The following is a 115343-nucleotide window of genomic DNA, read 5'->3' as shown; positions in this document are numbered from 1 at the left end:
ACATGATGAGAGTGTGGACTATGTCACTGCTGGCACATTAGCTGCCAAGAACGTTAAGTTTGATAATGTCACCACCCAATCGGTAGGAAAAAATACTGAAGGTAAGACAGTGGATGTATCTGGGGTGTATAGCATAAATGAAAATGCTACAGGAGCAGGTAATGGCAGTGCCAAACCTACTTGGGCAAATGGCTGGACCGTAGGCCTCTAATAAAAATGTAAATTAAAATTTGAGTTAGTCTTCAAGTTTCAACAGACCTTTTCAATATTATGAAAGGGTCTTTTTTTATTAATAGATAATTCAGTACAAGTAGATTTGCAATTTCTGAAATTAAAAAAGTATAAAAAAACCGCCGCAATTTAATAATTGAAGCGGTTTTAGTATTTTAATTTGATTCTCTATTTAGTCCACTAAAATCTTTTTGGTAACGTTCCTTAATCCGTCTGAAATATTCATTAAATACATCCCCGATTGTGCATTATCCAATCGGATGACTTCTCTAAAGTTGGCGGTATTTTTAAATCGATTTTCATATACTTTTCGTCCTCTAATATCATAAACAGCTACTTTGATGTCCTGTCCTGAATGCGATTGTAGCTTTACAGTAAAGTCACCATGACTCGGATTTGGAAAAATGGTAAACGCTTCAAAACTACTTTCGGCAACCGATAATGGTTGCGCCAGGCAAAGTTCTAAAGTAAATTCATTTAAGATTCCGCCATCGCCGCTAAAAAGGTCTTTAACTTCCAAAGTCCAGTTTCCTTGTGACATTTCACCATTAATTACGGAAAGATCCTCTTCAGGTCTAAAAGAACCCGTAAAAGGTGCAATCCCATTAATGATAGACGTTGTGGCTTGTTGATCAAAAACGGTATTGGTGTAATCTTTATCAGAATCTTCTCCATTGTTGCTAGACAAAAGAATTCGCGTACCTGCAGGACTGATCAAAACCATCTCTACATCTCTTACCCAATTATGAACAATATTAACTTTGACATTCACGTCGGTTACAGGTAAGTTTTCTGTTATGGGGATAATTGAGTTATACGTATTTGAACCCACGGCTGATATGGTTATTGGCGTATCAGTTGCAGAAATGGCGTCACCACATGTAGAAACTCCTGTAGCAAAAGTATTGACTGCGGACATTGTACCGGCAGAACATCTATTGGAACCTGTAACTCTCCAATAATAAACCGTGCCTAACGCTAAGGTTGTGGCATATGAATTGGATGTTAGCGTCTGAGAATCCACGATATCGCCAAAATTGTTTTGTGTTGAAATCTCTATTAAATAATTCTCCACATTAAAATCGTCTTCCCAGGTAAAATTCACATCACTGTAAAGTCCTTGACCACCATTTGGAGCAATTAACGTTGGAGCTGCAATGATACTGCTGAAAACAGTAAGTGCCACTTGAGAACTAATGGTTTGGCTACCCGACGTTCCCACTGCCGTAATATCATAATCCCCAAGTGGAGCATTACCAACACCAGAAAGCGTCATTGTTACTGCAGTACCATTAACACTTGCAGAAGAAGGACTAAATGTGGCTGTAGTTCCTGCTGGCAAATTCACTGCAGAAAAGCTTGTATTCTGAGTGTATCCACCAAAGGTATTATAGGTAAAACTATAGATTGCACTATCGCCAGGTTGACACACCGTAGCTGAAGTGGTTGTAAAGTTTAAAAGATACGCAACACTTATGATTTCGAAATTGGAAGCATTCACGCTGTAAAATATATTTCCAACACTTTCAACCATAATTCTTGCTTGAGTGGTATTAGTCCCTGCTGGAACCAGAACATCATAGTTCCCATTATTAGGCACGTTTGAAGCCAAGGTATAAGGAAATGTTAAACCACCATTTATAGATAATTTGATGTTGACATTTGTAGTATTTACTGGAGCTACATTGGTGTTGGCAACATCCCAGGTAACAGTTTTTGTCGATCCAATCTCCCAGGTCACATTTGAGGCTTGAGAGGTTAATTTGAACGGTCCTGCAGTACCAACCGTAGTGACCGACATATCATCAACAGCGGTTTGCCCGCCTCGTGCATCATTGTCTCTAACGGTTAAAACATAATTATGAACTCTCCCTACAGAAGCCAATTTTTCCCAGGTTGTGGAATTGCCACCATTGGCAAGGACATCTCGAAATCTAGGGATGTATCTCACAGGATTTGTTGTGCCCTTATAAGAACGCACCATTGGTCCAGTTTCTGTAGTTTCTGTTGGCAAACCGGCAGCTCCCAAATCAAATTGCTCCCAAGTATAGGTATGGGTCAAAGTGCCATTAGGATCTGTAGAGGATGCTGTTAATTTATAGGGTGTAGAAATTGGAATATTATATGATGCCCCAGCCTCCGCCGTAGGAGCTGCATTTCCAGTAACTGATAAAACCCCACAAGTGCTACTGCCAGTGGTAATGTTGGTCCAGATTTGTCGCAAACTAGCTTGATGGAAATAGTCACTACTATTACTTTCAACATTTTGAGACCCACAAATACCAGCATAACTTAAAATGGTAGAACCACTTCCAGGTTCATAAGCCGTCGCGGATGTTCTATTATTTCCTGCACAATTTCCTGCAGAACCGTTAAACGTGTGTGTAGCGCCAAACTGATGTCCAATTTCATGGGACACATAATCAATGGCAAATGGATCTCCTGACGGATTTGGTAAACCCGTTGTTCCCGCGCCTTTATTCGTACCACATACACTTCGTAAATAGGCAGACCCGCCAGAAGCTGTCGTAAAAGAATGTCCGATATCATAATTTTCGGCTCCAATGAGACCATTGATAAGACCCGTAATTGTCGAAACGCTTTCAGTATTGGGGAAAATGCTGTTTCCTGAAGTGGAAATCAAAAGGTCATTATTGGCTACCAAAGTCATCCTGATGGACAGTTCCCGATCATAAATAGCATTGACCCTTGTCATCGTTGTATTAATTGCAGCTAATGCAGATGCTACCGTCCCTCCATGAAAATCAGTATATTCAGTACTTGTACCTACTGCTAATCTATACGTACGTCTTGTACCATCATTGGCATTTCTTGCAGACACAAGGTCCATTTCGATTGGATTTGAAAGACCGTCTTCAATAACACCGCATTCAAAAAAGTTTTGTGCTAGAGGAATGTCGCTTCTTGAAAACACTTCATAAGCCCCATCAGTTGCGTAAGGATTTATGAACTCAGTTCCTTTATCAATTGACATGGTCATGGTATGTAAATTGGATGGAGAGACACTAAAATATATGACTTCAGATGCGTTTTTTAAACTGTAGCCAACATAGGAACGAATATCAGGGTATTTTGCCTGTAATTCTGGATGCATCGCTGAATAAGCCATAATTCTGAAGGTTTCCAAGGCACCATCTGAGTTAGGAAAATCAATGAGTATATTGGATTGAATTCCCGAATCTCTTGCTGGGACATTCTGTAATCTAGATTTCAAACCGTCCATGTCTAACTGATAGTATAACGCTTTTACAGGAGTAGATTTCTGAGGCAGCACGCGCTCCTGAGAAATACTGTTTTTGGTTGTTTTTGTCCAAAGAGATTCTCTTTTTTGCCCATAGGTCATGGAAAAAGTAAAAATCATAATAAAAAACAAACCAGTCTTTAAGTAGCTCTTTCTCATATAATTTAAAGAAATTTAATAATAATTTAGTCGTGTGAAAGTTACATTCAAATTAAAGAAATCACAAAACAAACTGTTAATGTTTTCAAGAGTCCACGTGGAATGTATCATTATAAAACCTTTATTCTAATACATTCCTACAAAAACCAGCATCATGATCAGTCAAATCAAAATGAATCCATATAAAACAGTCTAAGTTATTCTGAAAAATTAAAACACAATATTTTACAAATTAGAACCTTGCATGCTATCCCTAAAACAAATAGGAAATAAGAGCCAACATCTCCAACTGAATTTTAAAACTTTTGCATGAACAGTCCTTTACTGAAAATGGACGAAACACTCACCAAAAATCAATACTATCACCAAACCACTGTCAAAATGCAACACTCAAGATTCAATTCGCAAATAGTAATTTTTTTTAAACCTTGAAATAGCTATTTTTACAAAAAAATCAATTGAAGGTACTTACAGCAACAGACAGTTCCATTCCGCAAACACCATCGGTAGTTACTATTGGCACCTTTGATGGCGTCCATATTGGACATCAAAAAATCATCAAAAAACTCACAAAAAGAGCATCCGAAGAAAATTTGATTTCTGTTGTGCTCACTTTTTTTCCGCATCCTCGAATGGTTCTGCAGCAAAATCCAAACATTGAACTTCTGAACACCATTTCTGAACGCAAAGAAATCTTATCTGCATTGGGCTTGGACTTTATTTACGTAAAAGAGTTCACTAAGGTTTTTGCAGAACTTTCTGCACGCGATTTTGTCAAAACTATTCTAGTTGACACACTTCATGTCAAACACGTGATCATCGGGTATGACCATCAATTTGGAAAAGACCGAAGTGCCAATATTGACGACTTAAAACGATTTGGAGCAGAATTCGGATTTCAAGTTGAAGAAATTTCTGCTCAAGATGTAGAAGATGTTGCCGTGAGTTCTACAAAAATCAGAAGCGCCCTCAAGTCTGGCGATATCAAAACCGCTAATTCCTTTTTGGGATATCAATATTATATCAATGGCACTGTGGTCAGAGGAAAAGGCTTTGGTAAAAAAATGGAATTTCCTACGGCAAATATAAACGTCCCTGATGCCTATAAACTCATTCCTAAAAACGGCGTTTATGTGGTTTCATCAATGCATGACGGGAAAATAATCTATGGGATGATGAACATAGGCGTCAACCCAACCTTTGACGCCAATAAAAAAACGATTGAAGCCCATTTTTTTGATTTTGACCAAAATCTTTACGATCAAAATTTAAAGATCATTTTCTTGGATCGATTAAGGGATGAACATAAATTTGAATCGGTGGAAGCGCTTATCGCACAATTAAGACAAGATCAAAAAAACGCCCAACAGATTATTGCCGCGCTTAATGCATAAGTTTCTTTTTAGACATATAGACAATAGCCCCCTTATTGTATTCCGGATTATTTTCGGGTTTCTCATTTTTATGGAAAGCATTGGCTCCATCTACACAGGATGGATCCGGCGCACACTTATTGAGCCACAACAAACATTTTCATTTATTGGGTTTGAATGGCTTCAACCCTTGCCAGGAAATGGCATGTATGTTTATTATGCCGTCATGGGACTATGCGGACTTTTGGTCATGGTAGGTTACAAGTATAGATGGAGCATGTTGCTCTTTACCCTACTTTGGACCGGCAGCTATTTGATGCAGAAATCATCGTACAACAACCATTACTACCTCTTGATTTTGTTGAGTGCCATCATGGTTTTTCAACCCGCTCATAAGTATTTATCTATTGACGCACGACTGAATCCAAAAATCAAAATGATTTCAATGCCACGTTGGTGTGCCTTGGTATTTATTTTACAGATGTTTATAGTGTACACCTACGGTGCGGTTGCCAAAATCTATCCAGATTGGTTGGATGCAACAGTGGCTGAAGTTTTGATGAAAGGCAAAAAAGACCTTTTTCTAGTGGGAGAAATACTGCAACAAAAATGGACACATTATGTTATTGCCTATGTTGGTATTTTATTTGACGGATTGATCATTCCATTACTGTTGTGGAAACGTACACGTAAAACTGCGTTTTTTGCGTCTATTTTCTTTCATTTGTTCAATTCTTTTGTGTTTCAGATTGGTATTTTCCCGTACTTATCCCTTGCTTTGGTGCTCTTTTTTTTCCCGACCAAAACCATTCATCGTATTTTTTTAAAACGGAAACCCTTTTACGATCAAGAAGAAGTCATCGTTCCAAAATACCACAAACCTTTTGTCGTCCTATTCGTTATCTACTTTATTATTCAAATTGGATTACCGCTTCGCCATTGGTTTTTTAAGGATGATGTGCTTTGGACAGAAGAAGGCCATCGTTTATCATGGCGAATGATGCTTCGTGCCAAAAGCGGTCGCACGACGTTTAGGGTCATTGATGCTGAAACGAATTTGGAGATCCCGATACAGATTGAAGATTATCTCACCAATAAACAACAACGGACCGTCAGCACCAAACCTGATATTATTTGGCAATTTGCGCAACGTTTAAAAAAGACCTTTGCAGATAAAGGCCGTGACGTAAAAATTTACGCCAATACTTCCGTTCGTGTGAATGGTGGCGAACTAAGACAGCTCATTGATCCTGATGTAGACTTGGGCAGCGTGAAATGGCATCCGTTCAAACACAGCGAATGGCTAAGACCTTCCAAACCGGAAAACGCACCAAAAGAATCAGAAGACAACAATTATTTTGATTGAAGTTCAAACACATCAAACTGACGCTTAAAATTTCCTTATTTTTGACATCAAATTAAAAATTATGTTACAAGTACCATTTATTAGAGATCACCGAGAAAAAGTGATTGAAGGTTTGAAAAAAAGAAACCTTGATGCTGCGCAAATGATTGATGAAGTCATTGCCCTTGATGAAACCCGACGACGCCTACAAACGGAATTGGATAACACCTTGGCAGAGTCCAACAGCTTATCTAAAGAAATAGGAAACCTGTACAAATCTGGGCAAGCGGATAAAGCCAATGCTTTAAAAGAAAAAACTGGAGAGCTTAAAGAAACTTCAAAAACACTTGGAGACGACCTTAATGCGACGGTAGAAGCCTTGAATCAATTGCTCTATAAACTTCCAAACGTACCCAATGACCTTGTCCCAGCTGGCAGTACAGAAGAGGACAATGAAGAGGTGTTCAGAAAAGGAGACATCCCAACATTACACGACAACGCCATCCCGCATTGGGAATTGGCCAAGAAATATGATATTATCGATTTTGAGTTGGGCAATAAAATTACTGGGGCAGGATTTCCAGTTTATAAAGGAAAAGGTGCCAAATTACAACGTGCCTTGATCACTTATTTTTTGGATAAAAACATCGCCGCTGGTTACACAGAATATCAATTGCCGCTTTTGGTCAATGCTGCTTCTGGCTTTGGCACAGGTCAATTACCAGATAAAGAAGGCCAGATGTACCATGTTACGGAAGATGATCTTTATTTGATTCCGACAGCAGAAGTACCGGGAACCAATATTTTTAGAGATGAATTACTCAATGCATCCGATTTGCCAATTGCCATTACAGGTTACACCCCGTGTTTTAGACGTGAAGCCGGAAGTTATGGCGCACATGTAAGAGGCCTAAACCGTTTGCATCAGTTTGATAAAGTAGAAATTTTACGTGTGGAGCACCCTGACAACTCCTATAAAGCTTTGGATGGCATGGTAGAACATGTAAAAGAAATCTTGGATGAACTCAAATTGCCTTACCGTATTTTGCGTTTGTGTGGTGGCGATATCGGATTTACCTCAGCACTCACCTATGATTTTGAAGTATTTTCTACAGCACAGGACCGCTGGTTGGAAATTTCATCAGTTTCAAATTTTGAAACCTTTCAGGCCAATCGTTTGAAATTGAGATTTAGAAATTCTGAAGGAAAAAACGAATTGGCACATACACTTAATGGAAGTTCTTTGGCATTACCAAGAGTTTTGGCTGGGATTTTAGAAAATTATCAGACTGAAGATGGGATCAATATCCCTGAAATTTTGATCCCCTATACAGGATTTGACAAAATATAATCTGTAGGATTTTTCTTATTAAATTACGATGAAATGCTAAATATTAACGTTGTTCAACGAATATTTAGCATTTCCTTTTGTTATTGGCTAAAATTAATTCAAGTTAGTATTCCCAAATCGAAATTGAATCGTCATGAAAAATTTTGTACGCATTTTAATAGTGATATCCTTAGTGGTATTGTTAATTAAAGTTTTGTTTTAAAATATAGAGAATCGCTCATAAATACTTTACAATACCAAAGCAGGATATTTGAATCATTTTATAAGTAATGGTTAATAGCACATTTATTTTGATGGTAATGCCTAAACTCACGTTTAGGCATTTTTTTTTATAAAAACATTCACAATACCTACGCCTTTAAGTAGTTATATTTACATAAATTAGTTTCATGAAACAGCTTCTTTATCTCCTCTTTCTCCTTTTAGGATATGTGTCCTTTTCGCAAAGCGATGAAGAACAATTGGCTGCCGAATATTATAAACGCGGCGAATTTGAGAAAGCACTCATCTCTTATCAAAAGTTGTATGATTCGCAACCAAATAATTACAACTACATTTTCCATTTGATCAAAACCCATCAGGAACTGGAACAGTTTGCTCTTGCAGAGTCGCTTATCGAATCAAAAATAGCCATGTATCGCAATCCGTCATTAATGATCGAATTGGGATACAATTATCAGTTACAGGATAATATGATTAAGGCCAACGCATGTTATGAGGAAGCACTTTTAAAACTTGAAGAACGGCCAGATTACGCCCCCTTAATTGGTAGGCAATTTGAGCAACATTCTTTATTGGATTATGCCATCAAAACCTACAAAAAAGCGATGGCACTTGATCCAAAATTAAACTATAACAGAGAATTGGCAACTGTGTATGGCGAACAAGGCAATATTGAAATGCTCTTTACCAACTACATCGCCTATATAGAAGCCAAACCAGAGTTTCTGAACAGCGCAAAAAGGGAGTTCAGCGATTTTATTTCAGAAAACAGGGACAACGAGAACAATATGCTTTTAAGAAAGCTCTTGCTCAAAAAAATCCAAATCCAGCCGGATACCTATTGGTATGAAATGCTAAGTTGGTTATTTATTCAGGAGAAAGCTTATGACAAGGCTTTCACTCAAGAAAAAGCCTTGTACATGCGTGAACGCGAAAGCTTAAATCGCATAATTGAATTGGCTTTAACGGCACTCAGCGAAAAAGAAAATGATGTGGCTAAGGAGATTTTCAATTATGTTTTGGAAAACACACAAAACATTGGCACCATCCTGACCGCCAACCAATACCTTTTGGATATTGAAACCAGCACTGCCACAGCAAAAGATTTTCCTAAAATTGAAGAAAAATACAAACAGCTTTTTGCTACTTATGGTATCTCTGAACAAACCCTAAATCTTCAAATAGCTTATGGTAATTTTCTCGCTTTTTATTTAAACAGATCTGACGACGCCAGTAACTTTTTAAAGGAAAGTTTAAAACTCAATATTTCAGCCTTTCAACAAGCCACGGTCAAAATGAAGTTGGCCGATATTTTAGTATTTCAGGAAAAATTCAATGAAGGCCTTATTTATTATACCCAAATCCAAGCCAATGTAAAAAATAGTGTTCTTGCCCAGGAAGCCCGATTTAAAGTGGCGAAAACAAGTTATTATAAAGGCGATTTTGAATGGGCCGAATCCCAATTGAAAATATTGAAAGCGTCCACCTCACAACTTATCGCCAATGACGCCTTAGATCTAAAACTGCTGATTTCTGATAATAAATACGAAGACTCACTTCATGTGGCCTTAAAACTTTATGCCAAATCAGATTTGATGGCCTTCCAAAACAAAACGGATGAAGCCATATCGCTTCTAGATAAGGTTTTGACTGAACATAAAGGTGAAAGCATTGAAGACCAAACACTTTATAAACAAGCAGAACTCTTTGTGCAGAAGAAAGAATATGATAAGGCCGTGAGTAATTACCAAGCTATTATAACCCATTACAGCGATGGTATTTTAGCAGATGACGCCTATTACTATCTCGCCGAATTATACAACAACGTCCTTTCAGAACCTGAAAAAGCAAAAGCATTATATGAAAAAATCATCTTTAACCATCAAGACAGTATCTATTTTGTAGAAGCACGCAAGAAGTTTAGAATGTTGCGTGGGGATGCGATAAATTAACTTGGGACAATAAAATTTCTATTAGTACATTACCTTAGCAGAATTCCAAAATAAAATAATTGTATTTTTGATATATGAGTCTAATTGAAAAAAATATTGATAAAATAGTAGCACTGTGTAAAAAATATAAAGTGTCTCAATTATTTGTGTTCGGATCTATACTGAATGATAATTTCAAAAGTACAAGCGATATTGATTTATTAGTTGATTTCTCTGACGTTGAGCTCTACAACTATGCCGACAACTATTTCGATTTTAAAATTTCTTTGGAAAAATTACTTAAAAGAAAAATAGACCTTCTCGAAAATAAATCCATTAACAATCCTTATTTAAGGAAATCCATCGATTCCTCTAAACAAATGATTTATGGATAACACTATCAAAACTTGGCTTTTTGACATTTTAAAAGCGATTGAAGAGATTGAAATTCACCCATCTGTCGGGAAACATGTTGCTTAAAACTTTAAATTTTATTTAATTATGATCATATACAACGTCACCTCAAATATAGATGCCAGCATCCACGACCAGTGGCTTGCTTGGATCCAGGAACACATTCCCCACGTTTTGGCCACAGGCCATTTTACGGAAGCAAAACTCACCAAAGTTTTAGTAGAAGATCAGGCAGGAAGTTTCACTTACTCCGTTCAGTACCGAGCGAAATCCCGTGAAGCCCTTGTCAACTACTATAATAACAACGCCGATAAACTACGTCAAGAAGGTTTAAAAATGTTTGGCGACAAAGTTTTGGCATTCCGGACGGAATTGGAAGTCATTGATGAGTACAGCATAAAGTTTAGCTGATTTAAGAGAAAAAGCGTAGGCAGCCTGCGCCGTTAAAAGTTTTTCTGCAAGGTGGCAACATAGTTCTATGCCTCAGAGAATCTCTGCGCGAGGGAAGAAAAATAGTTCAATCGTCCCATCTCCAAAAATATTCTCACTAACTTCGCAGCTCAAGTGCCATAAGCTTCTAACCTTTCAAAACATCCATAAATCTGTGTCAAAAGAGCATCAAGTCAGAGCCAAAAAACATCTCGGTCAGCATTTTCTAACCGATGAAAGCATTGCTGAGAAAATTGCGAATTCCCTTTCCTATAAAGGGTACAAGCACCTGTTGGAAATTGGTCCAGGCATGGGGGTTTTGACCAAATATTTGTTAAAAAAAGACATTATCACGCATGTTATCGAAATCGATAGGGAGTCAGTAGAATATCTCAAGAATAATTATCTAAATCTTGCCGATCGGATCATTGAAAAAGATTTTTTAAAATATAATCTCACCGAAGTTTTTGAAGAGCAGCCTTTTGCCATCATCGGGAATTTCCCTTATAATATTTCATCCCAAATCCTATTCAAGACTTTAGAGATGCGCCATCAAATTCCAGAATTTTCCGGGATGTTCCAAAAGGAAGTGGCACTTCGGATCTGTTCTAAGGAAGGCAGTAAAGTATATGGCATCCTTTCGGTATTGACGCAGGCTTTTTATGACGCTGAATACTTATTTACCGTGCCGCCTTCGGTATTTAATCCACCACCAAAAGTAGATTCTGGGGTGCTATTGTTGACCCGAAAGGAAAACTTCAAACTTCCATGCGATGAAAAACTTTTTTTTAGAGTGGTCAAAACAGGTTTTCAACAACGTCGAAAAACACTTCGGAACAGTTTAAACTCGTTCGATTTATCTGATAATTTAAAATCAAATCTTATCTTTGACAAACGCCCAGAACAATTAAGCGTACAACAGTTTATAGCACTTACTCAGCTGATAGAAAAAGATCACTAATTCTTAAAAACACACCATTTGCAAGACAAAAGAGAGAACATACAATTTGAGCTAACCGACGAACTTATTGAACAAGTCCAGCAACTTATCAAAACCAAAAATGATGAGGAACTTAGCCGACTTTTAAATGAATTCCATTACGCTGATATTGCTGAAATTCTGGATGAAGTTAATCTGGAAGAGGCCATGTATGTGATCAAACTTTTGGATTCTGAGACCACATCAGAGGTCTTGATGGAGCTGGATGAAGACAATCGTCAGAAAGTGTTGCGCAATCTATCATCCAAGGAAATTGCCGAAGAAGTTGAAGAGCTAGACACCGATGATGCGGCAGACATTATTTCCGAACTTTCTGCAGAACGCCAGCGCGAAGTCATCCATCATATTGAGGACGCAGCTCACAAAGCTGAAATCACCGAATTATTAACCTACGGCGAGGATACTGCTGGAGGACTCATGGCCAAAGAGTTGGTCAAAGTTTATGAAACATGGACCGTTGCCGGATGTTTGCGCCGTATTAGAGGACAAGCTAAAGATGTCACCAGGGTTCATTCCATTTATGTAGTCAACAAACAAAATAAGCTTATTGGCCGTTTATCTTTAAAAGATTTAATTATTGCCAAAAGTGATGAGAAAATTGCCGACATCTACATCAAAAACGTCGATTATGTCAAAGTGGACGAAGATCCGGAGGAAGTGGCAAAGATCATGGCCAAATATGACTTGGAGGCCATTCCGGTAGTTGATGACAATATGGTTTTATTGGGACGTATTACGATTGACGATATTGTAGACGTCTTGATTGAAGAAGCCGATAAGGATTACCAATTGGCGGCAGGTATCACCACCGATGTTGAAGCCGATGATAGCATCTGGCAATTGACCAGAGCGCGTCTCCCTTGGCTGCTTATTGGTATGTTTGGTGGTATTGGTGCGGCAAGTATTATTAATGGCTTTAGCGATGCTATGTTACAGTTTCCAGCGTTATTACTGTTCATTCCATTGGTTCAGGCAACTGCAGGAAATGTTGGCGTACAATCTTCGGCCATTGTGGTAAAAGGTCTCGCAAATAATACCATTGATGGCAATATTGTAGGAAGACTTTTTAAAGAAATGCTGTTAGGTTTGGTAAACGGACTTGCTATTGCATTTGTAGTATTAATTATCAGTCATTTCGGATTTCATACCACCTATTTAGAATCGTTGACCATTTGTGTGGCTTTAGTGACCGTTATTATTATGGCCGCATTAATTGGAACCTTTATTCCAATCTTCTTGGACAGACGCGGCATTGATGCAGCGGTAGCTACAGGTCCATTTATAACCACAAGCAATGATATTTTTGGAATTTTAACTTACTTTTTAGTGGCTAAATTTATTTTAGGATTTTAAATCATTTTGTAGTATAATTTACCTCAGATAAACTAAAGGAATTCCTTCCATTGGTCAATGAGCTTGTCGAAATAAAGAGAAGGTGGATTTAAACCCAGAAAAGAGTTTAAAGACGGAAGGGTTTTAAATTAGAAATGATTCTTTTCACCTATATGTTTAAGTCAATTTCCTTAATTTTGATACTATAAACTTTTAAAATAAGATTAACCACATTTAACCAAAAAGATTCCTGCCTGCGCAGGAATATGGCCATGAAGATCCTCCACCTCGATACCAACCATCCCCTACTCATCAAGCAACTCAATGCTTTGGGTTTTGAAAACGATGAAGATTATACCTCATCAAAAGAAGCCATCGAAGCTAAAATCAAAGACTATGATGGTCTGATTATAAGAAGCCGATTCAGTATTGACAAAGCCTTTTTGGATGCTGCCAAAAAACTCAAATTTATAGGTCGCGTAGGTGCCGGATTGGAAAATATTGATGGCGATTATGCAGAGCAAAAAAACGTCCATCTCATCGCAGCACCGGAAGGTAATAGGAATGCCGTGGGCGAACAAACTTTAGGGATGTTGCTCTCTTTATTCAATAAACTCAATAAAGCCGATAGAGAGGTCCGTTCTGGACAATGGCTTCGTGAAGCCAATAGAGGGATTGAATTGGACGGAAAAACCGTTGGTCTTATTGGTTATGGCAATATGGGGAAAGCCTTTGCTAAAAAACTACGCGGATTTGAAGTGGAAGTCCTTTGTTATGACATCAAACCTAAGGTTGGAGATGACAACGCACGTCAAGTGTTGCTCAAAGAGTTTCAAGAGAAAGTGGATGTGGTTAGTTTACATACCCCACAAACCCCACTGACTTTAGGAATGTTCAATGCCGATTTTATCAACGCCTTCTCAAAACCGTTCTGGTTTATTAACACCGCTCGAGGCAAAAGTGTAGTCACCAAAGATTTGGTAGCTGCTTTAAAATCGGGCAAGATTCTTGGCGCTGGCTTAGACGTCTTGGAATATGAAAAATCGTCTTTTGAAGCCCTATTTACCTCTGAAATTCCAGAAGCCTTTCAATACCTCATTAATGCCGAAAATATACTTCTAACGCCACATATTGCCGGCTGGACAGTTGAAAGTAAAGAGAAATTGGCACAAACTATTGTTGATAAAATAAAGACCTTCTCAAGGTCTAATCACAAATAAGAGCAATAAATCAACAAGTTAAAATTCAAATTTGGTGGCGAATCAGTCCTATTGACGTAAGATTTTTACTTCACAACGATGAACATGTCTTTTTCGTAAAACCAAAGTTTTTTTTATTACCTTTAAAGCTCTAACCTTAAAAACATTACAACAAAATGGCTGATAATCAAAATTTAGGCGACGACCTTAACGACATGCTAGACGATACACAAAAGAACACGACGGATTTTACCGACAGCACACAACGAAAGGCTGATGCATTTTCTGAAGACGCAAAAAGAGCTGCCAATTCATTTGAAAACGACGTGAATGCCGCATCAAAAGATGGTAAGAACATTGCGCTCATCGCACACCTTACCTTAATTGGTTGGGTCATTGCCCTTGTGATGAACAATAATACAAAAAGTGAATTTGGTTCATTTTACATTCGACAAGTATTGGGATTAGGTCTTTGTGGCCTTGTTTTAAGCTTTATCCCTGTTTTGGGATGGATCGTAAGCTTAGGAATTCTTGTACTTTGGATCATGAGTTTGATTGGTGCTACAAGCGGTGAGAAAAAACTAACTCCTGTCTTGGGAGAGTATTTTCAGGATTGGTTTAAATCGTTATAACATTATACATTAGAACATTCTAAAAGAGCCAAATCGATGACGATTTGGCTTTTTTTTTATCCCAATCTTCAAGATTCGGGATTTTCACCATTCTCCGCAAACTTCCGTTCCATCTCTGCTTGGAATTCTTCCATTACAGGTTTCACGGTGCTTTCGGGTAAGTCGGCTATTCTAATATACATCAAGCCATCCACAGCGTTGTTGAACAGTGGATCGACGTTAAAGGCAACGACCTTCGCATTTTGTTTGATGTATTTTTTAATAAGGATTGGAAGACGCAACGTACCAGGTTCCAATTCATCAATAATTCGGTCAAATTTCACCAAATCGGCTTCTGTTTCGTCAAAAACAAAATCCTTATCGGCATCTTTTAACTTGACCTTGAATTCCTTCTTAGGATGGACGTATTGCGCAATGTAAGGATCGTAATAATTGGATTTCATAAACTCAATCATCAGCGACTTTGAAAAGTTGGTAAATTTATCGCTAATGGTCACCCCACCAATTAAATACTTATGTTCTGGATAACGCAAGGTGGTGTGTACAATGCCTTTCCATAAAAGAAACAAAGGCATCGGTTTGAGTTGATATTCCTTGATGATAAAAGCGCGGCCCATTTCAATGGATTCGCTCATCATTTTATAAAGCTCAGGTTCAAATCGGAACAAATCTTGAAGATAGAACCCATCAATCCCATAAGCGGCAAATATTTTGGAGCCCAAGCCCATTCTGTAAGCCCCAGCAACCATATTGGTGCTGTTGTCCCACAAAAACATGTGGTGATAATAATTGTCAAACTGATCTAAATCTATGGCTTCATTGGTGCCTTCGCCAACTTCCCTAAAGGTAATTTCACGCAGGCGCCCAATTTCGCGTAGGATGTTGGGAATGCTCGGTGCATCTGAAAAAAACACTTCGTAATTTTTACTTTCCAAAAGTCGGCCGTCATTCTCGCGAAGGTATTCGACTTCCTTCTTCATACTTTCCAGATTAACTGGAGTGACAATATTCTTTATGGATTTACGGACTTTTAAAGTCGATGAAATATTGCTGAGGATGTTTCCCTTCTGATCAAAAGAGTTAGACAGCATATAGGTTTTCTTTCTTAAAAACTCTGAAAACTCTGGAAGTGTAGGATATTCTTTCTGGTCGGCGACAGAAATTGGTCGCCCAATCCGCACCTTAATGACACGACGTTTTTGGGTCAACAATTCTGACGGTAATTTGGCGGTTCGAAAGACATCGCTGATTTTAGAAAGCCTATAAAATAGTTTACTGTTTTTTGCATGAAAATAAATGGGTACTACAGGAACCTCAGCTTTCTGAACAAGCTTCATAGCGGCTTCTTCCCAAGGGCGATCAATCACCAATTTTCCATCTTTATACGTCGACACTTCACCTGCAGGAAAAATCCCCAAGGGATGGCCATCACGCAAATGAGAAATTGCATTCTTAAACCCTGCAATACTTGATTTGGCATCCTTTCGATCTTCAAACGGATTGACGGGCATGATGAAAGGTTTCATCGGTTCAATACGTTGCAAAAGGAAATTAGCAATAATCTTAAAATCCTCACGTTGCTCCAACATCAGTTTTAGCAATAGAATTCCATCAATACCACCTAGCGGATGGTTGGACAAGGTAATATAGGCCCCATCTTTTGGTAAACGTTTCAGATCGTCTTCTGGAATTTCGAATCGAATTTGAAAATCTTCCAAAATAGCATCCAAAAATTCAACATTTTCTAAATGCTTATTTCGATCGTAAACTTTGTTAATCGTAGATATCTTTAGCAACTTCATTAGCAACCAACCACTAAATGTACCCAAAACGCCGTACTTGTCCATACGTATGGCTTTGGCGACTTCTTTTGCATTTACTAATCCTGAATCTTGCTGTTTGGTCATGGCTACAAACCTAATCATTTTTTTTAATAAATTGTCTTTGTGCTTCCTTGCAGAACCACAATTGACGAACAATTATGCCGTAAATGCTATTGTGTGACCAATTGAACAGTTTCCTGTGTTAACTGCTTCAAAAGTATAGTTTTATCCAGCTCCAATTGTGCTATGGAATCGAAATTGTAATGTCGTATTGTATATAAGGATACATTTTCATGACAAGTGATCTTGAATTTCGCCTTTAAATGCTGCATTAAATTTGGCAGATTGTTATACATATTATCCACACATACAGAGAAACTGATGGCCGAGTTTTGAATCACATCAACCTTCATTTTATACAAATGCAAGAGTTTAAAGATCTCACTGATATTTTCTTCTACAATGTATGAAAAATCCAAGGACGACAAGGAAATCAATACCTGATTTTTCTTAACGATAAAACACGGAATCATCGGATCAATCCCAGGGTCTTTTCCAACCATCGTTCCTGGTTGTTCTGGATGCATGAAAGATTTCACAAAAAGAGGAATTTCTTTTTGCTGTAAGGGCTGCAGGGTTTTAGGATGGATTACCGAGGCACCATAGAACGCCAATTCTATCGCTTCACGATAGGAGATTTTATTGAGTAATTGTGAGTTTTCAAAATAACGCGGATCCGCATTTAATACCCCTGGAACATCTTTCCAAATGGTCACGTTCTCAGCATTTAGGCAATATGCAAAAATGGCGGCCGTGTAGTCACTGCCTTCCCTTCCCAACGTAGTTGTAAAATTGTTGTCATCACTCCCTAAAAAACCTTGGGTAATATTTAAAACAGACCTGCTTAATTTATTAGTGATGGCAGTTTGCGTGGCTTCCCAATTAACGTTAGCTCGTCTGTAATAATTATCGGTTTTGATATACTCCCTAACATCCAACCACTTGTTTTTGATACCAACCACATTGAGGTATTCACTTACAATAAGTGTGGACACCAACTCACCATACCCAATCACTTGATCGTAAACAAAATTATAGTCCGGTGATTTATTCCGATCAAAAAAGCTTCGCAATTCATCAAATAAAGAAGTCACTTTTTTAAAAACTGGATGGGTTTCCTCGTGATTAGTGTCAAAAAGATCCAATAAAATAGCATTATGGTATTTTTTTACCTCTTGGAGCGAACTCTGTAATTCGCTTTTATTGTTGAAATAATTATCAAGAACGGTTTCTAACGCATTGGTCGTTTTCCCCATGGCAGAAACAACAATCAGGGTGTTTTCGAAACCAACTTTTCTAAGAACGCGTTCCAAGTTCTTAACACCCAGCGCATCCTTAACAGACGCGCCTCCAAACTTAAATACGTGCATCTTCCAATTTTGCTATATAATTTCTAATCCCGATTTCATTCAAATGCACCACATCCCAATCGCGTTTGACATCAGCACCTTTCTTTTGGTAAAATTCAATCGCAGGTTCATTCCAATCCAAAACTTCCCAACAAATGCGTTTAATGCCCAATTGATTTCCGTGCAGTACAACTTCATCCAGTAACGCAGTTCCCAAGCCGCTGCCACGCATTTTCTTGCTCACAATCAAATCCTCCAAGTGTAAAACCTTGCCTTTCCAAGTGGAATAGCGGCCATAAAACAAGGCAATGCCTTCTATTTGACCTTCAACTTCAGCGACAAAGCAACTAAAAGCAGGCTGTTTTCCAAAACCATCGGTTTGTAAATCTGATACTGAGATTTCTACAGCATCAGGTTCCTCTTCAAAAACCGCCAATTCTGTTATTAATTCGAGTACTCGAGGCATGTCCTGTGAGACTGCCTTTCTTATTTTGAATTCCATGAGTTAAAAATTGTATTCAAATATAACTTAAACGGTGAAAATTAAAATCATTAAGTACGAACGAAAACGATGTAGTTTACTAAAAAAGGCGATATTTGCAGAAACAAATCCAAAAATATTCCATGTACCGTAAACATCAAACCTTAGGTGAATTTATTATTGAAAACCAAGCATCTTTTAAATACTCATCAGGTGAACTCTCTAGCCTCATCAACTCCATTAGACTTGCTGCAAAAGTAGTCAACTACGAGGTCAACAAAGCAGGATTGGTCGATATAATCGGTTCGGCGGGCGACAAGAATATTCAAGGTGAAGATCAGCAGAAGCTGGACGTATATGCCAATGAAAAGTTTATCCAGACCATGACCAATAGAAATATTGTGTGTGGCATTGCAAGTGAAGAAGAGGATGATTTTATTGCCATCAACAGTCAGGATGAGAATAATCAAAACAAATATGTAGTTCTGATTGATCCATTGGATGGTTCGTCAAACATTGATGTGAATGTATCTGTGGGAACCATTTTCTCAATCTACAGACGTGTCACTCCTATTGGAACACCTGTAACGCTTAAAGACTTTCTCCAACCAGGGCACCAACAGGTAGCGGCTGGTTATGTGGTTTATGGCACCTCAACAATGTTGGTGTATACCACTGGCGATGGCGTTAACGGATTTACACTCAATCCTGCCATAGGTACTTTTTATTTATCGCACCCCAATATGCAGTTTCCTGAAGACGGCCGTATTTATTCGGTGAATGAAGGAAATTATATCCACTTTCCACAAGGCGTGAAAAATTATATTAAATATTGCCAAATGGAAGAAGGCGACCGACCTTATACCTCCAGATACATTGGTTCTTTAGTATCTGATTTCCATAGAAACATGATTAAGGGCGGCATTTACATCTATCCAAAAAGCTCTTTAAATTCTAATGGAAAATTACGATTGCTCTATGAATGTAATCCTATGGCATTTCTTGCAGAGCAGGCCAATGGAAAAGCCAGTAATGGGTTTGAGCGTATTTTGGACATCCAACCAACTGAACTTCATGAACGTGTCCCTTTTATCTGCGGAAGTAAAAACATGGTGGAAAAATGTGAGGAGTTTATTCAAAATGCCAATACTAATCCGAAATAGGGAATTACAAAATTTCCATAGCGCTAACAAAATATAAAGTGTGAGCATCCGGGAAATTTATGTCTCATTACGAAATTCCAAAAACGAAGCACCAAATTACAATGAGACAGATTTAAAAAATCTGTGAGAATCCGTGAAATTAGTGTCTCATTACAAAGCACCAAATTCCAATAGAGCAGACAAACAATAATGTGTAAGTATTTGTGGAATTTATGGCTCAATACGAACTCTCAGAAACAAAGCACCAAATTCCAAAGGAGCTGACAAACAATAATATGCAAGTATTTGTGGAATTTATGTCTCAATACAATATTCCAAAAACGAAGCACTAAATCACCTGAGACAGATGTACATAATCTGTGAGAATCCGTGAAAGTAGTGGCTGTTTAGATAACATCGATAAACTGCGCCATAAAAAAATCCTGCTTCAGTGCCGAATTATTATCGGGAGAAGCAGGATTGTATGTAAATGATTAATAGCACTGTAAAAATGCAAATTATTTTTCAAACAGTCGGCAAAAAACTACAATTGGTCAATAAATCTATATGAATGGTAGGTTGATTCAAAAATGTTCGACGAAATGCACGATAATAATAAATCTTCATCTTAATTATATTTCACCTTCCTTAAAATCCGTAAGGTTTCCTTATAACTCTTATAAACGCCTTCGTTATAGTCTTTTAAAAAGGGTTTAGCCTCAGTAAGTTTGTCAACAGCATCATGAAATAAGTTGAAATAGCAGATGAGATAGGTTGCTGGCAGATTTTTCAGATCTTTTTCTTCATTGGCGCTTAAAGTCAACCCTTTTTTAAGTTTTTCTAAAATAGCATTATTGGTATTATAAATATGATGCAATACTTTCTTATCGAACTGAGGTGCCTCAAAAAGTAATTTAGTTTCAATATGATAGGTGGCATTATTTCCAAAGTTGATGAGTGTTTCCTCTAACGGATAATATTTATAATCGTTATGTAATCCTAAGCTCACATATTCCACAATTTTAAAAGAATCTTCATCGTAATTGATGGTCACTTCATCCAAAGTTGAGAAAAACAATCGTACCTGTTCATTGATAAGCTCAATATCTACCCTACTGTAAAATGTTTCGTCCTTATACACTTTCTTTTGGCCCGCCCAACAGAGAACAAAATACTCTTTAAAAACCTTGTATTGGGGATGGTAATCTTTTCGTTTACTCAAAAAATCAAAAACACCATCAAGCGTATGTTGGATATTATTTTGAGAATGATTTTCAATGGCTTCAACAATTTTTGAGTTGACATCCTTAATCTCAATATCATAAACCTTGGGCATGCTCATGCTTCCAACCCTAAAAAACACCGAACCCCCATAATATTTCCAGATATTTTTCCGCAATGAGGTCAAGCCATCAATAGGTCTGATGGTGACCAAACCCACTACTTTGTCATCCGGCAGATGCGGAAACGGAATATTCTCGTATTGCACAATCGGTGGATTCGTCAAATAAGCATTAATAAGATTTTGGATTTTACTGTCATCAAAAAAATCAACTCCAGTAATACTATTATCCTCATCTTCCACCCCTATAACGATATAAGAATTGTTTTTCGGATTGCTATTGGACAGGGCGCAAACATGCTTTAAAAATTTCGCCTTCCCTTCCTTTTCGCCAATATCCACCTGCCGCTTCTTGTCATAGAAACTGTTCTCATCATTGTGAGCCAATAGGTTTTTTATGAGAAGACGTTTGTTGATCACGACGACGCGATTGATTATTGGTTATTAGTATTATTTATTCTTACCCAAGATAAATTGAATATTCTCTATTGCTATTATTTATTCTATTGCTTCTGAAAAGGCATTATTCAATCACACTTTGAACCTCTACGCTCTGAATTTTTGAGATAATTAATGAATATTGAAAGTTGGTCAATAAAATTTTGAGCTTTTTTATTTAGATCTTGATACGTTTCTTCCGAAATATGCTGTCTATTATACGCTCATCATAGTTGTGCCTTTGATTCGCTACAAGAACCTCTTGAAAACCCCAAAAACATAATAAATTATTTATCCCTCCACGACCGAAGCCTTCAGCAATGTGGTCCATAATTGAACCTGAAGATCCATTGATCCGTTCTTTTAATTTTTAATCCTTCTGAAGCGAAGTGCTACATATAATATTCCAAATAGCTTCACAAAACAGTGTTGCTTCCTATAAACCTCCAATTCTTCAAATGATCCAAAGTGTACCATAATAAGGCATCAAAAATAAAAAATCTCTACAATTATCAAGAAATCAGTTCGATTTTTTGATAATTGTAGACGACGCCTGTGCCGTCGGAAACACCAACAAATCCGCAATATTCACATGCGCTGGTCTGGAAACGGCAAAATAAATTATCTCCGCTATATCCTCTGGTTGCAATGCTTTATAACCTTTATAAACGCTATCGGCAACAGCATCACCTTTAAAGCGGACTTGGGAAAACTCGGTTTCTACCAATCCAGGATTAATCGCACTGACTTTAATGCCAAAAGTATTCAAGTCGATACGCATCCCTTCCGTAATTGCCAAAACAGCATGTTTACTGGCACAATATACATTCCCTTTGGGATAGACTTCCTTTCCGGCAGAAGACCCGATGTTGATGATATGCCCCGATTGCCGCTCGGTCATCTGAGGAATGATTGCTTTACTAACGTACAATAAACCTTTGACGTTAATGTCCATCATGGCATCCCAATCGTCAGTATCTCCAGTTTGGATAGGATCCAATCCGTGTGCATTTCCTGCGTTATTGATTAAAATATCTATCTTTTTGAAATCCTCAGGCAGTGATGCAATGGCTTCAAAAGTAGCCACCTTATCGCTGACATCAAAATTCAAGGTGTGGACATCGGTCGTTCGTTCCAATGCTTTTTTAATGGTGTCCAAACGCTCTTGGCGTCTGCCGCATAATATTAAATTAATACCGTGTTTTGCAAACTCATGTGCAGTTGCGCGCCCAATACCGCTCGTGGCGCCTGTGATTAATGCTGTTTTTCTCATGTCCAATAGTCCCGTGAAAACGGGAATCTCTATTTTTGTTAATATTAAAAAATTTTATTTTACTTTTCTTATTTCGATGTTTCCTTTTTTTTGTTGCAATAACTAAGCTGTCTTATATAAGATTAACTACGTTGAACCAAAGGATTCCTGCCTGCGCAGGAATTTGTGCCTTAAAAATACTTAAAACTCAAAGATTAAGCGATTTTAGTTTCTATGATTATCCCTTTAAGAGGATTGAATCTTGAGATCGTATTTTCGAAATTTACAAATTGTTAATTAATTTCAATTATTTCATTAGGCATAAACATCAGACTATAAGCACTATGAGCTTAGACGTAAAACTCAAATGGTCGAATTAGCTAAAGAAAGCGTATATATACCAAACCTAAAATTATATAACACAATGAATTTATTTAAAAAAGCAACTTTATTAGCCCTTATAACTTTCTTTTCCTTTGGCTGTAGTGACGACGATTCCACACAGGACGCACAAGGAAAAGCAAAAATTTCTATAAAATTGATGGATGCACCCGGAGATTTTGAACATGTTTATATTGACGTCGTTGATGTTAAGATAAAAGTGAATGACGGCAGTGATGGTGATGAAGGATGGCAAAGCTTGAAAACCATCAATACTGGAGTATATGATCTACTCACTTTGACAGGCGGTGTGAATGTCCTTTTAGTTGATGATTTTGAAGTGCTTGCAGGTACTTTAAATCAGATCCGTTTGATTCTGGGTGATAATAACACCGTCGTTATTGATGGCAAAACATATCCATTGAAAACGCCAAGTGCGCAGCAATCTGGACTGAAAATTAAACTCAACCAAACCTTATTGCCAAATATGGCTTATACGTTTCTACTGGATTTTGACGTAGATAAATCTATAGTTATTGCTGGTAACTCGGGTAATATCAATTTAAAACCTGTAATTAGAGCTAGTGCAGAAGCTAGCACCGGAACTATTTCAGGAAGTATTTTACAACTGGGCGTGCAAACACATATAAGCGCTACCAATGGTGTGGAAGAAATAACAACCTACACTGATGTTGAAGGGAACTTCCTATTGGTTGGCTTAGCACCTGGTAACTACACGGTTAACATAACACCCGATCCAACATCAAACCTTACGCCATCACTTCTGGAAAATGTTGTAGTGTCAGCAGAAAAAGACACTGCAATTGGCATAATAACAATGAAATAGAGGTATATTTCATAAAACTATATTAAAAGAGCAACGCCAATGGTGTTGCTCTTTAACTTTTAACCAATCCTTAACAGCAATCCAATAAAAATTTTAACAATTTGCACTACTCAAAAAAAATGACCCTATTTGAGACTAAAATTAAATCTAATATGATGGAAGATACTGTTGATATCAAAAGCATTAACGAAAAAATTGAAAGAGAAAGTGCCTTTGTTGATTTGCTAACTTTTGAAATGAACAAGGTGATTGTTGGCCAGAAATATATGGTAGAACGCTTGCTGATTGGCTTATTGGGACAAGGCCATATTTTGCTGGAAGGTGTTCCTGGTCTAGCAAAAACCCTAGCTATTAATACCTTATCCCAAGCTATTGAATCCAGTTTTAGCAGAATTCAATTCACCCCAGATTTATTGCCGGCCGATGTTGTTGGAACATTGATCTATAACATGAAGGTGAATGATTTCACCATCAAGAAAGGGCCAATTTTTGCTAATTTTGTCCTAGCGGATGAGATTAACAGAGCCCCAGCCAAAGTGCAATCGGCGTTATTGGAGGCCATGCAGGAAAAGCAAGTGACCATTGGAGATGAAACCTTTAAACTCGATCGACCATTTTTGGTAATGGCCACTCAAAACCCAATTGAGCAAGAAGGAACCTATCCACTTCCTGAAGCGCAAATTGACCGTTTCATGTTGAAAACCGTGATCGATTATCCAAAAATTGATGAAGAGCAACTTATTGTTCGTGCCAATCTTAAAGGTGCTTTTGACAAAGTCAATGCCGTTGTTTCTACAGAACAAATTTTAAGAGCACAAGAAGCAGTTCGTGAGGTTTATATGGACGAAAAAATCGAAAAATACATTCTCGATATCATCTTCGCCACACGTTATCCTGAAAAATATAAACTTGCCGATTTAAAACCATTGATTTCATTTGGGGCTTCGCCACGTGGGAGTATCAATTTAGCTATTGCTGCAAAATGTTACGCCTTTATCAAACGTCGTGGCTATGTGATTCCTGAAGATGTCCGTGCCGTGGTTCATGATGTGCTTAGACACAGAATTGGTATTACTTACGAAGCTGAGGCAGAAAATGTCACTTCTGTTGACATTATCAACAAAATCGTCAATCAAATTGAAGTACCATAATTAAGTCCGCAGTATTCAGTATGCAGTTGGCAGTAATATAGTCACTCATTTTGAATTTTAGCGACTGAAAACTGAAGACTGCCAACTGCAGACTCAAAAAAAAATGGATACAAAAGAGCTTTTAAAAAAAGTACGTAAAATTGAGATTAAGACACGACGCTTGTCTAATCATATCTTTGGAGGAGAATACCATTCGGCCTTTAAGGGGCGTGGTATGACGTTTAGTGAAGTGCGCCAATATCAGTATGGTGATGATGTCCGTAATATCGATTGGAATGTTACCGCACGCTACAACGAACCTCATATCAAAATATTTGAAGAAGAACGTGAGTTGACCATGATGCTCATGGTGGATATTTCTGGATCGGAATGGTTTGGAACCGAATCGCAGTTTAAAAATGAAGTGATCACTGAAATTGCCGCCACCTTGGCGTTTTCAGCGACTCAAAATAATGATAAAATTGGCTTGATCCTATTTACCGATGCCATCGAATTATATATTCCACCAAAAAAAGGAAGATTCCATGTGCTGCGCATCATCCGGGAATTGATAGAATTTAAGCCTAAAAGTAAAAAAACAGATATTACGCAAGCCATCAAATTTTTATCCAGCGTGATGAAAAAGAAAGTCATTGTTTTTATTCTTTCTGATTTTATGGCTGATGATTACAAGCAAACGCTTAAAATTGCCGCCAACAAACATGACGTAACTGGAATAAGAGTTTACGATAAACGGGAAGAAAACATTCCAAATTTGGGCATGGTCCAAATGATGGATGCCGAAAGTGGTGAATATATGTTGGTCAATACAGGTTCTAAAAGAATGCGAACAGACTATGGTAAATACTATAACGAGCGCGTCAACTATTTTAAGGAAACCTTTACAAAATCAGGTGCCGGAGCTATAGACTGCCGGGTTGATGAGAGCTATGTCACAAAATTATTAGGCTATTTTAAACGCAGAGCTTAATTGATGAAGAATTTAAAATTAAGAATGAAAAATTTTGGATTAGGTTATAATAAAGCAACATCGGTCATCGGTCATCGGTCATCCGTCCTTTTATCTTTTTTCTTTTTTCTTGTCTCTATTTTCTCCTTCGCCCAAGTTAAATCGTCCATCGATTCAACAAAAATCAAGATTGGAGAGCAGATTACCTATAAGATTGAGGTAGAAGCAGACACTACGGATTTAGTCGTTTTACCCGAAGGGCAAACTTTTATACCGTTGGAAATGATTGAATCCTATAAACCGGATACGACAAAAAATAAAGCGAGGTACAACCTCATCAAAAAATATGGGTTAACCCAATTTGACTCGGGTAGCTATACCATCCCAAGACAAAAAATAATCATAGGTACCAAAGAATATTTCACTGATTCTTTAAGAGTAGAAGTGAACAATATTCTTGTCGATTCAACAAAACAGGGGCTTTATGATATCAAACCTTTTATAAAAGTCGAGAAAAGCAGTAGTGATTGGTGGAAGACCGCACTCTTCATTCTCGCCATTCTCGCCTTGGTGGCATTTGTAATGTATTGGTTCATTTGGCGTAAGAAACCTTTGACCGAAGCCGAGGAAATCGCATTGCTCCCACCTTACGAACGGGCGAAAATGGCCTTGCAAAAGTTGGATGAATCTGATTATTTACAGCAATCCGAACTAAAGGGTTATTATTCGGAATTGACCTTTATCATTCGGCGTTATTTGGACGAACAGGTTTACGATCGTGCGCTGGAAAGTACTACTGATGAATTGATCAATCGCTTAAACTTACTTAAAGATGGCAATCAGATTGAACTGACCAAAAACGATATTAGAAATATTGAAACCATCTTAAAACGTGCCGATTTGGTGAAATTCGCCAAGGTGACACCAGATGTAGAATTGGCAAAGATTGACAGGAATACGGTTGACCTGGAAATTGACAATGTCAAACAAGCCCTACCGGAGCCTACAGAAGAAGAAAAACTACTTGATCAACAGTATAAGGAAAAACAAGCACGCAAGAAGAAACGTCGTAAAGTCATTATCACTGTTGTCGCTTCGCTGTTTTTAATCTTGGCAACGTTTGTAGGATTTTCTGTGAAATACGGATTTGATTATGTAAAAGACACCATCATTGGCCATGAGAGCAAAGCATTGTTGGAAGGCGTTTGGGTGACGAGCGATTACGGCGTTCCTCCAATTTACATTTCTACACCAGCCGTATTAGAGCGTGTAGAATCACAGGCTATTGATACCATCTCTAATGCCAAAACAACAATGTTCAGTTATGGAACCTTATTAAGTTCATTGAATATTGCGGTCAGCACTTCAAGGTTGAACATTCCCGATTCAATAAAAGTTGATTTAAATCTAGCCATTGAAGGAAGTCTTCAGATGTTGGAGAAGAACAATGTTAAGGACATCATTACTAAGCGAGAAAAATTTGTTACCCCTAATGCTGCCGAAGGATTGAAAGTGTTTGGTACGGCGTCGTTTCCGGGCCTTTTACCAGACCAATACCGTAAAGGCAAATATGTTTTTCTGGCATTCACTGCTCAGAATATATTACAGCAAATCATTTTGGTTTGGGATGCAGAAGACCAATACGCTGAAGAAATTATGGAGCGTGTCTTGAACTCCGTTGAACTTAAAAAGGTAGAATGATGCTGGGAGGAATAGAATTTGTAAATAAAGAGTTTTTCTGGTTGTTTTTACTACTGCCCCTGCTCATTTTATGGTATGTATTAACACATAAAAAGCAAACGGCAGAACTTAAAATATCAACAATAAAAGGGTTTAAGTTGACCAACTCTTGGTTGCCAAAAGCAAAACATGCGCTTTTTGTAATGAGGCTGTTGGCATTATCTTTAGTGATTACCGCATTGGCGCGACCAAGAACTGTAGATGTATCCACAAAAACAAAAACCACAAGAGGGATAGATATTGTCATCGCTATTGACGTCTCTGCGAGTATGCTGGCCAAAGATTTGTTGCCCAACCGACTGGAAGCGCTAAAAGTGGTCGCTTCTGAATTTATAAAAAGCCGCCCGAATGACCGTATTGGGATTGTGGAATATGCTGGAGAAGCTTATACCAAAACGCCCATTACCAGTGACAAGGCCATTGTATTGCGAGCGCTCAACGATATCAGGTATAACACCATTATTGAAGGCGGAACTGCCATTGGTTCTGGTTTAGCAACCGCTGTTAACAGAATCAAAGACAGTAAGGCAAAAAGTAAAGTCATTATTTTATTGACAGATGGCGTCAACAACTCTGGATTTATAGACCCAAAAACGGCAAGTGAATTAGCAGTAGCTTATGATATTAAAGTGTATACTATTGGGATTGGAACCAACGGAATGGCTTTGTCACCTGTTCAAATTTTACCCAATGGAAATTTTCGATATGAACGCCAATTGGTAGAAATTGATGAGGAGTTAATGAAGGACATTGCCAAGGCCACTGGAGGAAAATATTTTAGGGCTGATAACAATAAAAAACTGGAAGCCATCTATGACGAAATTAATCAGCTAGAAAAAACGGAAGTTGAAGAGTTTAAATACTCCAAATACGAAGAAAAGTACCGTCCGTTGATATTATTAGCTTTTGGACTCTTGTTATTTGAATTTTTATTGCGGTCAACCTTGTTTAGAAGCTTTAATTAATGAAAAATAATAGAAACACATTTCTGTATTCATGGCAAATTGACGCCAAATGAATACTGAATACTGAATACTGAACATGCAATTAGAAGAAAAAATATGGTTTTGGGGATTAATGGTCATCCCATTGATCGTACTCATATTTGTGCTACTGCAATGGTGGAAACATCGGATGCAGCGCAAATTTGCGAGCAAGCCATTATTAAAAAGATTAAGTCCGAACACATCCATTTTCAAACCTATTTTGAAAGTTGTAGTGCTCTCTCTTGCTTTTGTCTGCTTGGTCCTGGCTTTGGTCAACCCAAAAGTTGGTACAAAACTTGAAACAGTCAAACGTGAAGGCGTTGATATCGTGTTTGCTGTTGACGTATCAAAAAGTATGTTGTCAGAGGATATCGCACCGAATCGTCTGGAAAAATCAAAACAATTGGTCACCCAAATCATTAATAATTTGGCGAGTGATCGTGTAGGCATCATCGCATATGCAGGAAAAGCGTTCCCGCAATTGCCAATTACAACAGACTATGGATCGGCAAAAATGTTTCTGCAAAGTATGAATACCGACATGCTTTCATCTCAAGGCACCGCGATCCATGAAGCTATTGAACTTGCAAAAGATTATTATGATGATGACGTAGACACTAATCGCGTTCTCATTATTATTTCTGATGGTGAGGATCATGGTGACTTGGCTACAGAAGCAGCTCGTGAAGCCTTTGATAAAGGCATCCGGATTTTTACCATTGGTGTTGGCGATGTCAAAGGTGGTCCCATCCCAGAAAAGCGAAATGGCATCATCGTCAACTATAAAAAAGATCGACAAGGTGAAACGGTCATAACCCGCTTGGATGAGAATACCTTAAAAAGTATTGCCCAAGAAGCTCATGGCTCTTATATTAACGGAAGAAACACAACGGAAGTGGTAGAACACATTCGCGACATTTTGAACAAAATGGACAAAACTGAATTTGAAGCCAAACAATTTGCCGATTTTGAATCGCAATTCCAATGGTTTTTGGGTGCGGCCATTTTTTTCCTTATGATTGATATTTTACTACTTGAAAGACGTACCTCATGGTTAAAACGTTTGAATTTATTTAACGAAAACGCGGCATAACTTTAAGAAAACATTATAATATTGATAGCAATAGTTTTTTTAGATTTATGAACTGTTTAAAAATGAGGAAGATAAATTATGATTTTGATTGAATTGAACTTCTGATGCACACAGCCATCAGTTTACAAAAAGAGTTCATAATGACCTAGATAAATGAAAAACCTTACACTTCTATTAGTGTTTTTTACATGCTTCGGCTTTTCTCAAGATAAAGAGAACGAGAAGGAACAATTGCTGGCTGCAAAGAAATCGAATGATTTGATTTATGAAGCCAATGAGTTAATGGATGATAATAATTTCATTTCTGCAGAGAAAGAATATCGAAAAGCCATTTCCAAACAACCTTCCTCTGTAGCAGGAACCTATAATTTAGGAAATTCCTATTTTAAAGAAGGCAACTACGAAGAAGCCCTTTATAGACAGCAACAAGCTGCTAAAAATGCCACCGAAAAATCGCAAAAGCATAAGGCATTCCATAATATTGGAAATATCTTAATGAAGAACAAACAATGTAAAGATGCCGTTGAAGCTTATAAAAATGCTTTAAGAAATGATCCAACGGATGATGAAACCCGTTACAATCTTGGTTTAGCAAAAGAATGTGCTGAGCAACAAAAAGATGATCAGCCGGATGAAAATCAGGATAAAGACAAAGACAAACAGGACGAAAACAAAGATCAAGACAATCAGGACAAGGATAACAAAGATCAGGATAACAAAGAAAATAAAGACGATCAAGGTGATCAGGACAAGAAAGAAGGCGACGATAAAAAAGATGAGGATAAGCCAACAGATGAAAAGGAAGATAAAAATCAAGAACAAAAACCACAACCGGGAAAATTATCCCCTCAACAAATAAAGAACTTATTGGAGGCCATGAATAATCAAGAACAGAAGGTTCAGGAAAAAATGAATGCCGATAAACAAAAAGGCGTTAAAGTACAAACGGAAAAAGACTGGTAAAAAGAGTTTTGATTTCTGAATAACGATTAACGATTTATGATATAAGATTGATATGACGACAAATGATTTAGAAGAACGCGTTATTGATTTTGCAGTGTTAATTGTAGACATCGTTGAAGAAATTAAAAATAATTATGCCGGCAATTATTATGGGAATCAATTGATCAGATCCTCTGGCTCACCCGCTCTAAATTATGGTGAAGCAAGAAGTGCTGAGTCTCATAAAGATTTTGTTCACAAAATGGGCATCTGTTTAAAAGAGTTGAGAGAAAGTTACAACTTTTTGAAAATAATCTTTCGTGCTAACTTGTATATTGGAGATAAGCAAAACATCTTAAAGGTTTTAGATGAGAATAATCAACTTATTTCAATTTTTGTCGCAAGTATTAAAACCTCTAAAAACAACAATTCAAAAATCGTTAATCGTTAATCGTTGTTCGTTAATTTTTATTTATTTCAATGAAATTAAAAGCATACATATCATTATTTTTAATTGTAGCAAGCACAAGTTTTGTTGCGGCCCAAGTAAAGTTTGAGGCCAAAGTAAGCAAGACCAAACTCGGCATCAATGAGCGTTTACGTGTGGATTTTGAAATGAACACGGATGGCGATAATTTCAATCCGCCGTCGTTCAGTGATTTTACGATTGTTGGTGGGCCAAACCAATCGGTAAGCCATTCTTGGATCAATGGTGTTCGCTCATTCACAAAAACCTACAGTTATTTTTTGGCTCCTAAGAAAACAGGAACGATTACCATCAATCAGGCAACCATTGAAATTGAAGGTGAAATTTATAAAACATCACCAGTAGCCGTTCAAATTACTTCAGCAGTAAACAGACCTAATGATCCTGACAATGCTGAAATTGTCGCAGATGATAACCTTCATCTCATTGCTGAAATATCAAAAGGAAACCCATATCTCAACGAAGCCGTTACTGTTGTTTATAAACTATATGTTTCTGAAGATATTGGCGTCAGTACATTTAGAGAAATTGACAGCCCTAAATACAATGATTTTTGGAGTCAAAATATTGATCTCAAAGGCAACAAAATTCAAAACATCCAATTTAAAGGCCGCCCTTATCGGTTTTTGGTAATCAAGCAAGTGGTTTTATACCCACAAAAATCAGGAAAGTTGGAAATTGAACCTTTAAGTTTAGATGTTACGGTAGAAGTACCTAGTAATAGACGTGACTTTTTTGGTGGACGGATGATGTCTCAAGTGCATAAAACGGTATCGGCCGGAAGCAGATCACTTCAAGTAAAACCACTTCCGGAAATCGGAAAACCAGAAAACTTTACTGGTGCTGTGGGTAATTTCGATTTTAAGGTTACCACCTCCAAAACCGAATTAAATGCCACTGAGTCTTTGCAAGCACGATTAGAAGTTAAAGGGACAGGAAATCTCAAATTGTTCCAACTGCCAAAATTAACCCTACCAAGTTCTTTAGAAGTTTATGAGCCAGAACACACTCAAAACATAAGAACTACAATAGATGGCATGCAAGGTGGCATTGCAGATAGTTATACGATTGTTCCGCAGTTTAAAGGGAAATATCCTATTCCAAATGTTGACTTTTCATATTTCGATTTAAAAACAGAGTCGTATAAAACGGTATCTTCTGGAGAATTGGTGATCAACGTTCTTGAAGGGCCAACAAACAGTACGCATACTGATAGCAATATCGCCACAGTTGGCGAGGGCAAACAACGTGTGATCATGAATAATGATCAGTTTGCATTTGTAAAAAGCGAAGCCAATCTTAAACCAATCAGCTCTGAACCCTTCCTCAACTCTTCGTGGTTTTGGAGTTCGTTTTTATTGCCACTTATGGCCATTCCTTTAGCGATGGTGTTCCGTAAGAAAAAAGCAGAGCGCCGCGCTGACGTTCAAGGAAATAAAATACGTAAGGCAGATAGACTTGCAAAAAAATATCTGGGAGAAGCCAGAAAATCATTAGGTCAAAAAGAAGCGTTTTATATTGCGCTTGAAAAAGCACTTCATAATTATCTCAAAGCGAAACTGCATATTGAAACTAGCGATTTCAGCAAGGACCGGATTAAAGAATTGCTCTTAAAGCGTCAAGTGGAAGAATCGGTAATTGACGAGTTTGTAACCATTTTAGATAGTTGTGAATTGGCACGCTATACGCCTTTTTCAGAAGTGACCATGCAACATGATTATGATAAGGCCGCCCAAACTATTTCGGTAATTGATAAACAGATTCGATAAGATGAAGCATTTTATTTACATACTGGCATTTTTGATTAGTAGCTTAGGATTTAGCCAAAATGAACAGCTTTTTGAACAAGCCAATGACTTGTACAATAAAGGTGATTTTGAGGATGCCATTTCAAAATATGAAAGCATTATTGAGTCTGGTGAACACTCTGCAGCCTTGTACTTTAATTTGGCGAATGCACATTATAAACTCAATCATATTGCACCAAGTATTTATTATTATGAGAAGGCCTTGGTCTTGGATCCCAATGATAAAGAAATCCATAACAATATTGCATTTGCCCGTAATATGACCATTGATGCGATTGATAAAACTCCAGAATTAGGGTTTGCTAAATTTTCAAAAAGCATCACCAATTGGCTGACTTTTGATAATTGGGCGAAGTTATCCATCCTCTTGATGGTACTTTTTGTGGTGTTCTATCTCATCTATTATTTTAATTACAGCTCTACAAAAAAACGATTGGCATTCATTGCTGCGATGACTTTTCTAATTCTTGCCTGCTCTGCCGTGGCATTGGCTTTTAACAATTACCATCTCGTAAAAAACGACCAACCTGCCATTGTTTTTGCCAAAGAGAGTCAAGTGAAAAGTGAACCAAATCTCAGAAGTTCGGAATCATTTAAACTTCATGAAGGCACTAAAGTACAAATTTTGGACACGGTCAATAATTGGAAAAAAATCAAACTTGCCGATGGTAAAATGGGTTGGATTCCTTCGGAGGCCATAAAAGCGCTATAGATTTTTATGAGTGAATTTCTAGTGATAAATACTTTATAAGTTCAATTGTACATTCTCAACGCTTCGTATAACATCACACTATTTTAGTTTTTTGAGATTCATTTTAGAGCTAATTTATGCATTAATATGACAATCAATGCAGTGATATTATTGCGGTACCCTACTGTTTTATAGTGAATTCAGAATGATGAAAACTCAAATCCATGTACTTAACATTTACCCAAGCGCTTTATATTATTAATTGATTCAAAAAAACCCATTTTATCACTACTTTTAATGCATCAATTCCACACATAAAATGGAATGTTTAAGATAAGGCCCAAATAAGATGGATTTAAACAAAGTATTTGCAAACAATAAAACTTGGATCAAAGAAAGGCTGTCTGCTGACCCAGATTTCTTTGAGAAACTAAGTAAAGGACAAAACCCAGAGTTACTGTTTATTGGTTGTTCGGACAGTCGGGTTGCGGCAGAAGAATTGATGGGCTTAGGTCCTGGCGAAGTCTTTGTACATCGCAATATCGCAAACATGGTCATTAGTATTGACCTCAATGTCATGTCTGTGGTCAATTATGCAGTAGATCATTTACAAGTTAAAGACGTGATCGTTTGTGGCCATTACTCATGTGGTGGCGTAAAAGCGGCGATGCAATCGGCTGATTTGGGGATTTTAAATCCTTGGCTTCGTAATATACGTGATGTCTATCGCATCCATCGCAATAAACTGAACGCCATTGCAGATGAAGAAAAACGATATGACCGATTGGTAGAACTCAATGTTCAGGAACAATGTGTCAATTTGATAAAAACCGCAGCCGTCCAAAAAGCAAATAGAGATAGAGGATTAAAGGTTCACGGTTGGGTATTTGATGTTAAAACAGGAAAGTTGATCGATTTGAAAATTGATTTTAATAAGTATCTGAGTAAAATCATGGAGATTTATCATTTGGAATAAAAACAAAAGACCGCTCTTTAGGGATTCAACCTTTGTAAATGGAGCGGTTTCTAATGATTTTCCTTATCCAACATTTCTAAATCAGATGGGCTTAGAAGAGTTCAAATCGGTTTCAGTAGCATCTTCCTCCAAATTTTCTTCAAATTCCTTTTTCTTTTCTAAAATAATCGGAAAAATCATCGGCATTAATGATTTCACAGGATTATAAAGCGTAGAATCCTCAATACTTTTTTCATCCGTCAATGGCATGGCACGATTTAAACTATCATAAATATTGAGTACCACACTCAAGATCAGAGCAATTTTTAAAGCGCCAAAAAGAGCACCCAAAAGTTTATTAACAATACCTAAGGCAGCAAAATCTGCTAGTTTTGTCAAAGCTTTTCCTGCCAAGGCTATCGCCAAAACAATAATGAGGAAGGTTACCGCAAACGCAATAATTTCGACGGTGTTATCATTCCATTCTGAATTGTCATCAATAAATGTAGCGGCGTAACTGCTAAAATGGATCGCACCATAAACCCCGGCAATCAAAGCGACAAGGGAAGCAATTTCTACAAAAAAGCCTTTCATCAATCCACGTACCAATCCGAAAATAATAAGCGCCACTAAAACGATATCCAAAACACTCATAAGCTGTTGTATTTTAGCAAACGTACATAAATTTCAGATTTTTAGACTTATAAATTCTAAACAGAATGCATAGTTTGTTAACTTTGCCCAAGAGTTTTAGTTGAAAGATTACATTCAACTACATCAGTCGCTACTGTTTGGTTACCGACAAAATTGAACTTGAAGCTCAGTTGGACTTTAAATTCCATTTCAATTTCAATACTCACTAAAAACATTCCTGCCTTTACTTCGACGAGTTCAGCAACCTGACTTCGACAAACTCAGTAAGCACGCGGGAAATTAAAATTGTCACGGCTATTATGCTAATGACAATGTAATATTAACTAAAAAAGATTCCTGCCTTCGCAGGAAGTGATCATGTCAAGAGACGTAGAATTAAAAAAACGCTGGGAGTTAGTAGTAAAGAAACTTTCTGACCAATTCGCTGAAGGCGATATATTAGACCTAGATGCCATCATCTATTTGATTGGTGTACAAGAACTGGGACAAATCCATAGAAAATTCAAAAAAGACCATAAATTAGATTTGATGCATATTGCCATTTGCCGATTGCTCGAACCTTATGGCTATTACGAATTTGACTATTTTGATGAAGAAAAATGGCCACATTATATTGTAAAAGAACAACTACCTCCTTTAAAAGCAGGAGAGCAGAGTGTTTTAATGAAAGAAGCTATTGTCAACTATTTTATTGAAACAGAATATATTATCTAATTCCATTTTCAGACCTGTCAGGTTTTAAAAAACCTGACAGGTCTTATGCATTCCAATCTACAAGGTTTGCAAAATCTTGTAGGTTTTTATCCGAAAAACCTTAAATTTGCCATTCATTTTTTTGATTTATGATAGACAAGATTAAAGAACTCATCGCTGAAGCCGAAGCGTTTAAAGCCCAATCCAAGGAAGAAATTGAAGCATTCCGCATTAAGTACTTAGGAAAAAAAGGGGTGTTGAATGATTATTTCGCAGAATTCAAAAATGTTGCCAATGATCAAAAGAAAGAGTTCGGGCAGGTTATCAATCAATTGAAAAAAACCGCTGAAGAAAAAGTCAGCGCGCTAAAGGAAGAACTAGAAAGCAAAGAGGAGGTCAAAGGAATTTTTGGCGATTTATCACGCCCCGGCGAACCCATTGCCATTGGAGCGCGTCATCCGATTTCGATCGTAAAAAATCAAATTATTGAAATCTTTTCGCGTGTTGGATTCAACGTTAGTGAAGGTCCTGAAATTGAAGACGATTGGCATAATTTTACAGCACTGAATTTACCGGAATACCACCCAGCAAGAGATATGCAGGACACATTTTTCATTCAAACCAATCCTGATATTTTATTACGGACCCACACAAGTTCTGTTCAGGTACGTTATATGGAAACCAACAAACCACCAATCCGTACTATTTCTCCGGGACGTGTGTTTAGAAATGAAGCCATTTCATCACGCTCGCATTGTTTCTTCCATCAAGTGGAAGGTTTATACATTGATAAAGACGTAAGTTTTGCCGATTTGAAACAAACCCTTCAATATTTCACTACGGAAATGTTTGGGAAAAGTAAGATCCGTTTACGTCCTTCCTATTTCCCATTTACGGAGCCAAGTGCAGAAGTTGATGTGTATTGGGGACTGGAAAGTGAAATCGACCATCGCATCACCAAAGGTACTGGATGGTTGGAAATTATGGGGTGCGGCATGGTGGATCCCAACGTTCTTGAAAACTGTGGTATCGATTCAAAAGTTTATTCTGGATTCGCTTTTGGAATGGGAATCGATCGCATTACAATGCTTTTACACCAAATTGGCGATATCCGATTATTGAGCGAAAATGACGTTCGGTTTTTAGAACAATTTAAATCGTCTTTATAAATCTCTAAGATTCATAACTCTAACCGATGAAATTTCGTCGGTTTCTTTATTTAACATTTTTTTAACTTCGATTGGTTCGGATTGTTCCGAACCTGACTTATCTTTGCACAAAATTTGTAACATGGTAAGCAAAATTCGTAATGACAAAGAACACTTGGTCGAAAGACTAGGCGTCTTTATGGAGAAGCAAGAGCAACTTGCTCCTATGGCTGCCCGTATTTTATCTTATATCATTTTGACCGGGAAGTCCGGAACTACTTTTGAAGATCTAGTTAGGGATCTACGTGCCAGTAAAAGCACTATTTCTACACATTTGAACCATTTAGCCGATTTAAAGAGAATTCTTTATTTCACTAAAACTGGTGATCGGAAAAAGTACTACACCATCAATGAAGATAGTATCCTACAAAGTATTGACGCCTTGACAGAGTCTTGGATTTTCCAAAAAGAACTGCATTTAGAAATTAGAGAATATAAAGAAAAGACCAATCAAATAAATAGCAATTATGCTTCAAAATTTAACTTGGATTTTCATGACAATTACATCGAGTTTTTAGATGAAGTCACCAAATCAGTATCCACATTAAAATCAAAAATTCTAGAAAAAAACACTAAACTGTAATCAATGAAAACAATTAAACTTCCATTAGTCATCTCCCTTAGTTTTATAGCTCTTTTTATGAGCTGTGGAGATAAAGAACAAGCACCACAAGGACCACAAGGACCAATGCCGTTTCAGGTGACTACAATTCCTCAAAAAACGGTAACAGGATATACTACGTATCCAACGAGCATTGAAGGCGTTAATAACAGTGAAGTGCGCCCAAAAATTTCAGGTTATATTACAGAGGTATTAGTGGACGAAGGTCAGAAAGTAAGAAAGGGACAAACTCTTTTCAAATTAGAAACCCAAACACTTAGTCAAGATGCTGCGGGAGCAAAAGCGAATGTAAATGCAGCTCAAGTGGAAGTGGACAAGCTAAAACCTTTGGTGGATAAAAATATCATCAGTAGCGTTCAGTTAGAAACTGCAAAGGCAAAATTACTCCAGGCGCAAAGTGCATATAACAGTATTGGTGCCAACATTGACTACGCAAATATCAAAAGCCCTGTAGATGGCTATGTTGGTTCGATCCGACTTCGTAAAGGATCTTTAGTTAGTCCTACAGGTCCAGAGCCTTTAACTACGGTTTCTGACATTAGTGAGGTCTATGCTTATTTCTCAATGAATGAAAAGGAGTATCTTGATTTTATTCAAAATGCAAAAGGTGAAAACATTAAAGAAAAAATCAAAAATTTCCCTAAAGTCACTTTGACTTTAGCCAATGGAAGCACTTATGACAAAGAAGGGACCATTGAAACCATTAACTCCCAAGTGAATGTGAATACAGGTTCTATTTCATTCCGTGCGGTGTTTAATAACGACGCAAGATTATTAACCAACGGAAACAGTGGAAAGATTAGGGTTCCTAAAACCTATACGGATGTTGTGGTAGTTCCTAAAGAGTCTACCTATGAGCAACAAGGCAGCTATTATGTTTATAAGTTAGCTGAAGATGATATGGCTGTTTCTACGCGAATCTCAGTTTTAGCTGATGTTAACAACGTTTACGTCGTTTCTGAAGGCCTTAAAGTTGGTGATAAGATAGTTGCGAAAGGTGTTGCTAAGTTAAGAGGCGATTCACAAATTAAGCCTATGGAAGTACCTTTTGATACTATTGCAAAACCTATTGAAAAAGTATTCAGATAATAAAGTAAGATAAGAAGTTATGATAAAAATGTTTATAGAAAGACCAGTCCTTTCAACGGTCGTCTCCATCATCATTGTGATTTTGGGTATTCTTGGTCTTACCGCATTGCCTATTACGCAATATCCAGATATTGCACCACCAACTATTTCAGTTAACGCCAATTATCCTGGTGCAAATGCTGAAACTATCTTGGAAAGTGTCATCATTCCCATAGAAGAACAAATCAACGGCGTGGAAGGAATGACTTACATTACCTCCAGTGCTTCCAATACAGGAAGTGCAACCATTACGGTGTTTTTTGATCAGGACGTCGATCCTGATATTGCAGCAGTAAACGTTCAAAACCGTGTAGCACGGGCAAATTCGCAATTGCCACAAGCAGTGTTGCAAACCGGTGTGACCACCTCAAAGCAGCAAACCAGTGCCTTGATGTTTACCTCATTCTACAGTACCAATCCTGATTATGACGCCACATTTATTCAGAATTACCTAAAAATAAACGTTATTCCAGAATTACAAAGGGTTGACGGTGTTGGTGATGTCAGTGTGTTTGGAGCCAAAGATTACGCCATGCGTATTTGGTTACGTCCAGAAAAAATGGCAGCTTACGGATTAATTCCTACAGATGTTACAGCAGCACTGCGTGAACAAAGTTTAGAAGCTGCCGCAGGATCGTTAGGAGAAAATGACGGGGAAGCTTTTAGTTATGTGATCAAATATGGCGGACGATTTAAAACTGAAGCGCAGTATAGTGACATTATCATTAAAGCCTTGGGTAACGGACAATTTCTGAAGCTCTCTGATGTGGCCGATATTGAATTGGGCGCTCAGTCCTATGCCGGAGGATCCATTACAAATGGATTACCTGCAGTAAACATGGGTATTTTCCAAACCAAAGGTTCCAATGCGCGTGACATTATTATTGAAATCGAGAAAAAACTGGACGAGATTAAAGCCGATTTACCTAAAGGTGTTGAGATCTTTATTCCTTATAATACCAATACGTTCTTAAACGCCTCCATTGAAAAGGTGGTGACCACTTTAGCCGAAGCATTTTTGCTAGTGTTCTTAGTAGTATTCATTTTCTTACAGGATTTTAGATCCACCCTAATTCCTGCCATTGCAGTTCCGGTATCTATTATTGGTACTTTTTTCTTCCTGAATCTCTTTGGATATTCTATCAACCTATTAACACTTTTCGCTTTAGTATTGGCTATTGGTATTGTGGTGGATGATGCCATTGTGGTGGTTGAAGCGGTGCATGCCAAGATTGATGAAGGCGAAACCGATCCAAAGAAGGCAACTGTAGACGCCATGGACGATATTACTGGAGCTATTATTTCCATTACCTTGGTGATGGCTGCCGTATTTGTTCCGGTAACATTTATACAAGGACCAACGGGAGTCTTCTATGAACAGTTTGGAGTTACGCTTATTGTAGCCATTATGATTTCGGCTGTTAATGCTTTAACCCTGAGTCCTGCATTATGTGCCCTGTTCTTAAAAGGACATGACGACAAACAAAACAAAAAGAAGAAAGGCTTTCTTGGACGTTTCTTTGATGGCTTCAATAGAGGTTTTGATGCCACGGTCAATAGATACGGAAAATCGGTACATTTTCTATACAGACACAAATGGATTACCGTAGTTGTTCTTGCCATATCGGTAGGTGCTATTTGGTGGTCTTCTTCCGTATTGCCAACAGGATTTGTTCCCGATGAAGATAGAGGTATCGTATTCGTGAACGTCGAACTTCCTCCAGGATCTTCAATAGACAGAACCCATCAGGTAAATGCCGATCTATATGAAAAATTAAGAGCAATCCCTGGGGTTAAAGGCGGGTCACTTATTGAAGGAAGTAGCTTTTTGGGAGGTGCAGGAAGTAACTTCGGATTGGGTTTTATTCGATTAGATGACATGGAAGACCGTAAAGACGAGTCTCTTAGTGCACAAAGTATTACCGGACAAATGTTTGGTGCTGCTGCACAGATTCCTGAAGCCAATATCCTTTTCTTTTCACCGCCAAGTATTCCAGGATTCGGAAACTCGGCAGGTATTGAAGTGAACTTATTGGACCGTTCCGGTGGAAGCTTTACCGACCTTGATAAAGTCACTCAGGATTTTGCAAATAAACTTTCGCAACGTCCAGAAATTCAATATGCACAATCCTCATTTAACACCAAATATCCGCAGTATGAGATTGAACTCAATGCAGAATTGGCCAAAGAATTAGGCGTTCCGATTAGTGATATCTTTTCAACACTTCAAGGGTATATTGGAAGTATTTTTGCCGCCGATTTCTCAAGATTTGGTAAACAATACCGTGTTTATGTACAGGCCTTACCACAAGACCGTGCAGAAGAGAGTGATCTGGGCAAACTTTATGTACGTACCGGAACAGGAGAAATGACACCAATTACAACGTTTGTAAACTTAGAAAGAGTTTATGGACCACAATCTGTAACACGTTTTAACCTATTTAATTCGGTAACCTTAAACGCGGCCATAGCTCCGGGTTATAGTTCTGGTGATGCCATCAAAGCAGTAGATGAAGTTTCACAAAGCTTACCTGCCAATTATACCACCGCGTATTCTGGATTAACCCGTGAGGAAGTGAACGCAGGAAACCAAACGACGACCATTTTTATATTGTCGTTAGTGTTTGTTTATTTCTTGTTGGCAGCGCAGTACGAAAGTTATTTAATTCCTTTCTCTGTACTTCTATCCTTACCATTAGGTGTATTTGGAGCGTATTTTACAACGCAACTTACAGGGTTACAAAACAATATCTATTTCCAAATTGCATTAATTATGCTACTCGGACTCTTGGCGAAGAATGCCATTTTAATTGTGGAGTTCGCACTGCAAAGACGACGTAGAGGTGAATCCATCTTGGCAGCTGCCGTCCATGGTGCTGAAGCGCGTCTACGACCTATTTTAATGACCTCCTTTGCTTTTATCTTCGGATTATCGCCATTGGTGTTTGCAAGTGGTGTAGGTGCGGAAGGAAACCGATCCATTGGAACAGGAGCTGTAGGTGGCGTATTGATAGGAACCGTTCTTGGGGTGTTTGTCATTCCAATTCTGTTCATGTTCTTCCAATGGTTACAGGAGAAAATATCAGGAGCACCACAACGCGTATTAGAACTAGAAGCGGAAGCTAATCAACAAACATTAGAACTTAACGACGATCAAAATCATGATAACAATGCTTAAAACTCGCACATTTAAATATATGGTAATGCTGACCGTTTCAGCATTCTCCCTTCAAAGTTGTTTTGTAGCAAAAGACTATGACCGACCACAAGTTGAAGAAACCCAAAATCTGTTCAGAACGGATGCTTTACCAACAGATACGCTTTCCATGGCCGATTTGTCTTGGAAAGAACTGTTCACCGATCCGTATTTGGTTCAGTACATTGAAACAGGACTTCAAAATAACATCGACATCCGCGTGGCCATGCAACAGGTATTGGCTGCGGAGGCGTATGTAAAACAAGGAAAGGCAGCATTTTTCCCTTCAATAAACGGAAATGCTTCAGTGACCCATCAAGAGATGTCAAAAAACAGCCAATTGGGTTCTTTCTTGTCTAGCCGATCTTCAGATCAGTTTGATTTGACTGCAAGTTTATCTTGGGAGGCTGATATCTGGGGAAAAATAAGAAGTAACAAACGCGCTTCTGAAGCTGATTATTTAAGAATTGTCGCCGCGCATCAGGCGGTAAAATCACGTTTAGTGTCTGATATTGCAGCAACTTATTACCAAATGCTAGCTTTGGATGCTCAATTGGAAATTACCAAAAAAACCGTGATTGTAAGAGATTCAAGTGTGAGTACCATACAAGCTCTAAAAGACGCGGGAAATGTAAACCAAGTAGCGGTAGATCAAAATATTGCCCAATATAATCAAGCTAGAGCCTTGGTGGTAGATTTAGAAACCGCAATTTTTCAAACTGAAAACGTCATGAGTATCCTATTGGGGCAGCAACCTCAAAAGTATGCACGCGGTATTCTAGATGAACAAAGATTGCAATCTGACTTAAAATTAGGTGTTCCCTCCACTTTGTTGAGAAATAGACCCGATGTCATATCGGCAGAATATAATTTAGTTCGTGCTTTTGAAATGACCAATGTGGCTCGAAGTAGCTTCTATCCTTCATTGACCATTTCAGCCGCTGGTGGTTTTCAAAGTTTAGAATTGGATCAGTTGCTGAATACCAATTCGCTATTTGCGAATATTGTTGGTGGATTGGCGCAACCGATCTTTAATCAGCGTAAATTAAGAACGCAAAAGGAAGTAGCAGACGCACAGCAAGAGCAAGCCTTATTAGAATTTAAACGTTCGTTATTGGTGGCAGGAAATGAGGTTTCAAATGCCTTATATGCCTACAATGCTGAGACCAGGAAATTCGAATTCAGACTTCTGGAAGTTGAGGCCTTGAGAAATGCAGAAAGAAATTCATCGGAACTGTTAAAAAGCGGATTTGCCAATTATTTAGATTTATTGATTACCAGACAGAGCGCTTTAAACTCGGAGTTGAATGTGATTGATAGTAAATTACAACAATTGTTGACTATCGTTGAGCTGTACGAGGCTCTTGGTGGTGGCTGGAAGTAGACCGTTAATAATAAATTTATACATTAAAAAAGAAGACTTGGGTAACTGGGTCTTCTTTTTTTTTTGCAAAATTCAAGTTATTCAAAAAAAACAATGGCGGTTTAATGTCTTAAGCAACGTCTTTTTCAGAATACTTTTTAATCTCCTTCAGTTCCTCTTTTTTGTTTTCCTTTTCTTGTTCGATATCATCATCATTCTGGATTCCAAGCCAGAATTTTGCAGAATTTCCAAAATATTTGCTCAATCGCAAAGCTGTATCTGCGGAAATTCTCCTATTTCCCTTTAAAATTTCAGAAATTCGTGTTTGTGGAATTTTCAAATCCTTCGCTAGTCTGTAGGCTGTTATTTCAAGGGGCTCAAGAAACTCATAGTGCAATATTTCTCCTGGATGTACATTATCTAATTTTTCCATTTTAACAACCTTTTAATTATAACCAATGATTTCAACTTGACTTGGATTTCCAGATATGGGGCATTTCATTCGAATAAGAGTAACTATTCCATCTTAAATATTTTCAACGTCTAAAATGTACAAAAAAATTAGAATTAAATAAAGTGCCTATCTTTTTAAATAAAGTGCGATTTCTCAAGAATTGATATTTACTATAAAACAGTAACTTTGCAGTTCAATTTAAAAGTTTTCCTTCTTCAAGGAAATGACCTGATCTTATTTATGAAAAAAGACATCCAAATTCCGAAAGTTGAAGGCGTGTATTTAGCCATCGTTAATGAGTATAATGACCTTTACAAAACCCACGATTGGAATGCCTACATCATCAATGACAAGAACATCGATTTAGAGCTCGTGCTCATCGTTACTAACGGTTATTCCGAAAAGAAAGTGACATCGACCTTCCGTAAAAAACTGGATCTACTTCCAAAAAAGAGCTATGCCAAAATCGAATTTATGCCTGAGGAGTTGTTCGTATTGAACAATGAATTTAAAGTGACGTTTTTTGAAGGGAATACCATGCATGAGAAAAACTTCCTATTCAGAAGGAATACGATCAATGAAAAGGCTTTTCAGAATATTCCGTTGATGGAAATGAAGGGAATATTGGTTAAATAATACAGTACTGCGAAGGCTGCAAACCCATAGTTAAAACTTCAATACTTTTGTCGATTTCAAAAACTTCATTAAATTCAAAATTATTGACAAGAATTTTCTTATTAAACACAAGATTCCTGCCTTCGCAGGAATTGGTCAATCCAACTTTTCCGTCAATTTCTGAAATGTCCTTTTTGGATCTTTGCCTTCATACAAAATGGCATACGTTGCAGTAATAATAGGTAGTTTGCCTTTTCTTTCATCCTTTTCAATAAGATCATAGGCACTTTTGGTGGCATAATAACCCTCAGCTACCATATTCATTTCCATTTGCGCAGATTTGACCGTATAGCCCTTCCCTATCATATTTCCGAACATTCTGTTACGTGAAAATAGGGAATATCCGGTAACCAACAAATCGCCCAAATAAGCAGAATCATTGATATTACGCTTCATCTTGTGACGTTTTTTAATAAAGCGTTTCATTTCTCGGATGGCATTACTCATCAAGACGCTTTGAAAATTATCGCCATATCCCAATCCGTGCGCAATCCCGGCTGCAATAGCATAAATGTTTTTGAGCATGACAGCATATTCAATGCCTATGACATCATCACTTGTTGAGGTTTTTATATAACTACTTGCTAAAGCTTTAGCAATTTGTGCGGCTTTGGTCTCATCTGCACAGGCAATGGTCAAATAAGACAAACGTTCCAATGCGACTTCTTCCGCATGACAAGGCCCTGAGATTACGGCTATATTATCATAAGAAACACCATAAATATCATGAAAATGTTCACCTACCAATTTACCGGTTTCAGGCATAATACCTTTTACTGCAGAAACGATAATTTTATCTTTAAAGTCTACCTCTAACTTTAACAATTCGTCATGAATAAAAGCAGATGGAATTACAAAAATCAACACATCAGCATAAGTTGCCATCTCATTGATGTCATTGCTGATCTTAAGTTGTGAGGTCTTAAATTCGACTGAGCTTAAATAGCTTGGATTGTGCTGTTCCTTTAGCAAGTGTTCTTTAATGTAAACACTTCGCATATACCAACCTACTTCATCTAGATTTTCACAAAGCATTTTTACGATCGCTGTGGCCCAGCTTCCTGATCCAAAAACGGCATATTTTATTGGTGTACTCATAAATATATAAAAGTTAATGCATTTCAAAAGTACATAAAAATTTACGGTTTTTCCATTTCGAAATCAACGGATCATTAATTTTTGGCACGTGTTTTGAATTCTTCACACTATAATCTTTAAATTGTCGGATTCTGGAAATTGCATAGCCATTTCAAATCCCAAAATATAAATTGCGATTTTAGTTTGTTTTGCTAATTTCATCGCACTTTAAGCCAACAGATAAACCACGATTTAAACTAAAACTGAACAGATGAAAGCTCTAAAATTACTCTTCGGACTTGCCCTAGTTGCAACCATATTTACATCTTGTACTACCAATCCTGTTTATGAAGAACCAGCAATTTCATTAAATCAGTTATTAGGTTCTTATGATTTATGGTATGTTGACATCAATCAAACCGCAGGCTATGGAGAAACGCCTTTTTTACAAATTGCGTTTACGCTTTCTTTTAGAAATGGCGTACTGTTTGCCAATAACAATTTGGTTGGTTTTGGACCTAACGGACAAGGCAACGGCTTGGGAATTGATGTTGGAGAATATGATGCTTATGACATGATTTTAGATGTGTATCATGACCTGGATGGCTTTCAAAGTTTTGATGTCTATCAAGTAGATTACGACACCATCGAATTGTACAACCCTTTTAATGACACCTCGTACTTTTTACATGGGTATCAAAAATCGGCATTTGATTATGACTTTGTTTTTTATGATAACATCCATTATTTCCTGCAAGAATATAAGGCTTGGGAAAAAACCTACACAAGTCAAATGGGGGCCTTAAATGAGTTTGACAGTGAGAATTATCTACAGTTTTTAGCGGGCGGAAATGATTCTGAATTTAGAAGCTCGCAAGACTACAACATCTCCAATCCTAATGATATTTATTGGGACTACACCGGAATTTATGGCGTCGGAAATATTACAGGAAATACGCACCTCAAAACATTAACATTAGATTATGATTATTTTGATAATGAATTCTTCGAGTTGAGCGTTCTTAATGATCAAGTGATAGAGCTTTACCATGCGAAATCTGGTACAACCTATGAATTTACCGGTCGTGGCTACATCCAATATATGAGGAATGCCCAAGCCAGAGGTGTTGAAAACGATGGCAAGCTAAAATCATCTGAACTAGAGAAAAAACGTAAGCAGAAAACTGCTAAAAAAGATAACCCTAGGGTAAACAAAAGAGACTAAATTTTGGTTGGTTATTTAGTTTCTGGAAACGCTCATCTGATTTATTTCAGATGAGCGTTCTCTTTTTATTTAACAATATATTGACAACCCAAGCCACAAGATTTCAATAAGTTGTTGTAAATTACCTATCAAATCAATTGTTAACTCTTAAAAACTTAAAATTATATGGGACTATTTTCATTTATTAAAAATGCCGGAGAAAAGGTCTTTGGTGTGGGAAAAGCAGAAGCTAAAGAAAAAACAGAAGCTGCTGCAAATACTAAAGCAGCTGCAGACGAACTTAAAACAAAAGAAGCGGGAGCCAGAAAACTTGAAGAAACAATAAAAGATTTGAAACTTGAGGTTGAAGATCTGAAAATCCAGATTGACGACGACATGGCTACTGTAACAGGACAGGCTCACGACCAATCTACCAAAGAGAAAGTCGTTTTAGTAATTGGTAACACCAACGGAATTGCGTCAGTAGATGACCAGATGAGTGTTGAGCACGCCGAACCTGAAGCACAATTTCATACGGTTATAAAAGGGGATACCTTAGGAAAAATAGCCAAAAAATATTATGGGAACGCCATGAAGTATCCCCTAATATTTGACGCCAATAAACCTATGTTGACAGATCCTGATAAAATCTATCCAGGACAAGTTCTGAGAATTCCCAGTTTGTCATAAGACAAAAAAAGCGTCTGTTTTTAAAAACAGACGCTTTTTTTACAAATCATTTAAAAGGGTTTGTAACTCTTCTAAACTATCGGGTTTTGCGATAATTTTCTTGTTTTTATCCAAAATAAAGTAGGTAGGCGTACTTTCCACACCATATTCACTGCTCACAAAGCGTCTTGGAGTTCCAGAATCAATAAGATGAATGAACTTAGGGTACTTAAGGATTTCTCTATCCCATGCCACATCTTCCCCCTGTGTAGCATAAGCAATCACTTTCAATATTTTAGGATCTATTTGATCAACTGTTTTCTTAATTTCAGGTAATTGTTCTAAACAATGTGAACAACCACTATTCCAAAAAATAAGCAAGTAATTATCTGCCATGTTTAGGTCATGTAGTGTGGTTGCAATGGTCTTGCCATCCACCTCCATATGAATAGGAAAATCTATTGCCAAAGCCCCAACAGAAGTGTTTTTAAAAATTGTCAATACGTTAACCAACATCGTATTATTTGCCTCCGTTGCCAGTTTCAATAAATAAGCATCCGAAATATAATTAGCGACCTTATCCTCTTCAATTTGCACCATATTAGACCAAATGGCCTGTAATAATGCCATCTTTATTTCTGAATTGTCTTTCCCAATATAATTGACCAAATTATCAATCTGGTGTTTATAAAAATCTTCCGATGCATCTTCTGACATTCCAAAAATATAAGCCCTCACCCTATCGGTCAAAAACTCTGAACTTTGCAAGAGCGGATTGCTAAAATCGACATTGGCGAGATACGTGTCTTTCAAATTTTTGGAATAGGTAGAAATATCTTCGTAAGTTTCAGGTATATAAGACTTATTTGCTTTAATAAATACCGAAGCCATGGTGCCCTTTGAAGCCAGTTCAAAAGCATCCTGAGTCTCTTTCAAGGTTTTGAAAATGTCCTTAAAAGCTGCTTTATCGTCACTTTTCTGCGTATAAAAATTACCGATGGCCCTGTTGATCATTTCAATGCTATTGGTGTAGGAGGCCCATAATTTATTCTCATTGGATTCTTTAAACTCCAAACCCTCGGTCAAGCTAAAATGTAAAACAACATCTTCATTGCCACTATAGATCAAATCAAAATTGTTCATTTCTTGAGGTACCCCATAGACTATTTTATAAATCCCGGCGGTTTCTGTAGTGTCCAATTCAATTTTGAACTGGCCATTTTCATCTACTTTACCTCTATCTACATATTCTGCACCCGTCGGACTTGCTTTGTATAGAAAAGCGTAGGTGAAATCTTCAACTGGCGAAAAGGTGCCTTCAATGGAGTGTTGTGCCATTAATAACGATGGAAACAACGTCAAAAGTAAAATCAATTTTCTCATTCGATGACTATTTTTATTTTTTATAATTCCACAAATCCCGATGCATCGGGACCGTAAACTTCGTGATTTTTAAAATCTTAGTGCTTCAATAATCACGCCACTATAGGCTTCAATGCCGTTAAGGCTTGGTTAACCGTTTTAATATGTTCAAAGGTAAGCAATAAACGTAGCCCTGTCCTGGTCTGCTTTTCTCTCATTTTCCCTGCGCCTGGATGGGTTTGGATATACTGGATCACTTTGTTAAATCCTGCACTTTGATAAAATGCACTTTGCTGATCACTAATAAAATACCCTATCAACTTGCCTTGTTTCATCACTACTTTTTCCAAACCAATTTTGGTAGCAACCCATTTGATACGGACACTGTTTAATAAATCAACCACTTGTTTTGGCATTTCACCAAAGCGATCGATAATATCGGTTTCAAACTTTTGAAGTTCTTCCTCAGTTTTGATCTCATTAAGTTTAGTGTAGAGATTCAAACGCTCCGCGATATTATTCACATAATCATCAGGAAACAACAATTCAAAATCTGTATCGATGGTAATGTCTTTGACATAATCCCTTTCTATATGCTCGTCTTGATATAAATCTTTAAATTCATTTTCCTTCAATTCCTCTATGGCTTCATTTAATATTTTTTGATAAGTATCAAAGCCAATATCATTTATAAATCCGCTTTGTTCACCTCCCAACAAATCACCAGCGCCTCTGATTTCCAAATCTTTCATGGCAATATTGAAACCACTTCCCAATTCTGTGAATTGCTCAAGAGCTGTGATTCGCTTTCGTGCATCATCTGTCATGGCTGAATACTCTGGCGTAATAAAATAACAGAATGCCTTTTTATTGCTTCTTCCCACCCTACCGCGCATTTGGTGCAAATCGCTTAAACCAAAATTATTCGCATTATTAATGAAAATCGTATTGGCATTTGCGACGTCCAAACCACTTTCTACAATAGTGGTACTGACCAAAACGTCAAATTCACCATTCATAAAAGCAAGCATTAACTGCTCTAATTTTTTACCTTCCAACTGCCCGTGTCCAATACCAATTTTAGCATCGGGCACCAAACGTTGGATCATACCGGCAACTTCCTTAATGTTTTCTATACGATTATGGATAAAGAACACCTGTCCGCCACGTTGGATTTCATAAATCACCGCATCGCGAATGGTTTCCTCACTAAATCTAATGACATGACTTTCTATGGGATATCGATTTGGAGGTGGCGTTGTAATGACCGATAAATCTCGCGCAGCCATCAAACTGAACTGTAGAGTTCTTGGAATGGGCGTAGCAGTTAAAGTCAATACGTCCACATTATCCTTGAGAGTTTTTAATTTTTCCTTGACCGCCACACCAAATTTCTGCTCCTCATCAACGATCAAAAGTCCTAAATCCTTAAATTTTACATTTTTATTGACCAATTGATGGGTACCAATGATGATATCCAAGTTGCCACTTTCAAGACGCTCCAGCGTGTCACGTTTTTCCTTTGCCGTTCTAAATCGGTTCAAATAATCGACGGTTACAGGAAAATCTTTCAACCGTTCCTTAAACGTTCTGGAATGTTGATAGGCCAAAATGGTCGTTGGCACTAAAATGGCCACTTGTTTGCCATTATCTACCGCTTTAAAAGCAGCTCTAACAGCCACTTCGGTTTTACCAAAACCCACATCGCCACAGATCAATCGATCCATTGGGCGTTCGCTTTCCATATCGGATTTTATATCGGCGGTAGCTGTAGTCTGATCTGGCGTATCTTCATAAATAAACGACGCTTCCAACTCCATTTGCATGGCGCTATCGGGATGGTATTGAAAACCTTTTTCCAATTTACGTTTGGCGTACAGCTGAATCAAATTGAAGGCAATTTCCTTAACTCGTGTTTTGGTCTTTTGCTTTAAGTTTTTCCAAGCATTACTGCCAAGTTTGTAAATTTTTGGTGGCTTGCCATCTTTACCATTAAACTTGGATATTTTATGGAGCGAGTGAATGCTTAAATAAAGTACATCACGTTCGCCATAGATCAATTTGATGGCTTCTTGCTTTTTGCCTTCCACATCAATCTTCTGCAATCCTCCAAAACGTCCAATCCCGTGATCAATATGGGTGACATAGTCGCCAATATCAAGGTTGGTCAATTCTTTTAAAGTAATGGCCTGTTTTTTGGCGTAACCATTTTTAAGATGGAATTTATGGTAACGTTCAAAGATTTGGTGATCGGTATAACAGATAATCTTGTTGTCGTGATCAATAAATCCCTGATACAAAGACAAGACAATAGTTTTATAATGCACGCCAAGCTCCAATGCTCTATGGCGCTCTGTACTGACATCTTCAAAAATATCGTGAAAACGCTTGGCCTGTTGCTCGCTCGCACATGCAATAAAATTGGTGTAGCCTTTATCGTGATAACTATTTAAATTCTCAATCAATAAATCAAATTGCTTATTGAAAGACGGTTGTGGCGTGGTATGAAATTCAACCAATTCTTTACTCATTACAGATGAAGCACCAAATTCAACCAAAGTAAATTCAAGCAGTTGTCTTTTCAAAAATTCTGAACTGCAGAACAATTCTTCCGGAGAAGCGCGTCTAATTTCTTGGGAAAGGGATTTAAAAGCCTCTTCTGCTTTCTCGTAAAAATCGTCTATTCTTGAAAACAATAAATCTAAGTTCTTAGAAAATACCACCGTTTTTGAGGCAATATATTTCAAGAAACTTTCTCGAGTCTCATCTGAAAATTTATTTTCAACATTGGGAATCACGTTGATTTTCTTAATTTTTTCGGTCGACAATTGTGTTTCAACATCAAAAGTTCTGATGCTATCCACTTCATCACCAAAAAACTCAATTCGGTAAGGTTCGTCGTTAGAGAATGAAAATACGTCTACAATTCCGCCACGCACCGAAAACTCACCTGGTTCTGTAACAAAATCCACCCGTTTGAATTGGTATTCAAAAAGTACCTCGTTTACAAAGTCGATGGACAGATTATCATTTACAGAAATTTTTAAGGTATTGCGTTCCAACTCCTTTCGTGTCACAACTTTCTCAAAAAGTGCATCGGGATAGGTGACTATAATCGCTGGCTTTTTACGACTATTGATTCTGTTTAGAACCTCTGCGCGCAAAAGCACGTTTGCGTTATCTGTTTCTTCAATTTGATAAGGTCGCCTGTAGCTTCCCGGATAAAAAAGCACGTCCTTGTCGTTGATCAGCAGCTCTAAATCGTTAAGGTAAAAAGCAGCTTCTTCTTTATCATTAAAAACCAGCAAAAAAGGAGATTCCGCAGTCTTGAATGTTTCTGAAATAACAAAACTTAAGGACGACCCAATTAGTCCTTTTAAATGTGTCTTACTTTGATATATGGCAATAGCAGCTTGCAGATTTCGCGTTTGCAAAGTCTGTGTATAAGCTTGCGAGAGATGTAATTTACTCAAGGCAATTTATTTTAGGCAAATATAAAGGTTAGTATCTATATGTACCATATTACGTCTGTGAATTTAATCTTAAAAGAAATTGATCAACCAGGTCTATTTCTTATATGGGAAGTGTAAGAACAAGTCACTATTTTTCATTATATTTTTGAGGGCCATAATAAAAAAAATATGTAGTTTTGAAGGTCACAAAACGTGGCGATTAAAACAAAACAAGTATGTCAATTTCAGATTTATTCGATAGTGGATTTAAAAAGCGTAATGAAGATCATTTTGCTTCAATTGTAAGAGTAGCCATGGATGATGGTGTTATAACCGACGATGAGAAGGCATTTTTAGATCGTTTAGCGCACAGTTTGGACATTAGTGAAGGCGAATATAAAAACATCCTTAAGAACTATCAGTCACATCCCATAAATCCTCCCACATCTTATGACAGCCGTTTAGAGCGTTTATTTGATTTGGCACGAATGGTACATGTTGACCATATCCAAGGTGACGGAGAAGAGGTGTTGTTGAAGAAGATTGGTGTTGGCTTAGGTTTTAAGCCCGATAACGTAAAGTATATTGTTGACAAAGCGTTAACGCTAGTTGCCAATGGTGTTGACATTGACACGTTTATTGATGAAATGAAAAACATGAATAGATAAAATCAGAGCAAAGACCGCTTGCTTCGACTACACTCAGCACGGGTCGGTTTTAGATCAAACCTACCTATCGACAGGCTGAGAATCAAGACTTGGTTCCTGATCAATAATAATTAGCTTTCATTGTTTATAACGTCTAAAGTCGATTAAAGTTCTAATGATTACAACTACATTCCATTGAGATAAATCCTTACAAAAAACTAAAACCAGAGTTTATAGCTCTGGTTTTTTTATGAATTGAAATTAATAATGATTTGTTAGAACCAAGTATTCCAAGGAATTTTTGCCAAGACAGAAATAAGAGCCAAGGTATAAAAAATGGCCAACATTTTGAATTTTGGCGTTGAAGTCAATTTCTTTTTGTGCTTTGAGTAACCGATAGTAATTAAAACCACGGCTATAATCATCATGAGGGGATGTTCCACAACATTTGATCTTAGGACGCTATTCCCCATAATCTCTTTCATGCCTGCACCTGAAATCACGTCCAGATAAGCAAAGAGTAGCACGATGCCTATAAGTAGCTGAATATGTGTTACAATAAGGGTAAATAAAGAAATTCTAAAATCCAAAGGATGGAATTCCTTCTTTCCAAAATATTTAAACAAAGCGTTTAAAGTAGCAATTACAATCAATAAAAGGGTCAAATAGGCCCAATAGGAATGCAACATTTTTACTGTTTCGTACATGGTTTTTTGTTTGAAAGGTTAAAAACAAAAATAGTCATTTTATATATTGATTTGGATGCATTATTCTGAAATTTCAATCCAGCGCTTACTTTCATTGCCAAATGCGTCCACGACCGTAATCATATGTTTCCCGTTTTTTGGCTGCATGGCGAATTCATGAATGTCTGTGGTGCTCCCTAAATAACGCTCATCCAGATACCAAAACACCAAAGTTTCGGGTTTGGAATGCGCCACTTTCAATATCAAATCGTTGGTTTGTCCGTCAAAATCCTTAGGTAAAAAAATGGTGTTGTTTTCCTTCGGATAAATGAATTCCATAACAACAGTGCTCTCCCCAAAACAATCCTCTCTAAATGGCGGCAATGGTTTGTAAAATGGATTCTGCGCTTTGTAATAATATTCCATAAGTGGTGGCAGGACAAACCATGATTTATGCACCATATTATTTAAATCTTCACAAGAAGAATTCACTTGGTATTGCTCATTTTTATCCAAATGCACTAAAATATGATAAGGACAAGGCGGCGTTTTAAGTCCAGCAATCTGAATGTATTTTGGTTCTTTGTTTTCACAATTTGGAGATGCCCGATGTCCCGATTGTGAGCAAATATCGACTTCCTGCATTTCATCGAAAGGCTTGGAAAACCAATCACTTTTGGGCAAAACATCAAACACATCAAATAAAATTGGCGCTGCAGTTTGCACCCCAACCAAACCTGGTCTGCCTTCGCCATCAGCATTTCCAACCCAAACCCCTACGACATAATCTTTAGTGGTACCGATCGCCCAAGCATCCCTGAATCCGAAACTCGTTCCTGTTTTCCAGGCAATCTGTTTGGAGCTGTCGTAAAACTCCCAATTTTCATTGCCTTCCGGACGGTTCACTTCTTTCAAACTTTCAAATGTCAAATAAATTGAAGCCGCATCAAATAAGGTTTTATCAGATGTTCTTTTGCCAAAGTCAATTGTTTTATCTTCTAAATATGTAGGTTCACAGAATTCATTGCTGAAGTATTCGCTGGAGGTCTCGTTAAAATGATTTAGAGTTGATGATAAGGATGCGTAGCTTTTGCATAAATCCCATAGATTACTTTCAGCACCACCAAGAATGAGCGACAATCCATAATGATTGGCATTGTATTGTAAGTCCTTTAAGTGCAATGCTTTTAAATAATGATGAAACCGATCCAATCCAAATTCCTGCAACATCCTTACAGACGGCACATTCAACGAACGTGACAAGGCACGACTTGCAGGAACCGCGCCATCGTATTGTTTGTCATAATTCTCAGGATTGTAACTTCCGTATTGCGTGGGCACATCCGCCACCAAAGTGTTGGGCAAGAGATCTCCGGCATCCAACATGGCGGCATATAAAAATGGTTTTAAAATACTTCCTGTACTTCTCGGTTTGTCAATGACATCAACGTCTTTTTCGTGTTCCTTATCTGTGGGCGTATTGCCAACATACGCCAAAACTTTACGAGTTTTGACATCCAATACCAGAACCGCTGCATTGTAAATTTCGTTCTGTTTGAGGTTGGTATAGTGGTTATATACAATTCTGTTGACTTGCTCCTGAATCGGCTTTTTGACCGTGGTCTGGACATATTTTCCAAAATGTGTTTGAGTCACTTTTTGAAGTAAATGCGGTGCAATTTGTGGCAAAGGATACGGTTTTTGAGGCAATCCTTCAGCTATGGACAATTGATAGGTCAACGTGTCAATAACGCCCTGTGTCATCAATTTCTCCAATAACCGATTGCGTTTTTTGAACAGTTGCTCTTGGTTTTTTCCGGGATAGATTAAACTTGGTGCATTTGGCAAAACGGCTAAAGTGGCGCTTTCTGCCCAAGATAATTGTGAGGCATCTCTATTAAAATAACGCCATGATGCTGCATCCAATCCCACGACATTTCCTCCAAAAGGCGCATTGCTACTGTAATAGGAAAGGATTTTCTCTTTGGATGCTCTAAATTCCAATCGAGTGGCGAAAACAATTTCCTTAATTTTCTCAAAATAGGTTCTGGATTGACCTTTTCGGGATAAACGGATGACTTGTTGTGTGATGGTACTGCCGCCTCTTTTCACACCTCCCGAACTTAAGTTTTGCCTTAAAGCTTTAAAAATAGACACTGGATTGAATCCAGGATGTCGATAAAAATAGGCATCTTCAAATTGAAGAATACAGACTTTGAATTTTTCTGGAACGGTGTCGTTTTGAGGAAATCGCCATTGGCCATCTTCGGCAATCATAGCTCCTAAAAGTTCGTTATTAGAGCTTGTAATAACGGTTGCCGTTGGATCTTTGAACAATTGTTGTGGCAAACAAAAATAATAGACCACCACTACTATAAAAATAATGGCCGATTTGAATTTGTGGCGTTTAATATATCTTAGTAGTTTGTTCATGGTTAAAGACCTCACAGGTTTTAAAAACCTGTGAGGTCTTAATTTGTTTTATATTTAAATTGATACATAACCCTTCCGTCTTTAAGCTCTCTCCGGAGCTTAAAGCCACCTTCCCTTAAAAAGGGAAGGAAGTTTTTTGATTCGGCATTATTTAAAAACGTATGCGCAATTTTAAATAGAATAATAAGCTCAAATTCTCCTCCTTTTAAAGGAGGAGTGGCTTCATCACGAGAATCGAGATGAAGTCGAGGTGGTTAATAACTATCATTTAAAACTAAGTTTTATTTCATTTAGCATAATTTAGAAAAAACAACCCTTCCGCCTTAAAGCTTTCTCCGGAGCTTAAAGCCACCTTCCCTTGAAAAGGGAAGGAATTTTTTGATTCGGCATTATTTAAAAACGTATGCGCAATTTTAAATAGAATAATAAGCTCAAATTCTCCTCCTTTTAAAGGAGGAGTGGCTTCATCACGAGAATCGAGATGAAGTCGAGGTGGTTAATAACTATCATTTAAAACTAAGTTTTATTTCATTTAGCATAATTTAGAAAAAACAACCTTTCCGCCTTTAAATACTCTTCGAAGCTTAAAGCCACCTTCCCTTAAAAAGGGAAGGAATTTTTTTGATTCGACCTTATTTAAAAATGTACGCCTAATTTCAAATCTAATCATAATCTAAACTTCTCCTCCTTTTTAAGGAGGAGTGGCTTCATCCCGAGAAAACGGGATGAAGACGAGGTGGTTAATAACTATCATTTAAAACTAAGTTTTATTTCATTTAGCAAGCTTTCTAAATTTTCAAAAACCTCCCTGTTTTCAAACCTCAGCACCTTAAATCCAAGGGATTTCAATTTTTGTTCCCTCTCATAATCATAATTACTAATTGCAAAATCCAAATGAACCGCGCCATCCAATTCAATTACTAATTTTTCAGAGGCACAATAAAAATCGACGATATAATTTTCAATACTGTGTTGCCTTCTAAATTTTCGTCCGTCCAATTGATTTCTTTGTAGTGACTTCCATAAAGTCGCTTCAGCAGAGGTGGAATTGTTTCTGAGTTCTTTCCTCCGCTCTATAAGATACTTTCGATTATGGATGTTTGATTTCATTTTTAATTAACTCAATATAAACCCTTCCGTCTTGAAGCTCTCTCCGGAGCTTAAAGCCACCTTCCCTTAAAAAGGGAAGGAAGTTTTTGATTCGGCACTATTTAAAAAAGTAGCGCAATTTTAAATCGAATGATAAGCTCAAATTCACCTCCTTTTGAAGGAGGAGTGGCTTCATCACGAGAATCGAGATGAAGTCGAGGTGGTTAATAACTATCATTTAAAACTAAGTTTTATTTCATTTAGCATAATTTAGAAAAAACGACCCTTCCGTCTTTAAGCTCTCTCCCGAGCTTAAAGCCACCTTCCCTTAAAAAGGGAAGGAATTTTTTGATTGTGCTAAATTTTAAAATTTTTATCACCAACTTAAACTCTCCTCCTTTTGAAGGAGGAGTGGCTTCATCCAGAGAAAACGGGATGAAGGCGAGGTGGTTGTTAAAACGAGCAAATTGTCCTTTATCAAAAACTTATCTCCAATAATTATTCGCAGCCGCAATAGTCGCAAATTCTGTAGCAACCGTTTGTCCTATTGCAATTAGCATTGCCGCATCTTCAGCATATACGGGACGAAGTTTTTCTCTCACCGCAGCATCAGGTTGAGTGACTTTTATGATGAGTCTTGCCATTTTTACAGCTAATTGCCTGCCTTCCTCTGGCGTTTTTGTGATTAAAGAGTTGTTAGGTACCAATTGAACTTGTTCTGACATGTTTCTTACTTTTTAATGGTTACTATTTGTTTGGTGCTGTTGTATTGCAGCTAAATTATTATACTCAGGACTTTTATGATTAATTCAATAGGGTTTAAAATATTTTATTTTTATAGAAAACCCTTCCGCCTTTAAGCTCTATTCTGAGCTTAAAGCCACCTTCCCTTAAAAAGGGAAGGAAGTTTTTGATTTGGCTATATTTTTAAATTTTTATCACCAACTTAACTTCCCCTCCTTTAAAAGGAGCAGTGGCTTCATCACGAGCATCGGGATGAAGACCTGTCTCCCGACAGGCAGGCGAGGTGGTTAAAATTTTCAGTATCGATGCCTCGGTCTTAAAAACTCTAAGATTCCTGCCTTCGCAGGAATTTTACTGATTCACTTCAATCCACCTTCCTTTACTTCTTACCAAAAACTCATTATCATACATGGCTTCCGCTTGAACGCCTGGCAAATAATAAGTGCCTAAATAAGATGCGTTCAACATGACGGTAAATGTCTTGCTGTCATTTTTACCACGTTGTGGCAAGTCGAAATAAAAGTTTACCCGATCATCCCTGATGTCTGTATATCTCGCCTGACTTGTGGTGGTATCTCCAAAAGCGGTAAAACGTGTATTGACAATTTCCCAGCCAGATGGAAAGATTTGGGTTAACGCCACATCATTTACATCTTGATTTTTAAGATTACTGACTTTAACCACAGCAACAAAATCCTGACCTTGGTTTAACTTTCCGATGTCTATAACATTGCCATTTAAATCTTTATAAACCACAGAAACACTCAACCCGCGTTGTTCTGAAATCTCCTCACCAAGCGGTAATTTACCAGAATTCAACACGCGAACATAGACCACATTGGCTTGATTGTTTTTGATGCTAAATGTATTGCTCCCCTCTTTTACTAACAACTCACGTTGTGCAATGGCACTTTTTGTATCGATGGTTTCAGATTTGCCATTCAGCGTATATTCCACTTTTAATGCTTTTCCGCCGTTTGCTTCTACCATTTTTGCCATCGCCAATAAGCTATAAGCCGTGGTTTGCGTACTCATCCATCGATTACTGGAAAGATCTTTGGCAAGATCTTGTGCCAATTCGCGCATTTTAGGGTTTTTGGTCAACACCATCGTTTCCAAAGCCATCGCTCTATTTCTATCTACAGAACCATAAGTATAATAATTATTTTGTGGAGGCAAGAAGTTGATATTTGCCGTATTCGAAATATTATCGCTTGCTTCTTTCTGTCCCGCCAAAGCATAGGCTGCAGCCAATCGCCATTTGGCTTCATTGGAAATTTCGCTAAACTCACGCAAACGGTTCATGGCTGCCAAATCTGCACTTCCCGCCAATGCCAATGTGTAAAGACGATAAGCCTGGGCTAAATCAGTATTTGCTGCTCTATAACTCGGGCGCCAATCACTCGCAGCCTGTTTTTGGTAGCGTAACCAATTGCTCTTGAACGTCAATGGCAATACAAATCCTTTCTTCTCCGCTTCCAACATAAAATGACCGGTATAAGTTGTGCTCCAATCATTCGCGGTGTTTTCTCCCATCCAATAACTCATCCCGCCTGATGCCAATTGGAAATTACCCAAACGCTTGATTCCGCTTTCAATATTCTTTTGGATTTCCTGCTTTTTCTGAGCGGTCAAATCGAAGATATCGGTCAAATATAATTGTGGAAACACCCCAGAAGTGGTTTGCTCCAAACATCCATGTGGATATTGTACTAAAAACTGTAAACGCCTCGAGAAGTCCATTGGCGGCAAAGTCGAAAACTCAACGGTTGCACTATTGGTGCCCATTTCACCAAAGGTTGAGAAATCCATCGTTTTTGAAGCGTTGGCTTCTAAAGTTTCATCCAGTGCTTTTGAGCTGATTGGATTAGGATTGTAAACATCAATTTCTACTTTGTAAGTTGATTTCTCGCCATTTCCGCTGGCAATCACTTCTACGGTGTTGAAGCCTTTTGCCTTACTCACATCCAATTCAAAATAAGCCATTTGCTCGTCTGGTCTTGCAAAAGTGAGCGATTTCGATTTGTCTCCAACCACTGAAATACCATCACTGAGTTTTAAACTAATGTTGACATTTTTAACTTTAGACTCCATGGCAAATACCGTAACCGGTAAGGTTACTTTTTCTCCCGGACTCAATTTTCTTGGCAAGCTGGCTAAGACCATCAACGGTTTTTTGACCTGCACCGATTTATCAACACTACCATAAGCTTCAGTTTTTGCATCTCCCGCAACTACCATCGCCCGGACTGCACCTATATAGTTCGGCATTTTTATTTTATGCGATTTCTTTTCGCCTGCACCCAAAGTAAAAGGTCCTAAATAAGTAACCACCGGTTTAAATCGGTTGGCTTTTTTATTTTTCCCTGCGGCGGCATTGGCATCACCACCAATGGCGAATACCTGGTCAATACTACCACTATAAGCGCCAATAACGTCATCAAAAATATCCCAAGTTTTTACACCCAGTGCTTCCCGCGCAAAAAACTCATCCCACGCATTTGGCGTTTTAAATCGGGTGAGATCCAATAAACCTTCTTCAACAATGGCGATGGTGTAGGTCATTGATTTTTTATTCTTTTCACTGACTACCACTTCAAACTCCTGTTCTGGCTGAAGTACATCTGGCATCTTGATCTCCGGTTTCAATTTGGTGGCTGGGTTTTCAACCATTATTGGAATCACTCCGAATAAACGAATTGGTAAATCATTAGCCGTTGTGGCATGCGGTTGCAATAACGAGATATTGACAAAGACATTAGGTGCCATTTCAGCCGTAATTGGTATATTGACCGTTGTTTCACCTTGCGTGGTCACTACCCATTTATAGGACAACACTTCTGATCCATTTTCAATACTGACAAGGGCCCTGCCTTGAGTTCCTGAAGGGAATGTAATCTTAGCGGCTTCTCCAACATTATAATTTTCTTTGTCCGCCGCAAAAATCAACATTTTTGCTGCTTCTTTATCTGTATCTGGCGAGTTTTGATACCAGTTCTTGTAGAAATATGCCGTTCTTCCCGTAGCATGACCACTTTTTGGATCTGTAATCCTGATCAAATAGCGTCCGCGTTCATTTTCTGGAATGTTTAGGGTGAATCTTCCTTTCCCGTTGGCATCAGTAGTCACTTTTTTATCCAAATAAGAACGATGGTAATTGCTGGACACATAACTGGATAGATTATCATAAGATGAGTTCCACCACCAACGCCATTCGATTTTATAGACTTTGACTTCGAGATTTTCACGCTTTACAGGATTGCCTTTTGCATCTACCGTAACCACGTCAAAGGTTTGGTTTTCATCCGTAAAGAACGAGCCGTAGCGATTCCCTTCCGGGGATTTCAATCCGACAAAGGAATTGTAAGGTGCATAGATTTTTGTAAAAGCATCCAATGAGAAATCACCGCCATTTTCAAAAGCTCTTACTAAAAACTGAACGTTCAATAATCCCGGAGCATTTTTGCCAACATTTAAAGACGTATTGACGTTCGCGATGCCATCTTCATTCAAATTCCCTTCAAAAACATTCATTTCTTCCGAAGAAAACGAGCGTGTTGGATCCACAAATTCATAATCCTTATAATTTTTGAAGCCTTCGTAAGAGGTGCTGAATTTGGCTTTTATCTCCGCTTTTAAATTCTTTGCAGGAGCGCCATGCAACCATTTGACATCCAAAGTACCATTTAAAGGGGCATTGCTCGAAAGCACTTCATCTTCAAAATCTATTTTAATTTTTAATCGGTTAGGCTTTACGGTTTCTACACGCAAGCTCTTATAAAACGACGCACCACCAACCGAAACCTTCGCACTATAACTTCCCGTTTTGTGCTCACTGTGGGTTGGCACGGTAAATCGGTAGAAATTATTGATATTTTCTGTACTGATATTTTTGTAAATCAGTTTACCACTGGGGTCGGTGATTTCCATCTTAACAGGATGTCCTTTTGGTAATTTGTTGTCGTTATCATTCAACATAAACGTTAAAAACAACGAATCTCCAGGACGCCAAACTCCACGTTCGCCATAGATATATCCTTTAAGTCCCCGTTGTAAGCTATTTCCAGACACATCAAATTTGCTTAACGACAAGGAGTTGCCATCTACCAATTTGATATAAGTGGTGTTTTTCCCTTTGGTAACAATGGCGAAAGTTGCAAATTTATTGGTCTTGAATGTGGTCAAGCCTTCACTGTCGGTTGTGGCTCTTCCAACCTCCTGTTGTTGGAAATTGAACAAACGTACCATGGCTCCAGCTTCTGGACTCGTATCCAAAATATTAGTGACCGCAAAATAGTAGGTATTATTAGCGCCTTGTTTTGCAATAACGCCCAAATTGGACGCTAATAAGTTCTGGGCTACAACACGATTTTCATTATAGTACGCCTCGTGACATGGATTATTACGCTCATTCCAGTTGTAGTTGGAATTTCGGTAACTGTAGATTAAATTATCCCAATATTCCTCTTCGCGGAGATCATCATCTTCAGTAGTGCTTTCATTGTAATTATCTTCATAATAATCGTTGTAGTAATAGTCCTCATAATAATCCTCGTCTGAATTTTCAACATTGGTATAATTATCACAATTGAACATTGAATATTCTTTTTTAATGCTCAATTCGACACGGTAAATCGCACCAGCATCGGCATTGAAGAATTTAGAAAGATCAATGCTATAGGCTTTCCATTTGCCATCATTTTCAACCGCATCATTTTGCAGGGTAATGGTTTGTTTGGCAATCCGCCTTCCTACTCGCTTTATAGCCGATTCATTATTGCTTTGCAATTGGTTATCCTGAAGAAATTGTAACACGTTATCCTCAAAGATCTTGATGATCCGTACATCAACCGCCTTTAAATTGACCGCTTCAAAATTGAATTTTAATTCATTGGAATTAGGCAGAATGGTGCCGTTGCTGATCAACCTGACCTGTGGTTTTAAGTCTTCAAAAGAGATGGTTTGTGAAAATTGCTTTTTAAGTTTGAATCCGTCTGTATTGGTTATCCCCTGAAAAACATCGACCAAAACATCACCCACCAATTTTGAGCTTGGATACACTTTCAATACGTTACCATCCACAATAAATTTTGGATTTTTAGAATTCTGAATGGTGACCAGACCATCAAAGTTTTGTTGCTTTTTTAAAGGATCAGAAAAATTAAGCGATAAGTACTGTTCTGGTGTTTGAACCACCTCAACATTAACAATGGTAAAATTATTGATGCCTGGAATATTGAATTTATTCTCTCCCGAATTATCTGCCTTAATAGCTTTCCCATTCCATTTGACCAAAATCTCGCTGTCTTCAATAAGTCGATTAATGCTATCAATTTTGAATTCAAAAACTTTGGATTTTTCAATGGACTCATTCCATTGCAACTTGAGTTTCTTACCCTTTTGCCATGCTTCAACAAGTTGTTTGGCATCTTTAATGTCAATAATATCTGCCGATTTTAAAGCCGCTTCCAAGTACTGCCAGTTTTTGCTGTAAGACTGTAAGTTATTAGTCACTACATTGAAATTCGGTGCAATCGTTTTGAATTGAAACGTATAGGCTCCAAATTCTTTGGGTTGATTTTTATAAATCTTGTCCAACTTAACCGTCACACTATACTCTGTATCTGGTTGAAGTGTTTCGTCTGGTTTAAAAACTAAAGCGTGCGCATTTTCTACCAATAATTTTCCTTGAACATGAGGTTTTATAGTGACAATCTTTTCGGAAATTTCCTGCCCAATAGTCCAGCCTTCCACATCATTGGTCAGATTGATAATGATAGGATCGGCAATAGACACACGACCAGCAGTGGTGTAACTGATATAATCACGGAACTTGAAAAGGTTATCGGTTTCTTCATGTGAAATGTTGTCCTTTTTACAAGAAACCACGAGAAGTAGTGCAAAGACACATGTAATACTATTTTTAAAGGACATACAATTCATGGTGTTAAATGGAAATTATGAAGATTAAGGCTGTTGTAAATATAGAACTAATTCTAAAAATTAATCTTTGTAAATTCCAATGGTTAGGTTTCCAGAAGCATCCATTGACGCTCTGTACATGCCTTCAGTATTGAATTCCATCACCATATTTCCATCCTTATCTACTGCAATAATACCACCATCACCACCCAGATCTGGTACTTTTTTCTGGATGACCTCTTTGGCAGCTTCCTGTAAACTCATGCCTTTATAGTCCATCAATGCTGAAATATCATGGGCTACCATAGCACGTATAAAATATTCACCCCAACCGGTACTGCTTACAGCGCAGGTGGCGTTATTGGCATAAGTCCCAGCTCCAATGATTGGCGCATCTCCAATACGTCCCCAACGTTTGTTGGTCATGCCTCCAGTTGACGTTCCTGCAGCAAGATTTCCGTTTTTATCCAATGCCACACAGCCCACAGTTCCAAATTTTGAATCTTTAATTGTGGGGTCATAAAACGCCGACTTATCTCTGGCTGTTTCGTTTTCTTCAGAAGCTTTTACCCTTTCTAAGGCTTTGAAACGTGCTTCGGTATAAAAATAAGACGGATCAACAATTTCCAAACCTTGTTCTTTTGCAAACTGCTCTGCGCCCTCTCCAGATAACATCACATGAGGTGATTTCTCCATTACTGCTCGTGCTAAGTTGATGGGGTTTTTTACTGTTTTTGTTCCGGCAGATGCTCCAGCATCCAAGTTTTTGCCATCCATAATGGAAGCGTCCAATTCATTAATGCCAGCGTTTGTAAACACAGCCCCTTTTCCCGCATTGAACAAAGGCGAATTTTCTAAAACGTTAATGGTCTTCTCAACCGCATCCAAACTCGATCCACCGTTTTTTAGAATGTCATGACCAACTCTAATAGCTTCCTCCAACTTCGCATTATAAGCAGCTTCATCTTCTGGCGACATATTTTTTCTTAAAATAGTTCCAGCACCTCCATGGATGACAATGGCAAACTCGTTGGTTTTTTTAGACTTGATATCCTTGGTGTCTGGGGTTTCGATTTTTGTTTGTTGCTCTGAAGCAGAAGCTTTTTGATCGTCTTTACAGTTTAAAAATAAAAACATCAAAAGGGGAAAATAAATCAGGTTTTTCATAGTATATAAATTGAAAATCAGCCTTAAAGTTAGCATTTTTTTAAGAAGCTCTCGCTTCAAAAAGCGACATTTTATTGTTATCTTCGCAAGAATCATTAATTAATAAAAAAACACATATATGCAAGCAGTTGCTACAGATTTTGGAATTGAAAAAGCCCTAAAGGAATTAGGCGTTAAAGATATAAATGAGGGCTCTTCTACAGGCTCGAATAATTTTTCTAACGGCGAGGTTATTGAAAGCTACTCTCCAGTAGATGGAAAACTGATAGGCAAGGTCAAAACAACTACCAAAGAAGATTATGAAAAGGTCATGCAGACTGCAACTTCGGCTTTTAAAACTTGGAAAATGATGCCAGCACCTCAACGAGGAGAAATTGTGCGTCAGTTTGGTGAGAAATTGAGAGAAAAGAAAGAAGCCCTTGGTAAATTGGTATCCTATGAAATGGGTAAATCCTATCAAGAAGGTTTAGGCGAAGTACAGGAAATGATTGATATCTGCGATTTTGCAGTGGGTCTTTCCCGTCAACTTCACGGTTTAACCATGCATTCTGAACGCCCAGGACATAGAATGTATGAGCAATACCATCCATTAGGTGTTGTTGGGATTATTTCGGCGTTTAACTTCCCAGTAGCTGTTTGGTCTTGGAACACTGCTTTGGCGTGGGTTTGTGGTGATGTTTGTGTTTGGAAACCAAGTGAAAAAGCGCCATTATGTGGCATCGCTTGTCAGAATATTGCGGCTGAAGTTTTTAAAGCCAACAATTTACCAGAAGGTATTTCTTGTTTGATCACTGGCGATTATCGCGTGGGTGAAATGATGACAAAAGATGCGCGTATGTCATTGATTTCTGCAACAGGTTCAACCAGAATGGGTAAAATTGTAGCACAGGAAATTGCAGCGCGTTTAGGAAGATCGCTATTGGAATTGGGTGGAAACAATGCGATCATTGTTACGCCAAATGCTGATATCAAAATGACCATCATCGGTGCTGTGTTTGGCGCTGTTGGTACTGCAGGACAACGTTGTACTTCAACCCGTAGATTGATTATTCATGAGAGTATATACGATAAAGTTAAGGAAGGCTTGATAACTGCCTACAAGCAATTGCGTATTGGAAATCCGTTGGATGAAAATAACCATGTGGGGCCGTTGATTGATAAGGATGCGGTGAGAATGTACCAAGAAGCTTTAGAAAAAGTAGTTGAAGAGGGTGGAAAAATCATCGTAGAAGGCGGCGTGCTTTCAGGCGAAGGTTATGAAAGTGGATGCTATGTAAAACCAGCAATCGCTGAAGCACAACCTGAATATGAAATCGTTCAACATGAAACATTTGCGCCAGTTCTTTATTTATTAAAGTATTCTGGAGACGTACACAGTGCCATAGAGATTCAAAATGGTGTGATGCAAGGCTTGTCTTCAGCAATTATGACGAGTAATTTACGTGAAGCCGAAGCTTTCTTATCGGTACAAGGATCTGATTGTGGGATTTCAAACGTGAATATTGGAACTTCAGGTGCCGAAATTGGCGGTGCTTTTGGAGGTGAAAAAGATACCGGTGGCGGACGTCAATCAGGATCAGATGCATGGAAAGTGTATATGAGACGTCAAACGAATACCATTAATTACACAGCAGATTTACCTTTAGCACAAGGGATTAAGTTTGACTTGTAAACCGATAAACATATTTTATTTAAAAGCCACTTTTTAAAAGGTGGCTTTTTTTGTATAAACAAGCCTTACTACCAGATTAGAATTTTAAACTTCGCATTTCTTATCATATAAACGGCGAATAAGATGTCGCTCCTACGGAGCTTGGGTTTTAGAAGTTATGTTTCTTACAAAGATGTCATCCCTCTGGGATTTTTTCAACTTTCAGAGAGAAATTTAATCGAATAATAGTTAAGTATTTCAGTCTTAGGATCCGTCCAAACTTGCAGGGGATTGGTTTCCAATTTCGCACAGGCCGTTTTACTCAACTTCCTTAATCAAGTAAATGTACACAGGAAAGTGGTCACTAAAGCCTCCGGTAAATCCTCCATCGGCAAAACTTCTAAAAGGATAGCCTTTCCATCGGCCTCGTTTTGTGGTCAAATAATTTTTATTGTAGATAAAGGCTTTATAAAACCTGAAGGAAGAATAATCCTTTTCCAATAAGGGTTGGGTCATCATAATTTGATCAAATAAACTCCAGGCATCACGCCAAGCATTCGTACCCAATCCACTTTTGTAAAAACTTTCGTAAGGATTGTAAATGCCTTTCAATTCCACCTCTTTTTTTTCTGATTTTGCTTTTAAAATGTCCTTAACGCTGACATTGATGGGGTCGTCATTCAAATCGCCCATAATAATAATTTTAGCATAGGGATCAATAATCTGTAAGGAATCGATAATTCGTTTATTGAGCTTGGCTGCACCAACACGCTTGCTTCTACTGCGTTCTTCTCCTCCACTTCGAGAAGGCCAGTGGTTGACAATAATGTGTATCAAATCGCCTTCCAAATTTCCACTCACTAAAAGCTGATCTCTGGTATACACACGGTTTCTGGTGATGTCGTCATAAATATATAAGGTATGGCTACTGGTTTGTATCGGTTGAAATATCGCCTTCTGATAAATCATTCCTACGTCAATGCCGCGTTTGTCTGGAGAATCGTAATGAATAATCCCATAATCAAATCCCAATAGTAGCGGGTCATTCACCACATCAACCATGACATCTCGGTTCTCAATTTCTGCAACACCCAAAATCGCCGGAGCATTGCCTGCGCCATCAGTACCAATATCCGCGATAACCCGCGCCATATTGCGGACCTTCTTTTTGTACACTTCTGATCGTCCCGTAGTCATTTCCATTATCGGACTCGCCTCATCAAATTTGGTAGGATCATTAATCGTATCGAATAAATTCTCCAAATTATAAAAGGCAATGGTATGGATCTTAAATCTTTTAGATTCTTGAGACCAAAGGTTAGTGACCAACACTAAAAATATCAATGTAAAAACTGATTTTTGAAATTTCATTCTTTGCACATTTTTGATAAGTCACTAAAAGATTATACCAAATGTAAAACTTTATTATAAACAATACATATTTTGACTATCTTAAATGCCTAATTACTAGATGGTAAAGAAAAAAGATATAATCTTAAACAGAATCAAGTCAAATCTATTTTTTGCTATAAATACGACACTATTTTGAGCCAAATGCAGATCTAACTATAGCAGATAGGTTTTTCAAAACTGAAATCAGGGACCTTGGGTCGAGCCCACGAGGTATGAATAAGAAATTGTCTTTTCGATCGAGGCAAGTCTCGGGATCTTAAAACCCATTGGTGTGAATAAAAAAATGTTCTTATGAAAAAAAGTTCTGTTTTCTTATTTGGAATTTTCTCTGTCTTTACAGCCACTGCGCAAGAAACCATCGTAAAAGGAAGCGTTATTGATGGCACCACTAATGTTCCAATTCCTAACGTGGTCATCACCATTGAAGAAACCCTTCAAATTACCCATACTGATGCCGAAGGACAATTCAACTTCACTTCCAATGTCCCTTTAGGCGAACAGATACTCAAGGTTGAAAAAGCGGGATATGTTACCAAACGCTTTCCTATCATTGTAAACGAAGGGCAAACCTTGGATATCCAGGATATGATGCTCGATATTAATGTTGCTGATTCCGTTGATATGTATATCATCACCCTATCTGATGATGAGTTAAATGATGACAGTACTGGCGGATCAGATAATATTTCCGGCCTTTTGCAGTCTTCTCAAGATGTTTACCAACGCACCGTCGCCTTTGAATTTAGCTCTTCGTTTTTTAAAGTAAGAGGTCTCGATTCAGAAAATAGTTCAGTATTGATCAATGGTATTGAAATGAACAAGCTTTACAGTGGACGACCAGAGTGGAGCAACTGGGGTGGCTTAAATGATGTACTGAGAAATCAAGAGCTGTCACCAAACCTGTCGCCATCAAATTATACTTTTGGTGGCATCTTAGGATCAACCCACATCACTACCAGAGCTTCAGAATATAGAAAGGGCGGCCGTCTCACATACTCAATCTCGGACAGAAGTTATACACAAAGAGTGATTGCAAGTTATGCCACAGGACTCATGGAAGGCGGTTGGTCAATATCTGCCGCTGTTGGAAGGCGATGGGGAGAAGAAGGTTTTCAAGACGCCACATTCTATGCTTCCAATTCATTCTTTGCTTCCGTTGAGAAGAAAATAAATGACGAACATAGTATCAATTTTACCTCTTTTTATACACCTAATCGTCGAGGGAAATCCTCTCCAAACACACAAGAAGTTTACGATTTAAAAGGCATCAAGTACAATGAGTATTGGGGATTTCAAAACGGTGAAAAACGCAATTCACGTGTTAAGGAGGTGGATGAACCTATCTTCATGTTGAATCATTATTGGGACTTAAACAGTAAAACCAGTTTGAATACTAACCTTGGCTACCAATTTGGTAAAACAGGAAACAGCCGATTGGATTATCCTGGTGGCGCCAATCCAAGTCCTGCGTATTATCAAAAATTGCCAAGTTATGCTTTAGCAGATAAAAATGGCCCGGATTATGCCAAGGCTTATCAACTGGAACAAGCCTTTTTAAAAGACGGTCAGATTGATTGGAACAGAACCTATGATGCCAATATCACCAATAATAGCAGTGGTTTAAACGCAGCCTATGCTATATATGAGGACAGAAATGATGACACCCAATTCACTGTAAATAGCATCCTTACTTCTGATATTACCGACCATATCACTATAAATGGTGCCATCAATTATCGCCATCTAAAATCTGAGAATTTTGCCGAGGTCAAAGATTTATTGGGTGCATCAGGTGTCTTGAATGTGGATTCCTTTGACAATATTCAATATGATTTACAAAATCCGAATAGAATTGTTGGTGAAGGGGATCGGTTTAGATACAATTACAACATTTATGCTCGCGTGATTTCCGGATTTGCACAGGCACAATTTAGGTACAAAAAAGTCGACTATTTTGCAGCTTTTAGTGTTTCAAACACCACTTATCAACGCGAAGGACTTTATCAACATGAGATCTACGAGAATAATTCTCTCGGAAAAGGCGAAAAACAAAGCTTTACGGGTTTGGGAGCCAAGGCTGGGTTGACCTATAAGCTTAGTGGAAAACACGTATTGAATGTCAATGCGAGCTATCTTTCAAAAGCACCAACGCTTAGAAATACTTATTCCAACGCGAGGGAAAATCACAACGTAGTGAAAAATATAACCGAGGAAAAAACATCTTCTGTGGATGCGAGCTATATTTTCCGCTCTTCCATGGTAAAGGCAAAATTGACCGGGTATTATTCAAAAATTGAAGATGCCAATAAAATTTCCTTTTACTACGCCGATGGCCTGAGCAGTTTTGAAATTGCAGAAAACCAAACCTCAGCATTTGTTCAAGAAATCTCACAAGGGATTGATAAAACACATTTTGGTGGGGAATTTGGCATTGAAGCACAAGTTACCCCAGGGATAAAAATAAAAGGTGTCGCTTCTTACGGGCAATATACCTATGCCAACAATCCAAATTTATATTTGACTTCTTCGAGTTTCACTAATCCTAACGGGATTGATTTTGGAAAGGCCAATCTTAAAAACTACAGACTTGCTGGCGGACCTCAAACCGCATATTCTGTAGGTTTTGAATATCGGGATCCGGATTATTGGTGGTTTGGTGCCACCGCCAATTTTTTTGATAATACCTATATCGACATCAGTCCGCTAACGAGAACACATAATTTCTATACGGATGCTGATGGTTTACCTTTTAACGACTATGATCCTGAGGTGGCAAGACAGCTTTTAAAACAGGAAAAATTTGACGACTATATGATCGTGAATCTTGTGGGTGGAAAATCATGGCGGATCAACAGCTATTTTGTGGGATTCTTTGCAAGTGTTAATAATCTCCTGGACGTAGCACACAAAACTGGAGGCTTTGAACAAGGTAGAAATGCAAATTATAGAATGCTTAAAAAAGATGCGAGCAATGACATTCCTGTATTTGGATCAAAATATTGGTATGGCCGTGGAACGACTTACTTTTTGAACGTTCATGTCAGGTTCTGAAAATGAACAGAAATATCAAGAATCTAAGACTTCTAAAAACTACAAAATTATGTTTATGACAAATAGAATTTTAGCGACTTTCATCACGATAACCATGAGTATGGTGATGACTTCTTGTGTACAAGACGATGACTTTTCGGTTCCTGACGACCTGGGTGTTGAAGAAAACAAAGGTCTGGAAGCACTTTTGGCAAGTGGCGCCATTGAAGTTTCATTTACCGAATTGAAATTAAAATACAGCAACAATTATAAGAAACCGGTTTTAATTGACACGGATCTTTATGTTAAAGGGTACGTCAGTTCCTCAGATAAAGAAGGTAATTTTTTTAAAGAAATCTTTCTTCAGAATGCCCCAGAAAATCCTACTGCCGGTATTAAAGTCATCCTCAATCAAGTGGAAACTTATAACCAATATAATTTTGGAAGAGAAGTATATATCAAATTAAAAGGTCTTTATATCGGCGAGGAACGTGTGGGTAATGGGCTTGTGACCATCGGGGGTGAAACGGCTACTGATCAATATGGAACCACGGTAAAACGTTTGACCGAAAATCAACGTAAACAGCAGCTATTCCGTTCCCAAAATACTTTAGAATTAATACCACTGCAACTTCAATTTTCAGAAGTTAGCGCCGCCAATTTAGGGCTGTATGTGCAGTTTAATGACGTGGAATTTAATGATGGCTTGGAGGGAAAACGCTACTTTGATCCTGCTCAGGATTTTGATACGGTTAGAGAGATGCAAACATGCTCAAGTGCTATTGGATATTTTTATTTCCCTTTGGAAACGAGTTCTTTTACAACCTTTAAAGATGTCTTGCTGCCTCTTGGAAATGGAACGATTAAGGGCGTGATTACAAAAACATTTGATGGCAGCGCGATCGTTTTAGCTTTGAATGATTTGGAAGGTGTCGACATGAACGAAAGTAGATGCACACCAGTGGGTATTGACGATTTCAATATCGTTTTTAAAGAAGACTTTGAATCGGCAGTTGACGACGCCGATGTAGATTTTGAAGGTTGGACCAATTTTTCTCAAGCCGGAAAGGTAAAATGGAAAACGAATATTTCTGACGCAAATGGATATGCCGAATTTAATCCTGTGGGATCAGGAAATACTTCTAATATTGGATGGCTGATAACGCCAGGTTATCATAAAAACGCACAATCTCGTGCTTATTTAAACTTTAAAGCTGCCCAATACCAAGTGAGGTCTTCCACCAATATTTTGGAAGTAATGATATCTACAGATTATGATGGCAGCAATGTCCAAGCCGCAACCTGGCACCATTTGGAAGCTTCCTTGCCGTCACAAAGTACCCCATCTCATGAATTCCTTGATTCCGGTTTAATTGATCTATCGTCCTATGAAGGAATTTTGTACATTGCCTTTAAAGTGACTGGCAACGGAAGAACAACATCATTGTCTGGCGCTTACCTAATTGACGATATTCTTATTTCGGAAAAATGAGTAAATCGTAGTGACACCAACTTTATATGACCCTATTTGACCAACTATTTTTCAATAGTTTTAACCATTACAAAAATGGCACTTATAAAAAAAAGGCCAACACCATTGCTATTCTTTACATCACCATAGTACAAGCATCAATCTTACTTGTTTTAGGGGTGTTCTTTGCGGAGTTCTTCCATCAGATGCATGTGGCAACCATGACTGCAACAAAAGCCTGGGTGTTGTTTGTATTGGCTTCCCTAATTCTTTACTTTAAAAATTGGATTCAGTACAGTGGTAAAAAACGAAAGATTATGAACGCCAATCAAAAGAAGAAATCGAGTTATGGTATTTTTACGCTTTGGCTGATTCCTGCTGTGGCTATATTTTTGGCTGTAATTTTCATGAAGGTTTTTTAGCGGATGTCCTATTGAGATATATCTAGAAGTTAAAATTCACACTTTTCTTACCATGTGTAGATGATCTTATTATTATCTCACTTTTATTTCACCTACTTTTTCAGCTGAATATACACAGGGAAATGATCACTAAAGCCACCCTTATATTTATTCCCGGCATAAGTTCTAAAAGGTTGTCCCTTATATTTCCCATGATATTCCGCTAAGAATTTATCATCAAAAATATCAGCTTTCAAAAACTTTAAACCTTTATTATGTGGTTCCAAAAAGTTTTTGGTCATCAAAATTTGATCAAATAAAATCCATTTAAAATTGTGGTTGGCACTACCTCTAGTGTAGGACATCAATTTTTCCATGGGATTAAATAATGATTTGGTGTTTTTTAAGTATTGGATACTTTCATTTTTTGGATTGTCATTAAAATCGCCCATAACAATAACCTTTGCTTCAGCATCATTCTCCAAAATACCATTAATAAGAGCAACGACTTTTTGGGCAGCATACATCCGTTTATGTCCTGTGGTGTCGGATCCTTGGTGCCTTGAAGGCCAATGATTGATCAAGAGATGAATCTTTTCCCCATCCAAATAGCCGCTCACTTTGAGGATATCCCTAGTATAATCTCTTACGCCAAGTTCACTTTCAACTTCAAGCACAATATTATCTGAGTTTTCAACGGTAAAACTATCTTTATCATATAATAAGGCGACATCAATACCTCGTTCGTCTGGCGAGTCGTAGCGTATATAACCGTAATTATAATCTTTTAGATGTGCGCTTTCAACCAAAGCACTCAAGACCCTATCGTTTTCAACCTCAGCCAAACCAATTAATGTGGGTGGCTTTTGAAGCTCATCAAATCCTATTTTGGAAATTGCCAACCCCGTTTTATAGATTTTATTTTCATACCGATCTTTGTTCCATTTTTTAGATGATGTTTCTAAAAAACCGTCGTCAAGAGTCAGCGGATTATCTATATAATCAACTAAATTCTCCGTATTATAAAAAGCAATCGTATAAGTTTCAGAATTTGGGGTTTGAAGGCTCACATTAACAATTTAAGTTTTAAAAATACTAAATGATAGCCAATCAATTATGTAACTTTGTATTTTAAATACATTTATGCTAGAAAAAACAGATATAAAATTAGAAAGAGCGGTTTTAATTGGGGTGATCACCAAAGATCAAGATGAATTACAAGCTAGAGAATATTTAGATGAGTTGGAGTTCTTAACCTTTACAGCCGGTGGCGAGGTGGTAAAACGCTTCAAACAAAAAATGGAAGCACCCCATCCCAAAACATTTATCGGGACGGGGAAGTTGCAAGAGGTATTGAATTTCATCAAAGAAAATGAAATTGATACTGCCATTTTTGATGATGAATTATCAGCGGCCCAAGAACGGAATATAAGCAAGATATTAGAATGCAAGGTGTTGGATAGAACCAATCTTATTCTTGATATTTTTGCCCAACGTGCCCAAACCAGTTACGCAAGGACACAAGTTGAATTGGCGCAGTGTGAATATTTACTCCCAAGATTAAAAGGGATGTGGACCCACTTGGAACGTCAACGAGGAGGTATTGGGATGCGTGGTCCTGGGGAGCGTGAAATTGAAACTGACCGTCGTATCGTCAGGGATCGAATCACACTTTTAAAAGATAAATTAAAGGTCATTGACAAACAACAAGCTATACAACGTGGCAATAGAGGTCACTTGGTACGCGTAGCTTTAGTTGGATATACCAACGTTGGTAAATCCACCTTAATGAATGTCATTAGCAATAGTGAGGTTTTTGTCGAGGACAAATTATTTGCCACTCTTGATACTACGGTAAGAAAAGTAGTGATTGGCAATCTGCCATTTTTGGTGAGTGATACGGTTGGATTTATCAGAAAACTACCTACACAGCTCATTGAATCATTTAAAAGTACTTTGGACGAGGTTAGGGAAGCAGATCTATTGCTGCATGTGGTAGATATTTCGCATCATAATTTTGAAGAGCAAATAGCTTCCGTTCGTAAAATATTGAATGAAATTGACAGTGGACAAAAGCCCACCATCATGGTCTTCAATAAAATTGATGCCTATGAACCAGTGCCGTTTGATGAGGACGATTTAATTGCCGTTAAAACCAAGGACAATTATACGTTAGAGGAATGGAAAAAGACTTGGATGAACAAAATTGGGGATGACGCCATTTTTATCTCAGCGCTGAACAAAGAAAATCTAGAAAGTTTTAAACATCGTGTTTATGATGAAGTAAGAGATATTCACGTGACCCGTTTTCCATATAACGATTTCCTTTATCCTGATTATATAGAGGAAGAAGAGTAATCTCATTCTATTTTATTCAAAAAAAAATGCTACCCGAATCAGGTAGCATTTTTTATATAATTTAATTTTACTTAGAATTTATAAGTCAAACCAACAGTGTAGTAGGTTTGTAAATCGTTGTCAACAGTTCCAAAAGTAGGCTCACTTCCAATTGGTCCGTTATACTGACCTAGCGCATAATTTAAAGCTTCTTGCTTATTGCTTCTCAATGCAAAATCAAAACCTACCCCAATATTTTTCCAAAGGGTATAGCTGAAATTGTTGGTCCACGTCCAGTTAGACAAATCAGATCCTTTATAACTGAAAAACGCAGATAGATTTGATTTAAAATCGATTGCACCCATTTTTCTAGTATAATCTGCCATAATTTTAGCACCTAAAGAGGATTCAAAAACGGCATCGTTATCTGCAAATACAAAGTTGTAGTTTAAAGGATGGATCACAACAATTAAGTCGTTGACTGGCGTCCACGTAAAACCAACACCCAAATCTAAGTATCCAGGATCATTGAAATTGTTCAAAATGGTTGTTCTGTATTCTCCCAATGCAGAAGCAGCCCATTTATCGCTTAATTTTTGACCATACAATGACGAAATATTAAACACGTCAGAGGTCGGCTGAAAACTATCATTATCAGCAGGGTTATCTTTATCGTCCAATTTCACCCAAGCCAAATTAACCGTTAAAGAGTTTCTCCAAAAATATTTGTCTTCCAATTTGTTGGCAAAGGCATTGAAATTAATTCCAATATTCCCAGAACTGTTGTTAGGTGCGCCTTGAGCATACCAATTGTTGAAGTTCGATAAACTTCCACCAATAACTCCAAATGCGCCTTTTTTCCAGCCAGGAAGGGCGTCTATTTGCGCTTGGATAGCATTTGCTTCAGCTTGAGCCGCATCGGCTACAGCTTGTTTCTCTGACTTTTGAGCTTGTAACTCTTCTTTAGTTTGTGCAAAACCAAATGACATAGTCAGCATTAAGACGAAACTTAAAATTACTTTGTTTTTCATAATTTAATGTTTTAAATTCTTTAGATTAATTTTAAAAACGTGCAAAGATAAGATTTAATCAATATTTTTTCAAGTCGACTATTATTTTCTTTTATACAGAGGTACTGAAGAACAAGCTTCTCCATACATAATAGATCTTGCCAAAGGTTTTAATTTTTGTGACAGCATGATATACGCATTGGCAGGAACGGGTTTATTTGTGCACCCTTTAATGATGAGCGGTTGATCTACAAACGCATCGGTTTCTATGTTTTGAATGACCTCCTGATATATGGACGTTTCAAGTTGTTCCAAACTGCCCACAACGATTGTTTTTGCATAAGGTTGTAAATGCATGGTCAGCAACATAAAAGCCCATGCCGGCACAATGGCATCTGAAGTACAGGTCAAGGCTACGTATTGGTCTTGATACTGCGACCAATTATGTTCATTGACGTGTGCTCTAAAATCCTTTTCTCGAAGCACTAATTCCTGAAACAACCAATCCTTGATATCAAAAACGGTACGCTGACCCTTTGGATAATAATCCTCTAAGTTTACCACTACCAATTTACTATTGGCTACTCTGTTGATAATTTCATTTTCCATAATGTAAAATTAAGTTTTTTGTTAGTGAAACCCTATTTTGTCAAGCACGAAGTGCGCTGACAAAATAGTTGGTTGAACTAATCCCGCTTTTGGGCGGGATCTCATATTTAAACTTAAGAACTATTGCTCTTAATCGAACCATCAAGCACGAAGTGCGCTGACAAAATAGTTGGTTGAACTAATCCCGCTTTTGGGCGGGATCTCATTTTAAATCCAAAGAACCGTTGCTCTTAATCAATCCATCAAGGACGACGTGCGCGGAAAACTAAAGAGATAAATCTCCTACAAACTATTCAAGCACATCTCTTTACTGATAGCCTTCCGCTTGCAATTGAAAGAGTTGTGCGTAAAGTGCATCATTTGCCATCAATTCCTCATGCGTTCCCATTTCTAATACTTTTCCTTCTTCCAATACCAAAATCCGATCGGCTTGCCTGACGGTACTAAATCTGTGAGAGATGATGATGCTTGTTTTCCCTTTAGTCAACGCAATAAAACGCTTAAACACATCACTTTCTGCCTTGGCGTCCAAGGCTGAAGTTGGTTCATCTAAAATCATCACCTCAGCGTCCTTCATATACGCTCTTGCCAAAGCTACCTTTTGCCATTGGCCACCTGAAAGTTCCTGTCCTTTATAAAAGCGTTTTCCGAGTTGTTGATCATAACCTTTTTTAAATTCAGAAATAACTTCATCAGCCAAACTCAATTGAGCGGCATTTTCAATTTTTTCTTGATTGTCCAATTCGTCAATATCGCCAATGGCAATGTTTTCCCTGACCGTAAATTCATATCTGAAAAAATCTTGAAAAATGACCCCAAAAAACTTTTGATAGTCATCTTGTTTAAACCGATTGATATTGATGCCGTCCAACAATATTTCACCAGATGTAGGTTCGTAAAACCGTAACATCAGTTTGGTCAGTGTGGTTTTTCCTGCGCCATTTTGACCTACAAAAGCCATTTTTTCACCGGCAGATATTTTAAAACTCACGCCTTTTAGAATTTCAGTTTCAGAATCTGGATAAGAAAAATGCACATTTCTAAATTCAAAACCTGTTTTTATCTTTTCTGGTAAAACTTGATCTTCAAGGTGGTTTGGAACAATCGAGAGGTCAATGAACTCAAAATAATCTTTCAAATAAAGTGCACTTTCTGTAATTCTTGTAAATTTTGAAAAGAAATCCTGAAGGTTTCGGGTCAGCCTATTGAAAGAGCCCGATAAAAATGTCAATTCACCAAGAGTAATCACTCCAGAGATCACCCGATAAATAATGAATACATAAGCCCCATAATAACTCAAAGTGCCCAAAACATTGAACACAAAGCCTAAAGCTGAGCGTTTGACCGCCAACTTTTTGTTGAGTTCATAATATTCTTGGGAAAGGTTTTTAAAACGATCGACAATAAAATCGGTCAATCCAAAGAGTTTAATCTCCTTTGCAGTAACGTTATTCGCACCGATAAATCTTAAGTAATCGAGTTCCCGTCTTTCTGCCGTCCACCCTCTTGCCAATGAATATTGCTGCTGACTGAACCAAATCTCATTAATAAAAGAAGGGATGATACTTAACACCAATAAAATAATCAGATAGGGTTCAAAGTAGATCAATCCTGCAACGAGTGTGGTAATGGAAATCAAACTCTGAACTTCGCCTAAGGCATTAGACAAAAGCCCTACACGCCCTGCAGTTTGCATCCTGGCGCGTTCCAATTTATCATAGAACTCAGAATCTTCCAAGAGACTGATATCTATTTGATTGGTTTTTTTAATAATGGTAACTGAAGATTCTATGGAGTAAGCATCTCCCAAAAGACCGTCGGTCAATGAAATGGCGCGACTCATGAGATCAGAAAGGACGATGAGACCCAATTCAATACCCACATAGGTCCACAGTTGTGTTAGATCTGAGGCGTCTATCTGAGTTTGAAGAATAATCTCATCAATAATAAGCTTACCAACCCATAAGATAACCACAGGTAAAAGGGCACCTACAAGTCGGCAAAACGCCGATAATAGAAATAATTTTTTATTGGTCTTCCAGATTTCCTTAAAGAATCGGGGAATAAATACCAAAGCACTGAAAGACTTTCTTAGACTTGTCTTGTCTTTGTCTTTTAATGATTTAGGAGTTGGTCTTGCCATTGTTTAAAGAGGGATGTAGGATTTAGGTTTTCTAAGCATCAATTGGAGATCATCTTAAGGACGGGTGACCGATGACGGGTGACCGAAACCAAGATAAAAACTTACAAATCGTCTTCCATAGGCAATCAACTGTCCGTCCATCTTCAGCTCTTGCTACGACGGGAAGGCTGCCAACTGCCAACTGAACACTACAGCATCCCCAATTCCAATTTAGCTTCTTCACTCATCAAATCTTGACTCCATGGTGGATCAAATGTCATTTCTACTATAGCCGATCTCACCTCGTCAATTGATTTAACGCGCTCTTCAACTTCCAATGGTAAACTTTCAGCTACCGGACAGTTTGGAGTAGTTAAGGTCATCAGGATCTTAACATCGTAATCTTCATTGACAAAAACATCGTAAATCAATCCCAATTCATAGATATCAACAGGGATTTCAGGGTCGTAAACTGTTTTTATAACGTTCACTATCTTTTCGCCTAAGGCGAACGTGTCTATTTTTTCACTCATTATTCAAAAGTTTAGAAGTTTAGGTGTTCAAGAGTTTAGGATAAACACCTCAACTCTACAACGCATCAACTTAATTCAACTGTACTGTGTTTGTATAAAATCTATTTTCTAATCAGAAAGCATTCAAGCTTTATCTTGCTATAACAATCTGTTTCGAAATAACAATTCCGTGATTCCTGTTTACACAAGAATTTGTTTGAGATTCCTGCCTGCGCAGGAATTCAGGAATTTAGTTTAACTGTGTTTGGTATGCAATAGCATACATTTTTAATTGTTTTATCATACTCACCAATCCGTTGGCACGTGTTGGCGATAAATGTTCCTTAAGACCAATAGCATCGATAAAATCAGTATCGGCGTCTATAATCGCTTGAGGACTTTGATTTGAAAATACACGAATTAAAATCGCAATAATGCCTTTAGTGATAATGGCGTCACTATCTGCAGTAAAGACCACTTTGTCGCCGTCCATTTCAGCATGTACCCAAACTTTACTTTGACAGCCTTTAATGATGTTCTCTTGAGTTTTGTATTGCTCGTCAATCAACGGTAAGGTCTTACCCAAATCGATCATGTATTGATAGCGTTCTTCCCAATCTTCAAACATTGAAAACTCATCAATAAGGTCTTCTTGTATCGCTTTTATAGTCATTCTAAAATTTTATACAAAGTTACAATTTATCTCTTCAAAATAAGCATTTTAACAATGGATATCAAGCCATTAAATCTAATTTTCTACTCCGATTTCAAGTAGTTGCATTCTATAAGCAGTTCTTTATTCTCATCTAACAACTGAAGTTTATCATCCTTTAAAGTGTACGATGTGATACTTGCCAAGGCATCAAGAAACGCAGTTTCCACTTCAATATCCCTACACATCATTTCTGTTGAAGAAAGCTCAGAGATATCAACCTTGTTATCGGTAACCATAATTTTTGCCGAAAACCGATTACAACTAGTGTTACCATTAATTTCATTTTGTGACAGATCTATTTTAATAAACGGATTTCTACCAAAGCTGTCCCTGTCCTTTACCCGTGTGACCAACCATGAGCCTTGATCTAAATTTAAAGGTGCTTTTGATTTTTCTAAAACTTCAATCAATTTATATTTTAATGAGGAACCATCTGCTGGAGGATTTTCTACTTCTGTAACCGCAACTTTTATTTTATAATAGAACCCTTCAACATAATCAAAGCCTTCAATAGGATTGTAAAAGTAAGTCCAATCGGTTTCGCCTACTTCCTTAATTTGAAGACATTTTTGAGGTGCTACACCCGTGCAATCAACTTTGGCATTTGCAATTAGAATTGTCTTATTGTTTGATGAACAGGAAAAAAATAACACGACCATTGAAATAATGGCTAAAAACTTTGAACTCATATATTTAATTTTGAAACCGGATGCTTAGGACAGCATCATTTTAGCTTTTTTAACGCCTTCCACCAACACATCAATTTCTGCCTTGGTGTTATAAAATGCAAAAGAAGCCCTTATGGTACCTGGGATTTTAAAATAGTCCATGATCGGTTGTGCACAGTGGTGTCCCGTACGGACTGCTACACCCATTTTATCGAGTAAAGTCCCAACATCATAAGGATGAATGCCATTTAAATTAAAGGATACTACCGATGTTTTATGCTTTGAGGTGCCGTAGATTTTCAAGCCTTCTATTTCTAAAAGTCGTTTTGTGGCATATTCTAAAAGTTCATGTTCATAGGCATCAATTTTCTTAAAACCTATGTTATTCATATAATCAATGGCGGCGCCAAAAGCAATACCTCCGCAAATATTTGGGGTACCGGCTTCAAACTTATGAGGCAATCCAGCATAAGTGGTCTTTTCAAACGACACTTCTGCAATCATCTCACCACCACCTTGATATGGCGGTAATTTACTGAGCCACTCTTCCTTTCCGTAAAGCATTCCAACACCGGTTGGCCCACACATTTTATGTGCCGAAACCACGTAGAAATCAACATCCAAAGCTTGAACATCTGCTTTTATGTGAGGACAAGCTTGCGCTCCATCTACCAAAACTGCTGCGCCAACGGCATGTGCTTTTTTGATGATGCTTTCAATAGGATTGATGGTTCCCAATGCATTTGAAATATGATTGACAAATACGAGTTTTGTTTTTTCTGAAAGAAGATCGTCGTACGCCGACATGACCAGTTCGCCTTCATCATTCATAGGAATGACCTTCAAAACGGCCCCACTACGTTCACATAACATTTGCCAAGGCACAATATTACTATGGTGCTCTAATGCAGACACGATAACTTCATCACCTTTTTTTAGAAGTGAAGTAAAGCCGCTCGCTACCAAATTGATACCATGCGTTGTGCCAGACGTCATGATGATCTCATGAGACTTCTTAGCATTAAAGTGCTTTTGGATTTTTAATCGCGCTTCTTCATATTTATCCGTTGCTTCCTGACTTAAACTATGGACACCCCTATGGATATTGGCATTGTAATTTGAATAGTAATCTACAATGGCATCAATAACTCGTTGTGGTGTCTGTGAAGTGGCAGCATTGTCAAAATACACCAATGGTTTCCCATTGACTTGTCTTTGAAGTATTGGAAAATCTTTTCTTATGGTTTCTACGTTGAACATAGCGATCTTTTTTGATAGCCCAGATTGAGGCATTGTTGGAGCTCCTCGCAGAGAGCGACTGCCGAAAGCTGGAAATAGCTCCAAAAAAAATTTAAATTAATTTAAAGTGATCCCCTCCCGATTGTCATCGGGATTGTGGGAATGGCACATTTATAGATCGAATCCAATGTTAATCCCTAATTTGGTTGCAATGATATTCGTAATACGTTGCTTAATTTCTGGGATTTTAACTGAACTTAATACGCTATTACCAAAAGCATACAACAGTAAAGCCTTAGCTTCTTTTTCTGGAATACCTCTTGATTGCATATAAAATATGGCACTTTCATCTAATTGTCCGATGGTACAACCGTGAGAACATTTAACGTCATCTGCAAATATCTCCAATTGAGGTTTCGTATTTATTGTTGCTTTATCACTTAACAAAATGTTATTATTGGCCTGGAACGCATTGGTTTTTTGAGCTTCTTTATTAACAAGCACTTTTCCATTGAAAACTCCTACACTACTGTCTCCAAAAATACCTTGGTAGTCTTGGTGACTCTCGCAGTTTGGCTCAATATGATGTACCAAAGTGTTGTGGTCCACATGTTGTTTATTGCCAATAATGGTTACACCTTTTAAGGTAGAATCAATACGCTCGCCATTTTGATAAAATCTAAGATTGTTGCGCGTTAACTTACCACCAAATGAAAACGTATGCACTGACGCACAACTTTCCTGTTTTTGATCGATAAAGGTACTGTCAATCAGAGAGGCGTTTTCGTTATCATTTTGGATTTTATAATAATCCACAATGGCACGTTTGTCGGCAAAAATCTCAGTAACCGTATTAGTCAATACAGGATTTTCTGTCAGACTTTGATGGCGCTCAATAATTTGAACATGGGCATTTTCATCCACTACGATCAAATTACGTGGCTGCAACATCAGGGCCGCTTCATTACCTGTTGAGAAATGAACAATCTGAATTGGTTTAGCAACCGATTTATTCTTAGGAATATGAATATAGGCACCTTCTTGAGAAAACGCCGTATTCAAAGATGTTAAACCGTCTTTGGTGGCCACTTTATTGAAATAATTTTCAATAATAGGTCTGTATTTAGGTTTAGACAAGGCCGATGACATCAAGCACACATCAATACCATCATGAGTAGTTTCAGAGAAGTGTGACGAATATTTTCCATCGATAAAGACTATCTTATAAGTGTCAATATCATGGATGAAATATTTCTTAATATCGTTATAATCGATATGGTTTTCACTTTTCGGAAACACACTATAATCGTGTTTTAAAATACTATTTAACGAGGTGTATTTCCATGCTTCGTCTCTTCTTGACGGGAAGCCTTGCGTTTCAAATTCTTTTATCGCTTCACTGCGGACATCATGAACTGGCGAATCTATATCCACCAAGTTTTCGAATGCCATAAATGAGGCTATGAGTTTTTCTTTTAGTTCCATTTTTTCTGTCTTCAGTTGGCAGTTTTCAGTTAACAGTCACTGTAGACTGCATACTGTGTACTGCACACTTAAATTATGCGTTCAACTCTTCCTTAATCCAGTCGTAGCCTTTTTCTTCAAGCTCGTGGGCCAATTCCTTTCCACCAGATTTAACGATACGCCCTTCGTGTAATACGTGGACAAAATCTGGCACAATATGATCCAACAAACGTTGGTAGTGGGTAATGATGATTACAGCATTATCCTCACTTTTAATTTTGTTAACGCCGCTGGCCACAATACGAAGCGCATCAATGTCCAATCCTGAATCTGTTTCATCAAGGATAGCGAGTTTTGGCTCCAACATGGCTAATTGAAAGATTTCGTTACGCTTCTTTTCACCACCTGAAAAACCTTCATTTAAAGATCGGGATAAAAACTTACGATCAATTTCCAACATCTCTGATTTTTCGCGAATCATTTTCAGCATCTCATTAGCCGGCATGTCTGGAAGACCTTTAGCTTTACGGGTTTCATTGATGGCGGTTCTAATAAAGTTGGTTACTGAAACACCTGGAATTTCAACAGGATATTGAAAAGACAAGAAAACACCTTTATGAGCGCGCTCTTCAGGCGATAACTCATTAATATTTTCGTTTTCAAAAAGGATTTCACCTTCCGTCATCTCATACTCATCCTTACCAGCTATAACCGATGCAAGCGTACTTTTACCTGAACCATTTGGCCCCATAATCGCATGCACTTCGCCCGCTTTTACTTCTAAATTAATGCCTTTTAAAATGGCTTTATCATTAATACTTGCGTGTAAATTATTAATTTTCAACATATGCTTCTAACTTTCAATTTTTAAGGACTTACTTCCTATAATTTAAATTTTTGGAGTTCTTATTCTTCCGTTCTTAACTTTATGATGTCACTGTCTTTCTGATCAACCTTGGACACGTTTATAATATCAATAATTTCAACCCTATTTTCCCATCCTTCTTCATGCTCTGGTTTTTTAGTGACTTTTACTTTCAAAGTCACCGCAACCTCATCAGTTGGTGCTTCTTTTAGAGGTTTTGTTCTTTTAATCAATTCCTGGGATTTTTCATTTATAATAACCCCGAACAATTCTCTATTCGTTTGCAAAACAGCTGAATCATCAAAATAAAAAAAGCTTCCTGAGATTTCTCTATCACTATTTACTTCTTCACTTTCGACTACAGAACTGGGAGATTTCGTATCCTTTTTACAACCAATAAAAAGTGTGGCTATTAATAAAATGACAATTAATTTTTGCACTGGCTATTTGAGTTGGTTATCTGATGGTCAATAGATTAGCTGCACTGAATTTATAGAATTTGTTATCCTACAGATCCTTCTAAACTTATTTCTAATAGTTTTTGTGCTTCCACAGCAAATTCCATTGGTAATTTGTTCAAAACATCCTTACTAAAACCGTTAACGATTAAGGCAATGGCTTTTTCAATATCAATACCACGTTGGTTACAGTAGAAAATTTGGTCTTCCCCAATTTTACTTGTAGTCGCTTCGTGTTCAACCTTTGCTGATTTGTTTTTCACCTCAATATATGGGAAGGTATGTGCACCACATTCGTTACCCATTAACAAACTATCACATTCCGTAAAGTTTCGTGCATTTTCAGCTCGCGCTCCAATATGCACAATACCTCTATATGAATTTTGCGATTTTCCTGCCGAAATACCTTTAGAGATAATAGTAGATCTAGTGTTTTTACCCAAATGAATCATTTTGGTTCCTGTATCTGCCTGTTGGTGATTATTAGTCACCGCAATCGAGTAAAATTCACCTACTGAATTATCACCCTTCAAAATACAACTTGGATATTTCCAAGTCACCGCAGAACCGGTTTCTACTTGTGTCCATGAGATTTTCGCGTTCTTTTCGCAAATCCCTCTTTTGGTTACGAAGTTGAAAACCCCACCTACTCCTTCAGCATTTCCTGGGTACCAATTTTGAACCGTAGAGTACTTAATTTCGGCATCATCCATAGCAATTAACTCTACTACAGCAGCGTGCAATTGATTCTCATCACGACTTGGCGCTGTACAACCTTCTAAGTAACTTACATAACTACCTTCATCAGCAATAAGAAGTGTTCTTTCAAATTGACCCGTTCCACCTTGATTGATTCGGAAGTAGGTTGATAATTCCATTGGGCAACGCACGCCTTTTGGAATATAACAGAAACTTCCATCACTAAAAACCGCTGAGTTTAAAGCCGCATAAAAATTATCGGTCCGTGGCACAACGGTACCAATATATTTTCTGACCAATTCAGGGTGTTTTTGAATCGCTTCACTGATAGAGCAAAAAATAATGCCTTTCTCATCCAATGATTTCTTAAAAGTTGTAGCAACGGAAACCGAATCAATTACAACATCCATAGCAACGCCCGCCAACATCTTCTGTTCATCCATAGAAATTCCCAATTTCTTGAAAGTTTCCAATAACTCTGGGTCCACCTCATCCAAACTATCATATTTTGGTTTGGTGTTGGGTGCTGAATAATAGGAAATAGCCTGAAAGTCTGGCTTTTGGTATTTCACATTCGCCCACTCTGGTTCAACCATCTTTTCCCATGCTCGGAAGGCTTCCAAACGCCATTCGGTCATCCATTCCGGCTCTTCTTTCTTCAAAGAAATGGCGCGGACAACATCTTCATTTAAACCTGGCTCAAACGTATCGGACTCAATATCAGTATAAAACCCATATTCGTATTCCTTGGTTTTTAATTCTTCTCTTAAATCGTCTTCTGTGTATTTCGTCATTGTCATTTACATTATTTGTTCAACTCCTTCCTTTTGGGAAGGTTGGGATGAGATTATAGAGAAAATGATTCCCCACATCCACATGTGCGATTTGCGTTTGGATTATTAAATACAAACCCTGCACCATTTAAACCGCCTGAATATTCAAGGGTCGTACCAATGAGGTATAAAAAGCTTTTTTTGTCGATAACAATTCTGACACCATTATCTTCAAAGACCTTATCCTCATCTCTTTGTGATTTATCAAATTTCAAATCATATGATAATCCTGAACAACCGCCACTTTTTACACCAACGCGTACAAAGTCGGTTGCGCAGTTAAAGCCATCTTCACTCATGAGCTCAATGACCTTTTTTTTAGCTGTTTCAGATACTTTTATCATTCCTTATTAAGATTATTTCTAAATAGAGCACAAATATACAATATAAGAAGGGTAATTCCATGGAACTTTTCAATATATTCCTAAATAGCACTATTGGTTTTTTAGATACCAGACAGCTTAGAATTATTCCGAAAAATGATTGGTGTTTTCTAAGCTATATCGCTAAATTTGCATCATGATAGAAGATAAAAATCAATCGCGCACCCCTATTAGTGAATTAGGTGAGTTTGGTCTCATAGACCATTTGACCAAACATTTTGAGGTGACTCAAAAATCCACAATCAAAAGCATTGGTGATGATGCCGCTGTTTTGGATTTTAAATCAAAACAAGTTGTGATTACCACAGATTTATTGGTGGAACATGTGCATTTCGATTTGAGTTACATGCCTTTAAAACACTTGGGCTACAAGGCTATGATTGCTAATTTATCTGACGTATACGCCATGAACGCGAACGCGACGCAGGTGACGATTGGCATTGCTATTTCCAACCGATTCCCGTTAGAAGCATTGGAAGAACTTTACGCCGGCATTGAAACTGCTTCAAAAATTTATGGTGTGGATGTGGTTGGTGGTGACACAACCTCCTCTACAACAGGATTAATTATTTCTATAACTGCAGTTGGGGAAGTCAACAAAAATGATGTTGTTTATAGAAGCGGTGCAAAACCCAACGATTTATTGGTAGTTACAGGCGATTTGGGCGCTGCATACATGGGACTTCAAATTTTGGAACGTGAAAAAGAGGTCTTTAAGGTTAACCCAAACAATCAACCCGACTTAGAACCGTACACCTACATTGTGGAACGCCAATTGAAACCAGAGGCACGGAAAGATATTGTCAAGCTTTTAAAGGATTTAAAAGTAAAACCCACTTCTATGATTGATATAAGTGATGGTTTATCTTCAGAAATCATTCATTTATGCAAGCAAAGTGAAGTAGGTGCTGTATTGTATGAAAACAAGATCCCGTTAGATCCACAAGTCATATCTACCTGTGAAGAATTCAATATTGACAGCACAACAATTGCTTTAAATGGTGGAGAGGATTATGAATTGTTGATGACCATCTCCCAAGAAGATTTTCCTAAGATTAAAGGGAATCCCAATTTAACGGTGATTGGCTATATGACAGAAAAAGATCAAGGCATGCATTTAATAACACGCAGCGAGGCACTTATTCCATTAATAGCCAAAGGGTGGAATGCCTTAAAAGATCAATAGGCTTTTTGTTTTATTTTACGTCTTTTATTGTAGAGGTTTTTTAACACCTTATTGATTTCGCGCCGCTTATCAGTCAAAGGAACAAGTTCTCCTTTATCACTAGTGGTCAATTGCATCCCACAGCGCAAGCATTTGTATTCTTTTACAAATTTGGTAATTTCGTTTTTCACTATGAAATCGTGATTAAATAATCTACAATATATATTTTTCAAAACTCAAGATTTAAGGACTACGGACATGGTAATCAAAACGAATTACAATTGAGAAAATTATGTGTTAAGTTTTTAATAAAACGAATATAGAGACGCATTATGGTAGTGTAGCCTACCACAGATTCCGACAAGTTCGGAATACAGAATTGATTTTAAGAACTGGAAGATCGGTGAGTTTAAGATTTTAAATTTGGACACACTGAGACATCTCAAAACCAGTTTGAGGAGTTTATAAAGCGGAAAATTCTATCAGATTTTTCAAGCTTTTTAAATCACGTTATAAGTGAATTTAAGCTGAGCTTAGGAGAAAGCAATTAATCAGACTATAGATCAATGCTCAAAAATGAGCAAGCCTTCCAATCTTTTAATTTTTCTTCTTTTATGGATACGTTCAAGTACAGAGTTGATTTCCTTGAACTTTGGGGTCAACGGTGTTAATTCGCCGTTGCTATCAGTGGTCATTTGTGCACGGCAATGTGTACATTTATACTCATTGACGTGAAACGTGATTTTTTTGGAAACAACATAGTTATGCCCAAAAATAGAACAATAAACTGTTTTCACTTGGCTATATGTTTTAATTATTACTTTAGAGGATATCTAAATATATATAAATCAAAGCAATAAGCCAATCTCAAATTCTAATATATCGATGTACTGTACGCTTTCTCCTGTGAACGGAGCGTTCTTCGCAGGTACATCTCTTCCAAAATAGAATTGATTTCTTTAAACTTAGGTGTTAACTCTGTTAAATCACCGTTACTATTGGTGGTGAGTTGTCTTTTACAACACTTGCAGGTATATTCTTTTACGTGCGAAGTGACTTTTTTTGAAACCTCATAATTGTGACCAAAAAGGCTGCAATAAAGCTTCATAGGAGCTGGGGCATTACTGGTTTTTTTCATGGTTGTCTTAGTTAGAGATGCCTAACTTAAAAATAATAATTCAAACTAACGTCAAAACGTATCAATTTTCGATAAAGCGTTTTATAATGTAAGTAAATTCGTGTTTATTTTCAATATGTGACATATGCCCGTCAGGAAACTCAACAATTTCAACCTCTAATCCAATGAGTTGTGCGCTTAAGCTATCAAATTCAAGAACAGGGTCTTTACGACCTAAAATAATCATTTTGTTAGCCTCTAGTTGTTCAAGTACAAATCTTCTGTCTTTTCTAATTTTCATTCCTTCCAACGCAGCAACAATTCCTTGAACTGGCAAATCCATGGCATCCACCATTATTGACTCAATTTCATCGACAAACTGTTCTTTATGTTCAGGGTTCAACAAATTGGAAATTGACATCCTTATGAAATTCTTATGATTTTGTTTTACAACTTTAATAGCACGACCTCTATTAATTTGACGTTCAAGACTATCTGCAAATGGGGTAGAATTCATCAAGCAAAGACCATAAAACTTTTCAGGAAAAACTTCAGCAAATGCCAAAGCGACATAACCACCCATAGAATGTCCGATAACAAATGACTTTTCAATCTTCAAATGCTCCAAAACAAACACAACCGCATCAGCCATCATTTCCATAGTATGGATATAGCCCAAACAACCCGTTTTTCCGTGCCCCAATAAATCTATGGTAATAATCCGATGGCTAGTTCCAATTTCTGCAACCAAATCTTTCCACATGGCAGAGGTTTCCAAAAAACCATGAAGCAAAACTACCGCCTTTCCTTGGCCTTCATCATTATAATAAATTGGTATATTTTTGTATTCTAAAATCATATTTGAACTATATTCGGCAAAGATATAAAGAGTTTGAGGCGTGAAGCAAAACCGTGAAGACATTATATTAATTATGACATGAATAAAACGAAGGACATACTTATTACCGGCTTCGCATTATTTTCGATGTTTTTTGGCGCTGGAAATTTAATATTACCACCGTTTTTAGGATTCAATGCAGGTCCTGATTGGTTTTTGGTGACCATCGGCTTTGTGATTACTGCAGTGGCAATTCCCATATTAGGTATTATCGCACACGCCAGATTACAGGGCACGATGTACGATTTTGGTAAAAAAGTATCCCATGTATTCAGTATCATCTATTGTATATTGGTTTATGCCATCTGCATTATATTACCTGCACCAAGAACGGCATCCGTAACCCACGAAATGGCGATTGCGCCATTTTTTAAGAGCAGCGGCTTACTCACCAGCAGCATCTATTTTATCTTGGTGTTTATTTTTGTGATGAATCGCTCAAAAGTTTTGGACCTCTTGGGCAAATACCTAACACCTATCATTATTGCCATATTGTTAGCTATCATAGGTATTGCTGTTTTTATACCTGCAGATACCATGCAGCCATCACAACTCCAAATGCCTTTAGTGGATGGTATTTTAGAAGGCTATCAAACCTTTGATGCCCTTGCAGCCATGGTAGTAGGAGCCGTATTGATCATCTCCATCAACTTAAACAATTCACAATCCTTTGCGGTAAAAAGGCAATTAATTTTCAAGGCTGGATTGGTAGCTGGCATTGGATTGTTCGTTATTTATACTGGTCTTATTTTGATAGGATCATTGCACAATTCAGAATTTCCATCCACTATCACAAGACCAGAACTGCTCTTGGCATTAGGAAATAAAACACTCGGAAGCGCAGGTGCAAGCTTACTCAGTATTTTAATTGCTTTGGCGTGTTTTACCACTGCCGTGGGCATCATCACAGGTACCGCCGATTATTTTAAAGGCTTATTCAATAACTCTAAACAGGCGTATACGTTAACCGCAATCATAGGAAGTTTATTAGGCGTAGTGATGGGCCAGTTTGATGTTGGATATATCATTGACATCGCTATTCCTGCGCTGATGTTTATTTATCCCATTACCGTCATTTTAATTTTGCTGAATACCATTCCAGAAAAATGGGCAACATCCTTAGTTTTTAGAGGGGTTGTTATCACTGCATTTATATTTAGCATCCCTGATTTTCTGAAAATATTGATGCCTTCGGAAAACTTGAACGCTGTCATCGATTTTATTCCATTGGCGCAATTCAATTTGGGTTGGATGATACCTTCACTTCTAATGTTTATGATCTTGAATGGATTTGAACACTTTAATCCTTCAAACGCTTCATAACCGAAAACGCCTTGTCTACCACTTCATCCTCCACCAGAATGGTAAATTCGTTGGTTGTAGAAACGACTTCATAGAGTGCAATCCCTTCCCAAGCCAAACGTTTAAAAATCTGATAATAAAGACCTGTCACTTTAGAATTATCAGAAGGCAGGCTTATGGTAATCGCCGATAACTCAGCTTTTTCTCCCAGTAAAATCTCATTGTGAAAACTCTTTAGAATATTATGTTTCTGAGACGTTGAGATGATGATATTACTCTCGTAAATACCCCGAGTAAACGCATAGAACACATTAGAATAACTATCCATTTGTTCCAGTATTTTGGAGTGGCTATAGCTTAAGGTTTTTGAATTTTGAAAGGTGAAATCGGTTAAATTGGATCTTACGGTAATATCGCCTAAGTTTTGAATCACGCGTTTGAGTTTTTGGGAGTTTCCAAAATCCATAGGTGATTGGTATCGGCGCAACGCCATCATAACGGCTCCAGATTTTATCGGTTTTTTCAACATCTCACTAATGGGAACCACCAACTCTTCCGCCAAGGCAGAATAATTGATAATACCTCTGGACAATGCTTCTTCCAAAAAAGGTTGAGCAATTAAAATCTCATTGACACAAGCAGTAATTGTACGCATTTGTTAAATATATAACATTTTGTGTAAAATTAGTCAAATTTTTTAATTTTCATTGTAGAAAGAAATGTTGCGCCTATTTTCGCCCGATAAAAAATTAAAATTATGCTCGTATTAAAATTTGGAGGCACATCAGTCGGGTCAATAGAAAATATGACCAATGTCAAAAACATTATCGACGATGGTCAATGTAAGGTGGTCGTATTATCTGCAATGTCAGGAACTACCAATGCGCTGGTCACTATTTCAGAGTGCATAAAGTTTAAAGAGATAGAAAACGCATTGGATCTGATTTCTGATCTTCACAAATCTTATATACAAACGGTGCATCAATTAATCCATCAAAGTGATCTAAGAAATGAAGCAGAAGCATATGTTAGTTCCATTTTCGACACGCTTAAAGCAACTGTCAACGTCAATTATTCGACGTCGCTTTCTAATAAAATAGTAGCCCAAGGCGAATTGTTGTCCACCTTCATTTTTAGCCGATTTTTACTGCAGGAAGGTCTAAATGCTGCTTTATTGCCTGCTTTGGATTTTATGCGGATAGATAAATACAATGAACCCGACAATTTTTACATTCGTCAAAATTTCAATCGGATCATTAATGAACTTCCTCAGGCTGATATCTATATTACCCAAGGGTTCATTTGTTTGGATGCCGAGGGAGAGATTGCCAACTTACAGCGTGGTGGAAGCGATTATACCGCAACCATTATTGGCGCTGCTTTACACGCTAAAGAAGTTCAAATCTGGACGGATATTGATGGTTTCCATAATAACGATCCGCGGTTTGTTCCAGACACTCATGCCATTTCTAATCTTTCATTTGATGAGGCGGCAGAATTAGCCTATTTTGGAGCGAAGATTTTACATCCACAAACGGTCACACCTGTACGTGACTTAGACATTCCGGTACGTTTAAAGGATACCAACTCACCCGCTGCACATGGCACATTAATCACTAATGACATTCATGGCGACGGCATTAAAGCCATTGCTGCCAAAGATGGTATTACGGCCATCAAAATAAAATCGGCCAGAATGCTATTGGCACACGGATTCTTAAAAAAAGTATTTGAGATTTTCGAGAAACACGAAACGTCCATTGACATGATTACAACTTCAGAGATCGCCATATCACTCACGATTGATGACACCAAAAATCTGTCTGAAATTGTAACTGAATTGGAGAAATTTGCAAAGGTAGAAGTCGATAGTTTTAGAACGATCGTTTGCCTTGTTGGACATCATATCGTCTATCACCCAGATACGCCAAAATTATTCCAGATTCTGCAAGATGTCAACGTTAGAATGATTTCTTATGGCGGCAGTAGCAACAATATTTCTTTATTGATCAATACCGGCGATAAGATTGAAACTTTGAGAAAACTCAATAGATATGTGTTTGATTTGGTGCCGGCATAATAAAAAAACCTGATTGATGTTTCCGCATTATTTTGCCTGGAAACCAATCAGGTTGGGATTATAGTAGAGGCTCTTTGCAAAGTGTAGAGGCTCTTTGCAAAGAGCCTCTACTATAATTATTTTACGAATTCATGATTTCTTCAATCTCTTCCGCCTCAATAGGGATGTTGCCCATCAGATTAAATGGCTCTCCTTTTTTCTGAATCACCAAATCATCTTCCAATCGAATGCCAAAGCCTTCTTCAGGTATATAGATTCCAGGTTCTACGGTAAACACCATATTCGCCTGCATTGGCTCGGTCAAAATTCCGTAGTCATGCGTATCCAAGCCAATATTATGACTGGTGCCGTGCATAAAATATTTTTTGTAGGCTGGCCAATCTTTGTCTTCATTCTTAACATCGGCTTTGTCCAATAATTTTAAACCCAACAATTCTGAAGTCATGATTTTTCCAACTTCCATATGATAGTCTGCCCAAATAGTTCCAGGAACCAACATTTTTTGAGCTTCATTTTTCACACGGTTAACTGCATTGTAAACCTCTTTTTGACGTTTTGAAAATTTCCCGGAGACTGGAATGGTTCTTGTCATGTCACTCGAATAGTTGGCGTATTCTGCACCAACATCCAATAGAATCAAATCGCCTGCCTTACATTGCTGATTATTGACCACATAATGCAAAACATTCGCATTATTCCCAGCCGCTATAATCGGCGTATAGGCAAATCCTTTGGAGCGGTTGCGCAAAAATTCGTGCATCAGTTCTGCTTCAATCTCATATTCCCAAACACCTGGTTTCACAAAGCCTAAAAGTCTTCTAAAGCCTTTTTCGGTAATGTCACAAGCCTTTTGCATCAGATCAAGTTCTATTTGATCTTTTACAGAACGTAAACGCTGCAAAATAGGATTGCTCTTCGCTACAGAATGCGCAGGATATTTTTCTTTTAGCCATTTTGTATAACGGTCTTCCCGTGTTTCCGTTTCTACGCTAGCACGATAATGCTCGTTGGTATTGATATATACGGTATCACATTGCGACATCAATTCAAACATGATTTTTTCCATGTCTTGCAACCAATAAACAGTTTTGACACCAGACGTTTTAAAAGCAGCTTCCTTTGTCAACTTCTCTCCTTCCCAAACGGCAATATGAGCATTGGTTTCTTTCAAAAATAAAATTTCACGATGCTTTTCCTTTGGACAATCAGGAAAAAGCACCAGTATACTTTCTTCTTGATCCACACCGCTCAAATAAAAAATATCGCGGTGTTGCTGAAATGGCATGGTACTGTCCGCACTGATGGGATAGATATCATTGGAATTAAAAACCGCCAAACTGCTCGACTTCATCTGAGCCATAAAGTTTTTTCGGTTGTTTATAAAAAGCTTGGAATCTATTCTGTCGTATTTCATGAATTTGTCGTTTTCACAAATTTACAGATTTAGAGGGGCTTAAAAAAGTCAGATTCTTTTTTATGAAACTTTTAACCTCAAATTTTGCTGGTGTTCTCTTAATCGCTAAATTTAAAAATTAATCAAATGTATTTAAGATCCGATTGGATTATCAAAATTGATGAATTCTTCTCTTTAATTAAACTCATTCCAAATAAGTATAAATAAATCTATTTCTTGGCATTCAATCGTTTGAAACGTATCTTTGTCTCACATTAAACTAACTACAAAATATGGGCGGAATTTTTAATTCTTCAGTTGGAAGAAAGTTTGCCATGGCGCTTTCGGCATTCTTCCTTATGATTTTCTTAGTACAACATTTTGCAATTAATATGCTTTCTGTATTCAGTGCAGACGTTTTTAACGACGTATCTCACTTTATGGGAACGAATTGGGTCGTACAATATATTGCGCAACCCATTTTAATTCTGGGTGTGCTTTTTCACTTTGCGATGGGCATGGTGCTGGAAATAAGAAACAGAAACGCAAGAAGTATTGGGTATGTCAAATATAATGGCAATGCCAATTCTACTTGGATGAGCAGAAACATGATTTACACAGGTGCAGTAATTCTATTGTTCTTGGGACTTCATTTTTACGATTTTTGGTTTCCAGAAATTCAAATGAAATTCATTGATGGCGACATGTCAGGATTGCTTCCAAATGGTGAGTATCGCTATTTTGAGCACTTACAGCACAAATTTGTGGACGTATGGCGCGTAGCGCTTTATTGTTTGGCGTTTGTGTTTTTAGCATTGCACTTATTACATGGGTTCAGTTCGGCATTTCAGTCGGTGGGCGCCAATAATAAATATACAAGAGGATTAAGAGGATTTGGAAAGGCTTATGCCATCATCATCCCATTAGGATTTATTTTCATCGCTCTCTATCATCACTTCAACTAAAAAACATCTAATATGGCTTTAGATTCTAAAATACCAGAAGGTCCACTTGCTGATAAGTGGACTAATTATAAAAACAACATTGACCTTGTCAACCCTGCAAACAAACGTAACATTGATGTTATCGTGGTGGGAACAGGATTGGCAGGTGGCTCTGCGGCTGCAACCTTGGCAGAGCTAGGTTATAACGTAAAGGCTTTTTGTTTTCAGGATTCACCACGTCGTGCGCACTCTATTGCCGCACAAGGTGGGATTAATGCCGCTAAAAACTATCAAGGTGATGGTGACTCAACCTACAGATTATTTTATGATACTGTAAAAGGTGGCGATTACCGTTCTCGAGAAGCCAACGTGTATCGTTTGGCCGAAGTTTCGGCAAATATTATTGACCAATGCGTTGCACAAGGGGTTCCTTTTGCACGTGAATATGGTGGCTATTTAGACAACCGCTCCTTTGGTGGGGTATTGGTGTCACGTACTTTTTATGCTGCCGGTCAAACAGGTCAACAGTTATTATTAGGTGCTTATTCAGCCATGAACCGACAAATTGGGCGTGGAAAAATTACCATGTACAACCGTCATGAAATGTTGGACGTTGTAGTAGTTGGTGGAAAAGCGCGAGGCATTATCGCAAGAAATTTAGTCACCGGAGAAGTTGAGCGTCATTCTGCTCATGCTGTGGTTTTGGGTACTGGAGGTTACGGAAACGTGTTCTTCTTATCCACTAATGCCATGGGAAGTAACGTAACTGCCGCTTGGAAAGCGCACAAACGTGGTGCTTTCTTTGCAAATCCGTGTTACACGCAAATTCACCCAACCTGTATTCCTGTTTCTGGAGATCATCAATCTAAATTGACTTTGATGTCTGAATCGCTCCGTAATGACGGTCGTATTTGGGTACCAAAAAACATGGATGATGTATTGGCCATTAGAGAAGGCAAATTAAAACCTACAGATATTCCTGCAGAAAATAGAGACTATTATTTAGAGCGTCGTTATCCGGCTTTTGGAAACTTGGTGCCTCGTGATGTGGCCTCTCGTGCAGCTAAAGAACGTTGTGATGCTGGTTACGGTGTTAACAAAACTGGCGAAGCTGTCTATCTGGATTTCGCTTCAGCTATTGAACGTTACGGAAAAGAACGTGCGCACGTGAAAGGTTTTGATGAAAAAGACCCTAAGGTCGTCAAAAGACTTGGGCAGGATGTTATCAGAGAAAAATATGGTAACCTTTTCCAGATGTACGAGAAGATTGTCGATCAGAATCCGTATGAAACCCCAATGATGATTTATCCTGCGGTGCACTATACCATGGGCGGTCTTTGGGTAGATTACAACTTGATGACCAATGTCCCTGGGCTTTATTGTATTGGAGAAGCTAACTTCTCAGATCACGGTGCTAACCGTCTTGGTGCATCGGCATTAATGCAAGGCTTGGCAGATGGCTATTTTGTTTTGCCTTATACCATTGGCGATTATTTGTCACAAGATATTAGAACTGGTAAAATACCAACCGATTCTCCTGAATTTGATGAAGCAGAAAAAAGTGTAAAAGACAATTTGGATCACTTAATCAATAATAATGGCGCACATTCTGTTGATCATTTCCACAAGAGACTTGGAAAAATCATGTGGAACAAGTGTGGAATGGCCAGAAATGCTCAAGGTTTAAGAGAAGCCATTGTTGAAATTGCAGCGCTTCGTGAAGAATTCTGGAAGGATGTAAGAGTTCCAGGAATCCAAAACGAGTACAATGAAGAATTGGCCAAAGCCATGCGCGTTGCGGATTATTTAGAATTAGGTGAACTTTTTGCCAAAGATGCTCTTGAAAGAGAAGAATCTGCTGGAGGCCATTTTAGAGAAGAATTCCAAACTGAAGAAGGCGAAGCTTTAAGACGTCCGGAATTCCAATATGTTGCCGCATGGGAATATAAAGGAGCGCCAAAAGACGCAGTACTTCATAAGGAGGACTTGGTATACGAAAATATTGAAGTGAAAGAAAGAAGTTATAAATAAGAAGGAACGTTATGAAATTAACTTTAAAAATATGGCGTCAAAAAAACGCTGACACGAAAGGAAAAATAGTCGATTACCCAATCGATGGAATTGACGGCGATATGTCCTTCTTGGAAATGTTGGACATTTTAAACGAAGAATTAATCAATAAAAATGAAGAGCCGGTAGCATTTGATCACGATTGCCGTGAAGGAATCTGCGGGATGTGCTCACTTCATATTAATGGCGAGCCACATGGTCCCGATAAAGGAATTACCACCTGCCAATTGCATATGCGTATGTTCAAGGATGGCGATACTATTTTTATCGAACCATTTAGAGCCAATGCATTTCCTGTAATTAAGGATTTGGTTGTAGACAGAAGTTCATTTGACCGCATCCAACATGCAGGCGGATTCATTTCAGTCAATACCTCTGGAAATACCATTGATGCGAATGCCATTCCGATAAACAAACACGATGCCGACGAAGCATTTGAAGCAGCTACCTGTATTGGTTGTGGCGCCTGTGTGGCGAGTTGTAAAAACTCTTCGGCCATGTTGTTCGTTGCTGCCAAAGTATCTCAATTTGCCCTATTACCACAAGGAAAGGTTGAAGCTACGGATCGTGTTTTAAACATGGTAAAACAGATGGATGAAGAAGGTTTTGGTAACTGTACCAATACTGGAGCTTGTGAAGTGGAATGTCCAAAAGGTATTTCATTGGAATATATCGCAAGAATGAACCGCGAATATTTGGCTGCAAGTTTAAAAGGATAAGCATTTCATAACCTTCCCAAAAAAAGAAGGCGTTAAAAACTCATAAAATCCCAATTCACTATTGGGATTTTTTGTTTCTTTATCTTTTTAAATCCCCTCTACTATGAAGCACATTTTATGGCTTACAATTTTTGCGTTTTTTGGTTTTACTGCCGTTTCAAACGCACAGGAACTTAAGCGATCAACCACACTTGAAGCACCGTTTCCTTTTAATCCAGATAGTTTGGTTTTTCAGATTAAAACCTTGTCTTCTGATGCATTTCAAGGCCGACGTACAGGTACTGCAGGTGCCGAAAAAGCGAAAAATCATATTATCAGAAAATATAAAAGCCTCAATGTGCTACCTTTTACTGAGGACTTTCAGCAATCGTTCTCATTTGTTTCTAGAGGAAAATCGTATTCAGGCATGAATATTTTGGGCTATGTTAAAGGTTCAAAACATCCGAAAGACTATATTGTAATCAGTGCACATTATGACCATGAAGGCATAAAAAACAATCAAATTTATAATGGTGCTGATGATAACGCCTCAGGAGTAGCTGCATTATTTGCCTTTGCTGAATATTTCGAAACCCATCCGCCTGAACATTCGGTTATTCTGGCTGCTTTTGATGCAGAGGAATTGGGTCTTTCAGGATCACGTTATTTTGTTACAAATTCTATTGTCCCACTTGAGCATATTAAGCTCAATATGAATATGGATATGATTAGCCGCAACGACAACAATGAACTTTATGCCGTTGGAACAGCATTTAATAGCACCCTAAAAAATGTTATTTCAAACTATGAGAATTCTGAAAAGTTGACACTTTTAATGGGACATGATGGTAAGGATGGTATAGAAAACTGGACGATGTCTTCAGATCATGCGCCATTTCATCAAAAAAATATTCCTTTCTTATACTTCGGCGTAGAAGACCATAAAGACTATCATAAGCCTACCGATAGGTTTGAAAATATCCATCCAGAGTTTTACAAAAACGCTGTAAAAACTATAATTTCAATTTTCAGTACATTAGACGCGATGCGCTTTTAAATAAAACTTTTCACGTATGGATCACCCCACTACCTATTACCAACAGAACATTGAGCGCTACCAGGCCGAAGCGAATGCCCTATATAAAAAAACGACGTTCTTAAGTTTGTTGCGTATTCTAGTGTTTCTACTTACGGTATTAGGCATTTACTTTACATTTTCTAACTGGCAACTATCAGCCGGAATCGCTATTGTTGGCATCGTCGTGTTTGTAGCACTATTATCTAAATACACCGATATTAAAGCACAGAGAGCACTTAAAAAAGCTTTGATAGAGGTTAATGAAACCGAACAAGCGATTGGTTCAGGCAATTTTCATGACCGAGATCGAGGTCAGAAGTTTCAAGATCCTTTACATTTTTACAGCTTAGACATCGATTTATTTGGACGGGGGTCATTTTTTCAATTCATTAATAGAACTGTTATTGATGAGGGCACTCAAAAATTAGCAGCCGCACTTAAAGCAAACTCCGTAGACGCGATCGTACAGCGCCAAGAAGCCATTAAAGAACTCGCTTCAAAACCGGAGTGGCGACAACTCTATTCCGCTACAGCAAGTTTGATAAAAGTGGAAACCTCTGCAGAAAAAATTATCAGCTGGCTTAAAAATCACAAATCATTTTTACCAAAAGTAATGAAATGGTTTCCTTACGCCTTTTTGGGAGGAACAATCATCATGTTCTCATTGTTCTTTTTTCAAATCATAAGTATTGGATTTATAGGCTATTGGCTGTTATTGGGTTTGGTTATTACAGGTGCGTACTTAAAGAAAATCAACGACTTATCTTTCCATACTGAGAAAGTTAAAGAAACATTCAAACAATACACCTTACTGCTGAAGCAAATTGAAAACGAGGTCTTCACTTCCGATGTACTAATCGAAAAGCAAAATATCATTCGATCTGAATCAGAAAAAGCCTCGGTTATTTTTACCAAACTCTCTAACGCCCTCGATGCCTTAGACAATCGGAACAATTTAATTTCAGCAATTTTTGGAAATGGGTTTTTACTGACCGATTTAAAAAACAGTTATAAAGTGGAGGAATGGCTTGCCGCTTATAAAGACAAAGTAGAAGATTGGTTTGAGGTGGTTTCTTTTTTTGATGCTTATAATAGTTTGGGAAATTATGCCTTTAACCACCCACATTATGTGTTTCCAACAATCACAAACGGGGAACATGTTATCAATGCCAAAGAGTTAGGCCATCCGTTACTAAAAACCGAAAAGCGCGTCGATAATGATTTAACCATTGATAATGAACAATTCTTCATTGTTACCGGTGCTAATATGGCAGGAAAAAGTACCTTCTTAAGAACGGTTTCCCTTCATATAGTTATGGCCAATGTTGGACTGCCTGTTTGTGCCAGCTCAAGCGAATACAATCCTGTAAAACTGATTACAAGCATGCGCACCAGCGATTCCCTAACGGATGATAGTTCGTACTTCTTTTCAGAACTGACACGATTAAAATTCATCGTAGATGCCATTCAGAATGAACCTTACTTCATCATCTTAGATGAAATTTTAAAAGGCACCAATAGTACCGACAAAGCTATCGGCTCGCGCAAATTTGTTGAAAAACTGGTGGCGTCAAACGCTACTGGAATCATTGCTACCCACGATTTAAGTTTGTGCGAAATTGAAAAGGAACTAGAGGAAGTCAAAAACTACTATTTTGATGCAGAAATCATTAATGATGAGCTCTACTTTGATTACACCTTCAAAACTGGGGTTTGCAAAAACATGAATGCCAGTTTCTTGTTGAAGAAGATGGAAATAATTTAAAGTTTTGCATTAATCTAAGCCCTATCTGACGACAAACAAAACGAAGGTTTTTACTTCCATATTTCAAGATGATATCCGATGATTTTATAAATTATTCCAGAGTCAAGATAAAAACCCTTCCGTCTTTTAGCTCTCTTTGGAGCTAAAATCCACCTTCCCTTGAGAGGGAAGGAATTTTAATCATGTTCTTGAAATTAACTTCAGCTATAGAAATGACTGAACCAAACGTATTTAGGTTTTGATTTGGCTATGAGATAAAGATTCCACTTCTGTTTCCCGAGATTAACTACGTTGAACCTAAAGGTTTGCTGCCTTCATTTCGACAGGCTCAATGTAAACGCAGGAATTGGTCAGATGACCTCAAATAATTTCCCAGGTAACGGCCTAATCACTCCTTTAAGCTCCATATTCAAAAGTACACCAGCCACTTTGAAAATCGGCATTTTACATTCTAAGGCAATAATATCCAAAAGTTGGGGCTCAATGGTTTTTAGAAAATTATAAATGATTTTCTCATCGGCATCCAATTCTACAAACATTTGTTTTTGGATAGCAGGCTTTTTGTCATTTTCCAATTCCCAATTTAAAATATAGGGCACATCCATCGGAAGGGATAACAGATGTGCTTTTTGAAATTTAATCAAGTTATTACATCCCGTACTTTGCGAATCTGTGGTTCGACCAGGAACGGCAAAAACATCCCGGTTATAGGAATTGGCAATATCAGCCGTAACCAAGCTTCCACCCTTTTCAGCAGATTCAATAACGATGGTGGCTTCACTAATCCCAGCGATGATTCGGTTGCGCTTTAAAAAATTCTCTCGCTCAGGATTGGAAGTACTCCAAAATTCGGTTAGAAAACCACCATTCTTTTCAATTTCTGCCACGTATCTCTTGTGTACTTTTGGATAAACCTGATTCAGGCCATGCGCCAAACAGCCTACGGTTTGCAGATGGTGTTTTAATGCTGATTTTTGGGCCGTAATATCCGTTCCGTAGGCAAATCCTGAAATAATAACAGGATTGAAAACGGATAATTCCTCAATAAGTTGTTCACAAAATGCCACGCCTGAAGAGGTAATCTTACGAGTTCCTACAATACTGATCAATCGCTGTTGTTTCAAATTGACTTTTCCGGATTGAAATAAAAGGATAGGTCCGTCAATACAGTGTTTTAATTTTTCAGGATAGTTGTGATCCATAAAATATAAACATAGGATATCATTGTCCCTGATAAATTTCAATTCGGCTTCTGCGGCAAGCAAATGCACTTTGTTATTAACATCTTGCAACATGCTGCTCCCTATTCCGTCAATTTTCAGAAGATGATTTCGCTTTTCTTTCAACACCGCTTCCGCAGATCCGCAATGTGCAATCAACTTTTTGGCAGTAATATCACCTATTTTGGGCACATTTTGAAGTGCAAGAATGTAAATTAAGTCCTGATCTGACATCTATAGGATTGATTAAGAGGATAAACAGTTTAAACTTAAGCAATGTTAATAAATAGTAGGTGTTTAATTTCCAACAAAATCAAAAATTCATAACTTTGTTTCAATGCATATAGAAACTTACATAAGCGATTTACTCTACCGTTACGACTGCGTAACGATTCCGGAATTTGGTGCATTTTTGACCAAACGTGTCTCGGCAAAAATTGATGAGAGTAACCATACCTTTTTTCCACCTAGAAAGGTCATTTCATTTAATGAGCAATTACAGCATAATGACGGGCTATTGGCTAGTTATATTGCCGATGCAGAAAAGATTCCCTATGAAGTTGCCGTTCAGAAAATTAGCAAACAGGTCAAATCGATCAAATCCTTTTTAACTGAAGGTGAAACGCTGAGTTTTAGTACTATTGGCGATTTGGTTTTAAACAGTGATGGCAAGGTTGTTTTTGAACCGTCCCATAACAGCAATTACCTAACGGATGCTTTTGGCCTTACGGAATTCAAATCGTCCAACGTTAATCGTGAAGTTTATAGGCAACAAGTAGAATCTCTTGAAGACGTGATTCCAATTTCCATCACTCCAGAAAGACGGGCTTCAGCAGCCTCGTCTTCTAGACCTTATCTGAAATATGCAGCCGTGGCACTTATTGCCTTAACCATTGGCGGATTTGCGGCGTCAAGTTTTTACAATAATCAGGTAGAAACCCATAATCAACTGGCTCAAGAAGCTGCCAACGTACAATTGGATGCCAAAGTGCAGGAGGCAACCTTTGTTATTGAAAACCCATTACCTGCCGCCACCTTGAATGTTGAAAAACAACAGGGCAAATTCCATATTATTGCGGGTGCTTTTAGAATTGAGGAAAACTCTGATAAAAAGGTGGAACAACTCCAAGAACTCGGATTCAAGGCCAGGAAAATTGGTGTGAACAAATACGGTCTGCACGAAGTGGTCTATTCCAGTTATGAAAACAGCAACGAGGCTTTGGTGGCTTTACGTGATATTCGCCAGAACTATAACAAGGAGGCTTGGTTGTTGGTAAGAGAACTTGAGTAGAACTTACGATTTCTGAATTTTTCCAAGCGCTATCTAAAATTTACGATTTTTGATTTACGAGTTACGACTGGCTGCATTCCATGATTATTTGTGAATTTACCTGAACATTACTGTTAGCATCTTCTTTGATTTTTGGGCGGGCTCCTATGAACCTGTCAAAAACCGCAACGACAAATTTGATTAAAAAACTTCATCATCAGTTGCGCATTTATGGCAAAAAATCACAAATCCAACCTATCTTTGCACTTTGAATTCAAAAACACTTTTCATGCAACCCAAACACCCAAATGATTCCGTCTGTATAATGACCGATTTGGTACTCCCAAGTGAAACCAACCCTCTTAACAATCTGTTTGGAGGAGAATTGTTGGCGCGTATGGATCGGGCTGCTAGTATTGCTGCAAGACGTCACAGCCGACGCATTGTTGTGACGGCCTCTGTTAACCACGTTGCGTTCAACAGAGTCATTCCTTTAGGAAGTGTCGTGACCGTTGAAGCGAAGGTTTCTAGAGCGTTTAAAACCTCTATGGAAGTGTATATTGATGTGTGGATTGAAGATCGCGAATCTGGCATTAGATCCTTAGCCAATGAAGCGATTTATACTTTTGTAGCTGTAGATGAAACGGGGCGTCCAACCCCAATCGATCCCATAGTTCCTGAAACTGATTTGGAAAAAGAACGGTTTGAAGCGGCACTAAGACGCAAGCAATTAAGTTTGGTATTGGCTGGAAAAATGAAGCCAAATGAGGCTACAGAGCTTAAAGCTTTGTTTCAGTAATTATAGAGCGTTTAAAAAATTGGTGGAATTGTTGGTAAAAAACACCAACAATGGCGTCAAAACACCAACAAAGGCTTATAAATCCAATTTTTATAGAGTCATATTGAGTTGTTAGCGGAAAACACCAACAACGGCGTTTGAGTTGGAAAACACCAACAATGGCATAATACCAAAACGACATCCCATCAATTACGTCTAAAGCTTTATTGCTAGGAAATTACCTCACTATCCAAGCGGAAGGATCCTGAAATTTTGAGTCTTTATAAATGTGAAACCACAAGAGGCATTCGCCATTGGATGGGTCGGTAAATACTTCGCCAATATCTTGATTGGTAGTCACCTTGTCCCCTTTTACCACATACACTTTCGATAAATTTTTATAAACAGTTATATAGTTACCATGTTGGATCAAAACCCAAGGATTTCCGGTTTTTGTTCCCTGAACTGCTAACACATCACCATTAAAAACCGCTCTCACCTTGGCATTTTTATCCGTTGCAATCCTGATGCCGCTACTATTTATTTCAACGGTATTATCAATGGATGACCGTTGTTTTCCATAACGCACTTTAATGACTCCGGTACGCACTGGCCAAGGTAATTTCCCTTTATTGGTTTCAAACCTCGCCTCCAATGCTTTGGCTTCAGGTGTTAATGCGAATCCTTTGGAAGTTGTTTCAGATTTACCTGCTTTTTTATTAGATGCTGCAATCGCTTCTCTAATGAGCTTTTCAATTTCTCGGTCAATTCTATCGGCTTCCTGCTGTTTGGTCTTAATTTGGGAAGCATAAGTACTCATGTTTTTTCTTACGGAAGCCATGAGCTTTTCATGCTCTTTCACATCAGCCTCCAACCTTTGTTTTGCCAATCGGTTTTCTTCCACCAATTTGTCCTTGTCTTTTTTCTGCCTAACTAAAGTAGTGTTCAGCTCTTGCAGTTTCTCAGTTTTACGTCTGATTTCCTCGCCTTGCTCCTTTTGGTAGTCGGTATATTGCCTAATGTACTGAAGTCGCTTGTAAGCCTGCTTAAAGTTCTCTGAGGACAATAAAAACATGACTCGGCTTTGTTCTGATTTGCTTTTATAGGACTTAACTACCATCGCGGCATAATCTTCCTTCAAATATTTCAATTGATCGCGCAGACTGGTTATTTGCTTTTGATTGGTATTGATTTCCCTTGTCAATAAATTGGCCTGGTCGTTGGTGACTTTAATAAGGTTTTGACGCACATTCACCTTATAATTCAAATCTTCAACCGTTGTAATTATAGACTTTTCCTCTTTTCTTGTGGTGAAGAGCAAGTTATTGATCTGTTGAATTTCCTTCAGAATAGACTGACGTTTTGCCTCCAATTCCTGCTGCTTTTTACTTTGTGCGTTCATGGCGAACGTGCACAAGCAAAAAACTAAGATCAATCGGAATATGTTAGGACGGTTACGCATTATTCAAGTTCAATTTCTTTATATCCTGACGGAATGTTGAATGGGAAACGGACTTCGCCGTTTAGATGTATCGATTTAAAATCGAGATCGATGATGATTTCATCGTTTTTTTCCACTGCAATGATACGAATGTTTTCAGGAAAAATTTGCTTGCTCACGTCTTGATATTTCTTGTAATCTATCTGTAGCATCCGTTTCTCCAAAGGTTGATACAATTGTTGTGAATCCAACTTAAAAAACCCTGGATTTATCAAAAAGAACAACTCAAACATAGCGCGCTGGTCTTTGGGATGCAACACATAAGAATCGTCGTTGGGAGATGTGACATAGGTATCTGCTTTCAAATCAAAGATTGGTTCGCCAAGAAAGATGTTCTGAATCTTTTCGAAGTCAATATCAGTACCTAAAATTTTACTCAACAATGAAAAATCTCCATCAAAATACTGATTGTTGAGTTTCTCATAAAATCTGACGCTATCTTGGGTAATCATCACACGAGCCATTCCCAAGGGCGCACTCATCCAGATGGCCTTATCCTTTTCCATCCTTAGGGTAACCGTAGTTCCATTAACTTTATTTCCTTCGGTATAATCAATACGGACTTTAGCTTGTAAGGTTTTAAACCGCACATCCTGTTTTCCGTTCTCCCGGATGATTTGTTTTGCGGTCATGCTTTTGTCAATTACAGCATTGGAAGTTAGGGTTTTGGTAGATCTACATCCTACACTCAAACCTAATATAAGTAGTAAAATACTTAATTTGTAAAGTCTCATTAATTTTGATTTGTTAAAGCAGCCGCCTTTTTTGCAAAGGTTTCAGATTTGGAATTATTATTGTTGAGTTTGTAGGCAAGACTGAGCTGTGTATAAAAATCGGCTTCCATTTTTGGATCTTCAATCACGTAATCCAACCCAGTTTCTAAACTTGCGATAGCTTTTTTGCCTTGTTTCAATTTATTATGGGCGACGCCATTAATCAAATACAATATCGGTTGTGCTGGGAACAGTTCTAAAGCCCGTTCACTTTTGGCAATGGCTTTTTCTTCCTGATTTAAGTCTATTTGGAGCAACAAGGCATCTTTTATGACCGAAAAATTATTCGGTTCCAATTTTAAAGCGTCTTCAAAATACATCAATGCCTTTGGTTTATCTTCAAGTTTTAAATAGTATTGCGCCAGTTCCACCAAGGTTTGAAAGCTTTTATTTTCATCAATCAGTGCTGTGATATCAACAAGATCTTTTTCATGTTCCGGATTCTTGGACACAAAGTTTATAAAATCATTGAGCACTTTTGTTTTGGCATCGGGATTAATTTCTGGAGCCGTCAAAACTATTTTCATTGAACCAATTGCCTTTTCTGTCTGATTTCTGTCCAAGTAAAACTTGTATAAGGCCAAATGCACCAACTTCGATTCTGGATGCACTTCTAATAATTTTTGTGCAGTTTCATAGGCTTTCTCTGTTTCTCCAGTTTCGCTGTATCTATAAATAAGCGCCAGATAATTGGTTTCATTTTGAGGGTCCTGATTAAGACGTCCTTCAAGATTTTCAATGCGGGCACCTTCACGTCCCGTGAGGGTATAGATCTGATTTCTCAAATAATCTCGATCAGCACTAATACCAAATTCTTTATCCAGTTCATCCAACAGTTTTAAAGCATCTTTATAATCTTTGTTTTTGATATATAAAGATGCCAGATCCTGTCTATAATCTGGATGGTATTTCACTAATTGTTTGACTGTTTTTATGGCATTTTTAGTATCGCCCTGTTGGTTATAAACATCATAAAGTTCATCCAAATACCACTCGTTATCAGGTTCTTTGGACACCGCTCTTTTTAAGGCATCTTCAGCAGCGCCAAAGTTTTTAAGTTTGCTGTAGTTTTTGCCCAATTGATAATACACCACAGGTTTATCATCCAGTTTTCTACACTTTAAAAGGGCATCAATAGCACGCTGGTAATTTTCAATGCCTTGTTGCTTTAAGGCTTCAAAAAAGTACTCTTGAAATTGGTCTTCAACATTCCCAAGGTCATCGGTTGGTTTTTGGTTGAAATCAACTTGCGCATGAGAGGTTTGAGGAATGATAAGCATTCCTAAAAAGATGATTAATATGTGGAACTTGTGGTTCATTTTTTTTCTATGTCCTGATAATTATCTGGAGCACTAATGTTTGGCTAGGATTGTTGAAATTATTATGAGTTTGTAATTGACTTTATGGCATCTATTTATTGACAAGATTAACTACGTTGTACCTAAAGGTTTCCTGCCTTTATTTCGACAAGCTCAGCAACCTCGCAGGAATTAGGCTAATACAGAATAATCTCCAATACTGATCGTTTTAAAATTCCCATCATAATGCACGTGATTCCCAATCATGGCCTCATCTAAATTAGCGTTTTTTATGACGCTATTTGTTTGTATCAAACTGTTTTTTATAGTGGTATCCGTTATGGTGCAATTGTTTCCAATGGACACATTTGGACCGATGGTTGCATTTTTTAAGCTGACATTTTCTCCAATAAAACAAGGTTTAATAATCTTTGAATTTTCTAAAGTTACTGAAGCAGCTATCATTTGTTCTTCGCCATCTGCCTGCAAAAACCCTAGCATTCTAGTGTTTGTTTCCACGGTAACCGCTTTGTTGCCACAATCCATCCATTCTTCAACTTCGCCAGTTTTAAAGACCTTGCCTTTCGCCATCATGCCTTTAATCCCATCATTGATTTGATATTCGCCACCATTAATAATATTATTGTCCAAAACTATTTGGAGTTCTTGTTTAAGAACGTTCACATCTTTAAAGTAGTATATCCCAATAACCGCTAAATCGCTTACAAAGTCCTTTGGTTTTTCTACAAGTTCTACAATTTCGTTTTTGTCGTTCAATTTGACCACGCCAAACGCTTCTGGTTGATCTACTTGCTTGACCCAAATCACGGCGTCGGCTTCTGGATCCAAATTGAAATCGGCTCTGATTAAAGTATCGGCATAAGCAATCACTGCCGGACCTGAAAGTGAATCTTTGGCGCACATAATGGCGTGACCTGTACCTAAGGGTTGATCTTGGCGATAGATGGACGCTTTGGCTCCTAAGTCTGTAGCCAATGCGGTTAAACTTTCTACCACATCATCTCCAAAAAAAGCCGGATCGCCCAAAATGAAGGCAATCTCATCAATTGGTTGATTTAAAACTTTGGCAATATCCTTTACCAAACGATGGACAATGGGTTGACCCGCCACCGGAATTAATGGTTTCGGAACTGTTAATGTGTGTGGGCGCAAACGTGAACCACGTCCTGCCATTGGGACTATTATTTTCATATCCAACTACCTGCGAAGGCAGGTATCTATTTTAGGTTAATAATTACTTACATTAGGCAAGTATCTACTATGTTAAACTTAATACCTCCGTAGGCAGGTATCTATTTTGGTTAAACTTATTTTTTAAATTTATTATAATTCAGATTCCAATTTAAACTTATATCCATCCAGCTTAATACCTGAGAAGGCAGGTATCTATATAGGCCAAACCTATTCCCTCAATCTATTATAATTCAGATTCCAATTTAAACTTATATCCATCCAGCTTGGATTAATTTCCTCAATAAGCTTAATTTTCCACTCCCTTTTCCATTTCTTCAAACTTATCTCACGTTTTGAGGCTTCTAATCCGTTGTTATATTCTTCCAAGTAAACTAATCTGTCGCAATTATATTTTGCAGTAAATGATTTCGGATAAACTTTTAATTTGTGCTCCTTTACTCTTTCTTCAATATTATCCGATATGCCAATATATAAAACACCATTCATTTTATTGGTCATTATATAGATGTACCACAGCTTCATAAATTCAAACATGAGATTAATAGTACTCGATTTAAATTATATTTCTTTCAGCAAAAATCCCTTTTCTTTCAACAAGCTATAAGTATAAAAATCTGCAAAATTGATGTTTTGTATTCTTCATCATGAGATTCCTGCCTTCGCAGGAATTCTAAGGATACACTTTTAATTTATGCTCCTTTACTCTTTCTTCAATATTATCCGATATGCCAATATATAAAACACCATTCATTTTATTGGTCATTATATAGATGTACCACAGCTTCATAAATTCAAACATGAGATTAATAGTGCTCGATTTAAATTATATTTCTTTCAGTAAGAATCCCTTTTCTTTCAACAAGCTATAAGTATAAAAATCTGCAATATTGATGTTTTGTATTTTTCATCATGAGATTCCTGCCTTCGCAGGAATTCTAAGGATAAACTTTTAATTTATGCTCCTTTACTCTTTCTTCAATATTATCCGATATGCCAATATATAAAACACCATTCATTTTATTGGTCATTATAAAGATGTACCACAGCTTCATAAATTCAAACATGAGATTAATAGTGCTCGATTTAAATTATATTGCTTTCAGCAAGAATTCCTTTTCTTTCAACAAGCTATAAGTATAAAAATCTGCAATATTGATGTTTTGTATTTTTCATCATGAGATTCCTGCCTTCGCAGGAATTCTAAGGATAAACTTTTAATTTGTGCTCCTTTACTCTTTCTTCAATATTATCCGATATGTCAATATATAAAACACCATTCATTTTATTGGTCATTATATAGATGTACCACAGCTTCATAAATTCAAACATGAGATTAATAGTGCTCGAATTAAATTATATTTCTTTCAGCAAGCTGAAAGTATTTTATTTTACTCATCTGTATAAATGTTGACAATATCGATGTTTTGGCTTCTTCAACACGAGATTCCTGCCTTCGCAGGAATTTAGGCTACGCCAGTACTCCCAAATCCACCCTCACCTCTATCCGTTTCAGATAGTGTTTCCACAGCATGCCACTCCGCACGTTCATGTTTTGCGATCACCAATTGTGCAATACGTTCGCCATTGACGATTTCAAAGTCTTCATTGGACAGATTGACCAAGATCACTCCTATTTCACCTCTGTAATCGGCATCAATAGTTCCCGGTGCATTTAAAACGGTAATCCCTTTTTTGGCGGCAAGACCGCTGCGAGGTCTTACCTGTGCTTCAACGCCAATAGGCAGCTCAAGAAATAAACCTGTACCTACAATGCTTCTTTCCAAAGGTTTTAAAATTCTTGATTCTGATAAATTAGCGCGTAAATCCATTCCTGCTGATGCTATGGTTTCATAGTTGGGCAAGGCGTGATTGGATTTGTTGATGATTTTGATTTTCATTTATGATTTATTTTTTGCCACAAATTCACGACTATTTAAGAATCTCATCTAGACGGAATCGTGTCGTTTCTATTTTTCTTTTACGAGTTGTATCAATTGATCTTTTTCGAGCTTCACTACCAAAAACAGAAATAGGATGAGCAAGCTTATTCCTACATAATAATTCTCTCGATAAACATAAAACGAAATTACCGAAAATGCCGTGGATACCAAGAGATACAGCCCCATTTTTTTTAAATTATACGGGATTGGATAGTATTTATTGCCGTAATAATAGGATACAAACATCATACAAGCGTAAGCTGATAAAGTAGCAATAGCCGATCCTACATAACTGATGATTGGAATGAGCCAAAAATTAAGTGCTAAAGTTAAAATTGCTCCAAACACCGAAATATAAGCCCCAAACTTGGTTCTATCCGTGACCTTATACCACACCGATAAATTATGGTAAATACCCAGACATAGGTTGGCCAATAAAACAATCGGTACAATAACCATCGCCTTCCAATAGGCTTCATTTCCTATAAGGATCACTTTTAAAAGATCTGCAAATACCACAACGCCCAATAGGATTGCAGATCCGAAAATCACAAAATACTCGAGAATGCGGGCATAGTTCTTTTTAGGGTTTTCCGTGTTGGCATGACTGAAGAAATAAGGCTCTACCCCAAGCTTGTAAGCTGTTACAAAAAGCGTCATAAACATCCCCAATTTATAACATGCGGAGTACATTCCAATTTCGGTCTTAGCAATATTTTCTGGTAGAAGTTTGTCGAGAAGAACGCGATCAAAAGTTTCGTTTATAGAAAAAGCAACTCCCGCAATTAAGACTGGAAAGGCATAACGCATCATCTGTTTCCAAAGGATGCTATCGAAAGTGTACTTGATTTTAAAATAAAATGAAGACATCAATAGCAACGTGACCGCGCTGGCGACTAAATTGGCAATAAAAATATAATTGATTTGAAAATTAGGCTTATAGATGGCTCCCAACACCGATGATTCCGTTGCTAGATCCTTTAACCATAACAATAGGAACAAGTTTAAAGTTAGGTTAATGGCAACGTTAAGAATTTTTATAATGGCATATTTCACTGGTCTCGCATTCGCTCTTAACCATGCAAATGGTATAATAACCAAAGCATCCAACAGTAAAATCCAGATAACCAGATTAATATATTCCGGTTTGATATCTATAAAATTTGCAATTTGGGTTTGAAAAGCTAAAGCCAGAACAAAAAAGAGAAATGAGGAGGCAATCAATGAGATGGAAGATGTTCCTACAACCTTGGCCTTATCATCTTCCTTATTGAAGAACCTAAAAAAGGCAGTTTCCATGCCATAGGCCAAAATAACATTGAATATTACAAAATAGGAGTAGATTAGAGCTACATCACCATAATCCGCCACCGATTTCAACACGCTTTCATCGGTGTGTAAGCGCACTAACAAAAAACTCAACATTCGTGGTAGCACAGTGGCTAAACCATAAATGAAGGTCTGCTTAAAAAGGGTTTTAAATCCGCTCAACGTGGTTTTTAATTTGAGGTCAAAAGTAGGGAATCCCTAAGAGTTAAACAATTTTGAGGGGAAGTGTCCTACAAATTGTATCGCACGAAATACGGAAGGCTTCAAGCTTAAGATTTCTTATCATTTTTAGAAAGATCTTTCCTTGATGTTCTCTATCTTGAAATACCGGATATCGCCCTTAAATTTATAACTCACAATACATTCGGTATCCTCAATTTGACAAGGAATGCTTTGTGGAACTCTAGGTGGTTTATTTGCCATTTCATCCAACGGATTACTGCTCATGATGATATCGTCGTTCGATTTTCCTAAATTACCAAACCTACCAACATATAGGATATTCGCATCTTCTGATATTCTTGCCAGTTTTACGATTTGATTTCTAAAATAGACCGAATCCAAAAGGATGTCCTTGTTTTCTTGGGAATGCATCGGAATGTATAAATTGTACCCAGATCCTCCCGAATCCTCTTCCGAAGTCCAGGGTTCAACATAAACTTCTCCAATAATTGCGGGGGCTTTTTTATCCATTTTTTTAGCGACAGAGCAACTGGATACACTAATTGCCATGATGATAATTGTTGAGAAGAGATATAAAGTTTTCATATTGTAGTTTTTGTTACTTAAAGATAACAAATAACATTCCATAAAAAAAATGGCGCGTTTGAAGAGCGATCCCATTATCAGATAAAAAAGTGCGGCTATTCGTAATATTGCATAGAAAGATTGATTGTCTGATTTGGAAGACGGCATGGGCTTACAAAAACCCTAAATTTTATAGCACCTTACTCGGACAATTTAAAACTTATCGTATTCGATTAGCCGTCTTTTCTCTTAAGACATCGGCCTCTAGGCTCATTAGCTTCGTGGAGAACTATTTCTGAATGTAGAAACTGAGCAGCTTCTGCAGAATCTTTCACCTTAGAAGCACTACGTTGTAACATTTCTGCTTCAAAATCCATTAAAACACTTTGCCTTATCCCAACTTTTTTCCATTCCGAACGAGGATTGCATCCTTTAGAAATTCCACGTGCAAGCGCCAAGGCATCAAGTAAGGCCTGATTTGCGCCCTGTCCTTTAAATGGACTCATCGGATGCGCCGCATCTCCAATTAAAGTGACTTGACCCGCTTTTTCCAACACTTTTTTATCTAAAAGCTCTCGATCATATACAGGATAGCCTGAAACTTCACTTTCCAAAGTGCCCATTAATATCTGAGAAATTGGATCGTGCCACTGTGTTCTTCTGCAGGCTTCTTTCTTAAGCGCTTGGGCACCTTGAGCACTTAAACTCTTTGCTTCTTTTTCTGGCATGAGAAAGCTGAGTTGCCACATTACCGAGTCGGAGGTGAAAGGCATCACATAAATGCGCTCATTGCCATTGGCCGTTTGGAACACCGTAGCCGAGTCCAGCAAATCACTATTCGAACAACCTTCAAGATCCTTCAATTGGCAAATACCCAATATAACCATACAGCCTAGATAGTGTAAAGGCGTTTGTTCACCTATCAGCATGTTTCGCACGAAACTACGAATGCCATCAGCTCCAACCACAAGATCTGCTTTAGTGGTCTTCGTTTTCCCATCCACTTGAAAAGTCAATTCAACACCTTCGCCCAAACTGTCTTTTAAGTCAATTAATTGGTGGTCCCACTGCACCATTTCAGGGCCTCCAAGCTGCTCGAGTAGCGCTAAACGCAAAGATTGCCTCGCAATATGCACATTTGTACGCTTAGAAAATGATTCAGCATTGGGCTGCATCCACTTTCTCATTCCCCATTCGCCAATTACTTTTCCTTCGGTTGTATGCACCACATGTCTGGTTGAAATCACCCCTTCTTTTAGAGATAAAAGACCCAGACCCTCAATGGCCTTGCTAGCTTGTTGCAGGGTGAGGCCATAACCTTGAGAGCGTGCCTCAAAATTACTATCGCGTTCATAAAGTGTAAAAGGGATGCCTCGGTGTAAACAGGCCACCGCTAAAGCCACACCGCCTATGCCACCACCAATGATCGCAATATGTGGTTGGTTTTCTATGTCGGGAATACGATGGCTAGAGGAAGGGATTAACCCAGAGCCGTCGCAATTGTTGCATAAATCGAGGTGACACTTTGGGGGAACTGGAGCTTTTTCTTCTCCTGTTGTATTTTCAAAGCTTTCAAGGGCTTCTTGATAGCGGCGCTTTACTTTCTTTCGGAGCCTTCTTCTTTTTTTACCACTCCCTTG

Annotated in this window: 98 protein-coding genes (2 of these 98 running past the window's edge); 48 read left to right on the top strand and 50 right to left on the bottom strand. The window is 37.8% G+C overall.

Annotation, left to right across the window (positions count from 1 at the left end; all coding sequences use genetic code 11):
* Positions 1-211: the 3' end of a hypothetical protein gene (locus ESZ48_RS02475; RefSeq protein ID WP_129015713.1), read on the top strand. 983 nt of this gene lie to the left of the window's left edge; only the last 211 of its 1194 coding nucleotides appear in the window; its start codon lies off the left edge, out of view; it ends in the stop codon at positions 209-211.
* A gap of 192 nt (positions 212-403) precedes the next feature.
* Here ESZ48_RS02475 and ESZ48_RS02470 read toward each other — a convergent pair whose 3' ends face one another.
* Complete coding sequence (locus ESZ48_RS02470; RefSeq protein WP_129015712.1) at positions 404-3652, bottom strand: zinc-dependent metalloprotease; 3249 nt, start codon at positions 3650-3652, stop codon at positions 404-406.
* Positions 3653-4110: 458 nt separating this feature from the next.
* Between ESZ48_RS02470 and ESZ48_RS02465 the strand changes: the two genes are divergently transcribed.
* From ESZ48_RS02465 to ESZ48_RS02420, 10 genes are all read left to right on the top strand, one after another.
* Positions 4111-5046 carry a bifunctional riboflavin kinase/FAD synthetase gene (locus tag ESZ48_RS02465; RefSeq protein ID WP_129015711.1) on the top strand — a complete coding sequence of 312 codons (936 nt, stop codon included), beginning with the start codon at positions 4111-4113 and terminating at the stop codon, positions 5044-5046.
* Entirely contained in the window at positions 5039-6391 is a 1353-nt protein-coding gene (locus ESZ48_RS02460; RefSeq protein WP_129015710.1) for an HTTM domain-containing protein, read from the top strand. Before ESZ48_RS02465 ends, ESZ48_RS02460 begins: the two co-directional genes overlap by 8 nt.
* A 61-nt stretch (positions 6392-6452) precedes the next feature.
* On the top strand, positions 6453-7721 hold the full coding sequence (serS, locus tag ESZ48_RS02455) for a serine--tRNA ligase (protein WP_129015709.1): 1269 nt from the start codon (positions 6453-6455) through the stop codon (positions 7719-7721).
* A 389-nt stretch (positions 7722-8110) separates the two neighbouring features.
* Complete coding sequence (locus ESZ48_RS02450) at positions 8111-9895, top strand: tetratricopeptide repeat protein (protein ID WP_129015708.1); 1785 nt, start codon at positions 8111-8113, stop codon at positions 9893-9895.
* Positions 9896-9969: 74 nt separating this feature from the next.
* Entirely contained in the window at positions 9970-10269 is a 300-nt protein-coding gene (locus ESZ48_RS02445; RefSeq protein ID WP_129015707.1) for a nucleotidyltransferase family protein, read from the top strand.
* 106 nt (positions 10270-10375) lie between these two features.
* Positions 10376-10699: a DUF4286 family protein gene (locus ESZ48_RS02440; protein ID WP_129015706.1), complete on the top strand. Its 324-nt coding sequence runs from the start codon at positions 10376-10378 to the stop codon at positions 10697-10699.
* A 193-nt stretch (positions 10700-10892) separates the two neighbouring features.
* Entirely contained in the window at positions 10893-11678 is a 786-nt protein-coding gene (gene rsmA / locus ESZ48_RS02435) for a 16S rRNA (adenine(1518)-N(6)/adenine(1519)-N(6))-dimethyltransferase RsmA (RefSeq protein WP_223266333.1), read from the top strand.
* Between the two features lie 18 nt (positions 11679-11696).
* Positions 11697-13070: a magnesium transporter gene (gene mgtE, locus ESZ48_RS02430; protein ID WP_129015704.1), complete on the top strand. Its 1374-nt coding sequence runs from the start codon at positions 11697-11699 to the stop codon at positions 13068-13070.
* A gap of 251 nt (positions 13071-13321) precedes the next feature.
* Entirely contained in the window at positions 13322-14269 is a 948-nt protein-coding gene (locus ESZ48_RS02425) for a 2-hydroxyacid dehydrogenase (protein WP_129015703.1), read from the top strand.
* Between the two features lie 155 nt (positions 14270-14424).
* Entirely contained in the window at positions 14425-14880 is a 456-nt protein-coding gene (locus ESZ48_RS02420) for a DUF4870 domain-containing protein (protein WP_129015702.1), read from the top strand.
* 68 nt (positions 14881-14948) lie between these two features.
* Here the strand turns inward: ESZ48_RS02420 and ESZ48_RS02415 are convergent, their stop codons facing one another.
* From ESZ48_RS02415 to ESZ48_RS02405, 3 genes are all read right to left on the bottom strand, one after another.
* Entirely contained in the window at positions 14949-16787 is a 1839-nt protein-coding gene (locus tag ESZ48_RS02415; protein ID WP_129016053.1) for a GNAT family N-acyltransferase, read from the bottom strand.
* An 86-nt stretch (positions 16788-16873) separates the two neighbouring features.
* Positions 16874-18133, bottom strand: coding sequence for an aspartate kinase (locus ESZ48_RS02410; RefSeq protein WP_129015701.1), 1260 nt, complete (start codon positions 18131-18133; stop codon positions 16874-16876).
* Positions 18120-18614, bottom strand: a complete 495-nt coding sequence (locus ESZ48_RS02405) for a GNAT family N-acetyltransferase (RefSeq protein WP_129015700.1) — start codon at positions 18612-18614, stop codon at positions 18120-18122. Before ESZ48_RS02405 ends, ESZ48_RS02410 begins: the two co-directional genes overlap by 14 nt.
* A 122-nt stretch (positions 18615-18736) precedes the next feature.
* Between ESZ48_RS02405 and fbp the strand changes: the two genes are divergently transcribed.
* Entirely contained in the window at positions 18737-19756 is a 1020-nt protein-coding gene (gene fbp, locus ESZ48_RS02400) for a class 1 fructose-bisphosphatase (protein WP_129016052.1), read from the top strand.
* Positions 19757-20363: 607 nt separating this feature from the next.
* On the opposite strand, the gene ESZ48_RS02395 is transcribed toward fbp, so the two are convergent.
* Positions 20364-21497, bottom strand: a complete 1134-nt coding sequence (locus ESZ48_RS02395) for an ATP-binding protein (RefSeq protein WP_129015699.1) — start codon at positions 21495-21497, stop codon at positions 20364-20366.
* 538 nt (positions 21498-22035) lie between these two features.
* Positions 22036-22788, bottom strand: a complete 753-nt coding sequence (locus tag ESZ48_RS02390) for an SDR family NAD(P)-dependent oxidoreductase (RefSeq protein WP_129015698.1) — start codon at positions 22786-22788, stop codon at positions 22036-22038.
* A gap of 403 nt (positions 22789-23191) precedes the next feature.
* Here ESZ48_RS02390 and ESZ48_RS02385 point away from each other — a divergent pair, with 403 nt between their 5' ends.
* The 11 genes from ESZ48_RS02385 (at position 23192) to ESZ48_RS02335 (ending at position 34818) form a co-directional block, all read left to right on the top strand.
* On the top strand, positions 23192-23995 hold the full coding sequence (locus tag ESZ48_RS02385; protein ID WP_129015697.1) for a DUF4382 domain-containing protein: 804 nt from the start codon (positions 23192-23194) through the stop codon (positions 23993-23995).
* Between the two features lie 152 nt (positions 23996-24147).
* Positions 24148-25146, top strand: coding sequence for an AAA family ATPase (locus ESZ48_RS02380; protein ID WP_394345716.1), 999 nt, complete (start codon positions 24148-24150; stop codon positions 25144-25146).
* 103 nt (positions 25147-25249) lie between these two features.
* Positions 25250-26116: a DUF58 domain-containing protein gene (locus ESZ48_RS02375; RefSeq protein WP_129015696.1), complete on the top strand. Its 867-nt coding sequence runs from the start codon at positions 25250-25252 to the stop codon at positions 26114-26116.
* Between the two features lie 24 nt (positions 26117-26140).
* Positions 26141-27796 (top strand): BatD family protein, encoded by a 1656-nt coding sequence (locus ESZ48_RS02370; RefSeq protein ID WP_129015695.1) that lies wholly within the window; start codon positions 26141-26143, stop codon positions 27794-27796.
* Complete coding sequence (locus ESZ48_RS02365; protein ID WP_129016050.1) at positions 27796-28800, top strand: vWA domain-containing protein; 1005 nt, start codon at positions 27796-27798, stop codon at positions 28798-28800. Before ESZ48_RS02370 ends, ESZ48_RS02365 begins: the two co-directional genes overlap by 1 nt.
* A gap of 76 nt (positions 28801-28876) precedes the next feature.
* Complete coding sequence (locus ESZ48_RS02360; RefSeq protein WP_129015694.1) at positions 28877-29914, top strand: vWA domain-containing protein; 1038 nt, start codon at positions 28877-28879, stop codon at positions 29912-29914.
* Between the two features lie 153 nt (positions 29915-30067).
* Positions 30068-30877 carry a tetratricopeptide repeat protein gene (locus ESZ48_RS02355; RefSeq protein ID WP_129015693.1) on the top strand — a complete coding sequence of 270 codons (810 nt, stop codon included), beginning with the start codon at positions 30068-30070 and terminating at the stop codon, positions 30875-30877.
* Positions 30878-30929: 52 nt separating this feature from the next.
* Complete coding sequence (locus tag ESZ48_RS02350) at positions 30930-31307, top strand: four helix bundle protein (RefSeq protein ID WP_129015692.1); 378 nt, start codon at positions 30930-30932, stop codon at positions 31305-31307.
* Positions 31308-31336: 29 nt separating this feature from the next.
* Positions 31337-33112: a BatD family protein gene (locus ESZ48_RS02345; RefSeq protein ID WP_129015691.1), complete on the top strand. Its 1776-nt coding sequence runs from the start codon at positions 31337-31339 to the stop codon at positions 33110-33112.
* A 1-nt stretch (position 33113) separates the two neighbouring features.
* Entirely contained in the window at positions 33114-33863 is a 750-nt protein-coding gene (locus ESZ48_RS02340) for an SH3 domain-containing protein (RefSeq protein ID WP_129015690.1), read from the top strand.
* A gap of 328 nt (positions 33864-34191) precedes the next feature.
* Entirely contained in the window at positions 34192-34818 is a 627-nt protein-coding gene (locus ESZ48_RS02335) for a carbonic anhydrase (RefSeq protein ID WP_129015689.1), read from the top strand.
* 81 nt (positions 34819-34899) lie between these two features.
* Here ESZ48_RS02335 and ESZ48_RS02330 read toward each other — a convergent pair whose 3' ends face one another.
* Positions 34900-35451 (bottom strand): CvpA family protein, encoded by a 552-nt coding sequence (locus ESZ48_RS02330; RefSeq protein ID WP_129015688.1) that lies wholly within the window; start codon positions 35449-35451, stop codon positions 34900-34902.
* A gap of 357 nt (positions 35452-35808) precedes the next feature.
* Between ESZ48_RS02330 and ESZ48_RS02325 the strand changes: the two genes are divergently transcribed.
* The 6 genes from ESZ48_RS02325 (at position 35809) to ESZ48_RS02300 (ending at position 43682) form a co-directional block, all read left to right on the top strand.
* Positions 35809-36165, top strand: coding sequence for a hypothetical protein (locus ESZ48_RS02325; RefSeq protein ID WP_129015687.1), 357 nt, complete (start codon positions 35809-35811; stop codon positions 36163-36165).
* Positions 36166-36293: 128 nt separating this feature from the next.
* Positions 36294-37313, top strand: a complete 1020-nt coding sequence (gene pheS, locus ESZ48_RS02320; RefSeq protein WP_129015686.1) for a phenylalanine--tRNA ligase subunit alpha — start codon at positions 36294-36296, stop codon at positions 37311-37313.
* 121 nt (positions 37314-37434) lie between these two features.
* Positions 37435-37935, top strand: a complete 501-nt coding sequence (locus tag ESZ48_RS02315) for a GbsR/MarR family transcriptional regulator (RefSeq protein WP_129015685.1) — start codon at positions 37435-37437, stop codon at positions 37933-37935.
* 3 nt (positions 37936-37938) lie between these two features.
* Positions 37939-39063 (top strand): efflux RND transporter periplasmic adaptor subunit, encoded by a 1125-nt coding sequence (locus tag ESZ48_RS02310; protein WP_129015684.1) that lies wholly within the window; start codon positions 37939-37941, stop codon positions 39061-39063.
* Positions 39064-39082: 19 nt separating this feature from the next.
* Complete coding sequence (locus ESZ48_RS02305) at positions 39083-42280, top strand: efflux RND transporter permease subunit (protein WP_129015683.1); 3198 nt, start codon at positions 39083-39085, stop codon at positions 42278-42280.
* On the top strand, positions 42264-43682 hold the full coding sequence (locus ESZ48_RS02300; protein WP_129015682.1) for an efflux transporter outer membrane subunit: 1419 nt from the start codon (positions 42264-42266) through the stop codon (positions 43680-43682). The genes ESZ48_RS02305 and ESZ48_RS02300 overlap by 17 nt, the downstream gene beginning before the upstream one ends.
* A 109-nt stretch (positions 43683-43791) precedes the next feature.
* Here the strand turns inward: ESZ48_RS02300 and ESZ48_RS02295 are convergent, their stop codons facing one another.
* Positions 43792-44094 (bottom strand): HigA family addiction module antitoxin, encoded by a 303-nt coding sequence (locus tag ESZ48_RS02295; protein ID WP_129015681.1) that lies wholly within the window; start codon positions 44092-44094, stop codon positions 43792-43794.
* 261 nt (positions 44095-44355) lie between these two features.
* On the opposite strand from ESZ48_RS02295, the gene ESZ48_RS02290 reads away from it, so the two are divergent.
* Complete coding sequence (locus ESZ48_RS02290) at positions 44356-44751, top strand: hypothetical protein (protein WP_129015680.1); 396 nt, start codon at positions 44356-44358, stop codon at positions 44749-44751.
* Between the two features lie 135 nt (positions 44752-44886).
* Here ESZ48_RS02290 and ESZ48_RS02285 read toward each other — a convergent pair whose 3' ends face one another.
* Positions 44887-45888 carry an NAD(P)H-dependent glycerol-3-phosphate dehydrogenase gene (locus tag ESZ48_RS02285; protein ID WP_129015679.1) on the bottom strand — a complete coding sequence of 334 codons (1002 nt, stop codon included), beginning with the start codon at positions 45886-45888 and terminating at the stop codon, positions 44887-44889.
* A gap of 250 nt (positions 45889-46138) precedes the next feature.
* Here ESZ48_RS02285 and ESZ48_RS02280 point away from each other — a divergent pair, with 250 nt between their 5' ends.
* Positions 46139-47092: a nicotinic acid mononucleotide adenyltransferase gene (locus ESZ48_RS02280; protein WP_129015678.1), complete on the top strand. Its 954-nt coding sequence runs from the start codon at positions 46139-46141 to the stop codon at positions 47090-47092.
* A 165-nt stretch (positions 47093-47257) separates the two neighbouring features.
* Positions 47258-47761 carry a peptidoglycan-binding protein LysM gene (gene lysM, locus ESZ48_RS02275; protein WP_129015677.1) on the top strand — a complete coding sequence of 168 codons (504 nt, stop codon included), beginning with the start codon at positions 47258-47260 and terminating at the stop codon, positions 47759-47761.
* A gap of 39 nt (positions 47762-47800) precedes the next feature.
* Here the strand turns inward: lysM and ESZ48_RS02270 are convergent, their stop codons facing one another.
* Positions 47801-49123 carry a TlpA family protein disulfide reductase gene (locus ESZ48_RS02270; protein ID WP_129015676.1) on the bottom strand — a complete coding sequence of 441 codons (1323 nt, stop codon included), beginning with the start codon at positions 49121-49123 and terminating at the stop codon, positions 47801-47803.
* Between the two features lie 92 nt (positions 49124-49215).
* A complete protein-coding gene (mfd, locus tag ESZ48_RS02265) occupies positions 49216-52575 on the bottom strand; it encodes a transcription-repair coupling factor (RefSeq protein ID WP_129015675.1) in 3360 nt (1119 codons plus the stop codon).
* A 215-nt stretch (positions 52576-52790) separates the two neighbouring features.
* Between mfd and ESZ48_RS02260 the strand changes: the two genes are divergently transcribed.
* A complete protein-coding gene (locus ESZ48_RS02260) occupies positions 52791-53222 on the top strand; it encodes a tellurite resistance TerB family protein (protein WP_129015674.1) in 432 nt (143 codons plus the stop codon).
* A gap of 254 nt (positions 53223-53476) precedes the next feature.
* Here ESZ48_RS02260 and ESZ48_RS02255 read toward each other — a convergent pair whose 3' ends face one another.
* The 6 genes from ESZ48_RS02255 to ESZ48_RS02230 form a co-directional block, all read right to left on the bottom strand.
* Positions 53477-53908 carry a hypothetical protein gene (locus tag ESZ48_RS02255; RefSeq protein ID WP_129015673.1) on the bottom strand — a complete coding sequence of 144 codons (432 nt, stop codon included), beginning with the start codon at positions 53906-53908 and terminating at the stop codon, positions 53477-53479.
* A gap of 60 nt (positions 53909-53968) precedes the next feature.
* Positions 53969-56320 carry a penicillin-binding protein 1C gene (gene pbpC / locus ESZ48_RS02250; protein WP_129015672.1) on the bottom strand — a complete coding sequence of 784 codons (2352 nt, stop codon included), beginning with the start codon at positions 56318-56320 and terminating at the stop codon, positions 53969-53971.
* 750 nt (positions 56321-57070) lie between these two features.
* Positions 57071-57430 (bottom strand): endonuclease domain-containing protein, encoded by a 360-nt coding sequence (locus ESZ48_RS02245; RefSeq protein ID WP_129015671.1) that lies wholly within the window; start codon positions 57428-57430, stop codon positions 57071-57073.
* Between the two features lie 464 nt (positions 57431-57894).
* A complete protein-coding gene (locus ESZ48_RS02240) occupies positions 57895-58134 on the bottom strand; it encodes a hexameric tyrosine-coordinated heme protein (RefSeq protein WP_129015670.1) in 240 nt (79 codons plus the stop codon).
* Positions 58135-58504: 370 nt separating this feature from the next.
* The gene (locus tag ESZ48_RS02235; RefSeq protein ID WP_129015669.1) at positions 58505-64087 is read right to left on the bottom strand and encodes an alpha-2-macroglobulin family protein; all 5583 of its coding nucleotides are present in this window, start codon (positions 64085-64087) and stop codon (positions 58505-58507) included.
* A gap of 69 nt (positions 64088-64156) precedes the next feature.
* The gene (locus ESZ48_RS02230; RefSeq protein WP_129015668.1) at positions 64157-65242 is read right to left on the bottom strand and encodes an isoaspartyl peptidase/L-asparaginase family protein; all 1086 of its coding nucleotides are present in this window, start codon (positions 65240-65242) and stop codon (positions 64157-64159) included.
* A gap of 118 nt (positions 65243-65360) precedes the next feature.
* Between ESZ48_RS02230 and amaB the strand changes: the two genes are divergently transcribed.
* Positions 65361-66914 (top strand): L-piperidine-6-carboxylate dehydrogenase, encoded by a 1554-nt coding sequence (gene amaB, locus ESZ48_RS02225; RefSeq protein WP_129015667.1) that lies wholly within the window; start codon positions 65361-65363, stop codon positions 66912-66914.
* A gap of 297 nt (positions 66915-67211) precedes the next feature.
* Here the strand turns inward: amaB and ESZ48_RS02220 are convergent, their stop codons facing one another.
* Positions 67212-68264: an endonuclease/exonuclease/phosphatase family protein gene (locus tag ESZ48_RS02220; RefSeq protein WP_129015666.1), complete on the bottom strand. Its 1053-nt coding sequence runs from the start codon at positions 68262-68264 to the stop codon at positions 67212-67214.
* A 333-nt stretch (positions 68265-68597) separates the two neighbouring features.
* Between ESZ48_RS02220 and ESZ48_RS02215 the strand changes: the two genes are divergently transcribed.
* From ESZ48_RS02215 to ESZ48_RS02205, 3 genes are read left to right on the top strand one after another with little or no spacing between them, the layout of a single operon-like run.
* On the top strand, positions 68598-71357 hold the full coding sequence (locus ESZ48_RS02215; RefSeq protein ID WP_129015665.1) for a TonB-dependent receptor: 2760 nt from the start codon (positions 68598-68600) through the stop codon (positions 71355-71357).
* A 55-nt stretch (positions 71358-71412) separates the two neighbouring features.
* Positions 71413-72828, top strand: coding sequence for a DUF5689 domain-containing protein (locus ESZ48_RS02210; protein WP_129015664.1), 1416 nt, complete (start codon positions 71413-71415; stop codon positions 72826-72828).
* Positions 72829-72854: 26 nt separating this feature from the next.
* Positions 72855-73229, top strand: a complete 375-nt coding sequence (locus ESZ48_RS02205) for a hypothetical protein (RefSeq protein WP_129015663.1) — start codon at positions 72855-72857, stop codon at positions 73227-73229.
* A 92-nt stretch (positions 73230-73321) separates the two neighbouring features.
* On the opposite strand, the gene ESZ48_RS02200 is transcribed toward ESZ48_RS02205, so the two are convergent.
* The gene (locus ESZ48_RS02200; RefSeq protein WP_223266332.1) at positions 73322-74278 is read right to left on the bottom strand and encodes an endonuclease/exonuclease/phosphatase family protein; all 957 of its coding nucleotides are present in this window, start codon (positions 74276-74278) and stop codon (positions 73322-73324) included.
* Positions 74279-74351: 73 nt separating this feature from the next.
* Between ESZ48_RS02200 and hflX the strand changes: the two genes are divergently transcribed.
* The gene (gene hflX / locus ESZ48_RS02195) at positions 74352-75566 is read left to right on the top strand and encodes a GTPase HflX (RefSeq protein ID WP_129015661.1); all 1215 of its coding nucleotides are present in this window, start codon (positions 74352-74354) and stop codon (positions 75564-75566) included.
* A gap of 71 nt (positions 75567-75637) precedes the next feature.
* Here hflX and ESZ48_RS02190 read toward each other — a convergent pair whose 3' ends face one another.
* From ESZ48_RS02190 to ESZ48_RS02135, 12 genes are all read right to left on the bottom strand, one after another.
* Positions 75638-76576, bottom strand: coding sequence for a DUF3078 domain-containing protein (locus ESZ48_RS02190; RefSeq protein ID WP_129015660.1), 939 nt, complete (start codon positions 76574-76576; stop codon positions 75638-75640).
* Positions 76577-76657: 81 nt separating this feature from the next.
* A complete protein-coding gene (locus ESZ48_RS02185) occupies positions 76658-77164 on the bottom strand; it encodes a DUF2480 family protein (protein ID WP_129015659.1) in 507 nt (168 codons plus the stop codon).
* Between the two features lie 307 nt (positions 77165-77471).
* Positions 77472-79307 carry an ABC transporter ATP-binding protein gene (locus ESZ48_RS02180; RefSeq protein WP_129015658.1) on the bottom strand — a complete coding sequence of 612 codons (1836 nt, stop codon included), beginning with the start codon at positions 79305-79307 and terminating at the stop codon, positions 77472-77474.
* 188 nt (positions 79308-79495) lie between these two features.
* Positions 79496-79819 carry a DUF59 domain-containing protein gene (locus ESZ48_RS02175; protein ID WP_129015657.1) on the bottom strand — a complete coding sequence of 108 codons (324 nt, stop codon included), beginning with the start codon at positions 79817-79819 and terminating at the stop codon, positions 79496-79498.
* A gap of 229 nt (positions 79820-80048) precedes the next feature.
* Complete coding sequence (locus tag ESZ48_RS02170; RefSeq protein ID WP_129015656.1) at positions 80049-80471, bottom strand: SufE family protein; 423 nt, start codon at positions 80469-80471, stop codon at positions 80049-80051.
* Between the two features lie 83 nt (positions 80472-80554).
* Positions 80555-81202 (bottom strand): DUF4377 domain-containing protein, encoded by a 648-nt coding sequence (locus ESZ48_RS19205; protein ID WP_190246180.1) that lies wholly within the window; start codon positions 81200-81202, stop codon positions 80555-80557.
* A gap of 24 nt (positions 81203-81226) precedes the next feature.
* The gene (locus ESZ48_RS02160; protein WP_129015655.1) at positions 81227-82441 is read right to left on the bottom strand and encodes an aminotransferase class V-fold PLP-dependent enzyme; all 1215 of its coding nucleotides are present in this window, start codon (positions 82439-82441) and stop codon (positions 81227-81229) included.
* A 150-nt stretch (positions 82442-82591) separates the two neighbouring features.
* Complete coding sequence (sufD, locus tag ESZ48_RS02155; RefSeq protein WP_129015654.1) at positions 82592-83905, bottom strand: Fe-S cluster assembly protein SufD; 1314 nt, start codon at positions 83903-83905, stop codon at positions 82592-82594.
* A 73-nt stretch (positions 83906-83978) separates the two neighbouring features.
* Entirely contained in the window at positions 83979-84731 is a 753-nt protein-coding gene (gene sufC, locus ESZ48_RS02150; protein WP_129015653.1) for a Fe-S cluster assembly ATPase SufC, read from the bottom strand.
* A 59-nt stretch (positions 84732-84790) separates the two neighbouring features.
* Entirely contained in the window at positions 84791-85189 is a 399-nt protein-coding gene (locus ESZ48_RS02145; RefSeq protein WP_129015652.1) for a hypothetical protein, read from the bottom strand.
* Positions 85190-85251: 62 nt separating this feature from the next.
* On the bottom strand, positions 85252-86700 hold the full coding sequence (gene sufB / locus ESZ48_RS02140; RefSeq protein WP_129015651.1) for a Fe-S cluster assembly protein SufB: 1449 nt from the start codon (positions 86698-86700) through the stop codon (positions 85252-85254).
* A 53-nt stretch (positions 86701-86753) separates the two neighbouring features.
* Entirely contained in the window at positions 86754-87083 is a 330-nt protein-coding gene (locus tag ESZ48_RS02135; protein WP_129015650.1) for a HesB/IscA family protein, read from the bottom strand.
* A 175-nt stretch (positions 87084-87258) separates the two neighbouring features.
* Here ESZ48_RS02135 and thiL point away from each other — a divergent pair, with 175 nt between their 5' ends.
* Positions 87259-88308, top strand: coding sequence for a thiamine-phosphate kinase (gene thiL, locus ESZ48_RS02130; RefSeq protein WP_129015649.1), 1050 nt, complete (start codon positions 87259-87261; stop codon positions 88306-88308).
* Here thiL and ESZ48_RS02125 read toward each other — a convergent pair.
* From ESZ48_RS02125 to ESZ48_RS02110, 4 genes are all read right to left on the bottom strand, one after another.
* The gene (locus ESZ48_RS02125) at positions 88302-88520 is read right to left on the bottom strand and encodes a hypothetical protein (protein WP_129015648.1); all 219 of its coding nucleotides are present in this window, start codon (positions 88518-88520) and stop codon (positions 88302-88304) included. The genes thiL and ESZ48_RS02125 overlap by 7 nt on opposite strands.
* 330 nt (positions 88521-88850) lie before the next feature.
* Positions 88851-89084 (bottom strand): hypothetical protein, encoded by a 234-nt coding sequence (locus tag ESZ48_RS02120; RefSeq protein ID WP_129015647.1) that lies wholly within the window; start codon positions 89082-89084, stop codon positions 88851-88853.
* Positions 89085-89161: 77 nt separating this feature from the next.
* Positions 89162-89425: a DUF1660 family phage protein gene (locus ESZ48_RS02115; RefSeq protein ID WP_223266331.1), complete on the bottom strand. Its 264-nt coding sequence runs from the start codon at positions 89423-89425 to the stop codon at positions 89162-89164.
* A gap of 61 nt (positions 89426-89486) precedes the next feature.
* Positions 89487-90263, bottom strand: coding sequence for an alpha/beta fold hydrolase (locus ESZ48_RS02110; protein WP_129015646.1), 777 nt, complete (start codon positions 90261-90263; stop codon positions 89487-89489).
* 78 nt (positions 90264-90341) lie between these two features.
* On the opposite strand from ESZ48_RS02110, the gene brnQ reads away from it, so the two are divergent.
* Complete coding sequence (gene brnQ / locus ESZ48_RS02105) at positions 90342-91625, top strand: branched-chain amino acid transport system II carrier protein (protein WP_129015645.1); 1284 nt, start codon at positions 90342-90344, stop codon at positions 91623-91625.
* Here the strand turns inward: brnQ and ESZ48_RS02100 are convergent.
* A complete protein-coding gene (locus ESZ48_RS02100) occupies positions 91603-92259 on the bottom strand; it encodes a hypothetical protein (RefSeq protein WP_129015644.1) in 657 nt (218 codons plus the stop codon). The two genes, brnQ and ESZ48_RS02100, sit on opposite strands and share 23 nt — an antisense overlap.
* Positions 92260-92361: 102 nt before the next feature.
* Between ESZ48_RS02100 and ESZ48_RS02095 the strand changes: the two genes are divergently transcribed.
* Positions 92362-93684, top strand: coding sequence for an aspartate kinase (locus ESZ48_RS02095; RefSeq protein WP_129015643.1), 1323 nt, complete (start codon positions 92362-92364; stop codon positions 93682-93684).
* A 121-nt stretch (positions 93685-93805) separates the two neighbouring features.
* On the opposite strand, the gene ESZ48_RS02090 is transcribed toward ESZ48_RS02095, so the two are convergent.
* Complete coding sequence (locus ESZ48_RS02090; protein WP_129015642.1) at positions 93806-95098, bottom strand: aminopeptidase P family protein; 1293 nt, start codon at positions 95096-95098, stop codon at positions 93806-93808.
* A 272-nt stretch (positions 95099-95370) separates the two neighbouring features.
* Between ESZ48_RS02090 and ESZ48_RS02085 the strand changes: the two genes are divergently transcribed.
* The 5 genes from ESZ48_RS02085 to ESZ48_RS02065 all read left to right on the top strand — a co-directional run bounded on the left by ESZ48_RS02085 (position 95371) and on the right by ESZ48_RS02065 (position 101632).
* The gene (locus ESZ48_RS02085; protein ID WP_129015641.1) at positions 95371-96042 is read left to right on the top strand and encodes a succinate dehydrogenase cytochrome b subunit; all 672 of its coding nucleotides are present in this window, start codon (positions 95371-95373) and stop codon (positions 96040-96042) included.
* Positions 96043-96054: 12 nt separating this feature from the next.
* The gene (locus ESZ48_RS02080; protein ID WP_129015640.1) at positions 96055-98052 is read left to right on the top strand and encodes a fumarate reductase/succinate dehydrogenase flavoprotein subunit; all 1998 of its coding nucleotides are present in this window, start codon (positions 96055-96057) and stop codon (positions 98050-98052) included.
* A gap of 11 nt (positions 98053-98063) precedes the next feature.
* Positions 98064-98810 carry a succinate dehydrogenase/fumarate reductase iron-sulfur subunit gene (locus tag ESZ48_RS02075; protein WP_129015639.1) on the top strand — a complete coding sequence of 249 codons (747 nt, stop codon included), beginning with the start codon at positions 98064-98066 and terminating at the stop codon, positions 98808-98810.
* 103 nt (positions 98811-98913) lie between these two features.
* On the top strand, positions 98914-99846 hold the full coding sequence (locus ESZ48_RS02070) for a M28 family peptidase (protein ID WP_129015638.1): 933 nt from the start codon (positions 98914-98916) through the stop codon (positions 99844-99846).
* A gap of 16 nt (positions 99847-99862) precedes the next feature.
* The gene (locus tag ESZ48_RS02065) at positions 99863-101632 is read left to right on the top strand and encodes a MutS-related protein (protein WP_129015637.1); all 1770 of its coding nucleotides are present in this window, start codon (positions 99863-99865) and stop codon (positions 101630-101632) included.
* A 350-nt stretch (positions 101633-101982) separates the two neighbouring features.
* Here ESZ48_RS02065 and dprA read toward each other — a convergent pair whose 3' ends face one another.
* Positions 101983-103086 carry a DNA-processing protein DprA gene (dprA, locus tag ESZ48_RS02060; protein WP_129015636.1) on the bottom strand — a complete coding sequence of 368 codons (1104 nt, stop codon included), beginning with the start codon at positions 103084-103086 and terminating at the stop codon, positions 101983-101985.
* Positions 103087-103189: 103 nt separating this feature from the next.
* On the opposite strand from dprA, the gene ESZ48_RS02055 reads away from it, so the two are divergent.
* A complete protein-coding gene (locus ESZ48_RS02055) occupies positions 103190-104143 on the top strand; it encodes an HU domain-containing protein (RefSeq protein ID WP_129015635.1) in 954 nt (317 codons plus the stop codon).
* 268 nt (positions 104144-104411) lie between these two features.
* A complete protein-coding gene (locus ESZ48_RS02050; RefSeq protein ID WP_129015634.1) occupies positions 104412-104921 on the top strand; it encodes an acyl-CoA thioesterase in 510 nt (169 codons plus the stop codon).
* Between the two features lie 217 nt (positions 104922-105138).
* On the opposite strand, the gene ESZ48_RS02045 is transcribed toward ESZ48_RS02050, so the two are convergent.
* The 12 genes from ESZ48_RS02045 to ESZ48_RS01990 all read right to left on the bottom strand — a co-directional run.
* Positions 105139-106302 carry a murein hydrolase activator EnvC family protein gene (locus ESZ48_RS02045; RefSeq protein WP_223266330.1) on the bottom strand — a complete coding sequence of 388 codons (1164 nt, stop codon included), beginning with the start codon at positions 106300-106302 and terminating at the stop codon, positions 105139-105141.
* A gap of 59 nt (positions 106303-106361) precedes the next feature.
* Entirely contained in the window at positions 106362-107135 is a 774-nt protein-coding gene (locus ESZ48_RS02040; RefSeq protein WP_129015632.1) for a DUF4292 domain-containing protein, read from the bottom strand.
* Positions 107135-108493, bottom strand: coding sequence for a tetratricopeptide repeat protein (locus ESZ48_RS02035; RefSeq protein ID WP_129015631.1), 1359 nt, complete (start codon positions 108491-108493; stop codon positions 107135-107137). Before ESZ48_RS02035 ends, ESZ48_RS02040 begins: the two co-directional genes overlap by 1 nt.
* 171 nt (positions 108494-108664) lie before the next feature.
* Positions 108665-109684 (bottom strand): sugar phosphate nucleotidyltransferase, encoded by a 1020-nt coding sequence (locus ESZ48_RS02030; RefSeq protein WP_129015630.1) that lies wholly within the window; start codon positions 109682-109684, stop codon positions 108665-108667.
* 210 nt (positions 109685-109894) lie between these two features.
* On the bottom strand, positions 109895-110209 hold the full coding sequence (locus ESZ48_RS02025) for a GIY-YIG nuclease family protein (protein ID WP_262707955.1): 315 nt from the start codon (positions 110207-110209) through the stop codon (positions 109895-109897).
* 148 nt (positions 110210-110357) lie between these two features.
* Positions 110358-110474: a GIY-YIG nuclease family protein gene (locus ESZ48_RS02020; protein WP_223266329.1), complete on the bottom strand. Its 117-nt coding sequence runs from the start codon at positions 110472-110474 to the stop codon at positions 110358-110360.
* A gap of 148 nt (positions 110475-110622) precedes the next feature.
* The gene (locus ESZ48_RS02015) at positions 110623-110739 is read right to left on the bottom strand and encodes a GIY-YIG nuclease family protein (RefSeq protein WP_262707953.1); all 117 of its coding nucleotides are present in this window, start codon (positions 110737-110739) and stop codon (positions 110623-110625) included.
* A gap of 148 nt (positions 110740-110887) precedes the next feature.
* Positions 110888-111004: a GIY-YIG nuclease family protein gene (locus ESZ48_RS02010; protein ID WP_262707952.1), complete on the bottom strand. Its 117-nt coding sequence runs from the start codon at positions 111002-111004 to the stop codon at positions 110888-110890.
* 146 nt (positions 111005-111150) lie between these two features.
* Positions 111151-111585, bottom strand: a complete 435-nt coding sequence (dut, locus tag ESZ48_RS02005; RefSeq protein ID WP_129015629.1) for a dUTP diphosphatase — start codon at positions 111583-111585, stop codon at positions 111151-111153.
* A gap of 69 nt (positions 111586-111654) precedes the next feature.
* Positions 111655-113118 carry a lipopolysaccharide biosynthesis protein gene (locus tag ESZ48_RS02000; RefSeq protein ID WP_129015628.1) on the bottom strand — a complete coding sequence of 488 codons (1464 nt, stop codon included), beginning with the start codon at positions 113116-113118 and terminating at the stop codon, positions 111655-111657.
* A 126-nt stretch (positions 113119-113244) separates the two neighbouring features.
* Positions 113245-113724, bottom strand: coding sequence for a hypothetical protein (locus tag ESZ48_RS01995; protein ID WP_129015627.1), 480 nt, complete (start codon positions 113722-113724; stop codon positions 113245-113247).
* A gap of 212 nt (positions 113725-113936) precedes the next feature.
* On the bottom strand, positions 113937-115343 hold the 3' portion of the coding sequence (locus tag ESZ48_RS01990; protein ID WP_129015626.1) for an FAD-dependent oxidoreductase. It continues 72 nt past the right edge of the window; the window shows 1407 of its 1479 coding nt (coding positions 73-1479); its start codon lies beyond the right edge, outside the window; the stop codon is at positions 113937-113939.

This window comes from Gelidibacter gilvus, assembly GCF_004115975.1.
GTDB classification, from domain to species: Bacteria; Bacteroidota; Bacteroidia; order Flavobacteriales; family Flavobacteriaceae; genus Gelidibacter; species Gelidibacter gilvus.
This window is presented reverse-complemented; position numbering and strand designations above follow the sequence as displayed.

Bases quoted from the DNA above. Each gene is read 5' to 3' on its own strand.
- ESZ48_RS02025 (WP_262707955.1), bottom strand. From the start codon at position 110,209: ATGAAGCTGTGGTACATCTATATAATGACCAATAAAATGAATGGTGTT.
- ESZ48_RS02325 (WP_129015687.1), top strand. From the start codon at position 35,809: ATGTCAAGAGACGTAGAATTAAAAAAACGCTGGGAGTTAGTAGTAAAG.
- ESZ48_RS02360 (WP_129015694.1), top strand. From the start codon at position 28,877: ATGCAATTAGAAGAAAAAATATGGTTTTGGGGATTAATGGTCATCCCA.
- ESZ48_RS02470 (WP_129015712.1), bottom strand. From the start codon at position 3,652: ATGAGAAAGAGCTACTTAAAGACTGGTTTGTTTTTTATTATGATTTTT.
- pheS (WP_129015686.1), top strand. From the start codon at position 36,294: ATGATAGACAAGATTAAAGAACTCATCGCTGAAGCCGAAGCGTTTAAA.
- ESZ48_RS01995 (WP_129015627.1), bottom strand. From the start codon at position 113,724: ATGAAAACTTTATATCTCTTCTCAACAATTATCATCATGGCAATTAGT.
- sufB (WP_129015651.1), bottom strand. From the start codon at position 86,700: ATGACGAAATACACAGAAGACGATTTAAGAGAAGAATTAAAAACCAAG.
- ESZ48_RS02390 (WP_129015698.1), bottom strand. From the start codon at position 22,788: ATGAGAAAAACAGCATTAATCACAGGCGCCACGAGCGGTATTGGGCGC.
- ESZ48_RS02415 (WP_129016053.1), bottom strand. From the start codon at position 16,787: ATGACCAAACAGCAAGATTCAGGATTAGTAAATGCAAAAGAAGTCGCC.
- ESZ48_RS02095 (WP_129015643.1), top strand. From the start codon at position 92,362: ATGCTCGTATTAAAATTTGGAGGCACATCAGTCGGGTCAATAGAAAAT.
- ESZ48_RS02040 (WP_129015632.1), bottom strand. From the start codon at position 107,135: ATGAGACTTTACAAATTAAGTATTTTACTACTTATATTAGGTTTGAGT.
- ESZ48_RS02175 (WP_129015657.1), bottom strand. From the start codon at position 79,819: ATGAGTGAAAAAATAGACACGTTCGCCTTAGGCGAAAAGATAGTGAAC.
- hflX (WP_129015661.1), top strand. From the start codon at position 74,352: ATGCTAGAAAAAACAGATATAAAATTAGAAAGAGCGGTTTTAATTGGG.
- ESZ48_RS02205 (WP_129015663.1), top strand. From the start codon at position 72,855: ATGACCCTATTTGACCAACTATTTTTCAATAGTTTTAACCATTACAAA.
- ESZ48_RS02015 (WP_262707953.1), bottom strand. From the start codon at position 110,739: ATGAAGCTGTGGTACATCTTTATAATGACCAATAAAATGAATGGTGTT.
- ESZ48_RS02160 (WP_129015655.1), bottom strand. From the start codon at position 82,441: ATGTTCAACGTAGAAACCATAAGAAAAGATTTTCCAATACTTCAAAGA.
- ESZ48_RS02270 (WP_129015676.1), bottom strand. From the start codon at position 49,123: ATGAGAAAATTGATTTTACTTTTGACGTTGTTTCCATCGTTATTAATG.
- ESZ48_RS02065 (WP_129015637.1), top strand. From the start codon at position 99,863: ATGGATCACCCCACTACCTATTACCAACAGAACATTGAGCGCTACCAG.
- ESZ48_RS02375 (WP_129015696.1), top strand. From the start codon at position 25,250: ATGGATACAAAAGAGCTTTTAAAAAAAGTACGTAAAATTGAGATTAAG.
- ESZ48_RS02315 (WP_129015685.1), top strand. From the start codon at position 37,435: ATGGTAAGCAAAATTCGTAATGACAAAGAACACTTGGTCGAAAGACTA.
- ESZ48_RS02355 (WP_129015693.1), top strand. From the start codon at position 30,068: ATGAAAAACCTTACACTTCTATTAGTGTTTTTTACATGCTTCGGCTTT.
- ESZ48_RS02210 (WP_129015664.1), top strand. From the start codon at position 71,413: ATGACAAATAGAATTTTAGCGACTTTCATCACGATAACCATGAGTATG.
- ESZ48_RS02090 (WP_129015642.1), bottom strand. From the start codon at position 95,098: ATGAAATACGACAGAATAGATTCCAAGCTTTTTATAAACAACCGAAAA.
- ESZ48_RS02285 (WP_129015679.1), bottom strand. From the start codon at position 45,888: ATGAGTACACCAATAAAATATGCCGTTTTTGGATCAGGAAGCTGGGCC.
- ESZ48_RS02180 (WP_129015658.1), bottom strand. From the start codon at position 79,307: ATGGCAAGACCAACTCCTAAATCATTAAAAGACAAAGACAAGACAAGT.
- ESZ48_RS02045 (WP_223266330.1), bottom strand. From the start codon at position 106,302: ATGAACGCACAAAGTAAAAAGCAGCAGGAATTGGAGGCAAAACGTCAG.
- fbp (WP_129016052.1), top strand. From the start codon at position 18,737: ATGTACCGTAAACATCAAACCTTAGGTGAATTTATTATTGAAAACCAA.
- ESZ48_RS02340 (WP_129015690.1), top strand. From the start codon at position 33,114: ATGAAGCATTTTATTTACATACTGGCATTTTTGATTAGTAGCTTAGGA.
- ESZ48_RS02020 (WP_223266329.1), bottom strand. From the start codon at position 110,474: ATGAAGCTGTGGTACATCTATATAATGACCAATAAAATGAATGGTGTT.
- thiL (WP_129015649.1), top strand. From the start codon at position 87,259: ATGATAGAAGATAAAAATCAATCGCGCACCCCTATTAGTGAATTAGGT.
- amaB (WP_129015667.1), top strand. From the start codon at position 65,361: ATGCAAGCAGTTGCTACAGATTTTGGAATTGAAAAAGCCCTAAAGGAA.
- ESZ48_RS02295 (WP_129015681.1), bottom strand. From the start codon at position 44,094: ATGGAAAAATTAGATAATGTACATCCAGGAGAAATATTGCACTATGAG.
- ESZ48_RS02080 (WP_129015640.1), top strand. From the start codon at position 96,055: ATGGCTTTAGATTCTAAAATACCAGAAGGTCCACTTGCTGATAAGTGG.
- serS (WP_129015709.1), top strand. From the start codon at position 6,453: ATGTTACAAGTACCATTTATTAGAGATCACCGAGAAAAAGTGATTGAA.
- ESZ48_RS02215 (WP_129015665.1), top strand. From the start codon at position 68,598: ATGAAAAAAAGTTCTGTTTTCTTATTTGGAATTTTCTCTGTCTTTACA.
- ESZ48_RS02440 (WP_129015706.1), top strand. From the start codon at position 10,376: ATGATCATATACAACGTCACCTCAAATATAGATGCCAGCATCCACGAC.
- ESZ48_RS02450 (WP_129015708.1), top strand. From the start codon at position 8,111: ATGAAACAGCTTCTTTATCTCCTCTTTCTCCTTTTAGGATATGTGTCC.
- ESZ48_RS02290 (WP_129015680.1), top strand. From the start codon at position 44,356: ATGAAAAAAGACATCCAAATTCCGAAAGTTGAAGGCGTGTATTTAGCC.
- lysM (WP_129015677.1), top strand. From the start codon at position 47,258: ATGGGACTATTTTCATTTATTAAAAATGCCGGAGAAAAGGTCTTTGGT.
- ESZ48_RS02410 (WP_129015701.1), bottom strand. From the start codon at position 18,133: ATGCACGTATTTAAGTTTGGAGGCGCGTCTGTTAAGGATGCGCTGGGT.
- ESZ48_RS02445 (WP_129015707.1), top strand. From the start codon at position 9,970: ATGAGTCTAATTGAAAAAAATATTGATAAAATAGTAGCACTGTGTAAA.
- ESZ48_RS02055 (WP_129015635.1), top strand. From the start codon at position 103,190: ATGCATATAGAAACTTACATAAGCGATTTACTCTACCGTTACGACTGC.
- ESZ48_RS02075 (WP_129015639.1), top strand. From the start codon at position 98,064: ATGAAATTAACTTTAAAAATATGGCGTCAAAAAAACGCTGACACGAAA.
- ESZ48_RS02170 (WP_129015656.1), bottom strand. From the start codon at position 80,471: ATGACTATAAAAGCGATACAAGAAGACCTTATTGATGAGTTTTCAATG.
- ESZ48_RS02035 (WP_129015631.1), bottom strand. From the start codon at position 108,493: ATGAACCACAAGTTCCACATATTAATCATCTTTTTAGGAATGCTTATC.
- ESZ48_RS02420 (WP_129015702.1), top strand. From the start codon at position 14,425: ATGGCTGATAATCAAAATTTAGGCGACGACCTTAACGACATGCTAGAC.
- ESZ48_RS02010 (WP_262707952.1), bottom strand. From the start codon at position 111,004: ATGAAGCTGTGGTACATCTATATAATGACCAATAAAATGAATGGTGTT.
- ESZ48_RS02310 (WP_129015684.1), top strand. From the start codon at position 37,939: ATGAAAACAATTAAACTTCCATTAGTCATCTCCCTTAGTTTTATAGCT.
- ESZ48_RS02405 (WP_129015700.1), bottom strand. From the start codon at position 18,614: ATGGAATTCAAAATAAGAAAGGCAGTCTCACAGGACATGCCTCGAGTA.
- ESZ48_RS02370 (WP_129015695.1), top strand. From the start codon at position 26,141: ATGAAAAATTTTGGATTAGGTTATAATAAAGCAACATCGGTCATCGGT.
- ESZ48_RS02280 (WP_129015678.1), top strand. From the start codon at position 46,139: ATGAAAGCTCTAAAATTACTCTTCGGACTTGCCCTAGTTGCAACCATA.
- ESZ48_RS02365 (WP_129016050.1), top strand. From the start codon at position 27,796: ATGCTGGGAGGAATAGAATTTGTAAATAAAGAGTTTTTCTGGTTGTTT.
- ESZ48_RS02260 (WP_129015674.1), top strand. From the start codon at position 52,791: ATGTCAATTTCAGATTTATTCGATAGTGGATTTAAAAAGCGTAATGAA.
- ESZ48_RS02305 (WP_129015683.1), top strand. From the start codon at position 39,083: ATGATAAAAATGTTTATAGAAAGACCAGTCCTTTCAACGGTCGTCTCC.
- ESZ48_RS02385 (WP_129015697.1), top strand. From the start codon at position 23,192: ATGAATTTATTTAAAAAAGCAACTTTATTAGCCCTTATAACTTTCTTT.
- ESZ48_RS19205 (WP_190246180.1), bottom strand. From the start codon at position 81,202: ATGAGTTCAAAGTTTTTAGCCATTATTTCAATGGTCGTGTTATTTTTT.
- ESZ48_RS02245 (WP_129015671.1), bottom strand. From the start codon at position 57,430: ATGAAATCAAACATCCATAATCGAAAGTATCTTATAGAGCGGAGGAAA.
- ESZ48_RS02220 (WP_129015666.1), bottom strand. From the start codon at position 68,264: ATGAAATTTCAAAAATCAGTTTTTACATTGATATTTTTAGTGTTGGTC.
- dprA (WP_129015636.1), bottom strand. From the start codon at position 103,086: ATGTCAGATCAGGACTTAATTTACATTCTTGCACTTCAAAATGTGCCC.
- ESZ48_RS02190 (WP_129015660.1), bottom strand. From the start codon at position 76,576: ATGAAAAACAAAGTAATTTTAAGTTTCGTCTTAATGCTGACTATGTCA.
- ESZ48_RS02050 (WP_129015634.1), top strand. From the start codon at position 104,412: ATGCAACCCAAACACCCAAATGATTCCGTCTGTATAATGACCGATTTG.
- ESZ48_RS02255 (WP_129015673.1), bottom strand. From the start codon at position 53,908: ATGTACGAAACAGTAAAAATGTTGCATTCCTATTGGGCCTATTTGACC.
- ESZ48_RS02335 (WP_129015689.1), top strand. From the start codon at position 34,192: ATGGATTTAAACAAAGTATTTGCAAACAATAAAACTTGGATCAAAGAA.
- ESZ48_RS02030 (WP_129015630.1), bottom strand. From the start codon at position 109,684: ATGAAAATAATAGTCCCAATGGCAGGACGTGGTTCACGTTTGCGCCCA.
- ESZ48_RS02330 (WP_129015688.1), bottom strand. From the start codon at position 35,451: ATGAGTGTTTTGGATATCGTTTTAGTGGCGCTTATTATTTTCGGATTG.
- ESZ48_RS02185 (WP_129015659.1), bottom strand. From the start codon at position 77,164: ATGGAAAATGAAATTATCAACAGAGTAGCCAATAGTAAATTGGTAGTG.
- ESZ48_RS02230 (WP_129015668.1), bottom strand. From the start codon at position 65,242: ATGAAAAACCTGATTTATTTTCCCCTTTTGATGTTTTTATTTTTAAAC.
- ESZ48_RS02070 (WP_129015638.1), top strand. From the start codon at position 98,914: ATGAAGCACATTTTATGGCTTACAATTTTTGCGTTTTTTGGTTTTACT.
- brnQ (WP_129015645.1), top strand. From the start codon at position 90,342: ATGAATAAAACGAAGGACATACTTATTACCGGCTTCGCATTATTTTCG.
- ESZ48_RS02115 (WP_223266331.1), bottom strand. From the start codon at position 89,425: ATGAAAAAAACCAGTAATGCCCCAGCTCCTATGAAGCTTTATTGCAGC.
- ESZ48_RS02380 (WP_394345716.1), top strand. From the start codon at position 24,148: ATGATGGAAGATACTGTTGATATCAAAAGCATTAACGAAAAAATTGAA.
- dut (WP_129015629.1), bottom strand. From the start codon at position 111,585: ATGAAAATCAAAATCATCAACAAATCCAATCACGCCTTGCCCAACTAT.
- ESZ48_RS02460 (WP_129015710.1), top strand. From the start codon at position 5,039: ATGCATAAGTTTCTTTTTAGACATATAGACAATAGCCCCCTTATTGTA.
- ESZ48_RS02240 (WP_129015670.1), bottom strand. From the start codon at position 58,134: ATGTCAGAACAAGTTCAATTGGTACCTAACAACTCTTTAATCACAAAA.
- ESZ48_RS02345 (WP_129015691.1), top strand. From the start codon at position 31,337: ATGAAATTAAAAGCATACATATCATTATTTTTAATTGTAGCAAGCACA.
- sufC (WP_129015653.1), bottom strand. From the start codon at position 84,731: ATGTTGAAAATTAATAATTTACACGCAAGTATTAATGATAAAGCCATT.
- pbpC (WP_129015672.1), bottom strand. From the start codon at position 56,320: ATGAACAAACTACTAAGATATATTAAACGCCACAAATTCAAATCGGCC.
- sufD (WP_129015654.1), bottom strand. From the start codon at position 83,905: ATGGAACTAAAAGAAAAACTCATAGCCTCATTTATGGCATTCGAAAAC.
- ESZ48_RS02135 (WP_129015650.1), bottom strand. From the start codon at position 87,083: ATGATAAAAGTATCTGAAACAGCTAAAAAAAAGGTCATTGAGCTCATG.
- ESZ48_RS02300 (WP_129015682.1), top strand. From the start codon at position 42,264: ATGATAACAATGCTTAAAACTCGCACATTTAAATATATGGTAATGCTG.
- ESZ48_RS02085 (WP_129015641.1), top strand. From the start codon at position 95,371: ATGGGCGGAATTTTTAATTCTTCAGTTGGAAGAAAGTTTGCCATGGCG.
- ESZ48_RS02350 (WP_129015692.1), top strand. From the start codon at position 30,930: ATGACGACAAATGATTTAGAAGAACGCGTTATTGATTTTGCAGTGTTA.
- ESZ48_RS02235 (WP_129015669.1), bottom strand. From the start codon at position 64,087: ATGTCCTTTAAAAATAGTATTACATGTGTCTTTGCACTACTTCTCGTG.
- ESZ48_RS02110 (WP_129015646.1), bottom strand. From the start codon at position 90,263: ATGATTTTAGAATACAAAAATATACCAATTTATTATAATGATGAAGGC.
- ESZ48_RS02100 (WP_129015644.1), bottom strand. From the start codon at position 92,259: ATGCGTACAATTACTGCTTGTGTCAATGAGATTTTAATTGCTCAACCT.
- ESZ48_RS02425 (WP_129015703.1), top strand. From the start codon at position 13,322: ATGAAGATCCTCCACCTCGATACCAACCATCCCCTACTCATCAAGCAA.